The organism is Ramlibacter sp. G4-7 (genome assembly GCF_057784995.1).
Window position 1 is genome coordinate 1 of the sequence record NZ_JBYNTT010000003.1, and the last position, 107,855, is coordinate 107,855.

At 68.9% G+C, this 107,855-nt stretch carries 113 protein-coding genes, 2 pseudogenes and 1 riboswitch (1 of these 116 running past the window's edge); of the genes and pseudogenes, 66 read left to right on the forward strand and 49 right to left on the reverse strand.

Translation table 11 applies throughout. The features are described from left to right. Window positions 1-192: 192 nt before the first annotated feature. The gene (glnK, locus tag AC3EGR_RS04925) at window positions 193-531 is read right to left on the reverse strand and encodes a P-II family nitrogen regulator (RefSeq protein WP_488545335.1); all 339 of its coding nucleotides are present in this window, start codon (window positions 529-531) and stop codon (window positions 193-195) included. A 25-nt stretch (window positions 532-556) separates the two neighbouring features. Further along, complete coding sequence (locus AC3EGR_RS04930; RefSeq protein WP_488545336.1) at window positions 557-1,378, reverse strand: TorF family putative porin; 822 nt, start codon at window positions 1,376-1,378, stop codon at window positions 557-559. 208 nt (window positions 1,379-1,586) lie between these two features. Between AC3EGR_RS04930 and AC3EGR_RS04935 the strand changes: the two genes are divergently transcribed. Next, the gene (locus AC3EGR_RS04935) at window positions 1,587-3,122 is read left to right on the forward strand and encodes a YifB family Mg chelatase-like AAA ATPase (RefSeq protein WP_488545337.1); all 1,536 of its coding nucleotides are present in this window, start codon (window positions 1,587-1,589) and stop codon (window positions 3,120-3,122) included. A 3-nt stretch (window positions 3,123-3,125) separates the two neighbouring features. On the opposite strand, the gene AC3EGR_RS04940 is transcribed toward AC3EGR_RS04935, so the two are convergent. Further along, window positions 3,126-3,791 carry a hypothetical protein gene (locus AC3EGR_RS04940; protein WP_488545338.1) on the reverse strand — a complete coding sequence of 222 codons (666 nt, stop codon included), beginning with the start codon at window positions 3,789-3,791 and terminating at the stop codon, window positions 3,126-3,128. An 87-nt stretch (window positions 3,792-3,878) separates the two neighbouring features. On the opposite strand from AC3EGR_RS04940, the gene AC3EGR_RS04945 reads away from it, so the two are divergent. After that, window positions 3,879-5,069, forward strand: a complete 1,191-nt coding sequence (locus AC3EGR_RS04945; RefSeq protein ID WP_488545339.1) for an MFS transporter — start codon at window positions 3,879-3,881, stop codon at window positions 5,067-5,069. A 75-nt stretch (window positions 5,070-5,144) separates the two neighbouring features. Here the strand turns inward: AC3EGR_RS04945 and AC3EGR_RS04950 are convergent, their stop codons facing one another. The 5 genes from AC3EGR_RS04950 to AC3EGR_RS04970 all read right to left on the reverse strand — a co-directional run bounded on the left by AC3EGR_RS04950 (window position 5,145) and on the right by AC3EGR_RS04970 (window position 11,342). After that, complete coding sequence (locus AC3EGR_RS04950; RefSeq protein WP_488545340.1) at window positions 5,145-6,098, reverse strand: YihY/virulence factor BrkB family protein; 954 nt, start codon at window positions 6,096-6,098, stop codon at window positions 5,145-5,147. An 88-nt stretch (window positions 6,099-6,186) separates the two neighbouring features. After that, window positions 6,187-6,630 (reverse strand): glycine zipper 2TM domain-containing protein, encoded by a 444-nt coding sequence (locus tag AC3EGR_RS04955; RefSeq protein ID WP_488545341.1) that lies wholly within the window; start codon window positions 6,628-6,630, stop codon window positions 6,187-6,189. A gap of 76 nt (window positions 6,631-6,706) precedes the next feature. Continuing rightward, entirely contained in the window at window positions 6,707-9,403 is a 2,697-nt protein-coding gene (gene metH / locus AC3EGR_RS04960; protein ID WP_488545657.1) for a methionine synthase, read from the reverse strand. Between the two features lie 47 nt (window positions 9,404-9,450). Continuing rightward, a riboswitch (S-adenosyl-L-homocysteine riboswitch) is annotated at window positions 9,451-9,559 on the reverse strand. Between the two features lie 65 nt (window positions 9,560-9,624). After that, the gene (locus tag AC3EGR_RS04965; protein ID WP_488545342.1) at window positions 9,625-10,074 is read right to left on the reverse strand and encodes an Lrp/AsnC family transcriptional regulator; all 450 of its coding nucleotides are present in this window, start codon (window positions 10,072-10,074) and stop codon (window positions 9,625-9,627) included. Between the two features lie 191 nt (window positions 10,075-10,265). After that, entirely contained in the window at window positions 10,266-11,342 is a 1,077-nt protein-coding gene (locus tag AC3EGR_RS04970; protein ID WP_488545343.1) for a homocysteine S-methyltransferase family protein, read from the reverse strand. A gap of 58 nt (window positions 11,343-11,400) precedes the next feature. On the opposite strand from AC3EGR_RS04970, the gene recQ reads away from it, so the two are divergent. Then, the gene (gene recQ, locus AC3EGR_RS04975) at window positions 11,401-13,254 is read left to right on the forward strand and encodes a DNA helicase RecQ (protein WP_488545344.1); all 1,854 of its coding nucleotides are present in this window, start codon (window positions 11,401-11,403) and stop codon (window positions 13,252-13,254) included. Window positions 13,255-13,284: 30 nt separating this feature from the next. Here the strand turns inward: recQ and AC3EGR_RS04980 are convergent, their stop codons facing one another. Then, window positions 13,285-15,552 carry an ATP-binding protein gene (locus AC3EGR_RS04980; RefSeq protein ID WP_488545658.1) on the reverse strand — a complete coding sequence of 756 codons (2,268 nt, stop codon included), beginning with the start codon at window positions 15,550-15,552 and terminating at the stop codon, window positions 13,285-13,287. Between the two features lie 122 nt (window positions 15,553-15,674). Here AC3EGR_RS04980 and AC3EGR_RS04985 point away from each other — a divergent pair, with 122 nt between their 5' ends. The 8 genes from AC3EGR_RS04985 to AC3EGR_RS05020 all read left to right on the forward strand — a co-directional run bounded on the left by AC3EGR_RS04985 (window position 15,675) and on the right by AC3EGR_RS05020 (window position 24,352). After that, entirely contained in the window at window positions 15,675-16,874 is a 1,200-nt protein-coding gene (locus AC3EGR_RS04985) for a threonine ammonia-lyase (protein ID WP_488545345.1), read from the forward strand. Then, entirely contained in the window at window positions 16,874-17,278 is a 405-nt protein-coding gene (locus tag AC3EGR_RS04990) for a PaaI family thioesterase (RefSeq protein WP_488545346.1), read from the forward strand. The genes AC3EGR_RS04985 and AC3EGR_RS04990 overlap by 1 nt, the downstream gene beginning before the upstream one ends. Before the next feature lie 63 nt (window positions 17,279-17,341). Then, on the forward strand, window positions 17,342-17,512 hold the full coding sequence (locus tag AC3EGR_RS04995) for a hypothetical protein (protein ID WP_488545347.1): 171 nt from the start codon (window positions 17,342-17,344) through the stop codon (window positions 17,510-17,512). Window positions 17,513-17,826: 314 nt separating this feature from the next. Further along, entirely contained in the window at window positions 17,827-19,683 is a 1,857-nt protein-coding gene (locus AC3EGR_RS05000) for a phosphoenolpyruvate carboxykinase (GTP) (protein ID WP_488545348.1), read from the forward strand. A gap of 167 nt (window positions 19,684-19,850) precedes the next feature. Further along, window positions 19,851-21,800: a YcaO-like family protein gene (locus tag AC3EGR_RS05005; protein ID WP_488545349.1), complete on the forward strand. Its 1,950-nt coding sequence runs from the start codon at window positions 19,851-19,853 to the stop codon at window positions 21,798-21,800. A gap of 11 nt (window positions 21,801-21,811) precedes the next feature. After that, complete coding sequence (locus AC3EGR_RS05010) at window positions 21,812-22,039, forward strand: hypothetical protein (protein ID WP_488545350.1); 228 nt, start codon at window positions 21,812-21,814, stop codon at window positions 22,037-22,039. Next, window positions 22,036-23,337, forward strand: a complete 1,302-nt coding sequence (locus AC3EGR_RS05015; protein ID WP_488545351.1) for an SPASM domain-containing protein — start codon at window positions 22,036-22,038, stop codon at window positions 23,335-23,337. Before AC3EGR_RS05010 ends, AC3EGR_RS05015 begins: the two co-directional genes overlap by 4 nt. Before the next feature lies 1 nt (window position 23,338). Continuing rightward, entirely contained in the window at window positions 23,339-24,352 is a 1,014-nt protein-coding gene (locus AC3EGR_RS05020) for a hypothetical protein (protein WP_488545352.1), read from the forward strand. A gap of 4 nt (window positions 24,353-24,356) precedes the next feature. Here the strand turns inward: AC3EGR_RS05020 and AC3EGR_RS05025 are convergent, their stop codons facing one another. Both AC3EGR_RS05025 and AC3EGR_RS05030 read right to left on the reverse strand, forming a co-directional pair. Then, complete coding sequence (locus AC3EGR_RS05025; RefSeq protein ID WP_488545353.1) at window positions 24,357-24,563, reverse strand: hypothetical protein; 207 nt, start codon at window positions 24,561-24,563, stop codon at window positions 24,357-24,359. A 12-nt stretch (window positions 24,564-24,575) separates the two neighbouring features. Further along, entirely contained in the window at window positions 24,576-24,863 is a 288-nt protein-coding gene (locus AC3EGR_RS05030; protein ID WP_488545354.1) for a hypothetical protein, read from the reverse strand. A 122-nt stretch (window positions 24,864-24,985) separates the two neighbouring features. Here AC3EGR_RS05030 and AC3EGR_RS05035 point away from each other — a divergent pair, with 122 nt between their 5' ends. From AC3EGR_RS05035 to AC3EGR_RS05050, 4 genes are all read left to right on the forward strand, one after another. After that, the gene (locus AC3EGR_RS05035; protein ID WP_488545355.1) at window positions 24,986-25,951 is read left to right on the forward strand and encodes a LysR family transcriptional regulator; all 966 of its coding nucleotides are present in this window, start codon (window positions 24,986-24,988) and stop codon (window positions 25,949-25,951) included. A 136-nt stretch (window positions 25,952-26,087) separates the two neighbouring features. Next, window positions 26,088-27,062, forward strand: a complete 975-nt coding sequence (locus AC3EGR_RS05040) for a Bug family tripartite tricarboxylate transporter substrate binding protein (RefSeq protein ID WP_488545356.1) — start codon at window positions 26,088-26,090, stop codon at window positions 27,060-27,062. A 59-nt stretch (window positions 27,063-27,121) separates the two neighbouring features. Continuing rightward, window positions 27,122-27,958, forward strand: coding sequence for a metallophosphoesterase (locus AC3EGR_RS05045; protein ID WP_488545357.1), 837 nt, complete (start codon window positions 27,122-27,124; stop codon window positions 27,956-27,958). A 111-nt stretch (window positions 27,959-28,069) separates the two neighbouring features. Beyond that, complete coding sequence (locus AC3EGR_RS05050; RefSeq protein WP_488545358.1) at window positions 28,070-28,213, forward strand: hypothetical protein; 144 nt, start codon at window positions 28,070-28,072, stop codon at window positions 28,211-28,213. A 3-nt stretch (window positions 28,214-28,216) separates the two neighbouring features. Here the strand turns inward: AC3EGR_RS05050 and AC3EGR_RS05055 are convergent, their stop codons facing one another. Beyond that, a complete protein-coding gene (locus AC3EGR_RS05055) occupies window positions 28,217-29,128 on the reverse strand; it encodes a LysR family transcriptional regulator ArgP (RefSeq protein ID WP_488545359.1) in 912 nt (303 codons plus the stop codon). 76 nt (window positions 29,129-29,204) lie between these two features. On the opposite strand from AC3EGR_RS05055, the gene AC3EGR_RS05060 reads away from it, so the two are divergent. Then, entirely contained in the window at window positions 29,205-30,533 is a 1,329-nt protein-coding gene (locus AC3EGR_RS05060) for a D-amino acid dehydrogenase (RefSeq protein ID WP_488545360.1), read from the forward strand. A 113-nt stretch (window positions 30,534-30,646) separates the two neighbouring features. On the opposite strand, the gene AC3EGR_RS05065 is transcribed toward AC3EGR_RS05060, so the two are convergent. The 3 genes from AC3EGR_RS05065 to AC3EGR_RS05075 form a co-directional block, all read right to left on the reverse strand. Continuing rightward, window positions 30,647-32,977: a xanthine dehydrogenase family protein molybdopterin-binding subunit gene (locus tag AC3EGR_RS05065; RefSeq protein ID WP_488545361.1), complete on the reverse strand. Its 2,331-nt coding sequence runs from the start codon at window positions 32,975-32,977 to the stop codon at window positions 30,647-30,649. 102 nt (window positions 32,978-33,079) lie between these two features. Then, window positions 33,080-34,294 carry a serine hydrolase domain-containing protein gene (locus AC3EGR_RS05070; RefSeq protein ID WP_488545362.1) on the reverse strand — a complete coding sequence of 405 codons (1,215 nt, stop codon included), beginning with the start codon at window positions 34,292-34,294 and terminating at the stop codon, window positions 33,080-33,082. 16 nt (window positions 34,295-34,310) lie between these two features. Further along, entirely contained in the window at window positions 34,311-35,099 is a 789-nt protein-coding gene (locus tag AC3EGR_RS05075) for an alpha/beta fold hydrolase (RefSeq protein WP_488545363.1), read from the reverse strand. A gap of 144 nt (window positions 35,100-35,243) precedes the next feature. Between AC3EGR_RS05075 and AC3EGR_RS05080 the strand changes: the two genes are divergently transcribed. The 3 genes from AC3EGR_RS05080 to AC3EGR_RS05090 are packed head-to-tail and all read left to right on the forward strand — an operon-like array spanning window position 35,244 to window position 37,161. Next, on the forward strand, window positions 35,244-35,777 hold the full coding sequence (locus tag AC3EGR_RS05080; RefSeq protein WP_488545364.1) for a flavin reductase family protein: 534 nt from the start codon (window positions 35,244-35,246) through the stop codon (window positions 35,775-35,777). After that, a complete protein-coding gene (locus AC3EGR_RS05085) occupies window positions 35,774-36,211 on the forward strand; it encodes a MarR family winged helix-turn-helix transcriptional regulator (protein WP_488545365.1) in 438 nt (145 codons plus the stop codon). The genes AC3EGR_RS05080 and AC3EGR_RS05085 overlap by 4 nt, the downstream gene beginning before the upstream one ends. A 41-nt stretch (window positions 36,212-36,252) precedes the next feature. Then, window positions 36,253-37,161 (forward strand): DMT family transporter, encoded by a 909-nt coding sequence (locus tag AC3EGR_RS05090; RefSeq protein WP_488545366.1) that lies wholly within the window; start codon window positions 36,253-36,255, stop codon window positions 37,159-37,161. A 5-nt stretch (window positions 37,162-37,166) separates the two neighbouring features. Here AC3EGR_RS05090 and AC3EGR_RS05095 read toward each other — a convergent pair whose 3' ends face one another. Together AC3EGR_RS05095 and AC3EGR_RS05100 are read right to left on the reverse strand one after the other, a co-directional pair. Then, window positions 37,167-37,943 (reverse strand): class II aldolase/adducin family protein, encoded by a 777-nt coding sequence (locus AC3EGR_RS05095; protein WP_488545367.1) that lies wholly within the window; start codon window positions 37,941-37,943, stop codon window positions 37,167-37,169. After that, on the reverse strand, window positions 37,940-39,043 hold the full coding sequence (locus AC3EGR_RS05100) for an aromatic ring-hydroxylating dioxygenase subunit alpha (protein WP_488545368.1): 1,104 nt from the start codon (window positions 39,041-39,043) through the stop codon (window positions 37,940-37,942). Before AC3EGR_RS05100 ends, AC3EGR_RS05095 begins: the two co-directional genes overlap by 4 nt. A 108-nt stretch (window positions 39,044-39,151) precedes the next feature. Here AC3EGR_RS05100 and AC3EGR_RS05105 point away from each other — a divergent pair, with 108 nt between their 5' ends. Then, window positions 39,152-40,036: a LysR family transcriptional regulator gene (locus AC3EGR_RS05105; RefSeq protein WP_488545369.1), complete on the forward strand. Its 885-nt coding sequence runs from the start codon at window positions 39,152-39,154 to the stop codon at window positions 40,034-40,036. Between the two features lie 9 nt (window positions 40,037-40,045). Here AC3EGR_RS05105 and AC3EGR_RS05110 read toward each other — a convergent pair whose 3' ends face one another. Next, window positions 40,046-42,052 carry an acetoacetate--CoA ligase gene (locus AC3EGR_RS05110; protein ID WP_488545370.1) on the reverse strand — a complete coding sequence of 669 codons (2,007 nt, stop codon included), beginning with the start codon at window positions 42,050-42,052 and terminating at the stop codon, window positions 40,046-40,048. A 49-nt stretch (window positions 42,053-42,101) separates the two neighbouring features. Between AC3EGR_RS05110 and AC3EGR_RS05115 the strand changes: the two genes are divergently transcribed. The 5 genes from AC3EGR_RS05115 to AC3EGR_RS05135 all read left to right on the forward strand — a co-directional run bounded on the left by AC3EGR_RS05115 (window position 42,102) and on the right by AC3EGR_RS05135 (window position 46,604). Then, complete coding sequence (locus tag AC3EGR_RS05115) at window positions 42,102-42,902, forward strand: cyclase family protein (protein WP_488545371.1); 801 nt, start codon at window positions 42,102-42,104, stop codon at window positions 42,900-42,902. A gap of 164 nt (window positions 42,903-43,066) precedes the next feature. Further along, complete coding sequence (locus tag AC3EGR_RS05120; RefSeq protein ID WP_488545372.1) at window positions 43,067-43,669, forward strand: TetR/AcrR family transcriptional regulator; 603 nt, start codon at window positions 43,067-43,069, stop codon at window positions 43,667-43,669. Between the two features lie 195 nt (window positions 43,670-43,864). Then, a complete protein-coding gene (locus AC3EGR_RS05125) occupies window positions 43,865-44,755 on the forward strand; it encodes an alpha/beta fold hydrolase (RefSeq protein ID WP_488545373.1) in 891 nt (296 codons plus the stop codon). Between the two features lie 76 nt (window positions 44,756-44,831). Next, the gene (locus AC3EGR_RS05130) at window positions 44,832-46,169 is read left to right on the forward strand and encodes a solute carrier family 23 protein (protein ID WP_488545374.1); all 1,338 of its coding nucleotides are present in this window, start codon (window positions 44,832-44,834) and stop codon (window positions 46,167-46,169) included. 9 nt (window positions 46,170-46,178) lie between these two features. Next, on the forward strand, window positions 46,179-46,604 hold the full coding sequence (locus AC3EGR_RS05135) for a hotdog fold thioesterase (protein WP_488545375.1): 426 nt from the start codon (window positions 46,179-46,181) through the stop codon (window positions 46,602-46,604). Between the two features lie 95 nt (window positions 46,605-46,699). Here AC3EGR_RS05135 and AC3EGR_RS05140 read toward each other — a convergent pair whose 3' ends face one another. Beyond that, window positions 46,700-47,269, reverse strand: coding sequence for a cob(I)yrinic acid a,c-diamide adenosyltransferase (locus tag AC3EGR_RS05140; RefSeq protein ID WP_488545376.1), 570 nt, complete (start codon window positions 47,267-47,269; stop codon window positions 46,700-46,702). Between the two features lie 147 nt (window positions 47,270-47,416). Between AC3EGR_RS05140 and AC3EGR_RS05145 the strand changes: the two genes are divergently transcribed. Continuing rightward, window positions 47,417-47,989, forward strand: a complete 573-nt coding sequence (locus AC3EGR_RS05145) for a hypothetical protein (protein WP_488545377.1) — start codon at window positions 47,417-47,419, stop codon at window positions 47,987-47,989. Window positions 47,990-48,047: 58 nt separating this feature from the next. Continuing rightward, window positions 48,048-49,472, forward strand: a complete 1,425-nt coding sequence (locus tag AC3EGR_RS05150; RefSeq protein ID WP_488545378.1) for an FAD-binding oxidoreductase — start codon at window positions 48,048-48,050, stop codon at window positions 49,470-49,472. Between the two features lie 69 nt (window positions 49,473-49,541). Here the strand turns inward: AC3EGR_RS05150 and AC3EGR_RS05155 are convergent, their stop codons facing one another. Next, window positions 49,542-50,507, reverse strand: a complete 966-nt coding sequence (locus tag AC3EGR_RS05155) for a hypothetical protein (protein WP_488545379.1) — start codon at window positions 50,505-50,507, stop codon at window positions 49,542-49,544. 93 nt (window positions 50,508-50,600) lie between these two features. Here AC3EGR_RS05155 and AC3EGR_RS05160 point away from each other — a divergent pair, with 93 nt between their 5' ends. The 4 genes and pseudogenes from AC3EGR_RS05160 (at window position 50,601) to AC3EGR_RS05175 (ending at window position 53,673) form a co-directional block, all read left to right on the forward strand. Continuing rightward, on the forward strand, window positions 50,601-51,323 hold the full coding sequence (locus AC3EGR_RS05160) for an FCD domain-containing protein (RefSeq protein WP_488545380.1): 723 nt from the start codon (window positions 50,601-50,603) through the stop codon (window positions 51,321-51,323). Further along, window positions 51,320-51,484, forward strand: a complete 165-nt coding sequence (locus tag AC3EGR_RS05165; protein WP_488545381.1) for a hypothetical protein — start codon at window positions 51,320-51,322, stop codon at window positions 51,482-51,484. Before AC3EGR_RS05160 ends, AC3EGR_RS05165 begins: the two co-directional genes overlap by 4 nt. A 15-nt stretch (window positions 51,485-51,499) precedes the next feature. Next, window positions 51,500-52,294, forward strand: a pseudogene (locus AC3EGR_RS05170) (Bug family tripartite tricarboxylate transporter substrate binding protein); the annotation flags it as partial. A gap of 8 nt (window positions 52,295-52,302) precedes the next feature. Further along, window positions 52,303-53,673, forward strand: a complete 1,371-nt coding sequence (locus tag AC3EGR_RS05175; protein ID WP_488545382.1) for an MmgE/PrpD family protein — start codon at window positions 52,303-52,305, stop codon at window positions 53,671-53,673. A 104-nt stretch (window positions 53,674-53,777) separates the two neighbouring features. On the opposite strand, the gene AC3EGR_RS05180 is transcribed toward AC3EGR_RS05175, so the two are convergent. The 6 genes from AC3EGR_RS05180 to mnmG all read right to left on the reverse strand — a co-directional run bounded on the left by AC3EGR_RS05180 (window position 53,778) and on the right by mnmG (window position 59,522). Then, window positions 53,778-54,704, reverse strand: a complete 927-nt coding sequence (locus tag AC3EGR_RS05180; RefSeq protein ID WP_488545383.1) for a ParB/RepB/Spo0J family partition protein — start codon at window positions 54,702-54,704, stop codon at window positions 53,778-53,780. A 12-nt stretch (window positions 54,705-54,716) separates the two neighbouring features. After that, window positions 54,717-55,256 carry an RBBP9/YdeN family alpha/beta hydrolase gene (locus AC3EGR_RS05185; RefSeq protein ID WP_488545384.1) on the reverse strand — a complete coding sequence of 180 codons (540 nt, stop codon included), beginning with the start codon at window positions 55,254-55,256 and terminating at the stop codon, window positions 54,717-54,719. Beyond that, window positions 55,253-56,119, reverse strand: coding sequence for a ParA family protein (locus AC3EGR_RS05190; protein WP_488545385.1), 867 nt, complete (start codon window positions 56,117-56,119; stop codon window positions 55,253-55,255). The genes AC3EGR_RS05185 and AC3EGR_RS05190 overlap by 4 nt, the downstream gene beginning before the upstream one ends. A gap of 3 nt (window positions 56,120-56,122) precedes the next feature. Then, the gene (locus tag AC3EGR_RS05195) at window positions 56,123-56,737 is read right to left on the reverse strand and encodes a LysE family transporter (protein WP_488545386.1); all 615 of its coding nucleotides are present in this window, start codon (window positions 56,735-56,737) and stop codon (window positions 56,123-56,125) included. Window positions 56,738-56,761: 24 nt separating this feature from the next. After that, on the reverse strand, window positions 56,762-57,436 hold the full coding sequence (gene rsmG / locus AC3EGR_RS05200) for a 16S rRNA (guanine(527)-N(7))-methyltransferase RsmG (protein ID WP_488545387.1): 675 nt from the start codon (window positions 57,434-57,436) through the stop codon (window positions 56,762-56,764). A gap of 133 nt (window positions 57,437-57,569) precedes the next feature. Then, window positions 57,570-59,522 (reverse strand): tRNA uridine-5-carboxymethylaminomethyl(34) synthesis enzyme MnmG, encoded by a 1,953-nt coding sequence (mnmG, locus tag AC3EGR_RS05205; RefSeq protein ID WP_488545388.1) that lies wholly within the window; start codon window positions 59,520-59,522, stop codon window positions 57,570-57,572. Window positions 59,523-59,630: 108 nt separating this feature from the next. On the opposite strand from mnmG, the gene AC3EGR_RS05210 reads away from it, so the two are divergent. Next, on the forward strand, window positions 59,631-60,212 hold the full coding sequence (locus AC3EGR_RS05210) for an NADPH-dependent FMN reductase (RefSeq protein ID WP_488545389.1): 582 nt from the start codon (window positions 59,631-59,633) through the stop codon (window positions 60,210-60,212). Window positions 60,213-60,234: 22 nt separating this feature from the next. Then, complete coding sequence (locus AC3EGR_RS05215) at window positions 60,235-60,507, forward strand: YkgJ family cysteine cluster protein (RefSeq protein WP_488545390.1); 273 nt, start codon at window positions 60,235-60,237, stop codon at window positions 60,505-60,507. A 66-nt stretch (window positions 60,508-60,573) separates the two neighbouring features. Here the strand turns inward: AC3EGR_RS05215 and AC3EGR_RS05220 are convergent, their stop codons facing one another. Then, window positions 60,574-61,329, reverse strand: a complete 756-nt coding sequence (locus tag AC3EGR_RS05220) for a Crp/Fnr family transcriptional regulator (RefSeq protein ID WP_488545391.1) — start codon at window positions 61,327-61,329, stop codon at window positions 60,574-60,576. 57 nt (window positions 61,330-61,386) lie between these two features. Between AC3EGR_RS05220 and AC3EGR_RS05225 the strand changes: the two genes are divergently transcribed. Beyond that, on the forward strand, window positions 61,387-61,962 hold the full coding sequence (locus tag AC3EGR_RS05225; protein WP_488545392.1) for an HD domain-containing protein: 576 nt from the start codon (window positions 61,387-61,389) through the stop codon (window positions 61,960-61,962). After that, window positions 61,959-62,714 carry a class II aldolase/adducin family protein gene (locus AC3EGR_RS05230; RefSeq protein WP_488545393.1) on the forward strand — a complete coding sequence of 252 codons (756 nt, stop codon included), beginning with the start codon at window positions 61,959-61,961 and terminating at the stop codon, window positions 62,712-62,714. The genes AC3EGR_RS05225 and AC3EGR_RS05230 overlap by 4 nt, the downstream gene beginning before the upstream one ends. Window positions 62,715-62,766: 52 nt before the next feature. Here AC3EGR_RS05230 and AC3EGR_RS05235 read toward each other — a convergent pair whose 3' ends face one another. Both AC3EGR_RS05235 and AC3EGR_RS05240 read right to left on the reverse strand, forming a co-directional pair. Continuing rightward, the gene (locus tag AC3EGR_RS05235; RefSeq protein WP_488545394.1) at window positions 62,767-63,630 is read right to left on the reverse strand and encodes a transglutaminase-like domain-containing protein; all 864 of its coding nucleotides are present in this window, start codon (window positions 63,628-63,630) and stop codon (window positions 62,767-62,769) included. Between the two features lie 129 nt (window positions 63,631-63,759). Beyond that, window positions 63,760-65,037, reverse strand: coding sequence for an AsmA family protein (locus AC3EGR_RS05240; RefSeq protein ID WP_488545395.1), 1,278 nt, complete (start codon window positions 65,035-65,037; stop codon window positions 63,760-63,762). A 110-nt stretch (window positions 65,038-65,147) separates the two neighbouring features. Here AC3EGR_RS05240 and gstA point away from each other — a divergent pair, with 110 nt between their 5' ends. Together gstA and AC3EGR_RS05250 are read left to right on the forward strand one after the other, a co-directional pair. Continuing rightward, window positions 65,148-65,753, forward strand: a complete 606-nt coding sequence (gene gstA, locus AC3EGR_RS05245; protein WP_488545396.1) for a glutathione transferase GstA — start codon at window positions 65,148-65,150, stop codon at window positions 65,751-65,753. Window positions 65,754-65,880: 127 nt separating this feature from the next. Then, window positions 65,881-66,978, forward strand: coding sequence for an alkene reductase (locus AC3EGR_RS05250; protein WP_488545397.1), 1,098 nt, complete (start codon window positions 65,881-65,883; stop codon window positions 66,976-66,978). Between the two features lie 87 nt (window positions 66,979-67,065). Here the strand turns inward: AC3EGR_RS05250 and AC3EGR_RS05255 are convergent, their stop codons facing one another. After that, on the reverse strand, window positions 67,066-67,647 hold the full coding sequence (locus tag AC3EGR_RS05255) for a hemerythrin domain-containing protein (protein WP_488545398.1): 582 nt from the start codon (window positions 67,645-67,647) through the stop codon (window positions 67,066-67,068). A 57-nt stretch (window positions 67,648-67,704) separates the two neighbouring features. After that, complete coding sequence (locus AC3EGR_RS05260; protein ID WP_488545399.1) at window positions 67,705-69,903, reverse strand: heavy metal translocating P-type ATPase; 2,199 nt, start codon at window positions 69,901-69,903, stop codon at window positions 67,705-67,707. Between the two features lie 155 nt (window positions 69,904-70,058). Here AC3EGR_RS05260 and AC3EGR_RS05265 point away from each other — a divergent pair, with 155 nt between their 5' ends. Together AC3EGR_RS05265 and cueR are read left to right on the forward strand one after the other, a co-directional pair. Beyond that, window positions 70,059-70,256 carry a heavy-metal-associated domain-containing protein gene (locus AC3EGR_RS05265; RefSeq protein WP_488545400.1) on the forward strand — a complete coding sequence of 66 codons (198 nt, stop codon included), beginning with the start codon at window positions 70,059-70,061 and terminating at the stop codon, window positions 70,254-70,256. Then, window positions 70,253-70,672, forward strand: coding sequence for a Cu(I)-responsive transcriptional regulator (gene cueR, locus AC3EGR_RS05270; protein WP_488545401.1), 420 nt, complete (start codon window positions 70,253-70,255; stop codon window positions 70,670-70,672). Before AC3EGR_RS05265 ends, cueR begins: the two co-directional genes overlap by 4 nt. Before the next feature lie 99 nt (window positions 70,673-70,771). Here cueR and AC3EGR_RS05275 read toward each other — a convergent pair whose 3' ends face one another. Beyond that, the gene (locus AC3EGR_RS05275; protein WP_488545402.1) at window positions 70,772-71,119 is read right to left on the reverse strand and encodes a hypothetical protein; all 348 of its coding nucleotides are present in this window, start codon (window positions 71,117-71,119) and stop codon (window positions 70,772-70,774) included. Window positions 71,120-71,357: 238 nt separating this feature from the next. Between AC3EGR_RS05275 and AC3EGR_RS05280 the strand changes: the two genes are divergently transcribed. Then, window positions 71,358-71,885, forward strand: a complete 528-nt coding sequence (locus AC3EGR_RS05280) for a Spy/CpxP family protein refolding chaperone (protein ID WP_488545403.1) — start codon at window positions 71,358-71,360, stop codon at window positions 71,883-71,885. A gap of 64 nt (window positions 71,886-71,949) precedes the next feature. On the opposite strand, the gene AC3EGR_RS05285 is transcribed toward AC3EGR_RS05280, so the two are convergent. The 4 genes from AC3EGR_RS05285 to AC3EGR_RS05300 all read right to left on the reverse strand — a co-directional run bounded on the left by AC3EGR_RS05285 (window position 71,950) and on the right by AC3EGR_RS05300 (window position 74,273). Then, on the reverse strand, window positions 71,950-72,444 hold the full coding sequence (locus AC3EGR_RS05285; RefSeq protein WP_488545404.1) for a hypothetical protein: 495 nt from the start codon (window positions 72,442-72,444) through the stop codon (window positions 71,950-71,952). A gap of 209 nt (window positions 72,445-72,653) precedes the next feature. Then, window positions 72,654-72,980, reverse strand: a complete 327-nt coding sequence (locus tag AC3EGR_RS05290) for a hypothetical protein (protein WP_488545405.1) — start codon at window positions 72,978-72,980, stop codon at window positions 72,654-72,656. A gap of 190 nt (window positions 72,981-73,170) precedes the next feature. Further along, window positions 73,171-73,587, reverse strand: coding sequence for a hypothetical protein (locus AC3EGR_RS05295; RefSeq protein ID WP_488545406.1), 417 nt, complete (start codon window positions 73,585-73,587; stop codon window positions 73,171-73,173). Between the two features lie 131 nt (window positions 73,588-73,718). Then, window positions 73,719-74,273 (reverse strand): acyloxyacyl hydrolase, encoded by a 555-nt coding sequence (locus AC3EGR_RS05300; RefSeq protein WP_488545407.1) that lies wholly within the window; start codon window positions 74,271-74,273, stop codon window positions 73,719-73,721. A gap of 297 nt (window positions 74,274-74,570) precedes the next feature. On the opposite strand from AC3EGR_RS05300, the gene AC3EGR_RS05305 reads away from it, so the two are divergent. Genes AC3EGR_RS05305 through AC3EGR_RS05330 form a run of 6 tightly spaced genes read left to right on the forward strand, consistent with a single transcriptional unit; the run spans window position 74,571 to window position 79,209 of the window. Further along, a complete protein-coding gene (locus AC3EGR_RS05305) occupies window positions 74,571-75,359 on the forward strand; it encodes an endonuclease/exonuclease/phosphatase family protein (protein WP_488545408.1) in 789 nt (262 codons plus the stop codon). A gap of 7 nt (window positions 75,360-75,366) precedes the next feature. Next, window positions 75,367-76,620: a cardiolipin synthase ClsB gene (gene clsB, locus AC3EGR_RS05310; protein WP_488545409.1), complete on the forward strand. Its 1,254-nt coding sequence runs from the start codon at window positions 75,367-75,369 to the stop codon at window positions 76,618-76,620. Next, window positions 76,620-77,555 carry a lysylphosphatidylglycerol synthase domain-containing protein gene (locus AC3EGR_RS05315; RefSeq protein WP_488545410.1) on the forward strand — a complete coding sequence of 312 codons (936 nt, stop codon included), beginning with the start codon at window positions 76,620-76,622 and terminating at the stop codon, window positions 77,553-77,555. Before clsB ends, AC3EGR_RS05315 begins: the two co-directional genes overlap by 1 nt. Window positions 77,556-77,601: 46 nt before the next feature. After that, window positions 77,602-77,919 (forward strand): hypothetical protein, encoded by a 318-nt coding sequence (locus AC3EGR_RS05320; protein WP_488545411.1) that lies wholly within the window; start codon window positions 77,602-77,604, stop codon window positions 77,917-77,919. 2 nt (window positions 77,920-77,921) lie between these two features. Further along, a complete protein-coding gene (locus tag AC3EGR_RS05325) occupies window positions 77,922-78,605 on the forward strand; it encodes a DUF4130 domain-containing protein (protein ID WP_488545412.1) in 684 nt (227 codons plus the stop codon). 49 nt (window positions 78,606-78,654) lie between these two features. Beyond that, window positions 78,655-79,209 carry a UdgX family uracil-DNA binding protein gene (locus AC3EGR_RS05330; protein ID WP_488545413.1) on the forward strand — a complete coding sequence of 185 codons (555 nt, stop codon included), beginning with the start codon at window positions 78,655-78,657 and terminating at the stop codon, window positions 79,207-79,209. Here the strand turns inward: AC3EGR_RS05330 and AC3EGR_RS05335 are convergent. Then, complete coding sequence (locus AC3EGR_RS05335; protein WP_488545414.1) at window positions 79,105-79,572, reverse strand: hypothetical protein; 468 nt, start codon at window positions 79,570-79,572, stop codon at window positions 79,105-79,107. The two genes, AC3EGR_RS05330 and AC3EGR_RS05335, sit on opposite strands and share 105 nt — an antisense overlap. A gap of 128 nt (window positions 79,573-79,700) precedes the next feature. On the opposite strand from AC3EGR_RS05335, the gene minC reads away from it, so the two are divergent. The 9 genes from minC (at window position 79,701) to AC3EGR_RS05380 (ending at window position 85,997) form a co-directional block, all read left to right on the forward strand. Next, window positions 79,701-80,438: a septum site-determining protein MinC gene (gene minC / locus AC3EGR_RS05340; RefSeq protein ID WP_488545415.1), complete on the forward strand. Its 738-nt coding sequence runs from the start codon at window positions 79,701-79,703 to the stop codon at window positions 80,436-80,438. Between the two features lie 14 nt (window positions 80,439-80,452). After that, window positions 80,453-81,268 carry a septum site-determining protein MinD gene (gene minD / locus AC3EGR_RS05345; RefSeq protein ID WP_488545416.1) on the forward strand — a complete coding sequence of 272 codons (816 nt, stop codon included), beginning with the start codon at window positions 80,453-80,455 and terminating at the stop codon, window positions 81,266-81,268. Between the two features lie 2 nt (window positions 81,269-81,270). Continuing rightward, window positions 81,271-81,537 (forward strand): cell division topological specificity factor MinE, encoded by a 267-nt coding sequence (minE, locus tag AC3EGR_RS05350; protein ID WP_488545417.1) that lies wholly within the window; start codon window positions 81,271-81,273, stop codon window positions 81,535-81,537. Window positions 81,538-81,597: 60 nt separating this feature from the next. Beyond that, window positions 81,598-82,086 (forward strand): SRPBCC family protein, encoded by a 489-nt coding sequence (locus AC3EGR_RS05355; RefSeq protein ID WP_488545418.1) that lies wholly within the window; start codon window positions 81,598-81,600, stop codon window positions 82,084-82,086. Window positions 82,087-82,190: 104 nt separating this feature from the next. After that, on the forward strand, window positions 82,191-82,406 hold the full coding sequence (locus tag AC3EGR_RS05360; RefSeq protein WP_488545419.1) for a hypothetical protein: 216 nt from the start codon (window positions 82,191-82,193) through the stop codon (window positions 82,404-82,406). A gap of 136 nt (window positions 82,407-82,542) precedes the next feature. Beyond that, entirely contained in the window at window positions 82,543-83,187 is a 645-nt protein-coding gene (locus AC3EGR_RS05365) for a penicillin-binding protein activator LpoB (RefSeq protein WP_488545420.1), read from the forward strand. Window positions 83,188-83,210: 23 nt separating this feature from the next. Further along, on the forward strand, window positions 83,211-84,707 hold the full coding sequence (locus AC3EGR_RS05370; protein ID WP_488545421.1) for a COG3014 family protein: 1,497 nt from the start codon (window positions 83,211-83,213) through the stop codon (window positions 84,705-84,707). Between the two features lie 16 nt (window positions 84,708-84,723). Further along, window positions 84,724-85,185 (forward strand): hypothetical protein, encoded by a 462-nt coding sequence (locus AC3EGR_RS05375; protein ID WP_488545422.1) that lies wholly within the window; start codon window positions 84,724-84,726, stop codon window positions 85,183-85,185. After that, window positions 85,182-85,997: a hypothetical protein gene (locus tag AC3EGR_RS05380; protein WP_488545423.1), complete on the forward strand. Its 816-nt coding sequence runs from the start codon at window positions 85,182-85,184 to the stop codon at window positions 85,995-85,997. Before AC3EGR_RS05375 ends, AC3EGR_RS05380 begins: the two co-directional genes overlap by 4 nt. A 136-nt stretch (window positions 85,998-86,133) precedes the next feature. Here the strand turns inward: AC3EGR_RS05380 and AC3EGR_RS05385 are convergent, their stop codons facing one another. Further along, a complete protein-coding gene (locus AC3EGR_RS05385; protein WP_488545424.1) occupies window positions 86,134-86,391 on the reverse strand; it encodes a hypothetical protein in 258 nt (85 codons plus the stop codon). 219 nt (window positions 86,392-86,610) lie between these two features. On the opposite strand from AC3EGR_RS05385, the gene AC3EGR_RS05390 reads away from it, so the two are divergent. After that, window positions 86,611-86,829, forward strand: a complete 219-nt coding sequence (locus AC3EGR_RS05390; RefSeq protein WP_488545425.1) for a DUF3072 domain-containing protein — start codon at window positions 86,611-86,613, stop codon at window positions 86,827-86,829. A gap of 4 nt (window positions 86,830-86,833) precedes the next feature. On the opposite strand, the gene AC3EGR_RS05395 is transcribed toward AC3EGR_RS05390, so the two are convergent. The 4 genes from AC3EGR_RS05395 to AC3EGR_RS05410 form a co-directional block, all read right to left on the reverse strand. Next, complete coding sequence (locus AC3EGR_RS05395; protein WP_488545659.1) at window positions 86,834-87,424, reverse strand: NnrU family protein; 591 nt, start codon at window positions 87,422-87,424, stop codon at window positions 86,834-86,836. Window positions 87,425-87,987: 563 nt separating this feature from the next. After that, window positions 87,988-88,380, reverse strand: coding sequence for a hypothetical protein (locus tag AC3EGR_RS05400; RefSeq protein WP_488545426.1), 393 nt, complete (start codon window positions 88,378-88,380; stop codon window positions 87,988-87,990). A gap of 76 nt (window positions 88,381-88,456) precedes the next feature. Next, window positions 88,457-89,656 (reverse strand): MFS transporter, encoded by a 1,200-nt coding sequence (locus AC3EGR_RS05405; protein ID WP_488545427.1) that lies wholly within the window; start codon window positions 89,654-89,656, stop codon window positions 88,457-88,459. A 150-nt stretch (window positions 89,657-89,806) separates the two neighbouring features. After that, window positions 89,807-90,226 carry a DUF3597 domain-containing protein gene (locus AC3EGR_RS05410; RefSeq protein ID WP_488545428.1) on the reverse strand — a complete coding sequence of 140 codons (420 nt, stop codon included), beginning with the start codon at window positions 90,224-90,226 and terminating at the stop codon, window positions 89,807-89,809. A gap of 106 nt (window positions 90,227-90,332) precedes the next feature. On the opposite strand from AC3EGR_RS05410, the gene AC3EGR_RS05415 reads away from it, so the two are divergent. After that, window positions 90,333-91,049: an RNA pseudouridine synthase gene (locus AC3EGR_RS05415; protein ID WP_488545429.1), complete on the forward strand. Its 717-nt coding sequence runs from the start codon at window positions 90,333-90,335 to the stop codon at window positions 91,047-91,049. Between the two features lie 36 nt (window positions 91,050-91,085). On the opposite strand, the gene AC3EGR_RS05420 is transcribed toward AC3EGR_RS05415, so the two are convergent. Further along, window positions 91,086-91,760 (reverse strand): DsbA family oxidoreductase, encoded by a 675-nt coding sequence (locus AC3EGR_RS05420; protein WP_488545430.1) that lies wholly within the window; start codon window positions 91,758-91,760, stop codon window positions 91,086-91,088. Window positions 91,761-91,930: 170 nt separating this feature from the next. Between AC3EGR_RS05420 and AC3EGR_RS05425 the strand changes: the two genes are divergently transcribed. Beyond that, window positions 91,931-92,284, forward strand: coding sequence for a DUF1428 domain-containing protein (locus AC3EGR_RS05425; protein ID WP_488545431.1), 354 nt, complete (start codon window positions 91,931-91,933; stop codon window positions 92,282-92,284). Between the two features lie 193 nt (window positions 92,285-92,477). Here AC3EGR_RS05425 and AC3EGR_RS05430 read toward each other — a convergent pair whose 3' ends face one another. Both AC3EGR_RS05430 and AC3EGR_RS05435 read right to left on the reverse strand, forming a co-directional pair. Next, on the reverse strand, window positions 92,478-93,452 hold the full coding sequence (locus AC3EGR_RS05430; RefSeq protein WP_488545432.1) for a Bug family tripartite tricarboxylate transporter substrate binding protein: 975 nt from the start codon (window positions 93,450-93,452) through the stop codon (window positions 92,478-92,480). Between the two features lie 29 nt (window positions 93,453-93,481). Then, window positions 93,482-94,393, reverse strand: a complete 912-nt coding sequence (locus AC3EGR_RS05435) for a cupin domain-containing protein (protein ID WP_488545433.1) — start codon at window positions 94,391-94,393, stop codon at window positions 93,482-93,484. Between the two features lie 33 nt (window positions 94,394-94,426). Here AC3EGR_RS05435 and AC3EGR_RS05440 point away from each other — a divergent pair, with 33 nt between their 5' ends. Continuing rightward, window positions 94,427-95,374, forward strand: coding sequence for a LysR family transcriptional regulator (locus AC3EGR_RS05440; RefSeq protein ID WP_488545434.1), 948 nt, complete (start codon window positions 94,427-94,429; stop codon window positions 95,372-95,374). An 8-nt stretch (window positions 95,375-95,382) separates the two neighbouring features. On the opposite strand, the gene AC3EGR_RS05445 is transcribed toward AC3EGR_RS05440, so the two are convergent. After that, entirely contained in the window at window positions 95,383-96,114 is a 732-nt protein-coding gene (locus AC3EGR_RS05445) for an alpha/beta hydrolase family protein (protein ID WP_488545435.1), read from the reverse strand. Between the two features lie 208 nt (window positions 96,115-96,322). Between AC3EGR_RS05445 and AC3EGR_RS05450 the strand changes: the two genes are divergently transcribed. Continuing rightward, the gene (locus tag AC3EGR_RS05450) at window positions 96,323-97,195 is read left to right on the forward strand and encodes an amino acid ABC transporter substrate-binding protein (protein ID WP_488545436.1); all 873 of its coding nucleotides are present in this window, start codon (window positions 96,323-96,325) and stop codon (window positions 97,193-97,195) included. A 21-nt stretch (window positions 97,196-97,216) separates the two neighbouring features. Here AC3EGR_RS05450 and AC3EGR_RS05455 read toward each other — a convergent pair whose 3' ends face one another. The 3 genes from AC3EGR_RS05455 to AC3EGR_RS05465 form a co-directional block, all read right to left on the reverse strand. Next, on the reverse strand, window positions 97,217-99,499 hold the full coding sequence (locus AC3EGR_RS05455) for a PAS domain-containing protein (protein ID WP_488545437.1): 2,283 nt from the start codon (window positions 99,497-99,499) through the stop codon (window positions 97,217-97,219). Window positions 99,500-99,720: 221 nt separating this feature from the next. Then, window positions 99,721-100,818: a PAS domain-containing sensor histidine kinase gene (locus AC3EGR_RS05460; RefSeq protein WP_488545438.1), complete on the reverse strand. Its 1,098-nt coding sequence runs from the start codon at window positions 100,816-100,818 to the stop codon at window positions 99,721-99,723. 77 nt (window positions 100,819-100,895) lie between these two features. After that, the gene (locus AC3EGR_RS05465; protein ID WP_488545439.1) at window positions 100,896-101,501 is read right to left on the reverse strand and encodes a DUF1326 domain-containing protein; all 606 of its coding nucleotides are present in this window, start codon (window positions 101,499-101,501) and stop codon (window positions 100,896-100,898) included. Window positions 101,502-101,607: 106 nt separating this feature from the next. Between AC3EGR_RS05465 and AC3EGR_RS05470 the strand changes: the two genes are divergently transcribed. The 6 genes and pseudogenes from AC3EGR_RS05470 to AC3EGR_RS05495 form a co-directional block, all read left to right on the forward strand. Beyond that, window positions 101,608-102,360, forward strand: coding sequence for a DUF2182 domain-containing protein (locus AC3EGR_RS05470; RefSeq protein ID WP_488545440.1), 753 nt, complete (start codon window positions 101,608-101,610; stop codon window positions 102,358-102,360). A 126-nt stretch (window positions 102,361-102,486) separates the two neighbouring features. Next, window positions 102,487-103,485 (forward strand): sugar-binding protein, encoded by a 999-nt coding sequence (locus AC3EGR_RS05475; protein WP_488545441.1) that lies wholly within the window; start codon window positions 102,487-102,489, stop codon window positions 103,483-103,485. A 7-nt stretch (window positions 103,486-103,492) separates the two neighbouring features. Continuing rightward, complete coding sequence (locus AC3EGR_RS05480; RefSeq protein WP_488545442.1) at window positions 103,493-104,233, forward strand: ATP-binding cassette domain-containing protein; 741 nt, start codon at window positions 103,493-103,495, stop codon at window positions 104,231-104,233. After that, on the forward strand, window positions 104,230-105,279 hold the full coding sequence (locus AC3EGR_RS05485) for an ABC transporter permease (RefSeq protein WP_488545443.1): 1,050 nt from the start codon (window positions 104,230-104,232) through the stop codon (window positions 105,277-105,279). The genes AC3EGR_RS05480 and AC3EGR_RS05485 overlap by 4 nt, the downstream gene beginning before the upstream one ends. Window positions 105,280-105,471: 192 nt before the next feature. Further along, window positions 105,472-107,286: pseudogene (locus AC3EGR_RS05490) on the forward strand (DEAD/DEAH box helicase). 28 nt (window positions 107,287-107,314) lie between these two features. Further along, on the forward strand, window positions 107,315-107,855 hold the 5' portion of the coding sequence (locus tag AC3EGR_RS05495) for a 3'-5' exonuclease (protein WP_488545444.1). The gene runs 86 nt beyond the window's last position; only the first 541 of its 627 coding nucleotides appear in the window; the start codon lies at window positions 107,315-107,317; its stop codon lies beyond the right edge, outside the window.

Consider the following 107,855-nt stretch of genomic DNA (forward strand, 5'->3'; position numbering starts at 1 on the left):
GCGGCCGCGGCCGCAGGAGCCGGCGTCGCCGCGGCAGCGGCGGGTGCCGCCGCTTCGGCAGCGGCAGGCGCGGTGGCGGGCGTGGCCGGCGCCTGGGCGACAGCGGCGACGCTGCCGGCCAGCAGACCCAGGCCGATGGCCAGGGATGCGAGAAGTTTCCTCATGTCAGTGCTCTCTTTGAAGATGAAATGCTCAGAGCGCTTCCTTGCCGGTCTCGCCGGTGCGGATGCGGACAACTTGCTCCAGGTCGTACACGAAGACCTTTCCGTCGCCGATCTTGCCGGTGCGGGCCGCGCCTTCGACGGCTTCGATGACGCGTTCCACCAGGTCGTCCGACACCGCCGCCTCGATCTTCACCTTGGGCAGGAAGTCGACGACGTACTCCGCGCCGCGGTACAGCTCGGTGTGGCCCTTCTGGCGGCCGAAGCCCTTGACCTCGGTGACGGTGATGCCCTGCACGCCGATGCCCGAGAGCGACTCGCGGACCTCGTCGAGCTTGAAGGGTTTGATGATGGCGGTGACGAGTTTCATGCTGGCTCCTTTGGAAGGGCGGGGATCAGAAGCTGTGCGTGTACTTCACGCCGACGACCGCGCCTGACTTGCCCATGAACTTGCCGTTCACCGGGCTGGCGTAGAAGCTGCGGTCGGCATCCGTGTCGACGTAGGCCAGCGAGGCGGAGAAGCCATTGCCGAAGTCCTTGCCGAGCGTGAGCGACCAGTCGGTGTAGCTCGCGACGCCCAGGTTGTGCACGCGCTGGTGGCCGATGTGCGGGGCGAGCGTGAGGCCCCATACCGGCAGCTCGAAGCTGGCGGACAGGTCGAGGTAGCCGCTCCCCTTCGTCTTCTCGTTGGTGGCGAAGTTGAAGTTGCCGAACAGGTTGGTCAGCGAGTGCGAGTACTTCAGGGTCGCCGGGCCGAAGGTGCCGGCGATGTAGGCCTCGAGGGTGTTGGCGTTCTTGAAGAGACCGCCGCCGCCTGCGTCGGCCAGGTTGTTGCCGGGATACCAGTACTGCAGCAGGCCGACGTCCAGGCCCACGGGGCCGGCGGTGAATTTGTAGCCGCCGTAGATGTCCACTTCCACCGGGCCGTCGATGCCGGTCCTCGGCGCGATTTCCCCCGTGTCCTCGATCCACTTGATGGTCGACGCCCAGGTGCCGATATAGAAGCCGCTCTTGTGCGCGAAGTCGGCGCCGCCCTGCAGCGCAGGCTTCAGCCGGGTCTGGGAGATGCCGCGGTAGCGGTAGTCGCTCACCACGCCGACGTTGGCCGACAGCGTGTAGTCGGGTTCGGGCGCTGCGGGTGCCGTCTGCGTCTGCGCCATCAGGGCGCCGGAGGCGACCAGGCTGGACAACAGGACGACGCTTTTGAGTTTCTTCACGAGGTGCTCCGTGGGTTTGTTGATGGTCTGCACGGATCGGTTAGCAGGAGGCGTGCCATCCTTCAACTTCAGGGGAAATGCGCCTACGTCCTGCCGGCGCGAACCGTTAAGGGGCGCAACGGGACACCGCAGCGCGCTTTTCCGCACCGGCACGGTGCAATCGCCGCATTGCAGTCGTCCATGCACTGGAAACGGGAGGAGCCGCGCAGTGAGCCTTTGTTTGGTGCAAAGCCGCGCCCTGCTCGGGCTGGAGGCTGCCGCCGTGACCGTGGAAGTGCACATCGCCAACGGCTTGCCGAACTTCTTCCTGGTCGGGCTGGCGGACACGGAGGTCAAGGAAGCCCGTGAGCGGGTGCGTTCGGCCCTGCTGAACTGCGGGCTGGACTTCCCGCACAACAAGCGCATCACGGTCAACCTCGCGCCCGCGGACCTGCCGAAGGACGGCGGGCGCTTCGACCTGCCGATCGCGCTGGGCATCCTGGCAGCCAGCGGGCAGGTCGATGCGGCGCGCCTCGCCGACCATGAGTTCGCCGGCGAGCTGTCCTTGTCAGGGGAGCTGCGGCCGGTGCGCGGCGCGCTCGCGACCAGCATGGCCTTGCAGGCGGCCGGCACGCGCTCGCGCCTGGTGTTGCCGCCGGGCAGCGCGGAGGAGGCGGCACTGGTGCCGGGAGCACAGGTGCTGCGCGCCAGGCACCTGCTGGACGTGGTCGCGCAGTTCCAGCCACCCGTGGCCGGGGAGCCGGCGCCCGAGCCTGGCGACGGTTGGACACGGCTGGCGGCGAGCGCGCCGGGTGCCGCCGCGTCCTATCCGGACCTCGCGGACGTGAAGGGGCAGGCCGGCGCCCGCCGCGCGCTGGAGATCGCGGCGGCCGGCGGGCACAGCCTGCTGCTGGTCGGACCGCCAGGCGCGGGCAAATCGATGCTGGCGCAGCGCCTTGCGGGCCTGCTGCCGCCGATGGAGGTGCAGGAGGCCCTGGAGAGCGCCGCGCTCGCGAGCCTGGCGGGCCGCTTCGCGCTGGAGCACTGGGCCCAGCGCCCGACCTGCGCGCCGCACCATTCCGCCAGCGCCGTCGCCCTGGTGGGCGGCGGCTCCCCGCCGCGGCCCGGCGAGATCTCGCTGGCGCACCATGGCGTGCTGTTCCTGGATGAACTGCCCGAGTTCCCGCGTGCGGCGCTCGAGGCCTTGCGCGAGCCGCTGGAGACGGGGCGCATCACCATCGCGCGCGCGGCGCGGCGCAGCGAGTTCCCCAGCCGCTTCCAGCTGGTGGCGGCGATGAACCCCTGCCCCTGCGGCTGGCTGGGGTCGGCGCGGCCGTGCCGCTGCTCGCCGGACCAGGTGGCGCGCTACCAGGGGCGCATCAGCGGACCCTTGCTCGACCGCATCGACCTGCACGTGGAGGTCCCCGCCATGCAGGCCGCAGAACTGCTGGAAGCACCCGCGGGCGAAGCGACTTGCGCGGTGCAGGCGCGCTGCATCGCGGCGCGCGACCGTGCGCACGCGCGGCAAGGCAAGGCCAACCAGTCCCTGCACGGCGCGGAGCTCGATGCGCATGCGGCCTTGTCGAATGCGGCGGTGGAGTTCCTGCGCCTGGCGTCCGCCCGGCTGCAGTGGAGCGCGCGCTCCACGCACCGCGTGCTGAAGGTGGCCCGCACGGTCGCGGACCTGGCGGCCTCGGCGGCTGTGGAGGTCGTGCACCTGGCGGAGGCGGTGCAGTACCGGCGCGCCCTGCCTTCCATCCACTAGGCACTAGGCGGGCTCGTAGCCCGTCTCGTCCCGCCGCCGGGCACGCGTCGGCCAGGGCGCCTGGATCCGGCCCCAGCCCTCCGCGCCCGCCTCGACGAGCATCGCCTCGGTGCGCGCCCGCAGCCTGCGGACCTCGACGCTGAGCCAGGCGACAGCGATGGCGGCCACGCCTTGCAGGACCAGCAAGACCAGGTTGCGGTCGAGGAGGTCGGCCGCCATGCCGAAGACGAGGGAGGCCAGGGGAAAGAACACCAGGCCGTGGGAGAGCACGCGCGCGAATGCCTGCGACCACGGGGGCACCGGGTCGTGCACGCTGCGGTCCACATGGGTGAACAGCTGCGCGCCCAGGAGCGCGTAATACACGCGCGAGCGCGTTTCCTGCGTTCCCCCAGCCGCCAGCTGCAGGACCTTGGCGACCAGGCGCTCTTCGCGGCGCACGCCGTGGAACAGGCAGGTCATGACGGCGAGGGTCGCCACGGCGGCGAGGCACGATCCGGTCTCGCTCGTCCACGGCGCACCGGTGCAAGCCTGCACCTTGCCCAGGACCAGCTGGAAGGCGGCCCCGAACTGCGCCAGGCCCACCGCGATCGCTGCGGTGAAAAGCCAATGGGCCCGCTGCGAGGCCTGCGTCGCGTTCCTCTGCAGCACGTCGTAAAAGCTGGATTGCATCTCGCACCTCCGCCGTGATGGTGTTCCTCGCGGCTGGCGGCGCGCATCTCCCGAACGGGGCGGCGTCGCGTGCATACACTCTCCCCCATGACCTCGACCGTAGGGCACGAACGTTCCCGCGTCCTCTGGCTGTCGCTCGCGCAACTGATCACCTGGGGCAGCGTCTTCTACACCTTCGCGCTGCTGCTCGCTCCCGTGGAGCGGGAACTGGGCCTGACGCGCGCGCAGTCTTCGCTGGCTTTCAGCCTCGCCCTGCTGGCCGAGGGCGTGTTCGCCTTTCCAGTGGGGCGCTGGATCGACCGCGGCCACGAGCGTGCGGTCATGACGGGCGGTTCGCTGCTGGTGGCCGGCTGCCTGGCCGCGCACGCATTCATCCAGTCGGCCGCGGCCTTCTATGGGGTGTGGCTGCTGCTCGGCGCCGCCCTCGCGGCCACGCTCTACACGCCCGTGTTTGCCGTGGTCACGCGGCGCTACCCGCAGGACTTCCGCCGCGCCATCATCACCATGACCTTCCTCGGCGGACTGGCCAGCACGGTGTTCATCCCGGCCTCGGCCTGGCTGATCGCGCACCTGGGCTGGCGCCGTGCGCTGCTGGTGCTGGCCGCGATCCACCTGCTCGTGTGCGTGCCGCTGCATGCGGCCTGGCTGCGCGATGCGCCACCCGCCGCCGTCGCTCCTGCGCGCGGCGGAGTGCATTCGCCGCGCACCCTCCTGCGCAGCGCTCCCTTCCTCCTGATCGCGATGTTCGTGGTCGGCATGATGGCGATCACGGCGGCCATCCCGCCGCACCTCATCAGCCTGTTGCGCGAGAGCGGCTTGCCGGAAGCCTGGGTCATCGCGATCCCCGCGTCGATCGGCGTGATGCAGGTGTTCGGCCGCCTGCTGCTCTATTTCTTCGAACACCGCTTCGACCTGCACGTCGCCAACCGGCTGATCCCCTTTCTTATTCCGCTGGCGCTGGCCGCACTGGTCGCCGGTGCGGCGTCACCGATGGCAGGTCTGCTGTTCGTGCTGCTCTACGGCATCGGCAACGGCATGCTGACCATCGTCAAGGGCACGGCCATCGCGCAGTACGTGAACCGCGAGCACGTCGCCTCGCTCAACGGCGCACTGGGCTTGCCGCAGGCGATCTCGCGCGCCGTGGCGCCGCTGTTGCTGGGCGTGCTGTGGACGCGGGATGCGGGCTACCGGTGGGGACTGGTGGTGCTGTTCGCGGTCGGGGTCGTGTCCGCGATCGCCCTGGTGTGGGCGCAGAAGCGGTCGTTGTTGCCGCGGTGACGTCGCTGGGGTTCGCGGTGCGCACCTGCCGGAGGTAGCTCCGCCGGCACCCGCCAGCGGCCCACGCGTAATCGATCAGGAGTGCGCGTTCTGCAGGCGGCGGCGCTCGCCCTTGCGCCGCTCGACCTTGGGAACCTGGGGCTCACCCTTTTTCTCGGAGACGTTCTCGTCCAGCGCGCGGGCACAGGCGGCGCCGAACAGCAGCACGGCCGAAGAGAAGTAGATCCACATCAGGAGCACGATCAGCGAGCCGGCCGCGCCGTAGGTGGAGACGACCGCGGCGGTCGAGAGATACAGCGTGAGGAGCTGGCGGCCGATCGTGAACAGGATGGCGCCCACGCCGCCACCGAACAGCAGGAAGCGCAGGCGTGGCTTGGGCCCGCTCGACAGGCGCATCAGTCCGCTGAACAGCATGGTGCACACGACGAAGCTCACCACTTCGTTGAGCACGCGCGCGAGGATCTCCACCATCGGCAGGTGGCCGCCCGCCCAGCCCGAGAACAGGCTGAGCACCGTGGACACCACCAGCGACACCAGCAGCATGAAGCCGAACACGAGGATGTAGCCCACGCCGCGCAGGCGCAGCGAGGCCTCGTGCTTCCAGGACTGCTTGTGCGGCAGCCCGCGCCCCTGGCGCCACACCAGCTCGAAGGCGTCCTGCAATTCGCCGAAGACGCCGGTTGCCCCGAACAGCAGCACCGCGAAACCGGCGATGCTGGCGGCGATGCCCTGGGACGGTTCCTTGGCGCTGGCCAGCGCCTGCTCGATCATCGAAGCACCCTGGGCGCCGATCACCGTGCTGAACTGCGTGAGCAGCCCCTTCTCCAGCACTTCGCGGTCCATCCACCAGCCCAGGATGGCCACGATGGCCAGCAGCAGCGGCGCGAGGCTCAGGATGCCGTAGAAGGACATGGCCGCGCTCATGCGCATGCCGCCGGCGCCGGTCCACAGGTTCAGGGCGCGCAGCAGCGGACGCAGCGGGTGCAGCGCGCGCTGCAGCTTGGCGGGAACATGGTGGGCGAGCGCCATGCGCGGGAGCATGGCGCGGCAGCAGCCCGGCGCGTATCGGCCGGGCTTGCCGGGCGCGGTAGGAAGGTGACTACGCGCCGCGGGACGCTCAGGACCCGGCGACGGTCAGCGTCCTGCCCTGCACCCTCACGATGCTGCCGCTCTTCCAGGCGGGGGCCGCTTCCTGCTCGAAGCTGCGCGTGCTGCCGTCCTTCATCTGGACCTTGGTGACCCAGACTTCCTTGGAAGTCACGTGCTTCTGCACCTCGTTGCCGGCATAGCCGCCAGCCGCCGCGCCCGCGACCGTGGCCACCGTGCGCCCCGTGCCCTTGCCGACCTGGTTGCCGAGCAGGCCGCCGACGACGGCGCCGCCGACGATGCCCACGGCACCGCCCTGCCCCTTGCGCTTTTCCTTGTGCACGTCCGAGACGTGGCCGCAGTCCTCGCAGGCGGAGAGCTTCTTGGCGATGCCCGGGGGCAGGCCGTGCGGGTTCTGGGCGAAGGTGCCGGCGGCGGCGAGAGCCAGCAGCGAGGCGATGGCGAGTTTCTTCATGGCGTTCTCCTTTGTCCGGATTTAACGGGCCAGGGCCTGCGGCCGCGCACCCGAACTCAGCCGTTCGTGAGAAGCGTCACAGATTGGGTGCAAGCAAACGTTGCAGGTCGGCGATGCTGGTGCCCCGGCGCAACGCCTGGTCCTGCAACTGGTCCTCGCCGATGCGCCCCACGTTGAAGTACTGGCTGTCGGGATGCGCCAGGTAGAAGCCGCTCACGCTCGCCGCCGGCGTCATCGCCATGCTGTCCGTGATGCCCATGCCGATCTCCTCCGGGCGCAGCAGTGCGAACAGGTCACGCTTGACGCTGTGGTCCGGACAGGCCGGATAGCCGGGCGCGGGACGGATGCCGCGGTACTTCTCGGCGATCAGCTGCTCGTTCGTCAGCGTCTCGTCCCCGGCGTAGCCCCACAGGTCCTTGCGCACGCGCTCGTGCAGCGCTTCGGCCAGCGCTTCCGCGAGACGGTCGGCCAGGGCCTTGAGCATGATGGCGGAGTAGTCGTCGTGGTCGGCGAGGAAGTACTGCTCCTTCCTGTCGACGCCCAGGCCGGCCGTCACCGCGAAGGCGCCGACGTAATCGTTCGCCACGCCCCTGGGAGCGACGAAGTCCGCCAGCGACCGGCTGGGGCGCATGACGCCGTCGATGACGTGCTTCTCGGTTTGCTGGCGCAGGCCGTACCAGGTGAGAACGGGCTCCTTGCGGTCCTCGTCGGCGTAGAGCTGGATGTCGTCGTCGTGCACCGTGTTCGCGGGCCAGAAGCCCAGCACCGCGCTGGCCGTGAGCCAGCGGCCTTCGATCAGGCGCTTGAGCATGCGCTGCCCGTCGGACAGCACCCGCACGGCCTCGGCGCCCACGACCTCGTCCTTCAGGATCGCGGGGAAGGGACCGGCCAGGTCCCAGGTCTGGAAGAACGGGCCCCAGTCGATGTAGCGCACGAGCTCGGCCAGGTCGTAGTTCCTGAACACGCGCCGACCGATGAACTTCGGCCTGGGCGGCGTGTAGTGCGACCAGTCCACCGGCGTCTTGTTCGCGCGCGCCTTGGCCAGCGGCCACAACGGCACCTGCTTCTTGCTCGCATGCAGCTGCCGCACCTTGTCGTAGTCGGCGTTGACTTCGGCGATGTACCTGGCCGCCTGGTCGGACAGCAGGCTCTGCGCCACGCTCACGCTGCGCGACGCATCCGGCACGTAGACCACCGGGCCTTCGTAATGGGGCGCGATCTTGACGGCGGTGTGCACGCGGCTGGTGGTGGCGCCGCCGATCAGCAGCGGGATCTTGCGGATGCGGAAGTGCTCGTCCTTCTGCATCTCGCTGGCGACGTACTGCATCTCCTCCAGCGAAGGCGTGATCAGGCCGGAGAGGCCGACGATGTCCGCGCCTTCGACCTTGGCCCTGGCCAGGATCTCGTGGCAAGGGACCATCACGCCCATGTTCACCACCTCGAAGTTGTTGCACTGGAGCACGACGGTCACGATGTTCTTGCCGATGTCGTGCACGTCGCCCTTGACGGTGGCGATGACGATCTTGCCCTTGGCCCGCACGTCCTCGCCGGCGGCTTCCTGCTGCTTCTTCTCTTCCTCGATGTAGGGAATGAGGTGCGCCACCGCCTGCTTCATCACGCGGGCGGACTTGACCACCTGCGGCAGGAACATCTTGCCGGCGCCGAACAGGTCGCCGACGATGTTCATGCCGTCCATCAGCGGCCCTTCGATGACGTGCAGCGGCCGGCCGCCCTTGGCGAGCACCTGCTGGTACATCTCCTCGGTGTCCGCGACGATGTGGTCCGTGAAGCCGTGCACCAGCGCGTGCGCGAGGCGCTGCTCCACCGGGTGCTGGCGCCACTCGTTCTTCCTGCCTTCGTCCTTGGCGGCGCCCTTGGCCTGCTCGGCGATCTCCACCAGCCGCTCGCCCGCGTCGGGACGGCGGTTCAGCACCACGTCTTCCACGCGTTCGCGCAGTTGCGGCTCGACCTCGTCATACACGCCCACCATGCCGGCGTTGACGATGCCCATGTCCATGCCCGCCTGGATCGCGTGGTACAGGAACACGGTGTGGATCGCTTCGCGCACCGGGTCGTTGCCGCGGAAGGAGAAGCTCACGTTGGACACGCCGCCGGACACCTTGGCGCCCGGCAGGTTGGCCTTGATCCACTTGGTTGCCTCGATGAAATCGACGGCGTAGTTGTTGTGTTCCTCGATGCCGGTGGCGATCGCGAAGATGTTCGGGTCGAAGATGATGTCTTCCGGCGGGAAGTCGAGTTCGTCGACCAGCAGGCGGTAGGCCCGCTCGCAGATCTCGATCTTGCGCTGGTAGGTGTCGGCCTGGCCTTTCTCGTCGAAGGCCATCACCACGGCGGCCGCGCCATAGCGCCGCACCAGCGTGGCCTGGCGCTTGAACTCGGCCTCGCCCTCCTTCATGCTGATGGAGTTGACGATGCCCTTGCCCTGGATGCAGCGCAGGCCCGCCTCGATCACCTCCCACTTGGAGGAGTCCACCATGATCGGCACCCGGGCGATGTCCGGTTCGCTGGCGATCAGGTTGAGGAAGCGCACCATGGCCGCCTTGCTGTCCAGCATGGCCTCGTCCATGTTGACGTCGATGACCTGGGCACCGTTCTCGACCTGCTGGCGCGCGACCGCGAGCGCCTGCTCGAACTCGCCGGCCAGGATCATGCGCGCGAACGCCTTGGAGCCGGTGACGTTGGTGCGCTCGCCGATGTTGACGAACAGGCTGCCGGGCGCGATGGAGACGGGCTCCAGGCCGGCGAGCTTCATGGGAGAAACGGGGGGCTGCTCTTGCATTCACTCACCTCGGGGTTCATCGAAGGTGAGCGCGGTTGGGTCCATCTCAAGCCTGACGGGTCGGTGGAAGCGCCGCGCGGCAGAACTGCCGCACGGTCCCACTGAGTCGCTGCAGCGCTCCTTGAGCTGAAGGCATTTTAGCGTGGGGCGTGCCCCTCGCCCCTGCCCTCACCCCGAAGGGGAGAGGGAGAAATTCAGATCGGCAGGTCCGCCTTCTTCAAGGTCCGCAGCACGAAGGACGACTTGCTGTGGCGGATGCCCTTGATCTTGTACAGCTTGTCGCGCAGCAGGCGCTCGTAGTCGCGGGTGTCCTTCACCGCAACGCGCAGCAGGTAGTCGTATTCGCCGGAGACCAGGTAGGCCTCGATCACTTCGGGGATGGCCGCCAGCGTCTCGCCGAACTTCTCCAGCGTGTTGTCGGTGTGGCTGTCCAGCGTGACCTGCACCAGCACCGTGTCGTTGAGACCCAGGGCCTGCGCGTTCAGGCGCACGGTGTAGCCCTCGATGACGCCGGCCTGCTCCATCTTGCGGATGCGTTCCCAGCAAGGGGACGCGCTCAGGCCGACCGCCTGGCCGACCTGCTGCAGGCTGGCGCGGGCGTCCTGCTGCAGCACCTGGAGGATTTTCCGGTCGATCGTGTCCATGGCAGGGGATTATCCGGCTTGGGCAGGCGCGCCAGAAGAATTTTCGGCTGCAGGCCGTGATCCACCAAAAGAACGGCAAGACTTTCCGGGCGCCTGCCGCCATCATTGCGCCGTGGGTCGACCGCTTACCGGCCAAGGCCCACGACGAGGAGCCGGCGGGTTACCCCCCGCCGGCCGCCCTGGTCAGCCCCTCAGGCCGCTTCCTTGTAGAAGAACTCGCGCTTGACGGTGCGCGTGGGCAGCGGTTCCACCTGCTGGCGGATCGCCGCGATGTGCTCCGGCGTGGTGCCGCAGCAGCCCCCGACGATGTTCACCAGCCCCTCCGCCGCGAACTCGCGCAGCAGCCGCGAGGTGACTTCCGGCGTCTCGTCGAAGCCGGTCTCGCTCATGGGGTTGGGCAGGCCCGCATTGGGATAGCAGCTGATGAAAGTGTCGGGTGCCACCTTGTTCAGCTCCTGGATGTAGGGCCGCATCAGCGCCGCGCCCAGCGCGCAGTTCAGGCCGATGGCCAGCGGCCGCGCATGGCGCACGCTGTACCAGAAGGCCGTCACCGTCTGGCCGCTGAGGATGCGGCCGGACGCATCGGTCACCGTGCCGCTGATGACCACCGGCAGCCGCTCGCCGGTCGCGGCGAACACCTCCTCGATCGCGAACAGCGCCGCCTTGGCATTGAGCGTGTCGAAGATGGTCTCCACCAGCAGCAGGTCCACGCCGCCTTCGAGCAGCGCCTGCACCTGCTCGTGGTACGCGGCGCGCAGCTGCTCGAAGTCCACGTTGCGTGCGCCCGGGTCGTTCACGTCCGGGCTGATGCTGGCGGTGCGGGGCGTCGGGCCCAGCGCGCCCGCGACGAAGCGCGGCTTGTCCGCGCTGGAGAACTTGTCCGCTGCCTCGCGTGCCAGCTTGGCGGCGGCCAGGTTCATCTCGCGCGCCAGGTGGCCCAGGGCGTAGTCTTCCTGCGCGATGCTGCTGGCACCGAAGGTGTTCGTCTCGATGATGTCCGCGCCGGCCGCGAGGTAGCCCTCGTGGATGTCCCGGATCACGTCCGGCCGGGTCAGCACCAGCAGGTCGCTGTTGTTCTTCAGGTCCTTGGGATGGTCGCGCAGCCGCCCGCGGGCCGCGTCGGGAGCCGCCTTGCTGATTCCGCGGAAGTCCTCTTCGGTCAGCCGGAAGCGCTGGATCATGGTGCCCATGGCGCCGTCCAGGATCAGGATGCGCTTGTCCAGGAGGGCCGGCAGGGCCTGGCCACGGGTATAGATCACGGGTTTCATGGTCGGCTGATTTTAGGAAGAAAGCGTTGAGCCCCCATCCTCCCGGACAATCGAGCGCTTGAGCACCGCCCTTTCCCTCCTCAAGGACGTCTTCGGCTACGGCGCCTTTCGCGGCGCCCAGGCCGAGATCGTCGACCACGTCATTTCCGGCGGCGACGCGCTCGTCCTCATGCCCACCGGGGGCGGCAAGTCGCTGTGCTACCAGATCCCGGCCCTGGCCCGGCAGCAGGCCGGCCAGGGCGCCACCATCGTGGTGTCGCCCCTGATCGCGCTGATGCACGACCAGGTCGGTGCGCTGCACGAGGCGGGGGTGGAAGCCGCCTTCCTCAACTCCACGCTGAGCCTGGAGGAGGCGAACGCGGTGGAACAGCGGCTGTTGCGCGGCGAGATCACCCTGCTGTACGCCGCGCCCGAGCGCGTGGCCACGCCGCGCTTCCTCTCGCTCCTGGACAACCTGGTCCAGAAGCGGAAGCTGGCGCTGTTCGCCATCGACGAGGCGCACTGCGTCAGCCAGTGGGGCCACGACTTCCGGCCGGAGTACCGCGCCCTGGCCGTGTTCCACGAACGCTACCCGGACGTGCCGCGCATCGCGCTGACGGCGACCGCGGACGACACGACCCGCGCCGACATCGTGCAGCACCTGCAGCTGCAGGAAGCCCGCCAGTTCGTCAGCAGCTTCGACCGGCCCAACATCCGCTACACGATCGCGGAGAAGAAAGACCCGACGCTGCAGCTCCTGCGCTTCATCGAGGGGAGCCACGCGGGCGAGGCCGGCATCGTCTACTGCCAGTCGCGCAAGCGGGTGGAGGAGGTCGCGGCCCTCCTGTGCAAGGAAGGCCTGGACGCGCTGCCCTACCACGCGGGGCTGGAGCCGCAGCAGCGGCAGCGGCACCAGGACCGTTTCCTGCGTGACGAGGGCGTCGTGATGACGGCCACCATCGCCTTCGGCATGGGCATCGACAAGCCCGACGTGCGCTTCGTCGCCCACCTGGACCTGCCCAAGAACATCGAAGGCTACTACCAGGAGACGGGGCGTGCCGGCCGCGACGGCCTGCCTTCCGACGCCTGGATGGCCTATGGCCTGCAGGACGTGGTGAACCAGCGCCGCATGATCGACGAGAGCCCCGCGGCGGAGGAATTCAAGCAGGTGCTGCGCGGCAAGCTGGATGCGCTGCTGGCGCTGGCCGAGGCGACCGACTGCCGGCGCGTGCGCCTCCTGGGCTACTTCGGCGAGCACGCGCAGCCTTGCGGCAACTGCGACAACTGCCTGAACCCGCCGGCGGTCTGGGACGGCACCGAAGCCGCGCGCATGCTGCTGTCCACCATCTACCGCGTGCAGCAGGCCAACGGCCTGCACTTCGGCGCCGGGCACATCATGGACATCCTGCGCGGCAAGGACACGGAGAAGGTGCGCCAGTTCGGGCACCAGAAGCTCTCCACCTACGGCATCGGCGCGGCGTTCTCCGAGCAGCAGCTGCGCGGCGTGCTGCGCCAGCTGATCGCCACGAGCGCGCTGCAGGTGGATGCGTCGTCGTTCAACACGCTGCACCTCACCGAGAGCTCACGCGCGGTGCTCAAGGGCGAGTGGCCGGTGCTGCTGCGTGAATCCATCAACCAGCCGGCCGGCCGCACGCGGCGCGAGCGCGGCGGCGCCAGGGCGACACCCGCCGTCGCCGCCGCCCTGGACGCCCAGGGGCAGCAGCGCTTCGCGGCGCTCAAGGCCTGGCGCACGGAGGCGGCGAAGGCGCACAACCTGCCCGCCTACATCATCTTCCCGGACGCGACGCTGGCCGCGATCGCGGCGCTGGGTCCGCAGTCGCTGGAGGAGCTGCATGGCATCAGCGGCATCGGCGAGAAGAAGCTGGCGACGTACGGGCCGCAGGTGCTGGATGTGTTGCAGGCGATGGCGTGAGCGGGAGGCAGCGGTGGGGTTCGCTGGCCCTCACGTGAACCCGATCGACCGCGATTCCCGCACTTCCGGCTTGATGCGGTGTTCCGACTCCAGCTGCTCCAGGAACTCCTCCGGTGGGATCTGCGCCGCGAGGATCTCCATCTGGCGTTTCACCGCGGCGAAATCACCCGGGCACAGGTGCTCCAGTTTCGCCAGCCGGGCGGCGAGCTCCGGGGTGAAGCGCGCAGCTTCGCCGCCCAGCGCCTCGGTCACGAACATCTTTTCCCGCTGCGGTGGCGTGAGCGGCCGGAACTTGATCTTGAAGGCGAAGCGCCGCAGCGCCGCCTGGTCGATGCGGTCCATGAGGTTCGTGGTGCAGATGAAGATGCCGGCAAAGCGCTCCATGCCCTGCAGCATCTCGTTGACCTCGGTCACCTCGTAATTGCGCTGGGCGCCGCGCCGGTCCTGCAGGAAGGAGTCGGCCTCGTCCAGCAGCAGCACGGCCTTCTCCGCCTCGGCTTCACGGAACATCGCAGCCATGTTCTGCTCGGTCTCGCCGACGAACTTGCTCATGAGGTCGCTCGCCTGCTTGATCAGTAGCGGCCGGTCCAGGCAGCGCGCGATGTGTTCGGCCAGCGCCGTCTTGCCCGTGCCCGGCGCCCCGTAGAAGCAGAGCGTGCCATGCCCCCGCGCCTTGAGGGCTTCCACGATGCGCGGCACCTCGAAGCGCGACTCCACGTTCAGCATGTCCAGGTCGTAGGTGGTCACGCTGGGGCGGCCGCTGCCGTCGTCGCTGCGCGTGCCCAGGGCGCGGTCGGCGTTGCGCAACTGGCGGCCGATCAGGTCCTCCGCGGCGATGCCTTCGGCCGCGGCCAGCGTCGCGAAGCGCACCGCGGTGCGGATCTGCGCCGGCGTCAGCCCCTTGCGCTCCGTCAGCCTTGCCACGAACGCGGGCGAGACCTGCACGCCTTCCAGGGTCTTGCGCACGATGCCTTCGCGCGCGCCGGGCGGCGGCGACTTCAGCTCCAGGTGGTAGGCGAAGCGCCGGCGGAAGGCGGGATCGATCTGCTCGATGCGGTTGGTCACCCAGATCGTCGGCACCGGGTTGGATTCCAGGATCTGGTTCACCCAGGCCTTGCCGCTCACCGAGCCCGAAGGCGGCGCCACCACCTGCTCGGCGCGGGCGAGCATCTGCGCCGCCTCGCTGGAGATGGGCGGGAACACGTCTTCCACCTCGTCGAACAGCAGCGCCGCCTGGGCGCTGCCCTTGAGGAAGACCTGAGCAATCTGCAGCGACCGGTAGCGGTCGCGCCCGGACAGGGAATTGCCATCGCGGTCCGCGTATTCCACTTCGAACAATTCCAGGCCCGCGGCCTGCGCCACCACCTTGGCGAGTTCCGTCTTGCCGGTGCCGGGCGGCCCGTACAGCAGCACGTTGACGCCAGGCTCCTTGCGGTCGATGGCGTTGCGCAGCAGGGCGCGCAGCACGCGTGCGTCCTCCGCCACGAAGGAGAAATCGTCCAGGGCCAGCGCGCTCTTGGCGCACGGGCGGGTGAACACCGCCATCAGTTCGTTCTGGTCGCGGTACTCGCGCATCAGAACGGGCGGCAGCTTCTCGCTGACCTTCATCAGGTCCGCGAGGTCGGTGATGTTGTGCTCCGAGATCAGGTTCTCGACCAGCCCGATGCGCTCCAGCCGCGAACCGGCGCGCAGGGCCTCGCCGACGTCCGCCGCGTTCACGCCCGCGACCTCCGCGATGGCGGCATACGCTTCCGGCGCGTTGTTGACCTTGAACTCCACCAGCAGGCTGCGCAGGTCGCGCTGGTAACGCGCCAGCGTCCCGTACAGCAGCAGCGCCCGTTCGGCCTTGTTCAACTGCAGCAGGTTGGCGAGCGCGTCGATGTTCTTCTCCACCAGCGTGGAGTGCTTCTTCAGGGCATGCGTCAGCCACTCGCCGGTCACCGCCAGCACCGACAGCAGGTCCTTGGGCTGGTCTTTGGCGTACTCGTCGAGATAGAAGAACAGCGTGCCTTCCTCGTAGGGTCCGCGCCACACCCCGTGGCGCTCCAGGAACTCGCGGGTGGACAGCTGCTCGTGCGCGCGCCAGAACTCGTTGTCCTTGCAGCGGCGGCCCAGGAATTCGCGCAGGCGCTCCAGCGAGGGCGCCGGCCACACCAGGTGGCGTCCGGCCAGCGAGAGCAGGCCGTTCAGGTCGCGCCGGACGTTGAACTTCGCGCCCTGCTTGGCCGCCAGCGTCAGCACGAAGTGCGAGCACATGAGGTCCAGCACCGGCGCGTCTTTCAGACCGGGCGAGGGCATCAGTTGCGAGTCGAGCGAACGCTTGGCCAAACGACCTCCGGGGTTGAGGGGGCGCGCCTACGATAGCGCCAGATCATGCTACAGGGAAGCCGCCGGCCATGGGTACCCGGCACAATGGCACGATGATCGGCCTGCCCGAGATCCGCCAAGCCGCCGCCCGCCTATCCGGGCAGGTGCTCAATACGCCCTGCCTCGTTTCGCACATGTTGTCGCAACTCGCGGGCTGCGAAATCTTCCTGAAGTTCGAGAACCTGCAGTACACGGCGTCCTTCAAGGAGCGGGGAGCCTGCAACAAGCTAGTGCAGCTCAGCAGCCAGGAGCGGGAGAGGGGCGTCATCGCGATGAGCGCCGGCAACCACGCGCAAGGCGTGGCCTACCATGCACAGCGCCTGGGCATCCGCGCCGTGATCGTCATGCCACGCTTCACGCCCATGGTGAAGGTGGAGCGTACGCGCGGCTTCGGCGCCGAGGTGGTGCTGCACGGGGACACGCTGGAGGAGGCGCGCGCCCACGCCGAGGAACTGGCGCAGGCGCAGCACCTCACTTTCGTGCATCCCTACGACGACGAGGCGATCATTGCCGGCCAGGGGACGGTCGCCCTGGAGATGCTGGAGGCGGTGCCGCAACTGGACACGCTGGTGGTGGCCATCGGCGGCGGCGGCCTGATCGGCGGGATCGCCGCGGCTGCCAAGGCGCTCAAGCCGCGGCTGCGCATCATCGGCGTGCAGACGGTGCGTTTTCCCAACATGTACAACGCGGTCAAGCATGCGGCCTTGCCGCAAGGTGGCTCAACCATTGCCGAAGGCATCGCCGTCGGCCGCCCGGGCCAGATCACGCAGCAACTGGTGGAACGCTACGTCGACGACATCGTGCTGGTCGACGAGGGGGACGTGGAGCAGGCCATCGTGATGCTGCTGGACATCGAGAAGACCCTGGTCGAAGGCGCCGGCGCCGCGCCGCTGGCGGCCGTCGTGAAGGAGCCGCAGCGCTTCGCCGGCTGCAAGGCCGGGCTGGTGCTGGGTGGCGGCAACATCGACCCGATGCTGCTGGCCGCGATCATCCAGCGCGGCATGGTGCGCGCCGGCCGGCTGGCGCGCCTGCGCGTGTGCGCCCGCGACGTGCCCGGGTCGCTGGCCAGGATCACGGCCATCGTCAGCGAGGCCGGCGCCAACATCGACGAAGTGCACCACCAGCGCGCCTTCACCATGCTGGCCGCGCAGAACGTGGAGATCCAGCTGGTGGTGCAGACCCGCGGCCACGCGCACGTGCAGGCGGTGCTGCAGGCGCTGCGCGACGCCGACTTCGAAGCCGAGGAAGAGTGATGGACAGGGACACCTTGCAGGGCGCGCTGCCCGAATACTTCGCGCCCTGGGTGCAGGAGCTCGGCTTGCAGGTGGAAGCGTTCGATGCCGACAGCGTCACCCTGCGCCTGCCGCAGGACGCGCGCCTGTCGCGGGTGGGCGGCATGTTGTGCGGCCAGGCCATGATGGCCGCCGCGGACACGGCGATGGTGCTGGCCCTGATCAACCACTTCGGAGCCTTCCGCCCCTGCACGACCGTGCAGATGAACACCAGCTTCCTCAAGCCCCTGTCGGGCCAGGACGGCCTGCTGCAGGCCCGGGTGCTGCGCGCCGGCAAGGCGCTGGCCTTCGGCGAGATCGACCTGCGCGGCGCCGTCGACGGCAAGAGCGTGTGCCGGGCCACGACCACTTACGCCCTTCTCTGACAGCTTCCGGCGGCCAGCGGCAGGACGCTAGAATCCACAGTTACTCCAGATCCAGAGGAAGCCATGGCAAGCCCCAACGAGCCCGCCCGTCACGGTCACGGCCACGCTCACGACGCCGATTACGAACCCCAGGACGCAGTGGAAGCCGTCGTGCCGGCGATCCCCTTCGTGCTGCCGATGGTCGGCGCGGCGCTGATGTTCCTGCTGGCCTTCATCGCCATCTACATGGCGTGACGCCCCGTGGCTCCCCGCGCAGGCGGGGACCCTGCGCTCAAAAGCGGCCTCCGGGCCGCTTTTTGCTTTCCGCGGCGCCGGCTGCCCGCGGCCATGGTTGAGCCAGCCGCGCATAAAGCCATGCAAGTTTTGCATGGAAACGCCTTGGCACAGCGGCACCCGCCAACCCCCGCTCCCTACAATTGCCCCATCCCAGCCGACACAGCGGTGGAGACCCGCAGCCGACTGATCCGAAGCCTGTTTTGAAAGGGCGCGCGCGGGCAGCACCGACCGCTCCTTTTGGAAACACGCTTTCCAAACTAGGAGCTTCGAGGATGAACTCACCCGCCATGCGCGGCCTGAACCTGCAGGCCCCCGCTTACGTCAAGAACGCCAGGCTGATCGCCTGGGTGGCCGACATGGTCGCGCTGTGCAAGCCGGACCAGGTGTACTGGTGCGATGGCAGCCAGCAGGAGTACGACCGCCTCTGCCAGCAGCTGGTGGACGCCGGCACCTTCAAGAAGCTCGATCCGGCCAAGCGCCCAGGCTCCTTCCTGGCCTGGTCCGATCCCAGCGACGTCGCCCGCGTCGAAGACCGCACCTTCATCTGCGCGCAGAAGAAGGAAGACGCCGGCCCGACCAACAACTGGGTCGACCCCCGCGAGATGCGCGCCACCCTGCAGCCCCTGTTCGACGGCTGCATGAAGGGCCGCACCATGTACGTGGTGCCCTTCTCCATGGGCCCGCTCGGCTCGCCCATCGCCCACATCGGCGTGGAGCTCTCCGACAGCGCCTACGTGGCCGTGAACATGCGCCTCATGACCCGCATGGGCAAGGCGGTGTACGACGTGCTGGGGGTCAACGGCGAGTTCGTCCCCTGCATCCACACCGTCGGCGCGCCGCTGCAGCCGGGCGAAAAGGACAAGACCGCCTGGCCCTGCAACAAGACCAAGTACATCGTCCACTATCCGGAAACGCGCGAGATCTGGTCCTATGGCTCCGGTTACGGCGGCAACGCGCTGCTGGGCAAGAAGTGCTTCGCGCTGCGCATCGCCTCCACCATGGGCCGCGACGAGGGCTGGCTGGCCGAGCACATGCTGATCCTGGGCGTGACCAAGCCGGACGGCAAGAAGTACCACGTGGCGGCGGCCTTCCCCTCCGCCTGCGGCAAGACCAACTTCGCCATGCTGATCCCGCCCAAGGGCTTCGAAGGCTGGAAGGTCACCACGATCGGCGACGACATCGCCTGGATCAAACCCGGCCGTGATGGCCGCCTGTACGCGATCAACCCGGAAGCAGGCTACTTCGGCGTCGCGCCCGGCACGAACTACAAGACGAATCCCAACTGCATGGATTCGCTCAAGAAGGACGTGATCTACACGAACGTGGCCCTGACCGACGACGGCGACGTGTGGTGGGAAGGCATGGACGGCCCGGCGCCGGCCCACGCCATCGACTGGCAGGGCAAGGACTGGACGCCGCAGATCGCGCGCGAGACCGGGGCCAAGGCCGCCCACCCGAACGCGCGCTTCACGGTCGCTGCGACCAACAACCCGGCGCTCGATCCCGCCTGGGACGACCCGGCCGGCGTGCCGATCGACGCCTTCATCTTCGGCGGCCGCCGCTCCACGACCGTGCCGCTGGTGACCGAGGCCAACGACTGGGTGGAAGGCGTGTACATGGCTGCCACCATGGGCTCCGAGACGACCGCCGCCATCATCGGCGCGCAAGGCGTGGTCCGGCGCGACCCGTTCGCCATGCTGCCGTTCACCGGCTACAACATGAGCGACTACTTCCAGCACTGGCTGAACCTGGGCCGCAAGCTGGAAGGCTCCGGGGCGAAGCTGCCCAAGATCTTCACCACCAACTGGTTCCGCAAGGACGCCGAAGGCAAGTTCGTCTGGCCCGGCTACGGCGAGAACATGCGTGTGCTCAAGTGGATGATCGACCGCATCGAAGGCCAGGCGACGGGCGAGCGGCACCCCTTCGGCATCAGCCCCAGCTACCAGGAGCTGAACTGGGAAGGCCTGGCCTTCAGCAAGGAGCAGTTCGACCAGGTGATCTCCATCGACCTGCCGGCCTGGGAGAAGGAGCTGCAGCTGCACCATGAGCTGTTCCAGCAACTGGCGCAGAACCTGCCCGCGGAGCTGAAGGAGACCAAGGCGCAGATCGAGCGGCGGCTGGCCGCGTAAGCCTGCGCGCACACGAACCACGGCCACCTTCGGGTGGCCGTTTTCGTTGGCGGCACCCGCGCGCCGTGCGCACCGCATCACACGCCGTGCGCTAAACGACGGCGGCGGCGCACGGATGTATTGGCAAGCCGGCGGGCCCCACCGTGCCCGCGTGCCCCCACATGTCCATGCCTTCGCATCCCGTGGCCTTCGGCCACTGGGACATCGCCGCCAACCGGCTGCTGTGCCGCATGCCGCGCAGGACGGTCACCGTCGCTGCGCCGGGCGAGCTGCTGCGTTGCGTCCTGCAGCTGTGCGACGGCCGGCTCGCGTGGAAGGACGTGGCGGCGGCGCTCGCGCGCTCGTGGACGGGGAATGCGGTGGATGGTTTCCTGGCGCAGCTCGCGCAAGAAGGGCTGCTGGTGCAGGCAGCCGACGTGTCCCGGGCCACTTTTGCCGACCACGCCCTGTCGCGCGGGACGCTGTGCAAGGTGCTCTCGTCGGCCACGTGCGGCGCGCTCGCGGCACGCTGGTTCGTGTTCGTGCTGCGGCCCTTGCCGGCCGCGGGCGGCGCGCAGGACCCCGGCCTGTACGAAGCCCGCCTGTGCGAAGGCGCGGTTTCCCTGCAAGCCCTGGACGTCGAAGCGCGCCACGCGTGGCGGCTGCTGCAGGATCCGCGCGTGCTGCGCTACGCCTCGGCGTTGCTGCTGCCAGTGCGCGCGGCGGCGGGCGCCGAGGGGCCCTTGCCGGGCGCGCAGCTCGTGGCGGGCACGCGCGGTGTCGCGGCCAGCGTGCTGGGCGACACGCGAGCGGATGCGGTGATGGCGCTGCTTGGCCGCTCCGTGAGGGAGACGCAGGCTGGCAGCCTTTCGCTGCCCGCCATCGCGCTCGGGGCCGCACCGAGCGCGCAGGAGCTCGCCCAGTGTGCGCGCCAGGCCTGGATGCAGGTGCGGCCCGCGCGCATTGCCGGCGTGCAGCCGGACACTTGCTCCCGCTTCGCTTTTTCCGCCGGTCCCGTGTTCGTCGGCGACATGGCGGTGCGCGGCATGGGCCGCAGCGACGATCCGCGCCTTGCGCTGCGCAAGGCCGAAGCAGAAGCGTGGGAAAGGCGCGGGTGGGCGACCCCGGGACCGGTGCAGGAGGGGCGCATGCACGAGATCGACGGGGCGCTGGCTCCCACCGGCATCGTCGCGTACACCGCGGCGCAATATGCCTCGCCCGGCTTCCCGCTGCGCCCGTTCTCGCCGCGTGCGCGCTACCTGTGGGCGCCCGTGACGCAGGTGCGCACCGGCCGTGTCCTGCAGCTCCCGGCTGAATGCGTGTACGCGCGCGCCGTCCTGCCCCCGCGCTGGCGGGCGCGCGCCTGTGCGAGCACCAGCACCTCGGGGGTCGCCGCATGGACGGATGCGGAAGGCGCGCTGTGCGCGGCGACGCTGGAGCTGGTCGAGCGGGATGCCTTCGCGCGCAGCTGGCTCGCTCGCGCGGCAGTCCCCATGCTGCGGCCCGACACCGCGCCGCGCGCTGCGCAGGAAAGGCTCGCGCGGCTGCAGGCGCTCGGCCACCGCGTCGCGCTTGCGCGCATCGCCGCTGAGCCCGTGCCGGTGATGGCGGTCTTCGTCCAGCATCGCGCGCGGCCCTTCACGGCCATCACCACCGCGGCCGACTTCGACGCGGAAGCGGCGCTCGCGAAGGCGCTGGATGAAGCCGACGCGCGTGCCGCGCATGCAGCCGCTGCTCCCGCGCGGCCGCTGGCGCGCGCGTCGCAGGTGCGCGGCATCGAGGAGGTGGACCGCTACTACCAGACGCCGAAGTTCCACCGGCGCGCCGACTTCTACGTCGCGGGCCCGGCGCGGGAACGCTTCTCCCCGGACAGTGCCTGCCGGAACTGGCCGCAGCTGCAGGCCTGGCTGGCCGAACACGGCTTCGACTTGCTCGCGGCGGACCTCACGCCGGCGGGCGCCGCCGTCGACCAGGGCCGCGCACCCTTGCGGGTGATGCGCGCCCTGGTTCCGGGGCTCATTCCCATCTGGTTCGGGCATGGGCTGCAGCCCGCCGGCCTGCCGGCGTTCGCCGCCACGCAGGCCCGCAGCGCGCCTGGCGCCGGCGCCCCTGCCCGCTTCATCCATCCCTTCACCTGAAAGGAAAGACCATGCCCACCACCCCGACGAAGACCGAGGCCGTGCCGCCGGTGCCCCAGCGCTCCTTCACCTGGAGCGTGCAGACCAGCGAGATCGGCTTCATGGGCCCGGATGCCGACGATGGCCAGGGAGCCGCCGGCTGCGCCGACTGCACGGGCGGCTGCATCTTCCCCTCGGACCGGCCGCGGTCCAAGCGACCGCGCAGCTCCGTCCGGGGAGGGGTCGGGGACAGCGCGTGAGCGGCGACGGGCCCGCTTTCGCGATCGCCTGCCGCGGCCCCATCGGCGAGGAGGTGTCCCTGCGCTACTGGCCGCAGGCCAGCGTGCTCGAGGACGCGCATGGCGCGCCGCTGCTGGCGGATGTCTCCCCTGGCACGTTCGCCCCGGCGCAACCCCTGTCACCCGGCTCGCCCGGCCGGAAGTCCCGCGACGTGCGCGTGCTCAAGGTCCAGCTCGGGCTGGGATGCAACTACGCCTGCAGCTACTGCAACCAGGCCGGCGCCGTCGCGGATGCGGCCGTCACGAGAACGGCCGACGCCGAGGCCTTCCTGGCGCGGCTCGATGGCTGGCTGCGAGGCGCGCCTGAGCGCGTCGAATTCTGGGGCGGCGAGCCCTTGCTGTACTTCGCCAAGCTGCGGCGGCTGGTGCCGGCGCTACGCGCGCGTTTTCCCGCGGCCTTGTTCACGATGGTCAGCAACGGCAGCCTGCTCGACGAAGAGAAGCTGGACTTCATCGAAACCTGGGACCTGCGCGTGGCGATCTCGCACGACGGCCCCGGCCAGCACCTGCGCGGGCCGGACCCGTTCGACGATCCGCAGCGCGCCCACTGGCTGCGCGAACTGTGGCGCCGGCGCGGCGGCGCTCGCCCCCGCGCCCATTTCCACGTGGTGCTGACGCCGGCCAATGCGGACCTCGCCGCCACCCGCGCGTGGTTCGTGCAGAAGCTGGGCGACCCGGAAGTGGCCGTGGACACCGAAGGCGTGGTCGGTGTCTACGACGAGCACGCCGTGCAATGGCGCGAGGAGGACTACCGCACCCTGCACGACAGCATCGTCGCCGCTTTCGCCAGCGGGGAGATCGCGCGCTGGCCCAGCCTGCGCGACAAGGCGCGCGACTTCGTGCATTCGCTGCAGCGGCGCCGGCCCGGCGCGGCCCTGGGGCAGAAGTGCGGCATGGACGAAGCGGACCAGCTCGCCGTCGACCTGCACGGCAACGTCATGACCTGCCAGAATACCGGCGCGAAGGGACGGCACCGCATCGGACATGTGGAAAGCATGGAGGACGTGCGGCTCGCGACCGCCACGCACTGGTCGCACCGCGAAAGTTGCAGGCACTGTCCCGTGGTGCAACTGTGTCGCGGCGGCTGCATGTTCCTGGAGGGCCTGCCGTTCGCCCGCTCCTGCGAGAACGAGTACCGCTTGCACCTGGCGGTGCTCGCCGGCGTGCTGCGCTCCGTGACCGGGCTGCGGCTCGAGCATGTGGACGACGGCGCACGCCGTCGTGCCCTGCGGCGCACGATCCCGCTCGCGGTCGCCTGACATGACCTTCCTGCTGTCCAACCTGAGCCACGCCTACGCCATGCAGCGCGCGTGCGCCGAGCTGGGGGTGCGCGCGGCCATGGGGCTGGACGATCTGGCGCTCCGCATCGCCCTGCCAGACGGCGACGAGACCTGGCCGGCGCGCTTCCTGGTGGAGGTGGAGGGCCGGTCGTCCTATGCCGACGTGCTGGTGAAAGGCACCAAGGGCTTCGCCGGATGGATGCCCTACGCGATGCGCCAGTGGCCGCTGGCCGCGAGCAAGTCCGCCTTCAAGCGGCACGCGCTGGAGCACGGCATCCCCACGCCGGCCGCTTCGCGTGACCCGCGGCGCATCGGCGGCCCCTTCCTGGTGAAGCAGGACCGTTCCTCGTTCGGCGAAGGCATGCGCGGCCCCTTCCTGCGCCACGACCCCGACGATCCGCTGCAGCGCTTGCAGGAAGGCGAGTACTACGAGAATTTCGTCGTGGGGCTGATCGCCAAGGCCTGGTGCTGGGGTCCCGAGTGCGTCGCCTTGCACCTGCATTCGCCCAGTACGGTCGCAGGGGATGGCCAACGCAGTGTCCGGCAACTCGTCGAGGCCTTGCCCAATGCGCGCGGCAACGACTGGGCCCTGGTCGGCCGGCTGGCGGCGTTCTGCGGCGTGCAGGACATCGATGCAGTGCTGCCTGCCGGCAAGGAGGTGCTCATCGAGTACCGCTATGGCTCGCGATACGAACCTCCTGCATTCAGGAACCAGAACGTCCGGGAGCGGCTGGCGGGCACGCCGCTCGCCGCGCGCTTCCAGGCCGCCGCGCGCACCTTCGCGGCTGCCATCCCGCCCCAATCCGACCCCGGCGAGTCCTTGTTCACCCTCGACGCCATCGTCGACCGTGACGGCGAGGCGCTGTTCCTGGAAATGAACTGCCATCCGCTGGTCCACCCGGATCTCTACCGGACCATGCTCGCCAGCCGCCATGGCGCCGCCCAAAAGCGAAAGCCCGCCGAAGCGGGCTCTGCTGCACGGGTCCAGGCCTGAAGCCTCAGTCGCGCCAGGGCTTGAGCCGGTACGGGATCGTGCTGTCCGCCGGAGCGGCGGCGAGCGCTTGCCGTTGCTGCCACTTTTGCTGCCGCTGTTCCCAGCGGCGCCTGGCGACGCGGCGGGACCAGGCGTCCAGCGCCCGCAGGACGGGGCCGGGCAGCTGGCGCACCAGCACGCTGAGCAGGGAGGGATGGACGAGCGCGCCCATGCTCCGCTCCGCTCAGTAGGCGCGCACGTCGCGTTGCGCGTCCTGGCTCATGGCGCGGCTCAGGTCGGCCATGATGCGGGCGTCGGAGAGCGCCAGGTTCCACAGCTTCTCGTCGTCGCGACGCTGCTTGCGGGCGGCGGACCAGGTGCCGAGGGTGCGGGTCACCGGGCGGCCCAGGAAGGACAGGCCGGCCAGGATGCCGCGGGTGATGCTGAACTGGCCGAGCGCCGCGAAGCCGCGGGTGACGCGGGTGATACCGCCGTGCTGGGCCGGGATGTCGACGTGAACGAAACGTGCCATTTTTTTCTTCCCCTTGTGAGAGACGCTTCCCGGCGGGTTTGCCGATGGCGTGACATGGATACTAGGGTCTACCCTGATATTTATCCACTTTTTAGTAGTGATGTATATCATTCATAAAACGTATGGTCGCACCCAACTTCCGCACCCTCGACCTCAACCTGCTGCGCGTGTTCGACCAGGTGATGGCCGAGCGCAACCTCACCCGTGCGGCCCGCAACCTGTCCATGACCCAGCCGGCGGTCAGCAATGCCTTGAACCGCCTGCGGGATGCGCTGGGGGATCGGCTCGTGAGCCGCAGCGGCTACGGCGTCGAGCCGACGGCCCGGGCCCTGGCGCTCTGGCCGGCGGTGGCCGACGCCCTGCGCCAGCTGGAGTCCTCCATCACGCCCGGCGACTTCACGGCCTCCCAGGCCAACAGCACCTTCACCCTGGCGCTGGCCGACGCGACCGCTGCCGAAGTCGTGCCCGGCCTGGTGGAGATCCTGGAGCGCGACGCGCCAGGGGTCTCCATCCGCACGGTGCCCCTGACCACCCGCGACCCGCGCCGCCTGCTCGATGAAGGCACGGTGGACCTGGCGGTCGGGTTCTTCCCGGCGGTGCTCGCCGACCTGACGGCGCAGTCGCAAGGCGCCGGCATGGCCGCCTTCGAGCACGAGCGCCTCTACGACGGCGTCTATGTCTGCGTCATGCGCAAGGGGCACGCGCTCGCCAGGGGGACGCTGACGCTGGACAAGTTCTGCGCCGCCCGTCACATGCTGGTCAGTTTTTCCGGCCGCCCCTACGGCTTCATCGACGAGGCGCTCGCCTCGCTGGGCCGGCAGCGGCGGGTGGTGCTGACGGTCAACCAGTTCTTCACCGCCGGCCGGGTCGTGGAAATGTCGGACCTGCTCACGGTGCTGCCGCGGCACTTCCTGCGCGTGACGGGGCGGGAGGAGGAACTCGTCTCCCGTCCGCTGCCCTTCGAGGTGCCGCCGGTGCACGTCGACGCGCTCTGGCACCGGCGGCAGGCCCAGCGACCGGACCACGCCTGGCTGCGCATGGCCGTGGCGCTCGCGGCGCGCAAGGGCTTCGGGACCAGCGTGCGCTAGGGCCGGCGGCGTGCGCCGGTGGGACGCAGATCCCTGGACGCAGACGGCGCGCTATTCCGCCAAGGTTCTCATCGTGGCATGCTGCTTGCGTTCCGCCCGCCCACTGCGTGCGGCACCTTGCCGCGAGGAGCGCCCCATGAGTCCCACCCTGCCCCGCCGCCGCTTCCTGCAACTGGCCTCCGCCGGGGCGGCCAGCGTGGCCTGGCCGGCGCTCGCCGCCTGGCCGGAGCGGCCGATCAAGATCGTCGTGACCTTTCCCGCCGGCGGCGCGAGCGACATCGTGGCGCGCACGATGGCCGAGCAGCTCGCGACCAGGCTCGGCCAGGCCGTGGTGGTGGACAACCGGCCGGGCGCGGGCGGCAGCGTCGGCGGCCTGGTGGTGACGCAGGCCCCGGCCGACGGCTACACGCTGATGCTGTCCAATTCCACGCCGATCTCCATCGGCCCCTTCGCCCTGGAGAAACAGCCGTACGACCCGGTGGAGGGGTTCACCCACATCGCGCTGATCGGCACGGCGCCCTGCGTGGTGATGGCCCATGCCAAGGCGGGGCTGAAGTCCATGACCGACCTGGAAGCCACCGCCAAGCGCAGCGGCCGGCTGGACTTCGGCTCGGGCGGGCCGGCGTCCATCGGCCACATCTACGGCGAGCTGATGAAGAAGGAGCTGGGCCTGAACATGGTGCACGTGCCCTACCGCGGCGGGGCGCCCATGGCCACCGATCTCATCGCGGGCGTGGTGCCGGTCGGCATCGATGTCATCACCGCCTTCGTCCCTTACTTCAAGAGCGGCCAGATCGTTCCGCTGGCCGTGACCTCGGCCAACCGTTCGCCGCTCGCCCCGGACGTGCCCAGCGTGGTGGAGACCGGCCACCGCAAGCTGGTGCTGGACAACTTCTTCGGCCTGTCCGGTCCGCCGAAGATGCCGGCCGACGTGGTGAGCCGCCTCAACGCCGCCGTCAACGAGATCCTGGCGAACGCCGACGTCAGGCGCCGGATGGTGGACCTCGGCATCACCGCGTCGCCGGCGAGCCAGGCCGCTTTCGCCGGCTTCGTCAAGGAACAGGTGGCGCAACTCGCGCCGACCGTGAAGGGCGCCGGGGTCAAGCTGTAGGGCGCGCCGCGCCAGCCCGCGTTCGCCCGGCCACCTGCCCGCGCCCGTACCATCGGGGCGTGAAGATCCAGCTCATGTCCGACCTGCACCTGGAGGGCCACCCCTCCTACGTGCCGCGCCCCGCCCCCGAAGCCGACCTGCTGGTGCTGGCGGGCGATGTCGGCTCCTACCAGCGCAGGTCGCGCCTGGCCGACCAGGATTTCGGCCTCGCGCGCTTCTCGCCCCTGCAGGGCTGGCCGGTGCCGGTGCTCTACGTGCCGGGCAACCACGAATACGACGCGCTGGATTTCGACGAAACGCACACGCGGTTGCGCGCGACCTGCGACCGCCTGGGCATCACCTGGCTGGAACGCGAAGTGCGCGTGTTCGGCGACATCCGTTTCGTCGGCACCACACTGTGGGCCGACTTCGATGCACTGGTGCGGCAGCCCGGATATCCGCAGCCCACCGTGCAGGAGCAGCTGAAGCTGCGGCACAAGGCGTTCCGGGCCGCCAACTTCTACCTGCAGAAGGCCGCGGCCATGCGCTACGGACGTCCCATGCTGGCCGAGGAGTGGCGCGAGCAGGCGCTGGTCTGCGAAACCTGGCTGCGCGCGGCGCTGGCGCAGCCCTTCGCCGGAACCACCGTCGTCGTGACGCATTTCGCACCCAGCCTGCGCAGCGCCGACCCGCGCTACGGCGTCACCCCGGCCACCGCGGGCTTCTGCAACTCGCTGCAGGACCTGCTGGCGCAGGCGCAGTTCTGGCTGCACGGCCACCTGCACTGCCAGCACGATTACGTGGAAGCGGGCTGCCGCGTGATCGCCAACACGCTCGGTTATGCGAGCAAGGGCGAGCAGGAAGGCTTCCGCGAGCAGTTCGTGCTCGATCTCGCCGCCGCGCCCGTTCCGGCTTGAAGCCAGCAATCCGGCACATTTGGCGCAGGGACTTTACAAAGCGGATGTGCGCGCCTCGTGCACGCAGCGCACACTTGCTGTCTGCGCAGGCCTTGCGCAAGGGAGTCGTTCATGAAGCGGATCTGGACCAAGACCATGGCATGGATCGCTGCAGTGATCGCGGCGGTCCTGCTGGCGCTCGCCAACCCGGTCGGTCTCGGCTTCTTCACGGACGGCCACGCGTACCGGCCGCACGGCGCCATCGCGCCGCGCTGATCGTCACCCCGCCAGGTCCCGTTTCGCTGCTTCCCCGAGCGCCGTCGTCAGCTGGTCGAGGACGGCCGACTCCAGATTCCAGCAGTGCCAGAACAGTTGCACCGGCAGTCGCACGCCGGGCGTGAGGTCCACCAAGGCGCCTTGCGCCACCAGCCCCCGCACCAGCAACTCCGGCACGACGCTGACGCCCCAGCCCGCCAGCACCGCGCGCACCTGGCCTTCGGAGCTCGGGACGAACAACTGCTTGAGCGTCACGCTCTTGAGCCGGAAGGCGCGGGCGACGAATTCCGCCTGCAGGTCGTCCTTGCGGTTGAAGGCCACGAAGGGCACCTCACGGAAGTTGTGCTGCGTGAGGCCCTGCGGCAGCCGCTCCCGCGCATACGCTGGCTGCACCACCGCCACGTAGTGCATCGCGCCCAGCGGCAGCACCTTGCAACCGCGCAAGGCCTGCTTGCCGGTGGTGACGCAGCCCAGGACCTGGCCTTCGCGCAGCCAGTCCTGCGTGAAGTCCTGGTCGTCGGCGATGATCTCCAGCGGCAGCCCCTGCCGCGCCAGCGCATCGAGCGCCGGCAGCGCCCAGGTGGCGATGCTGTCCGCGTTGATCGCCAGCGAGATGCGGTCCTCCTCGCGGGCGCCGCCCGTGGAGCTGGGGGCGAGTTCACGGAGGTCGCGCTCGACATCGGCATGCAGCAACCTCAGCTGCTTGGTGTGCTTGAGCAAGAGCTGCCCGGCCGCGGTCGGACGCAAGGGCCGGGTTCGCACGATGAGCACCGTGCCCACCTGGGCTTCGAGTGCCCGCAACCTCTGCGAGACGGCCGACTGCGTGATGCTGAGCCGCTGGGCCGCGCGCTCGAAACCGCCCTCCTCCACGATGGCGGCAAGCGCTTCCAACGCGGCCGGGTCGAATGTCGTCATATAAGGACTTCTGATCTGGGCTCAGAGACTTTAATGCCGCTTTTGAAAATCGGTGGTCCGCCGCAAACTGGGATGCATGAAGACACTCGTCCTGGGCGCCGGCATCATCGGCATCAGCACCGCCTGGCATCTCGCCGAGCGCGGCCATGAAGTCACGGTGGTGGACCGCCAGCGCGACGCGGCGCTGGAGACCAGCTTCGCCAATGCCGCCCAGATCTCGGTCAGCTACTGCGAGCCGTGGGCGAACAGGCACGCGCCCGCCAAGCTCATCAAGTGGATGTTCCGCAACGACGCACCGTTGCTGTTCCGCCCGCAACTCGACTGGCAGCAGTGGCGCTGGGGCCTGGCCTTCCTGGCCCAGTGCAACGACGCGGCGTTCGAGCGCAACGTGCAGCAGCTGGTCGCCCTGGGCGCGTACAGCCACGCGGCACTGAAGGACGTCGTCGCGGCCACCGGCATCGACTACCACCGTCTCGAGCGCGGCATCGCCCATTTCTACACGGACCAGAAGGCCTTCGACGACGCCGCGGTGGCGGCCGGCCTGATGCAGAAATACGGCGTGGACCGCAAGGTGGTCGGCCGCGACGAGCTGTTCGCGATCGAGCCGGCGTTCCGCAACTTCGACCGCATCGTCGGCGGCACCTACACGGCCAGCGATGAAAGCGGCGATGCGCGCGTGTTCACGCAGCAGCTGGCCCGCAGGTGCGCGCAGCGTGGCGTGCGCTTCCTGTTCGGCCATGACATCGAACGGCTGGAGACGGCCGGCGGCTCCATCGAGGCCGTGCGCGTGCGCAACCGCGCCACCGGCGCCGTGCAGCGCCTGGCCGCCGACGACGTGGTCGCCGCCTGCGGCTCCTATACCGCGCCCTTGCTGCGCCAGGTGGGCGTGGACCTGCCCATCTACCCGGGCAAGGGCTACAGCGCGACCTTCAAGCTGAAGAAGCCAGCCGATGCGCCCTTCGTCAGCAGCATCGACGACGAAGTGAAGGTGGCGATGAGCCGGCTGGGCGACGAGCTGCGCGTGGCGGGCACCATCGAGGTGTCGGGCTACGACGCGACCCTGGCCTCGCAGCTGGCGCAGGACCGCTGCCGCATGCTCGCGCAACGCATCGAGGCGGTGCTGCCCGGCGTGTGCGACACGCGCCTGCCGGAAGAAGGCGGCGACCCGAAGTTCTGGACCGGCCTGCGGCCGGCGACACCGACCAACATCCCGTACATCGGACGGACGAAGGTCGGCGGGCTGTGGGTCAATGCGGGCCACGGGACGCTGGGCTGGACCCATGGCGCCGGCTCCGGCAAGGCGATGGCGGAACTGATCGACGGGCGCATGCCGCGCACGAACTTCAAGTTCCACGGCTTCGAGCAGCCGCGGCGGCGGTTCGAAGAGGCGTTCGCGGGGCGGTAAGGAAACCCGCCGTCCTTCGGGCGCCGGCGGAAACCCGGCATATGAAGAAAAGCCCCGCAGCGCGGGGCTTTTTCGTGGGCGGCCCTGGATACCGGCCTGAGGGGATGGCCGGGCTAGGCCGCGAGCATCTCCCACACCTTCGCAGGCGTGAGCGGCATCTGCAACAGCGGCGCCTTCTCGGGCATCCCGGCCCTTGCGAACGCATCCGCCACCGCGTTCACCACGCTCGGCGCCGCACCGATCGTCCCGAGCTCACCGACCCCTTTCACGCCCAGCGGGTTGTTCTTGCAGGGCACGGTCTCGTTCATCTCGGTGACGAACTCGCACGCGACCACGTCGGCGCGTGGCGCCGCATAGTCCATGAGCGTGCCGGTGACGGGCTGGCCGGTGTCGGGGTCGTAGACCATGTGCTCCATCAGCGCCTGCCCGATGCCTTGCACCGCGCCGCCATCGAGCTGGCCGCGCACGATCATCGGGTTCACCACGCGGCCGATGTCGTTGACGCTGGAATAGCGCACCACCTGCACGGCGCCCGTCTGCGGGTCGATCTCGACTTCGCTGACGTGGCAGCCGTTGGGCCAGCTCGGGCCCGCGACGGCACTGGTGTGCTCGGTGAAGATGTGGCCGCCGGGCTGCTTCGCCGCGACCTCGAACAGGCTGATGCCGACGTCCGTACCCTTCACGGTGAAGCGCCCGCCTGCATAGTCCAGGTCCTGCGCCGACGCCTCCAGGGATTTCGCCGCCAGCTGGCGCGCGGTGTCGAGCGTCTTCTCCGCGCCCAGGTGCAATGCCGAGCCGCCGGTGAAGAGCGAACGCGAGCCCGCGCTGCCGAAGCCGTCGCCGCGGTCGGTGTCGCCCAGCACCACGCGCACCTTCTCGATGGGCACGCCGAAGACGTCGACCACCAGCTGCGCGAGGGTCGTGGCGATGCCCTGCCCCATCTGGTTCACGGCGGAGAACACCTCGATCATGCCGTCGGACTTGACGTCGACGGTGATCCGCTCCTCGAAGGAATTGCCGCTGGTCCACTCCAGGAAGGTGGAGATGCCCAGGCCGCGCAGCTTGCCGTTCGCCTTGCTCTGCGCGTAGCGTTTCTCGAAGCCGCTCCAGTCCGCGAGGTCCAGGCCCTCGTCCATGATCTGCTCGAACGCGCCGACGTCGTAGACCTGGCCCAGCGGGTTGGTGTACGGCATCTGCTGCGGCCGCACGAAGTTGCGCCGGCGCAGCGCGATGCGGTCGATGCCGGTCTGCCGCGCCGCCTCGTCCATCAGGCGCTCCATGATGAAGATGGCCTCGGGCCTGCCGGCGCCGCGGTAGGCCGCGGTCGAGGCCGTGTTGGTCATCACGCAGCGGATGTGGAAGTCGATCAGCGGCACGTCGTAGACGCTGGTCTGCACCCAGGGGCCGACCACCATCGGAATCACCATGCCGGTGGCCGTCGCATACGCGCCGACGTTGGCCAGCGTGCGCAGGCGCAGCGCCAGGATGCGGCCGTCCGCGGCGAGGGCGAGTTCGGCTTGCGCGCGCTGGTCGCGGCCGTGGAAGGAGGAGAGGAATTCCTCGCTGCGGTCGGCGATCCATTTGACCGGCCGCTTGAGCGTCCACGCCGCCCACGCCGTCGCCGCGTCTTCGGGATAGAGGCCGGTCTTCATGCCGAAGCCGCCGCCGACGTCGCCGACGGTGACGCGCACCTTCTCCAGGCCGATGCCGAGCACGTCGGTCGCCAGCGAGTTGCGCACGCCCGAAGGCATCTGGCTGCTCATGCGCAGCGTGAGGCGACCGTCGTCGGCCACCCAGGCCAGCACGGAGCGGGGCTCGATCGACACCGCCGCCACCCGCTGGTTCGCGATGTTCAGCTGCACCACGTGCGCCGCCTGCTCGAAGGCCTGCGCCGTCTTGGCCGCGTCGCCGAGGCGCATTTCCGCCGCGACGTTGTCCGGCGCCTCCTGGACCAGCGCCGGCGCACCGGGCGAGGTCGCCGCTTCCAGGTCCACGACGTGCGGCAGTTCTTCGTATTCCACGAAGACGGCTTCGGCGGCATCGCGCGCCTGCTGCAAGGTCTCGGCCACGACCAGCGCGACCGCCTCGCCCACGTAGCGCACGCGCTCGTGGGCGAGCGCGCGCCGCGGCGCGCTCGCCATCGGCGATCCGTCGCCGCGCCGGAACGCCGGATTGCTGGGGATGTCTTTCACGCCGGCCTGCACGAGCTCGGCGCCCGTGACCACCTTCACCACGCCGGGGATCGCCTCTGCATTTGCCTTGTCGATGCCGACGATGCGAGCGTGCGGGTAGGGAGAGCGCACGAAGACGGCGCGCAACTGCCCGGCCGGTGCCAGGTCATCCGTGTACTGGCCGATGCCTTTCAGCAGGCCCTCGTCCTCGATGCGCTTGACGGAGCGGCCGCTGCCGAATCTTGCCGGGTTGTCCAGGGTGTCGGTGCTCATGGTGGCCGCAAATATCGCCGATTTCGGGCGATCGCGTCAGCCCCTGGCGCGCGGAAAGGATGGGAGCTCGACGTGACGCGGGGCCGCCCCCCCTGAAGATCCTCAGTCCGCGCGGCCGCCGAGGGAGCGCAGCACGCCCAGCCACAGGGCGTTGCGTTCCTGGACCGGGCCCGGATCCTTGCTGGGCTGCTGCCACACCGAGGTCACCACCATCACGATGCCGGTGGCAGGCTGCACATAGAGCCCTTGCCCGTAGACGCCTTGCATGGCGAAGCTGCGTTCGGCCAGCGGCAACAGCCAGAACTGGTAGCCGTAACCCAGCGACGGAGTGGCCCGGCGCGGCTGGAACGCGGCCGGCTGGCGGGCGGCATCGGTGGCATCCAGGAGGTATTCGCGCGGAACCACCTGGCGGTCGCCCACGCGTCCGTCCCGCGCGAGCAACAGGCCCAGGCGGCCCCAGTCGCGCAGGCTCGCGTTGAACCAGGCGGATGCGCCTTCCTGGCCGTCGCGGCCGACCCGCCAGAAGGCTTCGCGTTCGGCGCCGATCGGGGTCCACAGCCACTCCGAGGTGAGCTCCGCCAGCGTGCGCTGCGTGGCCGCCGCCAGCACACGGCCCAGCACCTCCGTCTCGGCGCTCGCGTAGCGGAACACGGCGCCGGGCGGATCGTGCCGGTCCGCGATGGTCTGCAGCACGTCCAGCGTGCCGCGCGCGGAATTCGCGAAGGCGAGGCCCATGCGGTGGACATCGTCCGTGCCGTCGTAGCGCTCGCTGAACGTCAGCCCCGAGGACATGCGCAGCAGGTGGCGGATGCTCGTGGCGCCATAGGGCGTGCCTTCGAGCTCGCGCGCGTACCTGGACGCGGGATCGTCCAGCGACGCGATGAGGCCGCGCTCCAGCGCGATGCCGACCAGCAGCGAGGTCACGCTCTTGGCCATCGAAAAGGACAGGAACCGCGCGTCTTCCGTGCGGCCGTAGCGGTAGTGCTCGGCAACGATCCGGCCGTCCTTCAGCACCAGCAATCCGGTGGCGCGCTGCCGCTCCAGGTAGTCCTGCAGCGTGTACTCGAGATTGCGGTAGCGGTAGCGGATGGCCACCGGTGCGTCTGCGCTGGGCAGGGGCTGCACCTGCGCCGCGGCAGGGACGCGCCGCACGCGCACGCCCGGCACACGGTCCAGCGCCGACCACGAGCCCACGCGGTATCCGGTCTGGAACAAGGTCTCCGCGCTGCCCCGGGGATAGCCCAGGGAATCTCCGAGCAGGTCCGCGTCCGGCTCCGCCCGCGCGCCGACTGCCAGCAGCGCGACACAGAGCAGCAAGGCCGCCCGGCGCATGCTAGTGCAGCAGCCGCTCCGGCAGCGCGAGGAAGTTGAGGACCAGGCCGTCGAAGTCGTCCGGCGACTCCAGGTTCTGCAGGTGGCCAACCCCCTTCATCTCGATGTAGGTGCTGTCGGCGATGCGCCCGGCCATCTTCTTCATCACGGCCGGCGGCGCGTTGCGGTCGTGCTCGCCCGCCACCAGCAGCGTGGGCACGCGGATGTTCGCGAGGTTGCTGCGGCGGTCGAAGGTGACGAGGCATTCCAGCGCGCGCCGGTAGGTCGCGGCCGGAACCTGGCTCATGCAGTGGGTGGCCAGGCGCAGGCCTTCCGGCAAGGAAGCCGGCCCCACCATCCGCGGGATCAGGATCTCGGCGAGTTCGGCCATGGACTTGCCCGCGTCCAGCGGCGCCGTGCGCTGCGCAATGAATTCCCGCTGCCAGTCGCCCTCCGGCTTGCCGAAGGCGGCCGAGGTGCCGCACAGGATCAGCCGGCGCACGAGATCGGGCCGGCGCGCGACCACCTCCTGCGCCACCATGCCGCCCATGCTGTGCCCGAGCAGGATCACCTGCGTGCACTTGAGCGACTCGATCAGTTGGATGCAGCTTTGCGCCAGCCCCTTGAAGGTGTAGGGCTCGATGGGCGCGCTGTGGCCGTAGCCGGGCATGTCCCAGGCGACGGCGCGGTAGCCGGAGCTGGCGAGCGTCTCCACCTGGGGTGCGAAGGCGAGGTGGCCGCCGCCGATGCCGTGCAGCATCAGCACGGTGGGGCCGCCGCCGAGGGTGGTGAAGGCGGGAGTGGATGTCATGCGAGTAGCTTTGCCGCGGCCGGCGTGTGGCGGCCGCGACGGAGGAAGCAGCGGCCCGGCACCGCCCCGAACGCGTCCGGCCACGCGGGTTCGACGGGTTCCTGGAGCATGCGGCGCGCGCCTTTCGGTTGTGGTCCATACTACATGAAAATTCATGCAATGCCGCCGCCGATGAACCCGCGCCAGGCCCAGCCGCCCAGCTTCTCGACCCAGGAATTCCGGGCCGCGCTCGGCATGTTCGCCACGGGCGTCACCATCGTCACCGCGCGCGGCACGGACGGCCAGGTGATCGGCCTGACCGCCAACTCGTTCAACTCGGTGTCGCTGTCGCCGCCCCTGGTGCTGTGGAGCCTCGCCCGCGCCGCTGCCTCGCTCGCGGTCTTCAGCGCGGGCTCGCACTATGCGATCAACGTGCTGGCCGCCGACCAGAAGGAGCTCGCGGAGCGCTTCGCCTCGCGCGGCGCCGACCGCTGGGGCGGCGTCGTGTTCGAAACGGGCGCCGGCGGCGCGCCGTTGCTGCATGGCGCGGCAGCGACCTTCGAATGCTTCAACCGCAGCCGCTACGAGGAAGGCGACCACGTGATCTTCGTCGGCGAGGTGGAGCGCTGCGCGCACCGCACGGGCGCGTCCCCGCTGTTGTTCCACGGCGGGCGCTACTACACGGAGCATCCGCTGTGAGCGCGCGGGGGCGCTTCGTCGACGGGCAACTGGGCTACCTGCTCGGGCGGGCGAACCACGCCTTGTACAAGGACTTCGACGGCCACGTGCGGGCAGCGGGCCTGAGTTCCATCGAATGGCGCGTGCTGGCGACCCTGCAGGACGCGCGGCCGATCACCGTCAGCCAGCTCGCGCACGAGGTGCTGGCCAAGCAGCCCACGGTGACCAAGCTGGTCCAGCGCATGGCCGAACAGGGCTGGGTCGCGCTGCTGGCCGACCCGGCCGACCAGCGCCGCACGCTGGTCGCGGCGACCGGCGCCGGCCGCAAGCTGGTGCGGCCGCTGCTGGAAAAGGCGCGCGCCCACGAAGTGCAACAGCTGCGGGCGCTGGGCTCCTCCGAACAGGCGGCGCTGAAGAAGCTGCTGGCCAAGCTGGCGGCGGGCACGGCCTCGTAGCACCTTCGTCTGCATCCGCGCGCTGTGGCTACCATCGCGCGATGGTCCAACGGAAAGAACACCTCGACGGGCTGGCCGTCGGCCTCCTGATTGCCTGCTGCGCCTTCTGGGGCTTCCAGCAGATCCTGATCAAGACCACCGTGGGCGAGGTGCCGCCGCTGTGGCAGGCCGCCATCCGTTTCGTGGGCGCCACTGCATTGCTGTGCGGCTGGTGCGCCTGGCGCGGCATCAAGCTGTTCGAGCGTGACGGGACCTTGCCCGCGGGCCTGCTGGCCGGCGCCCTGTTCGCAGCCGAGTTCACCTGCATCTACCTCGGGCTGCGCGACACGGCGGCGTCACGCCTGACGGTGTTCCTCTACACCTCGCCCTTCGTGGTGGCGCTGCTGCTGCCGCGCCTCGTGCCTTCCGAAAAGCTGCGGCCGGCGCAATGGGTCGGCCTGGTGATCGCCTTCGCGGCGGTCGCGCTCGCCTTCAGCGAAGGCTTCCTGGGGCACAGCACGCCGCGGCAGCTGCGCGGCGATGCGCTGGCGCTGGCCGCCGGCACGCTGTGGGGCCTGACGACACTGGTGATCCGCAGCTCGAAGATGGCGACGGCCAGCGCGGAGAAAACGCTCTTCTACCAGGTGGCCGTGACCGCCGCCGTCGCGCCGCTGCTCTCGCTGGGCCTGGGCGAGTCGTGGTCCTTGCAGTACTCGGGCTCTGCGTGGCTGTCGATCGCGCTGCAGACGGTGATCGGCGCCTTCGCGAGCTACCTCGCGTGGATGTGGATGCTGCGGCACTACCCGGCCACGCAGCTGTCCTCCTTCACCTTCCTCGCGCCGCTGTTCGCGCTGGTGTTCGGCGTGGTGCTGCTGGGCGAGCACCTCACCTTGCAGCTCCTGGTCGCGCTGACGGCGGTGGCCGTCGGTATCGTGCTGGTGAACCGCAAGAAGACAGCGCCCGCCGCCTGAGGGCTTCAGCTCGCGAAGCGCGGGTCGAGGTCCCAGGCCTGGCGCAGCATCGCGTCCCACAGCAAGGTGTTCTGCGTGCCCTGGCGCGCGGTGCGCTCGTACTGCGCGCAGACGCGCTGCGCCACCTCCGCAGGCGGCTGCACCAGCGGCACGCCGGTCGCCTGCGCCGCGACCTGCACCTCGCAGGCCCGCTGCAGCATGTAGTGCTCGGCGAAGGCGTTGCCGATGCTGGGCCCGCACACCAGCAGGCCGTGGTTGCGCAGGATCATGACGTTGCGGTCGCCCAGGTCCGCGGCCAGGCGCGCGCACTCCTCGCGGTCCAGCGTGATGCCTTCGAAGTCGTGGTACGCGATGCGCCCCGTGTAGAACATGGCGTTGAAGCTCAGGGGCAGCAGGCCATCGCGCTGGCAGGACACCACCTGGCCCGCCGTCGTGTGGGTATGCACCACGCAGTGCGCGTCGGGCCGTGCCGCATGCACCGCGGCATGCACGACGAAGCCGGCCGGATTCACGTCCCAGGCGCTGGGCTCCACCTTGCGGCCGTCCAGGTCGACCTTCACCAGCGCGCTCGCCGTGATCTCCCGGTACAGGAGGCCGAAGGGATTGATCAGGAAATGTTCCGTGCCCGCCACCCGCGCCGTGAGGTGGTTGTAGATCAGCTCGTGCCACCCCAGATGCGCGAAGAGGCGGTAGGCGGCAGCGAGCTCGCAGCGCACCTGCCACTCCGGCGCGCTCACGGCCGCGGGCCGCCGCTGCTGGAACGCGTCCTGCAACGCGCTCATGCGAGGCCCACCTGGTGTGGCTTGGGCATGGCGACGGGGGCGGCCGCCTGCTGCGTCGCAAGTTCCGCCTGCTCCTGCGCGACCAGCGACGCGAAGGTCCGGCGGAAGTGCGACAGCGCGGCGTCCGAGGCGATCGCCTGCAGCTCGAAGCCCGGGTCCTTGTCGATCACCACCTGCTGCGCCTCGATCAGGTGCTTGTCCTCCATGAAGCCCTCGATCAGGCTCTGGTGCAGGGAGCGCGAGATGTTGGTGTCCTCGCCTTCCCAGTCGTTCAGGTAGGTCCAGAAGAAGTGCGTGGTGCGGCGCGTCTCGGGCGTCATGAACTGGCAGTTGCGGTATTCGCGCGTGCCTTCGCGCCTGCCCTTTTCCGAGCCGCTGCCGGCCGGAGAGAACATCGACTCCAGGAAGAAGATGCCGGGCACGTGCATGTGGCCGATGTTGCGGCGGTCCACGTGCGCGTCCTTCTCCTGTGCGGGCAGCACCTTGCGGTGGAACGGCGGCGGTGCCGCGTCCATGTGCCAGCGCTCCACGCGAAAGCCGCGCGGCAGCCGCTCGACCGCGACCGGCTTGGTCTTGTACGCGTAGTCCTCGGAGCCGCCCAGCGTCTTCGTGTGCACGAAGGCCAGGTGCGCGAAGTCCGACAGGTTGTCGACGATCAGCAGCCAGTTGGCCTCGTAGTGCATGTAGTCGGGGATGCCCTTCCACCGCGGATCGCGCAGGTAGGGGAAGTCGATGATCTGCCCGGGGTCGGCCTTGGCCGGGTCGCCCATCCAGATCCACACCAGGTGGTCCTTCTCCACGACCGGATAGCTCCTGACGCCCAGCTTGGCCGGGATCACATCCTGGCCCGGGATCTGGACGCACTTGCCGCTGGGATCGAACTTCAGGCCGTGGTACATGCAGCGGATGCAGTCGCCCTCGCGCCGGCCCAGGTGCAGCGGCACGCCGCGGTGGCAGCAGCGGTCCTGCAAGGCGACGACCTTGCCGGACTCGGACTTGTACAGGAGCACCGACTCCTCGAGCAGGGTGCGGGCCAGCAGGCGGCCGTCGATCAGTTCGTGGTCCCAGGCGGCCACGTACCAGCAGTTCTTCAGGAACATCGGGTTCTCCAGCAGGGGCCCGCCCTGGCGGGCGGATCGACAATGCTAGGAACGGGACGGCCGCGGATCAATGCCCCGCGCTGGCCGCTGTGTTCCGAATCCTGAACAATGAACTGGGACGACTTCGACGCCTTCTGCCTGGTGGTGGACCACGGCGGCTTCACCGCCGCGTCACGCGCGCTCGACCGCCCGAAGTCCAGCCTGAGCGCCTCGGTGGCGCGGCTGGAAACGGAACTCGGCACGCGGCTGCTGGAACGCACCACGCGCCAGCTGCGGCTCACGGAGGCGGGCGAGTCGCTGTACCGCGACATCTCGCGGCCGCTGGCCCAGTTGCGCGAGCGCGCCATGGAGGCGCTGGCGCAGGGTGCGAGCGTGCAAGGGACCCTGCGCGTCGCGGCGCCCTACGAGTTCGGCGCCCACCACCTGGCGTCCGTGGCCTGCCGGCTGATGCAGGACCATCCGCAATTGAAGGTGCACCTGGACGTGGAACATGCGCGCGTCGGACTGTTCGAGCGGCACTACGACCTGGTGTTCTCGACGATGGAGCACACGCTGGCGCCCGCCACCGTGGTGACCCGGCGCGTGTATTCGCTGGAGCGCGGGCTGTTCGCGGCGCCCTCGCTGCTGCAAGGCCGCATGCCCGCGCACCCCGAAGACCTGGAGGGCTTGCCGCTGCTGGCCGGGGCAGAAGACCAGGGCTGGGCTTTCCAGGACGGCGACGGCAGGCGCGCCGACCTGGAGATGCGCAATCCGCGCATGCGCAGCGGCAATGCCGAAGTGCGGCTGAAGGCGGCGATCGCAGGGATCGGCGTCGTGCGCGTCACGTCGACGTTCTGCGCACCGGCGGTGGCGCAAGGCTTGCTCGTGCCCGTGCTGCCGCAGTGGACGCCGGAGCCCCTGAAGATCCATGCGCTGTTGCCAGGCAAGCACGTGCCGGCGAAGGTTCGGGGGTTCCTGGAGCTGCTGGAACGGGAATCCGTGGGGAACTTGTGAGCACGGCCCCTAGGACGACGCCGCGCGCGCCCGAGCGAACGCCACATACCAGTCGAGGCAGCCCGGATTCGCCATCGCGTCCCGGTTCACGACCTTCTCGATCGGCTGGCCGAGCAGCAACTTCTTGATCGGCAGCTCCTGCTTCTTGCCGGAGAGCGTGCGCGGAACCTCCGGGACCTGCAGGATCTCGTCGGGCACGAAGCGCGGGCTGAGCGCGGTGCGGATCGCGCGGGACAGCCTCGCCTTCAACGCGTCATCGAGTGCGAGCCCCGGGCGCAGCACGACGAAGAGCGGCATGTAGCTGTCGCGACCCAGGAACTCCAGGTCCACCACCAGCGAGTCCAGCACCTCGGGCAAGCCCTCTACCGCGCTGTACAGCTCGCTCGTCCCCATGCGCAGGCCGTGCCGGTTGATGGTCGCGTCGCTGCGGCCATAGATGATGCAGCCGCCTTCCGGGGTGATCCGCAGCCAGTCGCCGTGACGCCAGACACCGGGATACATGTCGAAGTAGCTGGAGAGGTAGCGATGGTTGCCGGGATCGTTCCAGAAGTACAAGGGCATGGACGGGATCGGCTTCGTGCACACCAGCTCGCCCACTTCGCCGATCACCGGCTCGCCCTGCTCGTTCCACGCCTCGACGGCGCACCCGAGCAGGCGGCATTGCATCTGCCCGGGCACCTGCGGCAGCTCGCGGTTGCCGCCGATGAAGGCACCGGCGAAGTCGGTGCCGCCGGAGATGTTGCACCACCAGATGTCCGGCACGCCCAAGGCCTGGAACTGGCGCGTGCCCCAGCGTTGCACGTCCTCGGCCAGCGGCGATCCCGTGGTGCCCAGCGCCCGCACGGTCTTGAGTCCAGGGTACTGCGACAGGTCCAGCCCCGCCTTCATGCAGTTGGCGAAGAAAGCGGCACCGGCGCCGAAGAAGGTCACGCCCAGCTCGGACGCGAAGCGCCACAGCACGCTCCAGTCCGGCTTGTCCTTGCTGCCGCCGGGATTGCCGTCGTAGATGCAGCAGGTGGTGCCATTGAGCAGGCCCGCCGTCTGCGCGTTCCACATCACCCAGCCCGTGGAGCTGTACCAGTGGAAGCGTTCGCCCCAGTTGTTCGGGTCATAGCTGCAGCCGATGTCGTTGTGCAGCGTCTTGAGGGCCAGGCCCACGATGACCGAGCCGCCGTGGCCGTGCACGATGGGCTTGGGCAGCCCCGTGGTTCCGCTGGAGTAGACGATCCACAGCGGATGGTCGAAGGGCAGCCACGTGGGCTCGAAGGCATCCACCTCGGGACCTTGCGCCGCGATCGCCTCGGCGAAGTCGGTGAAGACAGGCAGCGGGGGCACGCCCTCGCCGGAGCGGCGATGCACCAGCACATGGGTCACGGTGGGCAGCGCCGCCTTCAGCTGCGCAACGACCTCGCTGCGGTCGAAATCCTTGCCGCCGTAGTGCACGCCGTCGCAGACGACCAGCATCTTCGGCTCGATCTGCCGGAAGCGGTCCAGCACCGCGTTGGTCCCCATGTCGGGCGCGCAGATGCTCCACACGCCGCCGAGGCTCACGACGGCGAGGAAGGCGACCATCGCCTCCGGAATGTTGGGCAGGTAGGCCGCGACGCGATCGCCCGGACGCAGCCCCTGCGCCTTCAGGTGCAGCGCCAGCGACGCGACCTGCCGGCGCAGTTCCGGCCAGGCGATCTCGCGGTGCTCGCCTTGCTCGTTGCGCGCGATGATCGCGGGAAAGCCGGCCGCATGCGCGGGCTGCACGTGGCGGAACACCTGCTGCACGTAGTTGAACTGCGCGCCCTCGAACCAGCGCGCCCCCGGCATCGTCTCCTGGGCCAGCACCTGTCGAAAGGGCGTGGGCGACTGCAGGTCGAAGTAGTCCCAGACGCTCTGCCAGAACGCCGGCAGGTCGCGCACGGACCAGTCCCACAGGGCCTGGTAGTCGGCGAAGGCCAGGCCGCGCTCCTTGCGCAGCCAGTCCTGGTAGCGGCGGATCTGGGGAACGTACGGTGCTGCGCTCATGCGGGTCAGACTAGCATCGGGCAAGCCGCAGCCCAACGGAGGTTTTCCCATGCCACGGAAGTTCGTCGACCTGTCCATCTACCTCGAGAACGACGTGGTGTCGGACCCGCCGGCGTTCGCGCCGAAGATCCAGTACTTCACGCACGAGAACACCTTCCCGCAGATCGAGCCCTTCTTCCCGGGTCTGCAAAAGGGCGACTTGCCGGACGGCGAGGGCTGGGCGGTGGAGTTCGTGCAGCTGTCCACGCACAACGGCACGCACCTGGACGCGCCCTACCACTTCCACTCGACCATGAACCAGAAGCTCGGCGAGAAGGAGCGCTCGATCGCGATCGACGAAGTCCCGCTGGAGTGGTGCTTCCAGCCGGGCGTGAAGCTCGATTTCCGGCACCTGCCGGACGGCTATGTCGTGCAGGCCCAGGACGTGGAGGCGGAACTCCAGCGCATCGAGCACACGCTGCAGCCGCTGGAGATCGTGGTGGTGAACACGCGTGCGGGCTCGCGCTATGGGCAGAGCGACTTCGTGTCGGCCGGCTGCGGCATGGGTTACGAGGCGACGATGTATCTGCTGGAGCGCGGCGTGCGCCTGACCGGAACGGATGCGTGGAGCTGGGACGCGCCCTTCGTGCACACCGCGAAGAAGTACGGCGAGACCCACGATGCGGCGTTGATCTGGGAAGGCCACAAGGCGGGGCGCGACATCGGCTACTGCCACCTGGAGAAGCTGCACAACCTCGAGGCGCTGCCGCCGCACGGGTTCTACATCAGCTGCTTCCCGCACAAGATCCGGGGAGCGTCCGCGGGTTGGACGCGGGCGGTGGCGATCTTTGATGAGGCATTGTTTGCGTGAGTCCTTCAAGGCGCGTCAATCCGCTGCCACGCAGGGTGGCGGCGACCGCGGCCGCCGGCCGGTGAGCGGCAGCGAACCCCACCGGTCACCCCGGATTTCCCCACCGACCACCCGCCCATCTCCCGCGATTTGCCTTTTCGCACAATCGTGCTAATCTTCCTGGCATGGACGCCCGGACCCAGAAAAGCGAACTGACGCGCGCCGCCATCGTCGGCGCGGCGCTCGACCTCGCCGCCGCCGAGGGCCTGGAGTCCATCACCCTGCAGGCCGTGGCCGACCGCATCGGACTGTCCAAGAGCGGCGTGTTCTCCCGCGTCGGCTCGCGCGAAGCGCTGCAGATGGCCGTCATCGAGGAGTTCGGACGGCGCTTTCTCTCCCACGTCTTCGTGCCGGCGATGCAGCAGCCCAAGGGCCTGCCCCGCCTGAACGACATCGTGCGCCGCTGGATCCTGCGCACGCGCGACGTCGAAGGGCAGACCGGCTGCATCTTCACCGCGGGCGCCTTCGAGCTCGACGACCGCGAAGGGCCTTTGCGCGACTTCCTGCTCGGCGAGGTGACGCGCTGGCGCTCCGCCTTGCGCCGCACCGTGCTGCAGGCGATGGAAGCCGGCCACCTGAAAGCCGACACCGACCCCGAGCAGCTGGTGGGGGAGATCTACAGCCTCGCCATGGGGCAGCTGCACGACATCCGCTTCCTGCGCGACCCGCGCGCTTCCGACCGCGCCCAGGCCACCTGGGACCGGCTGGTGAAGACCTACCAGACCTGAACCGCACGAAGAGACCTCCGCCCCTTCCCCTGCCCATGTTTCGCACAACCGTGCGAGAAAGGAAAAGCACCATGCTGGCCCTGCTCACCCTCCTCGCCGCCTACGGCGGCTGGCGCGCCACCCGCGCGATCGTCGAACAGCTGCGGCGCCTGCCGCGCAGCAACAACGACTTCATCTTCTTCTGAAGGATCTCCCATGGACAGCTCCAGCAGCGCCGTGCAGGCCACGGCCGGCTACTACCAGGCCAGCGTCGGCCTGCGCGTGTTCCGCCTCGCGCTCGGCACGTCCCAGAAACTCTGGCCGGCGCTGGCGGTGCGCGCCGCCGTGCGCCTGTTCTGTACGCCTTTGCCGCCGAAATGGCTGCAGCGGCGCACGCCCTGGCCGGCGGAGTGGAAGACCGCGCACTGGCCGTTCGAGGACGCGCAGCTGACGGTGTACTCGCAGCCCGTGCAAGCGCACGGGCCGGTCGCGCTGCTCGTGCACGGCTGGGGCGGAAATGCGCGCCAGCTGCTGCCGCTGGCCGAATCCCTGGCCCAGCATGGCTGGCGTCCGGTGCTGCTGGAGCTGCCGGCGCACGGCCGCAGCGCGGGCAGCACCAGCAGTCTGCCGCAGTTCGCCCGCGCGATCGACTACGCCGTGGGCCGCCTGCAGCAGGAGGGCTACGAGATCGGCCTGCTGGCCGCGCACTCGCTGGGCGCGAACGCCGCGGCCTACGCGACGAGCCGCGGCCTTCCCGTCGGCAAGCTGGTGCTGATTGCGCCGCCGGCCTCGCCGCGCAACTACACGCGCTACTTCGCGCAGGTCTTCGGCCTGAGCGAGGCGACGCGCGCGGCGATGCAAAAGCACATCGAGGCGCGCGAGGGCGTCCTAATGCGGAACTTCGAGCCCCGCGCCGTGGCGCCTCGCATACGCGTGCCCACGCTGGTCGTGCACGATCGCGCCGACAGCATCAATGCCTTCGCGGACGGCCAGGCCTACGCGAGCGCGATCCAGGGCGCGCAACTGCTGCCCACCGACAGCCTGGGCCACCGCAAGCTGCTGAAGGACCCCGGTGTCATTGCGAAGGTGGTCCTGTTCGCGCGTTGAACGCATGCGCGCCCGCCTTGCGCGGCACGGACATTGCACCTAGCATCGCTCCCCATTCAGAGGAGAAGGAGCGACGATGGGAATGTTCGACTGGACGGAGAAGGACGCGAAAGTCCTGCAGCAAGGCGGCGTGATCGCGCCCGACGAGCGCCTGCCCTGGCCGCAGACGGCGGCGATGGGTGTGCAGCACGTGATCGCGATGTTCGGCGCCACGGTGCTGGCGCCCATCCTCATGGGCTTCGACCCCAACATCGCCATCCTCATGAGCGGGATCGGCACGCTGATCTTCTTCGTGGTCACCGGCGGCAAGGTGCCCAGCTACCTGGGTTCGAGCTTCGCCTTCATCGGCGTCGTGATCGCCGCGACGGCGTATGCGGGCAAGGGACTGAACGGCAACATCGGCGTCGCGCTGGGCGGCATCATCGCCTGCGGCATCGTGTACGCGATCATCGGCGCCATCGTGCATGCGGTGGGCACCGGCTGGATCGAGCGCTTCATGCCGCCGGTCGTGACCGGGGCCGTGGTCGCGGTGATCGGCCTGAACCTCGCCGGCATCCCCATCAAGAACATGGCCTCCAGCAACTTCGAGAGCTGGATGCAGGTCGTCACCTTCGTGTGCGTCGGCCTGGTCGCGGTTCTCACGCGGGGCATGGTGCAGCGACTGCTGATCCTGGTGGGCCTGATCCTGGCCAGCGTCATCTACGCCGTCCTCACCAATGGCATGGGCCTGGGCAAGCCGATCGACTTCAGCGGCATCGCCAGCGCCGCCTGGTTCGGCGCCCCCGGTTTCGCCGCGCCGCAGTTCTCCGGACCGGCGATGCTGCTGATCGCGCCGGTGGCGATCATCCTGGTGGCCGAGAACCTGGGCCACATCAAGGCCGTCACGGCCATGACGGGCCGCAACCTGGACCAGTACATGGGCCGCGCCTTCATGGGTGACGGCATCGCGACCATCGTGAGCGGCGCGGCCGGCGGCACCGGCGTGACCACCTATGCCGAGAACATCGGCGTGATGGCCGCCACGAAGATCTATTCGACCGCGGCCTTCCTGTTCGCGGCGGCCTTCGCGGTGATCCTGGGCTTCTCGCCCAAGTTCGGCGCCGTGATCCAGGCCATCCCCCTGCCGGTCATGGGCGGCGTCAGCATCGTGGTGTTCGGCCTGATTGCCATCGCGGGCGCGAAGATCTGGGTGGACAACCGGGTGGACTTCTCGCAGAACAGGAACCTGATCGTCGCCGCCATCACGCTGGTGCTGGGCACGGGCGATTTCACCGTGAAGTTCGGCGGATTCGCCCTGGGCGGCATCGGCACGGCAACCTTCGGCGCCATCCTGCTGTGGGCCTTGCTGAACCGCAGCAGTTCCCCGGGCGTCGCGGTCGCCGACGCGCCCAGCGTCGAGACCCGCAGCCGCTAACATCGACCCATGCCTGCCATCTGGATCCGCCCCATTTCGGTCGAAGCACTCACCACTTCACACAAGGACACCGCGCCCGAGCACCTCGGGCTGGAATTCCTGGAGGTCGGCGAGAACTTCATCCGCGCACGCGTGCCGGTGGACAAGCGCACGAAGCAGCCGTTCGGGTTGCTGCACGGCGGGGTGAGCGTGGTGCTGGCGGAGACGCTCGGCTCCTGCGGCGCGATCTACTGCACGCCGCCGGGCCACCGGGTCGTCGGCCTGGACATCAATGCGAACCACATCCGCGGCGCCACGTCCGGCTGGGTGACCGGCAAGACGACGCCGGTGCACATCGGGCGCAGCACGCAAGTGTGGGCGATCGAGCTGCACGACGACCAGGGTCGGCTGACGTGCGTGTCGCGGATCACGATGGCGGTGCTGGCCGCGCCGTAAAGCGCGAAAGCATGTCGGTGCGGGCTTAGCCCGCAAGCATGGACGCGGGACGGTGGCGTCGTGGATGCCGCGGGTCAGCCCGGCACGACATGCACCTACTCGCTGTCCGCACCCCGCGCCAGCCGCTCGCTCTTCCAGTACACGTCGTCCCCGCCGTTCATGCGGTTGAACACGCGCGCCAGCACGAACATCAGGTCGGACAGGCGGTTCAGGTACTGACGCGGCAGCTCGCGCAGCGTCTGCGCCGCCCCGAGCGCCACCACCGCGCGCTCCGCGCGTCGCGCCACGGTGCGGCACACGTGCGCCTGCGCGGCGGCGCGGTTGCCGGCGGGCAGGATGAATTCCTCCAGCCGCGGCAGCTGCGCGTTGTACTCGGCGAGCGCCTCGTCCAGCGCCAGCACCGCCTCGGCCTTCAGCAGCTCGAAACCGGGAATGGACAGCTCGCCGCCGAGGTTGAAGAGCTGGTGCTGGATCTCCACCAGCAACGCACGCGCTTCGGCCGGCAGCTCTTCGCACAGCAACAGGCCGATGTGCGAGTTCAGTTCATCGATGTCGCCCATGGCGTGCACGCGCAGGTGGTCCTTGGGAACCCGCGTGTTGTCCCCCAGCCCGGTGGTGCCGTCGTCGCCGGTGCGCGTGGCGATCTGGGTCAGCCGCTTGCCCATGTGTTCTCCTTTCCGCCCATTGTCCGCCAGCCGCCTGAACGGTCCTACAGCAATTGGCGTCCGCGGAGGCTCGTCCGTTGCGGACCGCCCGGCCACGATGCGAGAAGGCCACCTGCGCTTCCGGTGGCAAACGATCCGGAGATTGCCATGTCCCCTCTCGCACGCCTCATCGCCACCGGCCTGTGCCTGGCCGCGGCCACGTCCGCGGTCCATGCACAAAGGCAGATTTCGCAGGGCTCGGGCACGACTGCCATCACGGCGCCGCGCCCGACACCGGCCGCGCCCAACCCCGCCGGCTTGCGGCCGGTGTTCCCTGCCGGCATCAGCTCCGGCAGCGGGGCGGCGCAGTCCTCCGACCCGATCGCCGCCAACAGCTCGCCCGTGCCGGCCGGCGGCATTGCGCCCACCAGCCCCGGCCTCATCGGCGGCCGCGACGTCAACGTGCCGACGGAACTGTTCCCGGCCGGCGGTGCCACCTCCACGGCCGTCATGGGTGCCGGACCCGTCGCCGGACCGGGCCAGTACGGCGCCGGCGGTGCGGGCGGCTATTCCGCCGTCGACAGCGCCCGGTCCTTCTACTTCGCCGACGCCAACCACGACGGCGAGCTCACCCGCGCGGAGGCGCGACGGCTGAGCATCGCCACCATGAGCTTCGAGGAGATGGACCGCAACTTCGACAACGTCATCTCGCGCTTCGAGTACGACGACTCCCTGCGGTAAGCCCGGGGCCGGGACGCGGCCGGCTTGACTACACTGGGGCCTCCTCCGGAGTCCCCGCATGAACGCACCTGCCGCCCTCGCCCACCTCGTTCCCGAAGTCCAGCAGCGCGAGGTCCCCGCCGCCTTGCTCGCCGCGCTGAAGGCGCGCTTCGGCGAGCGCTGCTCCACCGCCCTGGCGGTGCGCGAGCAGCATGGCCGCGACGAGTCCTCCTTCCAGGTGCCACCGCCCGCAGCCGTGGTGTTCGCCGAGAGCACGCAAGACGTCGCCGATGCCGTGCGACTGGCCAGCGAGCACGACACGCCGGTGATCCCCTTCGGCGTGGGCTCCTCGCTCGAGGGCCACCTGCTGGCCGTGCAAGGGGGCATCAGCATCGACGTGCAGCGCATGAACAAGGTGCTGGCCGTCAATCCGGAAGACCTGACCGTGACCGTTCAGCCAGGCGTCACGCGCAAGCAGCTCAACGACGAGATCAAGAGCACCGGCCTGTTCTTCCCCATCGACCCGGGTGCGGACGCGTCGCTGGGCGGCATGAGCGCCACCCGCGCCTCGGGCACGAACGCCGTGCGCTACGGCACGATGCGCGAGAACGTGCTGGCGCTGGAAGTCGTCACGGCGAGCGGCGAAGTGATCCGCACCGGCACCCGCGCCAAGAAGTCCTCCGCGGGCTACGACCTGACGCGTCTGTTCGTCGGCAGCGAAGGGACGCTGGGCGTGATCACCGAGGTCACCCTGCGCCTGTACCCCATTCCCGAAGCGATCTCGGCGGCGGTCTGCTCCTTCCCGAGCATCGAGGCGGCAGTGCGCGCCACCATCCAGACCATCCAGCTCGGCGTGCCGATCGCGCGCGTGGAGCTGATCGACGTGAACACCGTGCGCATGGTCAACGCGCACAGCAAGCTGGGGCTGCGCGAGGAGCCGATGCTGCTGATGGAGTTCCACGGTTCGCCCAGCGGCGTGAAGGAGCAGGCCGAGACGGTGCAGGAGATCGCCTCCGAGTTCGGCGGCAAGGCCTTCGAGTGGGCGGCGACCCCGGAAGAGCGCACGCGCCTGTGGACCGCGCGGCACAACGCCTACTTCGCCGCGGTGCAGTCGCGCCCGGGCTGCCGCGCGATCTCCACCGACACCTGCGTGCCGATCTCGCGCCTGGCGGACTGCCTGCTGGACTCGGTGGCGGAGGCCGATGCGAGCGGCATCCCCTATTTCCTCGTCGGCCACGTCGGCGACGGCAACTTCCACTTCGGCTACCTGCTGGACCCGAACGACCCGAAGGAACGCGCGACCGCGGAAGACCTGAACGACAAGCTGGTGCACCGGGCGCTCACGCTGGGGGGCACCTGCACCGGCGAGCACGGCGTGGGCCTGCACAAGATGGGCTTCCTCGTCGACGAGGCCGGCGCGGGCGCCGTGGACATGATGCGCACGATCAAGCGCGCGCTGGATCCGAAGAACATCATGAACCCAGGGAAGATCTTCGCGATGTGACGCCACCATTCATCGCGGGATGGCGGCGAAGGCGCCGGAAGGCACCCACGCTCGCCAACGCGATGAGATTCAGTCGGTCTTGGCCGGCGCGGGCGGCCGTTCCACCGGCAGCGATACTGCCGGCGCACCCCCGAGCTCGGTGATCTTCCACTCGTCGTTCACGTTGCGAAAGCCGATGGCGATCACCCGGTTCTCCGTGTCCGCCACCAGGCCTTCCTTCTCGTAGTCGTCACCCCACTGCACCTTGAGCGCACGCACGGAGGCGGCGACGCGGCGCAGCTCTTCGTCACTCATCTGGTCGACCTTGGTCTTCCAGCCCGCTGCCGCCTTGCCCCCGAGGCAGCCCAGCGCCGCCGCGCGGTCGCCCGTCATGAGTGCGCCCAGGAAAGCCTGCCAGGTCTTCTCCACCGTCTGCAGGCGCGGATCGGGCGGGCGGCTGAGCGGCTCGAGGGTCGTGCGCAGCCAATCGTCGGTACACAGGTTCAGCGGCAGGCTGGCCTCGCCGCGCCGGCTGGCGCGGACCTTGGCGGCCAGCAGCTTCTCGTATTCGGCGAGCACGGTGCCGTAGCGGCGGATCCACGCGGCGTAGACCGCCTCGCTCTTCTGGGCGAAGCCGGGCGCGTCGTAGCGGCAGCGGTTGAACTGGGCCGACAGCTCCAGGATGTCGCGCTTGCGCTTGCTCGGCTTCACGAAGGGTTCGTCCGAGGACGGCGTGCCGCTGGGCGCCACGGCCGCCGCCGCCGGCACGGTGACCAGGCGCTCGCGCACGACCGGCCTGGGCGCAGGTGTCGTGCTCGCCGGGCTGGCGGGGAAGGCGTCCGGCGCCGCGACGGTCGCCGGCTTCGCGGTCGGGTCGGGCGCCGAGACGGGCGCAGCATCCGGCATCACCAGCTCCGCCAGCGAGCAAGGTGACTGCTGGAAGGCCACGGTGCCGTCGGCCTGGCGGCAACGGAAAGTCTCCGCCTGGGCGCTCACGCAACCCACGGCTCCCAAGGTCCAGAGGGCCCACATCCACGCCCTGTTCCGGCTTTTCATCGGATTGCTCCGTCCAAGCACATGAAGCTCATCCTAGCCGCCGGTTCCGGCGCCCGTCTCCCTCGAAACGTAATCGTATACAATATTTCGGATATGCTGCCTTGGGACCCCGCGCCCGAACCCGATACGGCCCTGGCCGCGACGGTCCGCTCCACCTCTTTGGGAAAACTGGTCCGGGACGACGTGCTGGGCATGATCCTGCGTGGCGAGATCAAGGCCGGCGAACGCATCAACGAACCCGATGTCGCGTCCCGCCTGGGCGTGTCGCGGGTGCCCGTGCGCGAGGCGCTGCGCGAGCTGGAAAGCTCCGGCCTGGTGGAGGCCCGCAAGCACTCCGGTGTGTTCGTGCGCAAGCTCGGCGCCCAGGAAGTGCGGGATCTTTACGAGTTGCGCGCCGTGCTCGACGGCTTCGCCGGACGCCGCGCCGCGGAGCTCCCGCAGGCCGCGCGCGATCTGCTGGCGGACGCCCTGGACGCTTCCGTCGGTCGGATGCAGGATGCCGCCCAGGCCGTTGACGTGAGCGCGTACTACAGCGAGAACCTGCGATTCCATTGGCTCATGGTGGAAGCCGCCGGCAACGCCGCGCTCACCGAGACCTACCGCAACCTCACGCAGAAGCTGCATCTGTCGCGCCTGACCAACCTTTCCCACGGGCTGGGGATGCAGGCCTCGGTCGCCGATCACCGCGAAATCGCGGCCGCCTTGCGCGCGGGCGACGCACGTCGCTCCGAGCAGCTGGTGGCCGACCATGTCCAGCGCGCCCACCAGCGCCTGGTCACCCACAAGGATTCCAACACGGGAGATATGCAGTCGTGAAACGTCGCTCCATCCTCCAGGCCGCTCCGGCCCTGGCCCTCGCCCCCTGGTCGGCCGCCCGCGCGCAAAGCAGCTATCCGGACAAGCCCATCCGCTACATCGTGCCGGTCGCCCCCGGCGGCGGCAGCGACATGGTGGGCCGCACCGTCTGCGAACGCTAGGCGCGCGCCCTCGGCGGCACCTTCGTCGTCGACAACCAGAGCGGCGGCGGCGGCGTGGTCGCCTGCCAGGCCACCATGCGCTCTCCTGCGGACGGCTACACGCTGATGCAAGGCTACGTCGCCACGCATGGCACCAGCCCGGCCACGCGCAAGCTGCCGTACGACCCGATCAAGGACTTCACGCCGGTCGGCATGATCGGCGCGACACCCAACGTGCTGGTCGTCGATGCGAACCTGCCGGTGAAGAACTTCAAGGACTTCGTCGCCTGGCTGAACGCCAACAAGGGCAAGGTGAGCTACGGCTCGGCCGGCTCGGGCTCGCTGACCCACCTGACCATGGAGCTGCTCAAGCTGCAGCTGCACGTGCCGATGGTGCACATCCCTTACCGCGGCATCGCGCCGGCCATCACCGACGTGATCGGCGGCCAGACGCAGGCCATGTACCCGGGCCTCGCCGCCGCGCTGCCGCACATCCGTTCGGGCCGGCTCCGTCCGCTGGGCGTGACGGGCAAGCGCCGCGCCGAGCAGCTGAAGGACGTCCCAACCATGGAGGAGCTCGGCCTGAAGAACTTCGACGCCATGCAGTGGTACGGTGTCGTCGGTCCCGCGAACATGCCGCATGACGTGCTGAGCCGCCTCAATGTCTCGCTGGCCCAGGTGCTGTCCGCGCCCGACCTGCGCGAGAAGCTCTCGAGCGAGGCGATCGAACCGCAAGCCATGAGCCCGGAGAATTTCGCCAAGTACATCCAGGCCGACATCGCGCGCTGGAGCGCGCTGGTCAAGGCGCAGAACCTGCACATCGACGCATAAGGAAAGACATGGCCCGCAACACCCAGGTCCCGGCCGACCACAACGCCCCGCCCATCACGAAGATCCTGGCCGAATACGTCGCCTCGCACGCATCGCGCGGCTGGAACGACGCGGTGGACCACGAAGCCCACCGAACTTTCCTCAACTGGCTCGGATGCGCCGTCGGCGCCGCGAAGCACGAGGCGGCGGACGCCGCCCTGGCCGCGGTTGCCGAACTGCAGCCGGCGCCGCAGGCCACCGTGGCCGGCCGCAGCGAGAAGGTCGACATGGCCAGCGCCGCGCTGGTCAACGGCATCACCTCGCACACCTTCGACTTCGACGACACGCACCTCAAGACCATCATCCACCCGGCCGGCCCCGTCGCCTCCGCCCTGCTCGCGCTGGCGGAGCACAAGGGCATGAGCGGCCGCGAGGTGGTCGACGCACTGGTGCTGGGCATCGACGTCGCCTGCCGCCTGGGCAACCTGGTGTACCCGGAGCACTACGACCGCGGCTGGCACATCACCGGCACCACCGGCATGCTGGGCGCCGCCGCCGGCTGCGCCCGCCTGCTGAAGCTGGATGCGCACAAGACGCAGATGGCGCTGGGCATCGCCGCCTCGCAGCCGATCGGCCTGCGCGAGCAGTTCGGCACCATGACCAAGCCCTTCCATCCGGGCGCCGCCGCGCGCGCGGGCCTGACCTCGGCGCTGCTGGCGGCCAAGGGCTTCACCTCCAGCACGCGCGCGCTGGAAGCGCCGCGCGGCTGGGCGCAGGTGGTGTCCACCAAGACGGCGTGGAACGAAGCGACCGACGAACTGGGCGAGCGCTTCGAGATCTCGTTCAACAGCTACAAGCCCTTCGCCTGCGGCATCGTGATCCATCCCAGCATCGATGCCTGCGTGCAGCTGCGCGAACAAGGCGTGCGCGCCGAACAGGTCGAGCGCATCGAACTGCGCGTGCACTCCCTGGTGCTGGAACTCACGGGCAAGAAGGAACCCGCGGACGGCCTGCAAGGCAAGTTCAGCGTGTACCACGGCTGCGCCGCCGGCCTCATCTTCGGCCGCGCGGGCGAAGACGAGTACCACGACGACATCGTCAACCGCCCCGACATGGTGGAACTGCGCCGCAAGGTGCAGGCCACCGTGGACAACAGCATCGACGAGGCCAGCGCCGACGTCACCGCCGTCCTGAAGGACGGCCGCAAGGTCCACGTCTTCGTGGAACACGCGATCGGTTCGCTGCAAAAGCCGATGACCGACAAGATGCTGGAAGCGAAGTTCACGCAGCTGTCCGAGCCGGTGATCGGTGCGGCGAAGACAAAGCAGCTGATCGAAGCGTGCTGGGGCCTCGGGAAGGCGAAGGACCTGCGCGCGCTCGCAGCGCTGACGCGTCCCTGAGTGTGATGGCTCCTTCCCCTCTGGGGGAAGGTCGGGATGGGGGCCGACCCGCAACGCGCTGCTCCCACCCCTGCCCTCCCCCCAACGGGGAAGGCGGATCGCGACTAGCCCCGCAGCCGGTCGATCAAGCCGTTCAATTCATCCAGCGAGCCGAACTGGATCGACACCTCGCCGAGTTCCTCCACGCGGCCGTGGCGCTTGACGCGCTTCTTCACGCGCACCTCGACTTCCGCGGTGAGCAGGTCCGACAGTTCCTCCTCGATGCGGCGCATGTCGCGCGACTTCTCTTTCTTGGGCTTGGGCGAGACCAGCGAGAACTCCGCGCCGATCTTCTTGACCAGGCTCTCGGCCTCGCGCACGGACAGCTTCTTCTGCGCGATCTGGTTGGCCGCGGTGATCTGCGCGGCCCGCTCCAGCGACAGCAGCGCGCGCGCGTGGCCCATGTCGATGTCGCCGGCCATCAGCATCGTCTGCACCGGGTCGGCGAGATTGAGCAGGCGCAGCAGGTTGGACGCGGCGCTGCGCGAGCGCCCCACGGCCTGCGCCGCCTGTTCGTGCGTGAGGCCGAAGTCCTTGATCAGGCGCTGCAGGCCCTGCGCCTCCTCCAGCGGGTTGAGGTCCTCGCGCTGGATGTTCTCGATCAGCGCCATGGCCGCGGCCGCCTCGTCCGGCACGTCGCGCACCAGCACCGGCACGCTGTCCAGGCCGGCGAGCCTGGCGGCACGGAAGCGGCGCTCGCCGGCGATGATCTCGTACTTGCCCGCGTTCTCACCCTCGTGCAGCTTGCGCACGAGGATGGGTTGCATGATGCCCTGCGCCTTGATCGACTCGGCCAGCTCGTAGAGCGCGCCCTCGTCCATGCGCGTGCGCGGCTGGTACATGCCGGGCACCATGTCGCCCAGCATCAAGGATGCGGGCAGGCCCGCGTTCGTGCCGGCGCCGTCGCCCGCGGACGCGGGCTGGTCCTGCACCTTGGGTCCGAGCAGCGCTTCGAGGCCGCGTCCGAGGCCCTTGGGTTTCTTGGTCACCATCTCACTGTTCTCTCAGTCTTTCATCAGGTCCTGCAGCAGGACGTGGCCTTCGGGCCAGCTGGCCAGGCCGGAATCGGCATTGATGTGGCCGCAGTCGCCGTAGTCCATCCACTGTGCGTTCCACGCGTGCGCGAACAGGCGCGCCCGCTCGAAGGCGCAGTACGGGTCGTTGCGGCTGGCCACCAGCACGCTGGGAAACGGAAGCGCCTGCAGCTCGATCGGCGTCCACGAGGGAAGCTGCTCGCGGATCTCGGGGCGCTCCACGTCGCCCGGAGCGACCAGCAGCGCCGCCTTCACGCGGTGGGTGTTCCTCGAATGCGCAGCCCAGGCGGCGGTGAGGATGCAGCCCAGGCTGTGCGCGACCAGCACCGCCGGCTCGTCGCAGGACAGCACCACGTCTTCCAGCCGCGCGATCCAGTCGCCCCGCAAGGGCTTCAGCCAGTCGTGCTGCTCCACCCGCCGGTAGCCGTGGCGCTGCTCCCAGAGGGACTGCCAGTGGCGCGGCCCGCTTCCCTCCCAGCCAGGCAGCACCAGCACGTTGCTTGGCTTCACTGCTCTCTTTTGTGTAGCAATCCGCCCAGGCTCACGGGTCGCTCGACGGCGGCGGCCGGCGGCGTGGCGGGCGGGTTGCGCATGCTTCCCAGCCGCTCCACCATCTCCTTCGCGAACTCCACGAAGGCCTGGCTGCCACGGGCCGAGGGATCGAAAGCGAGGCCCGGAAGCCCGTAGCTCGGAGCTTCGGCCAGCCGCACGTTGCGCGGGATCACGGTGTTGAACACCTTGTCGCCGAAGTGCGCCTTGAGCTGGTCGCTCACCTGCTGCTGCAGCGTGATGCGCGGGTCGAACATGACGCGCAGCAGGCCGATGATCTCCAGGTCCTTGTTCAGGTTGGCGTGCACCTGCTTGATGGTGTTCACCAGGTCGGACAGGCCTTCGAGCGCGAAGTACTCGCACTGCATGGGGACGATCACGCCGTGCGCGGCGCACAGGCCATTGAGCGTCAGCAGGGACAGCGCCGGCGGGCAGTCGATCAGGATGAAGTCGTACTCGGCGAGGACGGGCGCGAGCGCCTCCTTCAGCCGGGTCTCGCGGCGGTCGACGTCCACCAGTTCCACCTCCGCGCCGGCGAGGTCGCGGTTGGAACCGAGGATGTCGTAGCTGCAGCCGGCCTCGATCAGGCGGTCGCTCTTGATGCGCGCCTCGCTGAGGGTGGCGGACTCCAGCAGCACGTCATAGACGGTGTGGGCCAGCTTGCGCTTGTCCACGCCCGAGCCCATGGTCGCATTGCCCTGCGGGTCGAGGTCCACCATCAGCACCCGCTGGCCCACCTTGGCCAGGCCGGCGGCCAGGTTCACCGTCGTGGTCGTCTTGCCGACCCCGCCCTTCTGGTTGGCGACGCAAAAGATCTTTGCCATGGATTACCTGGAGACCGCGAGCTTGACGCCGAAGCCGATGAGACACAGGCCGGCGACCTTCTCCAGCGTCCGCCCGATCACCGGGTTGGCGCGCATGCGCTCCGCGAGGAAGTGCGTGAGGAGGGTGGCGCCCAGGCCGTAGAGGAAGGTGAGGACGGCGACGGTCGCAGCCATCACCCCGAAGGTGACCAGGCCCTGGTGGCGGGCCGGGTCGACGAACAGGGGGAAGAAGGCCATGTAGAACACGATGGCCTTGGGGTTCAGCAGCGTGATGACGGCGGCCTGCTTGAAGTAGTGGCGCGGCTGGATGTTCAGGATCGGCTTGGCACCGGGCTTGGCCAGCAGCATCTTCAAGCCGAGCCAGGCGAGGTAGGCGGCACCCAGCCACTGCACGGCGTGGAACGCGGCGGGGTAGGTGACCAGCAGCGTGGCCACACCGGCGACGGCAGCCCACATCAGCACCTGGTCACCGGCGATGACGCCGAAGGTGGCGGCCAGTCCGCCGCGGATGCCGCCCTTGCTGGTCGAGGTGATCAGCGCCAAGTTGCCGGGGCCGGGGATGGCGAGAAAGATCAGGATCGCGGCGACGAACGCCCCGTAATCAGCAACGCCAAGCATGGCCTCTCCAGGTGAAGGCCGAGTTTAACTGCGGGGTGAGGCGACCCCGTCGTCCGATTGCGGCCGCAGCCAGACGATGCAGCGTTCCGCCGACAGTTCAGGAACGGCCAGCTGTTCCACGTGGAACACACGAGCTGAAGCCGGCAGCTCGGCGATCTCGGCCTCCGGGGACTTGCCCTTCATGGCCAGCCAGACGCCCTGCTCTGCCAACGCCCCGCCCGACCAGGCGACGAAATCCGGCAGCGACGCGAAGGCGCGGGAGCTGATGACGTCGTAAGGGCCCTTGAGGTTTTCGACTCGGTCGTGGATGCCGCGCAGGTTGGGCAGCCGCAAGTGCACCGCCGCCTGCTGGATGAAGGCGGCTTTCTTGCCCACCGTGTCGACGCATTCGACCTGGATCTCGGGGCAGCAGACCGCGAAAACCACGCCGGGCAAGCCGGCGCCCGAACCGACATCCAGCAGCCGCACCGGCTTGCCGGCGGTGTACCGGCGCAAGGGGCCGACCGCAGCCAGGCTGTCGAACAGGTGCTGGACCAGCATCTGGTCCGGGTCGCGGACCGCGGTCAGGTTGTAGACCTTGTTCCACTTGGCGATGAGGCCGAGATAGGAAAGAAGCTGGTCGAGCTGGGTGTCGGAGAGATCCAGCCCGAGCTGGGCCGCCGCAGCCCGCAGCCGGTCGAGTGGCGCCGCGCCGATCATGGCCTTGCCCCCTCCCCCCCTGGGGGAGGGCTGGGGTGGGGGCACTCCGCCGCCTCGTCCCGCGCCCAACCCAAGCCGCCAATTCGTTCCCGCCCCGACCCTCCCCGGGCTGAGGCAGGAGAAAAACCCGCGCTCATGCCGCCGCCTGCCCCGCCTGGTTCGCCGCGTCCACGAAACCCTTGAACTTGTTCTTCTTCAGGTGGACCAGCAAAAGCGAGATCGCCGCCGGCGTCACCCCCGAGATCCGCGAGGCCAGGCCCAGCGTTTCCGGCCGGTGCTTGCTCAGCTTCTGGCGCACCTCGATGCTCAGCGCCGCCACCTGCATGTAGTCCAGCTCGGCCGGCAGCTTCAGGTTTTCGTAGGAAGCGGCGCGCTGCACTTCGTCCTTCTGCCGTTCGATGTAGCCAGAGTACTTCGCGGCGATTTCGATCTGCTCGACGACGGGCTCATACAGCGCACCCAGCGTTTCACGTGAAACATCGCTGCCGCGCCACTTGCCGCCCTCCAGGGACAGGAGCGTTTCGTAGCCGACGTCCGGCCGCCTCAGCAGGTCGCCGAGGTTGTACTCGTGCTCGATCGTCGTCCCCAGCACGCGCTCGGCTTCTGAGGTCGAGAGGATGCGGGGGTTCACCCAGGTCGACTTCAGCCGCTCTGTTTCACGTGAAACAGCGTCGCGCTTGCGGCAGAACGCGTCCCAGCGGGCGTCGTCCACCAGCCCCATGCGGCGGCCGTCTTCGGTCAGCCGCAGGTCCGCGTTGTCCTCCCTCAGCTGCAGCCGGAACTCGGCCCGGCTGGTGAACATCCGGTACGGCTCGGTCACGCCCTTGGTGATCAGGTCATCCACGAGAACGCCGAGGTAGGCCTGGTCACGGCTGGGCAGCCAGGCGCCCTGCCCCTTCACCTGCAGCGCGGCATTGATCCCGGCGAACAAGCCCTGGGCGGCGGCCTCCTCGTAACCCGTCGTCCCGTTGATCTGACCGGCGAAGAACAAGCCACCGATCGCCCGGGTCTCGAACGAGGACTTCAAGCCGCGCGGGTCGAAGTAGTCATACTCGATCGCGTAGCCCGGCCGCAGGATGTGGGCGTTCTCCAGCCCGGGCAGCGTGCGCACCAGCCCCAGCTGCACGTCGAACGGCAGGCTGGTCGAGATCCCGTTGGGATAGAACTCGTTGGTCGTCAGGCCTTCCGGCTCCAGGAAGACCTGGTGGCTGTCCTTGTCCTTGAAGCGGTTGATCTTGTCTTCCACGCTCGGGCAGTACCTGGGACCCACCCCTTCGATCCGCCCGGTGAACATCGGGCTGCGGTCGAAACCCGAGCGGATGATCTCGTGCGTCCGCTCGTTGGTGTGGGTGATCCAGCACGGCACCTGCTTGGGGTGCATGTGCGCATGGCCCAGGAAGCTGAACACCGGCACCGGGTCCAGGTCGCCCGGCTGCTCCTCGGTCTTGCTGAAGTCGATGGTCCGGCCGTCGATGCGGGGCGGGGTCCCGGTCTTCAGGCGCCCCTGCGGAAGCTTCAGCTCCTTGAGCCGGGCCGACAGCGACTGGGCCGGCGGATCGCCGGCGCGTCCAGCGGCATAGTTCTGCAGGCCGACGTGAATCTTCCCGTCCAGGAAGGTGCCGGCCGTGAGCACGACGGCCCGGGCGCGGAAGCGGATGCCGATCTGCGTGACGGCGCCGACCACCCGGTCGCCCTCCACCATGAGGTCGTCCACGGCCTGCTGGAACAAGGTCAGGTTGGGCTGGTTTTCCAGCCGCCGGCGGATCGCCGCCTTGTACAGGATGCGGTCCGCCTGGGCGCGGGTGGCCCGCACGGCAGGACCCTTGCTCGAGTTGAGGATGCGGAACTGGATCCCGGCCTCGTCGGTCGCGATGGCCATGGCACCGCCCAGGGCGTCCACCTCCTTGACCAGGTGGCCCTTGCCGATGCCCCCGATCGAGGGGTTGCAGGACATCTGCCCCAGCGTCTCGATGTTGTGGGTGAGCAGCAAGGTCCTGCAGCCCATACGCGCGGCGGCGAGGGCTGCTTCGGTGCCGGCGTGGCCGCCGCCAACGACGATGACGTCGAATTCTTCGGGGTAAAGCATCGGGGTGGGCGCCGAACCGGGCGCGGGGGGCCAGAGGTGGCCGGTAGCAGGAAGGGGGAGATTTTACGAGGCGCAGGGGAAAGCTGCCGGGCATGCTCCAATGCGCCCATGAAAGTCCTCGTCTTCGCCGGCAGCACCCGGCAGGCCTCGTACAACCGCAAGCTCGCGCGCGAGGTCGCGGGGCTGGCGCGCGAACGCGGCGCGGAGGTCACGCACCTCGAGCTGGGCGACTACGACATCCCGATGTACAACGCCGACCTCGAGGCGAAGGGCACGCCGGCGGACGTGATGAAGCTCAAGCAGCTGTTCTACGAGCACCCGGCCTGGATCATCTGCACCCCGGAGTACAACGCGAGCTACCCCGCGCTGGTGAAGAACACGCTGGACTGGCTGTCCAGCCCGGTCCGCAGCGACCCCGTCTGGAAGGACGACTTCCGCTTCTCGCGCGGCAAGGTGGTCGGCGTCCTGAGCGCCTCGCCCGGCGCGCTGGGCGGCATCCGCTCGCAGAGCCACCTCATTCCGCTGCTCCTGAACCTGCATTGCTGGGTGGCGCCGCAGACCTTCGCCGTCAGCCGCGCGGGCAGCGCCTTCGACGAAGAGGGCCGCCTGGTGGAGGAGGCATCCCGCAAGCGCGCGGACGCCGTCGTGGAACAGGTGCTGTGGGCGGCAGACCGCCTGCAGCAAGCCTGATGCGCTAGCGAAACGAGAGCGCATGGACTGCCGAAGCAGCTGCGGCGCCTGCTGCATCGCCCCCTCCATCACCTCGCCGATCCCGGGCATGCCCGATGGCAAACCGGCGGGCGTGCGCTGCGTCCAGCTCGATGCAGACAACCGCTGCCGGATCTTCGGCCGGCCGGAGCGGCCGGCGTTCTGTGGCGGGCTGCAGCCGTCGCGGGAGATGTGCGGGACCGCGAACGAGCAGGCGATGGTGTGGCTGGCGGCGCTGGAGCAGGCAACCGCGCCCACCATCCCGTTGCGGGCCTGACCCGCAAGCCACTCGCCGGCTTCGATCGACTGCCCGATGGATCCCCCAGCCCGGGATGACCTTCGCTCAGGCGTCGACCCCGAAGCGTTCCAGCCGCGCCGCCGACGCGATCGCGATCTTCCCGTATCCCAGCTCGATCGCGCCTTCCCTCGCCAGGCCCTGCAACTCCTTGCTCAAGGTCTGCCGCGACACGCCCAGCATCATCGCCAGCGCTTCCTGCGATACCGGCACCACCGGGCGCGTGTCGCGCGCCTGCGTCGCGTCGCCGCGCGCGAGCAGCAGCAGGCGGCGCGCCACCCGCGCCCGCGTGGAGCGCAGCGTCGCATCCTCCACCATGCCGTAGAGGGACCGCACGCGCCCGACGAGCAGCCGGCACACCGCCAGCGCGAAGGCGGGGCGCTTCATCATGCGGTCGAAGGCGGGGCGCGGCAACGCCAGCACCTCGGTGTCGCCCACCGCCGTCGCATCGTGCGTGCGCGGCAGGCGGTCGATCAGGGAGATCTCGCCGAACCAGTTGCCCGCCTCGAGCACGACGAGGATCGCCTCCTTGCCGTCCTCGCGCAGGCTGGACGCCTTGACCCCGCCCCTGACGACGCCGTAGAAAGCGCCCTGCCCGGCCGGCACCGCATCGCCTTGCCGGAACAGCATCTCCCCCGCCGCGAAGTGCTGTCGTTCGCTCGCCGCCACCACCGCCTTGCGCTCCGCCACGGGCAGCGCAGCGAACCAGGGGTTCGCTTCCAGGCGCAGCAGCAACTCGGCGGTGGCGATGGGGGATGGCACGGTGGTGACAGCCAGCAGGCGGGACTTCCCGCGATTGTCCAAATCTTGACAGTGAGGGGTCAAGCCGCGGCCAAGAATCGCGTCGCAGGAGGAGCCCCCATGAACGCTCGCGCCACCTTCGTCCGCATGCAGGACAGCACCGCCGCCGACTGGCATGTCATCGCCGGCGAGTTCATGCCCTTCGCGCAGGCGCTGCCCGACCGCGTCGTGGCCCACCTGAAACTCCTGCAGGGCGACTACGGCGGCTTTCCGGTGGACCGCTACACGCATTCGCTGCAGACCGCCACGCGCGCGCTGAGCGAAGGCCGCGACGAGGAGTACGTGGTGTGCGCGCTGCTGCACGACATCGGCGACACGCTGGGCGCGTTCAACCACCCCGACATCGCCGCGGCCATCCTCAAGCCCTTCGTCAGCGCGCCCAATCACTGGATGGTGCAGAACCACGGCATCTTCCAGGGCCACTACTTCTTCCACCACCTGGGGCTGGACCGCAACCTGCGCGACCGGTTCAAGCATCACCCGCACTACGACCGCACCGAGGAGTTCTGCGCGCTCTACGACAACCCCGCGTTCGATCCGCGCGCGCAGACTTTGCCGATCGAGGAATTCATGCCCTTGCTGCGCCGCGTGATGGCGCAGCCCCGCCAGTCCATCTACCTGAAGGAGACCCCATGAACATCGCATCCCTGCGCGAAGTGGTGAGCGCCGAGGAGTGGCAGCTGCGCGTGGACCTCGCCGCCGCCTACCGCCTGGTGGCGCTGTACGGCTGGAGCGACCTGGTCTTCACGCACATCAGCGCGCGCGTGCCGGGGCCGGAACATGCGTTCCTGATCAACCCCTACGGCCTGATGTTCGACGAGATCACGGCCTCGTCGCTGGTGAAGGTCGACCAGCAGTGCAACAAGCTGATCGACTCGCCCTTCCCGGTGAACCCCGCGGGCTTCGTGATCCACAGCTGCATCCACCAGGTGCGCGAGGACGCAGGCTGCGTGCTGCACACGCACAGCCGCGCGGGCGTGGCGGTGAGCGCGCAGAAGGCCGGCGTGCTGCCGATCTCGCAGCAAAGCACCTTCGTGCTGGCCTCCCTCGCGTACCACGACTACGAAGGCGTGGCGCTGCGCGACGACGAGAGGCCGCGGCTGCAGCAGGACCTGGGCGAGCGCAACTTCCTCATGCTGCGCAACCACGGCCTGCTCACCATCGGCCGCAGCGTGCAGGAGGCCTGGCTTTCCATGTACACCTTCGAGAACACCTGCCGCATCCAGATCGACGCGCAGGCCGGCGGCGAGCTGAACTACGTCGACCCGAAGATCATGGTGGGCATGGACAAGGTGCTGAAGACCGTGACCGCCGGCCAGGGCGCGGGCATCGCGTGGCCGGCGCTGCTGCGCAAACTCGATCGCGTGGATCCCTCGTACAAGACCTGAGACGCGCGAGAACGACCAACAGCCGCACGGCTGTCCGTTTTCATCCAGCCCCTCAAGCCGCCTCCTCCACGTGCCTCGCCGCAGCCAACGCGGGCGCTGACGCCGGTGCCGCGGCCTGCGGCGGGCGGGGGTCGTGTTCCAGCACCATGACCTCCTTGCGCGTCATGCGCAGCGAGCCGAACATGGTGGCGAAGGCCACGTCTTTCGCGTCGCGGCCGGTGCCGATGCGCACCACCCGGTCCACCGGCGCCATGCCGGTCGGGTCGAACAGCACCCAGTGTCCGTCCAGCCATGCCTCGAACAGCGCGTGGAAGTCCTGCGGGGGTTCGTCGAACCAGACATAGCCCACGACCATGCGCGCGGGAATGTTCAGCGCGCGGCAGAAGGTGATGCCCAGGTGCGCGAAGTCGCGGCACACGCCCTTGCGCTGCGCGAACACCTGTTGTGCCGTGGTGTTCGCGTCGGTGCTGCCTGCCTTGTAGGTGATGTGCGTGCGGATCCACTCCTCGATCGCACGCACGCGCTCGTACCCCCGCGGCACCTGCCCGAACAGGTTCACCACCTCGCTGCACAGCACGTCGGACTCGCAATAGCGCGTCGCCAGCAGGTAAGGCAGGATCTCGTCGGGCACTTCGCTGACCGGTGTCTCTGTCAGGCCCTTTTGCGGCGGCGGCGTGTGCACCTCCACCTCGGCCTTGTAGTCCACGCGCAGCGGCCCGGGCTGCGCGTCGAAGCGGATGAAGCGGTTGCCGCTGCGTGGATCGGTGTAACTGTGCGGCGATACGCCGGACGAGATCGCCAGGCGCTCACCGAGGATCTTCTGGGTCGGCCAGTGGGCGGCCTCGATGTTGAAGCAGAAATGGGTGGGCGAATGGACCTCGTATTCCAGGACCGTTTCGACCGTCGACAGGTGCATGGGATGCCCGCAAGGCTGTGGCTGAATCTCCATGCTAGGGACCGCATGCCGCGGCAGCCATCGTCCGTCGCCCACGCGCGCTGTAGGCGCTTTGACACGGCTGGGCTGGCGGCCCGCCGTGCCCAGGGGTCAATTGCCGCCGAAGAGGCTGCGCAGGCTGTCGCCGATCTTCTGCCCCGCACCCGCACCGGCGGCCGTGCCCGGACCCGGCGCGATCAGCGTGCCGATGGCCGCGCCCATCATGGCGCTGCGCGTGAGCATCACGCTGGGCTCATCCACCGTGCCACCCAGCGCCAGCGGCACGCCCAGCGCACCCTTGGTGGTGGAGAGATCCACGTTCACCTGCCCATTGAGCGCCTTAGCCGGCGAGATCGACACGTTGCCGGTCGCGGACATGGTGCCCGAGGTCGCCACCAGGTTCGTCAGGTGCACGGCCTTGCCTTGCGTGTTCACCTGGCCCGCCAGCGTGTCCAGGCGCGTGAAACCGCCGCGACTCAGGCCCACGGTGTTCACCGCCTTCTGCAGGTCGATGCCTTGCACCAGCGCGTCACGCACGGTGAACCGCGTCTGCGTGCTCAACACGTCCACGGCCTGCCCCACGTCGCGGAACTCCGAGCGCAGCGAGGTCTGGGCCTGCAGCTTGCCCGTCAGCGGCTTGCTCGGCGCCGTCAGCGCGGAAACCTCGACGTTCTCGGTGCTCAGGTTGCCGCTGAGGACCTGGCTGCCGGACTTGCCAGCCTGCAACTGCAGCTTGCCGGCGATGCGGCCGCCGCCGATGTCGATGCGCACGGGCCAGTGGTTGCCGTCACGCTCGATCCTGCCGTGCGTGCCCGCCAGGCGTCCTTGCACGATCTTGAAGGAAGCGTCGTCCAGCAGGCCGTCGCGGCCCAGGTCCGCCTGCGCATCGATGGTGATGCGCTGGCCCTTCTCGTCGATCCAGGTGATGTCGTCGAACACGGCTTTGCGCGGCAACATGTCCATGGTGCTGTGCGGCGCGGAAGCCGGCCTGGCCGCGGGCTTGGCGCCCTTGTCCTTCTTCGCCATCGCATTGCCCAGTGCCGCGATCGCGGCCTGCGGCAGCACCGCCTTGCGCACCGTCAGCGTGGCGATCTCCAGCTTGCCCGCCAGCAGCGCGGGATAACCGGGGCGTGCCTCGATGCGGCCCACCGTCAGCAAGGGACGCGTCTGGATCTGCACGTCATCCGCCGCCACCGCCGGCAGCGGCCACAGGTCGATCGACAGCTTGCCCAGTCGCAACGGCGCGCCCAGCGCCGCGCTTGCTTCTTTTTCCACGCGCGTGCGGAAGTCGTCCGTTCGCAACCAGTACTGGAGCGCGAACGCCGCGGCCACCAGCAGCAGCACGAAGAGCGACACCAGGACTCCCAACCACTTCAAGACCTTGACCATCCGTCCATTGTGGCGAAGCTCTGCAGCAGCCCCAAGCCGTGCAGGTTTTCCGCACCCGGGCTAGCATGGAATTGTTCACATTCCCCACAGCCCACAGCAAGGAAACAACGATGAAGCTGTACTACTCCCCCGGCGCCTGCTCCCTGTCCCCCCATATCGTGTTGCGCGAAGCCGGCCTCGCCTTCGAACCGGTCATGGCCCCAACCAAGACGCACAAGCTGCAGGACGGCACGGACTACTACACGATCAATCCGCTCGGTTACGTGCCGATGCTGGAGCTCGACGACGGCACGCGCCTGCGCGAAGGCCCGGCCATCGTGCAGTACATCGCCGACCAGGTCCCCAACAAGAACCTGGCGCCGGCCGCCGGCACCCTGCCCCGCTACCGCCTGCAGGAGTGGCTCACCTTCATTGGCACCGAGATCCACAAGAGCTTCTCGCCGCTGTTCAACCCGGGGATGCCGGAAGAGGGCAAGCAGATCTACCGCGATCGCATCGCCAACCGCTTCGCCTACGTCGACAAGGAGCTCGCAGGCAAGCAGTACGTCATGGGCGAGCACTTCACCGTGGCCGATGCCTACCTCTACACGGTCACGCGCTGGGCCAAGCCGTTGAACATCGACCTCTCGCCTTACCCGAACCTCGTTGCGCACAACGAGCGCGTGGGTGCGCGTCCGGCGGTGCAGGAAGCGCTGAAGGTGGAAAAGCTGTCCTAAGCACAGCATCGTCGTCCCGGCCTCGCGCCGGGATCCACGGGCCTGCACCGAAAGGCTTCCTCCCTGGCGCGCCCGCAATGACAAGCAACAAGGGGAACCCTGCGCGCCTTCCCATGACCAACACACCATGAAGACACTGTTCGAACCCGTGCAGTTGGGCAAGCTGCAGCTGCCCAACCGCATCGTGATGGCGCCGCTCACGCGCAACCGCGCGCCCAACGCCATCCCCACGCCGCTCATGGCAGAGTACTACGCGCAGCGCGCGAGTGCCGGCCTCATCATCAGCGAGGGCACGGCCATCACGCACCAGGGCCAGGGCTACGCCGACGTCCCCGGCCTCTACGGCACCGAGCAGCTCGACGCCTGGCGCCAGGTGACCAAGGCCGTCCACGCGCGTGGCGGCCGCATCTTCTGCCAGATCTGGCACGTGGGCCGCGTCTCGCACGTGAGCCTGCAGCCGGGCGGCGTGCAGCCGGTGGCGCCCTCCGCCATCCCGGCCAAGACCAAGACCTTCCTCATGCCCGAGGGCTTCGTCGCGGTGTCGGATCCGCGTGCGCTCGACGCCGAGGAGATCCCCGGCATCGTGCGCGACTTCCGCCACGCGGCGCGCAACGCCATCCTCGCCGGCTTCGACGGCGTGGAGGTGCACGGGGCGAACGGCTACCTGGTCGACCAGTTCCTGCGCAGCAGCACCAACCGCCGCACCGACGACTACGGCGGCTCCATCGAGAACCGCGCGCGCTTCCTGCTGGAGATCCTGCGCGAGGTGGCCGAGGAAGTGGGCGCCGAGCGCACGGCACTGCGCCTGTCCCCGGTGACCCCGGCCAACGACATCGCCGACGACAACCCGCAGAAGCTGTTCGACTACGTCGCCCGCCAGCTCGGTCCCCTGGGCCTCGCCTACCTGCACGTCATCGAGGGCGCCACCGGCGGCCCGCGCGAAGTGGAAGGCAGGCCCTTCGATTACCAGGCCATGCTGCGGGCCTGGCGCGACGCGGGCGCCAAGGGCGCCTGGATGGTCAACAACGGCTACGACCGCGCGATGGCCGAAGAGGCACTGGCGCACGGCGCCGACCTGGTGGCCTTCGGCATGAAGTACATCGCGAATCCGGACCTGGTCGAACGCCTGAAGGCGAACGCGGCGCTGAATGCGGTGCGCAAGGACAAGCTGTACGGCGGCGGGGCCGAGGGATACACGGACTATCCCGCGCTGGCGAAAAAATAAGGATGCCATTGCGGGCTGGACCCGCAATCCAAAGGAGCGTCCCACCGGTCGCCCGATGGACCCTGGCTCAAGGCCGGGGCGACATCTTCATTCCGGTCCCACCCCGATCGGCGCCGGGGCCCGCATCACGATGCGCGTGAACAGGCGGTCGTAGATCGGGTCGCGGTCGCCGCTCGCAAAGGGGTCGCCCTTCGCATCGAATGCGGCGTTCAGCTCCGCCCAGTCGCTCTCGCTCAGGGCCTCCTGCGCCACGGGCAGCAACTCGGTCTCCTCCGTGCGCATGTGCTCCAGGTAGAAGCGCACGTACTTGCGGGCGGCCTCGTCGAAGGCCTTGCGGCGGCTGTCGCCCAGCAGCTCCCAGGCGAGCAGCATGTGCTGCAGTTCGCGCACGCGGTGCTCGCCCGCCATGTGGTCCTCTTCCAGTTTCTGGATCACGGGCATGAGCTGCGGCGCCACCCGCGCGAGCTTGGGGAACAGCACGTCCGACTCCTTCGGGTGGTGGCGGCGCTCGGGGAATTCGTCGATGTAGAACAGCATGGCCCGCAGGACGTCGAAGAAGCGCTCGGACTCTTCGTCGGGGTCGCGGTCCAGCATCTGCAGCAGGGAACGCAGGACGGCGGACACCGCGGCATGTTCGTCGCGGATCACTTGCAGGGCAGGTCTGGGCATGGTCGGGTCTCCTGGCAGCAGATTCGCACGCAGCCCCGCGCGCGCCTTTGACGCACGTCAACGCGTGCGCAGGTGCCAGCGCTTCAACAGCAAGGCATTGGTCAGCACGCTGACGCTGGACAGCGCCATCGCCGCACCGGCCACCACCGGGTTCAGGTACCCCAGGGCCGCCAGCGGGATGCCGGCGACGTTGTACGCGAAGGCCCAGAACAGGTTCTGCCGGATCTTGCGCACCGTGCGCCGCGAGATGTCCAGCGCACCCGCCACCAGCGCGACGTCGCCGCGCATCAGGGTCACGCCGGCGGCGTGCATGGCGACGTCCGTTCCCGTCCCCATGGCAATGCCCACGTCGGCCGCGGCCAGGGCGGGTGCGTCGTTCACGCCGTCCCCGACCATCGCCACCACGTGGCCACCCTCGCGCAGCGCCGCCACGCGCGCCGCCTTGTCGCCCGGCAGCACCTCCGCCTGCACCTCGGCCGCCTGCAGGCCGAGGCGCATGGCCATGGCGCCGGCGGCCGCGCGGTTGTCGCCGGAGATCATCACCAGGTGCAGGCCGCGCTCTCGCAGCAGCCGGAGCGCTTGCGCCGCCCCGGGCTTGGGCTCGTCGGCGAAGGCCATCAGCGCCCGCAGCGCCAGGCCGTCGGTGACGCGTTCAACGAGTGCCGACAAGGTCGCGCCCTGCCCCTGCAGGCGCTGCACGTCCGCGTGCAGCGGCTCCAGCGACACGCCCAGTTCCTGCAACCAGCGCAGGCTGCCAATGAGGTAGCTGCGGTTCGCAACTTCCCCCTCCGTGCCGCGACCGGCCACTGCGCGGACGCTGTCCGGCGGCGGCGGCGCGATGCCGCGCTCGCGCGCTGCCAGCACCACCGCGCGTGCGAGGGGATGTTCGCTGCCGCTTTGCAGGCTCGCCGCGGCAGCCAGCTGCGCATTCGCGTCCGCACCCGGCGCGACGACGAAGTCCACCAGCCGCGGCTGCCCCACCGTCAGCGTTCCCGTCTTGTCGAAAGCGACCGTGTCGACGCGGTGGGCGAGCTCCAGCGCCTGCGCGTCCTTGACCAGGATGCCCTCCCGCGCGGCCACACCGGTTCCGGCCATGATCGCTGCCGGTGTCGCGAGGCCCAGCGCACAAGGGCAGGCAATCACCAGCACGGCGACGGCGTGGATCAGCGCGTCCTCGATGCCCGCGCCGACCAGAAGCCAGCCGCCGAGGGTGATCGCAGCGATGCCCAGCACGACCGGCACGAACACGGCCGAGACCTGGTCCACCAGCCGCTGGATCGGCGCCTTGGCCGCCTGCGCGTCCTCGACCAGCCGGATGATCTGCGCCAGCACGCTCTCCTGGCCGACCGCGGTCGCCTGGAACACGAAGCGCCCTTCGCCGTTGATGCTGCCGCCGGTCACCCGCGCGCCTTCACCCTTGGCCACCGGCAGCGGTTCGCCCGTCAGCATGGACTCGTCGACGTGCGTGTCCCCCTGCTGCAGCACCCCGTCGGCGGGAATTCGCTCGCCGGGCCGCACGACCAGCCGGTCCCCCGCCATCACTTCGGCGAGCGGCAGGTCCGCTTCGCCGCCCGAACGCAGGATCACGTGGGCAATCTCGGGCCGCAGCGCCTGCAAGGCCCGGATCGCGGTGGTCGTCTGGTACTTGGCGCGCGCCTCCAGCCACTTGCCCAGCAGCACCAGCGTGACCACCACGGCCGAGGCCTCGAAGTACAGGTGCGCGTGGCCCTGCGCGAGCCACAGCCACATCGACAGTCCCCATCCCGCCGTGGTGCCGATCGCGACCAGCAGGTCCATGTTGCCGGTGCCCGCCTTCAGCGCGTGCCAGCCCGCCTTGTAGAAGCGGGCACCGAGCACGAACTGAACCGGCGTGGCCAGCAGGAACTGCACCCAGGCCGGCAGCATCCAGTGCCTGCCGGCCAGGTCCCCGAGCATGGGAATCACCAGCGGCAGCGACAGCAGCAGGCCGACGCCCACCGGCAGGAAGCCCGCCCAGGGCGAAAGCACCTCCTGGCCCGCCTGCTGCGCGCTGCGCGGCTCGTAGCCGGCGTTGCGCACGGCGCGGCGGATCTGCGCCTCGGCGTCTTCCGAGGGGGCATAGGTCACCCGCGCCGATTCGGTGGCGAGGTTCACCACGGCATCGCTGACGCCGGGCACCTTCTTGAGCGCACGCTCCACGCGGTTGACGCAGGAGGCGCAGGTCATCCCGGCAACGCCGAGGTCCAGGGTGGCGGGGGCGGTGGTGGATGTGTCCATGGGTGCAGGATGGACCTTGCCATGGTGGCAAGGTCAAGGCCTTGCGCCGCATCAACCCGTCGGCATTCAGGGGCATGGGACGCGGCGGTTTGACCTTACCATGGTGGCAAGGTTCAAGCTCTGGACCTCCCAACCAACATCGAAAGGATTGCAGGATGAACCAGACCTTCCAGGTGCAAGGCATGAGCTGCGGCCACTGCGTGGGCGCCGTCACCCAGGCCGTCCGTTCCGTCGACCCGCAGGCCGAAGTCAAGGTCGACCTCGCCTCGGGGCAGGTAGACGTGCAGTCGCAGCAGGACCGTGCGGCGATCGCCCGCGCGATCGAGGAAGAAGGCTACAAGGTCGCTGCGTGAAGGCGCCGGGGGCCAGTGTCGCCTGGCCGGTGAACATCGGCGCGGCCGCGCGGCTGTCCGGGGTGTCGGCCAAGATGGTGCGCCACTACGAGGGCCTCGGGCTGCTGCCGCGGGTCTCGCGCACCGACAGCGGCTACCGCCAGTACAGCGAGACCGAGGTGCACACGCTGCGCTTCATCAAGCGCGCGCGGGACCTGGGCTTCTCGATGGAGGAGATCGCCGGGCTGGTGGGCCTCTGGCAGAACCGCCGCCGCGCCAGCGCCAACGTGCGCAGGATCGCGCAGAAGCACGCCGACGACCTCCAGCAGCGCATCGCGGCGATGCAGGAGATGCAGCGCACGCTCAAGCACCTCATCCACTGCTGCCAGGGGGACGAGAGGCCGGAGTGCCCGATCCTGGAGGAACTGGCGAGGTAGCGGGGCAAGGCTTGTCACGGCCCCAAAAAAGGCATCCCGCTGGCGCCGGGAGGACGTCGTCAGCGGGACCAGGCCGCAAGGCGTTGGCCGCTCCTTGCGTTACTTGGGCGTCGCCTTGGACTTCTCGGCGGCGTCCAGGGCCTGTTGCCGCTTGAGTTCTTCCCGCGTCATCACGTCGCGCAGGATGCGCGTCGGGCCGGCGCCCATGGAGCGCGTGTCGACGGCGGAGCGTTCCTGCACAGCCAGCATCTGCTCGCGCTGGGCCAGCACCGGCTGGTCCATCAGGATCACCGCGCCCATGCTGGAGCGGTCCCCGGCAGGCGTCGGGGCCGTGTCGGTCATCGTGACCGGTTCGGGCTGCTTGCCCTGCGCGTAGGCAGCGCCTGCGGACAGCAATGCGGTAGCCAGCACTCCGGCGGCCGCTCGCAGGAAATTCTGGTACCTCATCTCGTACTCCTGGGAAACGTCTGTGTAGGCTCCGACTGTGGGACTGCCCGTCCGTGACGTATGTCTGCCACGGTGGGCGCTTCCCGTAGGACGGACACGACCCAGCTTGTAGCCTGCACGTAAACACCGGTCTTTACACTGCGGCAACGCGGGCGCGATGGATGAGACACAGCGCGAACCGAGACTCCTGTCCATCGGGCCCGCCCAGCGGTCCGGAACCCTCGAAAGGACCTCCCCAATGAAACCGCATCGTCGCCACCTCCTCGCCGCCGGCCTGGCCGCCGCCATCGGCTTCGGCGCCGCCGTCCAGGCGCAGACCGCACCGGTCGCCCCGGCCGGCCGACCCGACGCGGCCCGCATGGAGCAGTTCCGCGCCCGCATGCAGGAACGCATGGCCCAGCGCCTGGGCGAACTGAAGGCCAAGCTGGCCATCACGCCCGCGCAGGAAGGCGCCTGGAACGCCTGGACCGCCGCGCTCAAGTCCACCCCCCACCAGCGCCCCGATCGCGCCGAGATCGAGCGCCTGACCACACCCGAGCGCATCGATCGCATGCGCGCCGTGCGCGCCCAGCGCAATGCGGACATGGACAAGCGCATGGACGCCACCAAGACCTTCTACGCCCAGCTCAACGGCGAACAGCGCAAGACCTTCGACGCCGAGAGCCTCAAGTTCCTGGGCGGCAAGGGCGGCCACGGTGGCCATGGTGGCCATGGCCACCGTCACGGTCACGGCGAAGGCCAGGGCCATGGCGGCCCGCGCAGCTGATCGCACCCGCCCGCAAAGGAAAAGCCAGGCAGTGCCTGGCTTTTTTCATGGGCGCGCGCAGCGCTTAGTACGAGAACACGTAGTACGGGCCGTCCACGCTCACCACGTTGTAAGGGATGTTGTAGCTGCCGACCACCATGGCGCGGTTGTCGGTGGACACGTTGGGTGCGCCACCCGTCATCGTGCTCGCCTCGCCCGCGCGCGCCGGCGTGTTGAAGGTGGCAGCGGCCTGGTGGCGCATCTTGGAGTCACCGCGATGCATCAGGTGCGCGTTGCGATGCACCTGGCTCAGGGCGACGCTGCGGTTGAAGTTGATGTTCGGCTGCACGTACACGTACTCGTACTGCGGCGTGACGGTCGTCGTGGTCGTCACGGAAGAGGCCGGACCCGCGCCGAGCACGGTCGTGTCCATGCTGCTGGAGTCCAGTGCCAGGGTGTCGGCGCCCGTGACGCCGAGATCGACGACCCTGCCGTCGGGATAGAAGATCGCATCGGCATGGGCAAAGCTGGCCGCGGCCATCACGCCGGCGGCAATCAGGGAGAGAGACATCTTCTTCATTGGGATACTCCGTACGGGTCTGTGTTGGTGGCTTCCCGGCGCACAGCCGGGCACGTGAAACCCAGTTTGGGCCGCCGCCACGCCGGCTGTATCGGACAGGCGAGTGGATGGCCGTAGGAGGCGCCGGGCCAGCACGGCGGCCGCGCTGGGATTGAAAAAGCCAGGCTGCGCCTGGCTTCGTCGCGGATGGGCCAGGGCCCCGGCGATCGCTATTTGTTGGTTTCGACGATCGGCATCGGCATCATCACGGGCCCGGCGCCCAGCACCGTGGCGTCCATCATCGTCGCGGGCGCGAGCGCCAGCAGGGAGCTGGCCTCGATCGTTGCGACCGGCGTGGAGTCGATGGTGACAACCGGCCTGGCGCCGCGGATGGGAGAACCCACCAGCACCGGCGTGTCGATCCAGTAGGTGTGCTTGCCGTTGGCAGCAACGGTGTCGATGACGTGGTGGCCGGTCAGCACCAGTGTTTCGGCCTGGGCGATGCCGGCGGCACCGGCCAGCAGGCCGGCGGCGATCAGGATGAGGGACTTCTTCATGCGGAGCTCCGTGTTCGATCGATGGGTTCGCCCGGCCCATGCCGGGGTTCGCATGAACACTTTCGTCTTGTCGCCACGGGATCCGTATCGGACACGCGAGCGGATGGGCGTAGGAGTTGCCGGGCCAGCACGCGGTGCGCAGCCATGAAAAAAGCCAGGCGGGGCCTGGCTTTTCATGGGGGCAGACCGATCAGTAGGACGGCACGCTCCAGACCGGCACATAGGTGTCCGCTGCGATGCGCTGGTTGTCCGTGGACACGTTCGGCTGGCCGCCGGTCATGGTGCTCGCTTCACCGGCGCGCGCAGGCGTGTTGAAGGTCGCCGCTGCCTGGTGGCGCTGCTGGTTGCTGCCGCTCCACCCCGGCTGGACGTAGACGTAGTGGTCCATCGGCACCGTCACCGTCGGGGGCGCGGCGCCCAGGACCGTCGTGTCGACCCAGACCGTGCCGTCGGAGTAGGGAGAGTTGGTGGTCAGCTGGTTGGGCTGGCCGCCGGTCATGGTGCTGGCTTCACCCGCCTTCGTGGGCGCGTCGAAGGTTTCTGCCTGGGCGATACCGCCAACGGCCACCAGGCCGGCCACGATCAGGGAAAGAGTGGATTGCTTCATCGAGAACTCCGTACGGTTCGGTTTTTGGGAAGCCCGGGATGCCCGGGCGCTTTGAACCAGTGTGCAGCGCTCGCGCGCCGCCCCTATCGGACAGGGCTCAAGCCGGCCGTAGGACAGCGTGTGCCCGCGCCTCAGAACCAGCGCACGTAACGCAACTGGACGAAGTCCTGCCCGGGGTTGGGCTTGCGAAAGCCCCCGTTGGACACGTGCACCAGGCGCAGGTTGAGCTCGTTGCTGCCCTCCTTGCCGCCGAAGGTGTAGCCCGCGCCCAGCACGTCGTAGAAGTTCCACTGGGTGCTGAACTCCTTGTCGGGCGTGTGGAACTTGTGGTCCATCCAGCTGGCACCGATGCCCACCTCCCAGAACCAGGGCGAGCCGCCCTGGCCGAAGCGCATGCGCAGCGTCGGCAGCAGGACCACCTGCGCATAGTGCCGCGGGCCGCTGTCGACGGCATCGCCGCGCCACTGGTTCAGCATCAACTCGGTGTGCGCCGTGAGTTCGGTCTTCGGACGGATGCGCCAGAAGTTCCAGTCCCAGATCACGCCCACGCCGGCCATCGTGGTGCCCTCGCCGGCGCCGGCCTGCAAGGCGACGCCGTCGGGGCGCAGGTTGAATGCGTGGGCGAGCGGCAAGGTGGTGAGCAGCAGCGCGGCCACGCAAGCACGCGCCATGGTCCGGATTTCCATGGGCCGGGAGTGTGGAACGACACGCGCTGCGGCGGGCATGCCTCAGCGTTGCGGCGGCGCACGTCGCGGCAAATTGGGTTGCCACCGACGTCGCCCTCAGCCGCGCGCCTGCACGCAGGAAAGTCAGACTCCTACAAGCGCCGCCCGCGCAGCGAAGTCGAAACACACATTCGGCGCCGGGCCACAAGTCGCGCCGACGGCCGCCACACGATCTTGGCCTTGCGTCCTACTTCTGCACCCCAGCTGGGCCTTTACAAAAAGAGCCCACGCACAAAGAAGACAAGCGCAATGAGCGACATGAGCCAGCCTTTGCAGGAGGCGCCGGAAGTCAAGGTGGCCACCCCCCAACTCACGGTGATGACGGTCAACATCCACAAGGGCTTCACCACCTTCAACCGGCGCTACATCCTGCCCGAGCTGCGCGATGCCGTTCGCAAGGTGGGCGCGGACGTCGTGTTCATGCAGGAAGTGCTGGGCATGCACGACGAGCACGACAAGAAGATCGAGGACTGGCCCGACGCCGGCCAGTACGAATTCCTGGCCGACAGCATCTGGCCGCAGTTCGCCTACGGCCGCAACATGGTCTATCCCAAGGGGCACCACGGCAATGCGGTGATGTCCAAGTTCCCGATCGTGCATTACCAGAACCACGACGTGTCGATCGCGGGACCCGAAAAGCGCGGCTTGCTGCATTGCGTGCTGCAGGTGCCGGACTCGCCGCAGCCGGTGCATGCGATCTGCGTGCACCTGGGGCTGGCCGAGGCGCACCGCCAGCAGCAGCTGGACCTCCTGTGCAAGATCACCCACACCGAAGTGCCGGCCGGCGCGCCGCTGATCGTGGCCGGCGATTTCAACGACTGGCGCCGGCGTGCCAACGACATCCTGTGGCGCGAAGCGGGGCTGCGCGAGATCTTCCTGACCGCCTACGGCGAGCCCGCCAAGACCTTTCCCGCGATCTTCCCCGTGCTGTCGCTGGACCGCATCTACGTGCGCAACTGCTCGGTGCACCTGCCGGTGGTGCTGCCGCGCCGTCCCTGGTCGCACCTGTCGGACCACGCGCCGCTGGTGGCCGAGATCCGTCTCTGAGGGCGTCATGCAACAGAGACGATGGATCCCGGGCAACGACTTCACCCTTCTGGAAAACGGTGAGGAGTTCTTCCCGCGCGTGTTCGCCTGCATCGCCAACGCCAGGCGCGAAGTGATCGTCGAGACCTTCATCCTGTTCGAGGACAAGGTGGGACTGCAGCTGCAGGAGGCGCTGATCGCCGCCGCACGCCGCGGCGCCCAGGTGGACATCACCATCGACGACTGGGGCTCGCCCGACCTGTCCGAGCACTTCCTGGGCGCCCTGCGCGCGGCGGGCGTGCGCATCCATTCCTTCAATCCGGGCCCGCGCCCCTTCGGGCTGCGTCCGCACCTGCTGCGCCGCATGCACCGCAAGATCGTGGTGGTGGACCGCGAGGTGGCCTTCGTGGGCGGCATCAACTACTCGGCCGACCACCTGAAGGACTTCGGCCCCGAGGCCAAGCAGGACTATGCGGTGGAGATCCACGGCCCGCTGGTGGCGGAAATCCATCGCTTCACCCACTCCGCGCTGGCCGAAGGCCTGCGGCATGCGCGGCACCGGCGGCAATGGTGGCGCGGGCGCAAGCAGTTCCGCACGCCCACGGAAGAACTGCCCGCTGCGGGTTCCGCCGATGCGATGTTCGTGGTGCGTGACAACCGCCGCCACATGGACGACATCGAGCGCCACTACCGCATCGCGATCCGCGCGGCGAAGAAGCGCATCGTCATCGCCAATGCCTACTTCTTCCCGGGCTACCGCGTCATCAAGGAGCTCAAGCGGGCAGCGCGGCGCGGCGTCGACGTGCGGCTCATCCTGCAGGGCGAGCCCGACATGCCTTTCGTCAAGACGGCGGCGAGCATGCTGTACCACTACCTGCTGCGCGCGGGCGTGCGCATCTACGAATACTGCGAGCGGCCCCTGCACGGCAAGGTGGCCGTCATGGACGACGAATGGAGCACGGTCGGATCGAGCAACCTCGACCCCATGAGCCTGTCGTTCAACCTCGAGTCGAACGTGATCATCCGCGACCGCGCCTTCAACGCAACGCTGTCCGCCAACCTGGACAAGCTGATGTGCGCCGCCTGCAGCGAAGTGACCGAGAAGACGCTCGGGGAGCTCAAAGGCTGGGACCGGGTGCGCAGCGTCCTCGCGTACCACTTCACGCGCTACTACCCCCGCTGGGCCCAGTGGTTGCCCCGGCACGTGCCGCGCCTGTTGCCCGCGGCCGCGATGGGCGGCAAGCCCCTGCCCTCGTTCTTGCCCGCGCGGGAGAAGGCCTGATGCGCAACCACCCCTGGTGGCCGTGGATCAAGCGCATCGTCGGCATCGCCTTCCTGCTGGCGGTGGCCTTCCTGCTGGTGCGCTACGCCCGGACCGTGGACTGGGGCCGGGTGAAGGAAAGCATGCTGGAGCTGCCGCGCCCGGTGCTGATGAAGGCCTTGCTGTTCGCGGCCGTCAGCCACGTGGTCTACAGCCTGCTGGATGTGGTGGGCCGGCACTACACCGGCCACCGCCTGCCGGACCGCAAGGTGATGCAGATCAGCTTCACCAGCTACGCCTTCAACCTCAACCTCGGGTCGCTCGTGGGCGGAATCGGCTTCCGGTACCGCCTCTACGGCAAGATGGGCCTGCGCTACGGGGACATCACGCGCATCGTGACGCTGTCGATGATCACCAACTGGCTGGGCTACATCCTGCTGGCCGGGCTGGTGTTCACCATCGCGCCACTGGAGCTGCCGCCCAAGTGGGGCATCGACCACGAGGAGCTGCGGCTGGTGGGCGTCGGCCTGCTGGCCTTCAGCGTGATCTACCTGGGCCTGTGTGCCTTCTGCCGGCAGCGAAGCTGGACCATCCGCGGGCACGACATCGACCTGCCCACCTTGCGCATGTCGGCGGCACAACTGGCGATCTCCTGCACGCACTGGATGACCATGGCGGCCGTGCCCTGGGCCTTGCTGCAGGGCCAGGTGGACTATCCGCAGGTGCTCGCCGTGCTGCTCGTGGCCGCGATTGCCGGCGTGATGCTGCACATCCCCGCCGGCCTGGGCGTGACCGAGGCCGTGTTCATCGCCCTCCTGTCGCACAAGATCCCGGAGCACCAGCTGCTGGGTGCCTTGCTGGCCTACCGCGCGATCTTCTACCTGACACCCCTGCTGGCGGGTGCGCTGCTCTACCTGAAGCTCGAGATGCGCACGCGCAAGCATGTCCCGGCATGAAGCAATTACATACGTTGACCGCACAGCAGAGGCATTCCTTCTGACAATGATCCAGATGGAGACACGCACCGAACACGCCGCGCAGGCGCAGGACGACTTGTTGGATCCCCTCGCGGGTTGGGAAGCCGCGTCGCGCTGGCACCGCGCCACCTTCGACTGGATGGCCAAGGGCTGGCAGCAGTGGGTCGCCCTGATGACGACCGTGCCGCCCCGGTTCATGGCGCCACCGACGATCGAACCCCGCGCGCCCAGCGCGGCGGAATCCAGGCGCGCGACGCCCGCCGAACGGGCGGCCGCCACGGCGGAACCCCGACGGATCGCGACCAGGAAGAAGGCGGCCGCCAAGGGCCGCAAACGAGGTTGAACATGATCGGCAGTACCATCATGGAAGCCAAGCTCGCCGGCCACACGGACCTGGCAGGCTTCCGATCCGAGGCCCGGCAGCTGCTCGCTCACCAGGTCCCCCCCAACGAAGTGCAGTGGCAGATGGAGCCCCCTGCCGATGCCTGGAGCGACGCCCAGTCACCGCAGGCAAGCCGCCCCCGCAACGTCGCCCGCGCCGCCACGGCGATCGTCCCCGCCTCCTTCACCCGCCTGTGCGAATTCGTGGTGCTGCACCGCGACCCGGAACGTTTTTCCCTGCTGTACCGCCTGCTCTGGCGCCTGGTGCACGAGCCCGGGCTGCGCAACGAACCGGCCGACGCCGACATGCTGCAGGCGCAGCACATGGCGCACGCCGTCCGCCGCGATGTCCACAAGATGAAAGCCAACCTGGCCCTTCACACCTTGCGCGACGCGCAGGGCCAGGAGCTGCAGGTGGGCTGCTATGAGCCGGCGCACCACGTCGTCGAGGCCGTGGGCCCCTGGCTGGCCAAGCGCCTGCCCGCGGCGCGCTGGGCCATCTTCACGCCGGACCGCAGCGTCCGGTTCGAAGGTGGACAGCTGCTGTTCGGCCCCGGCGTGCCGGCCGCGGAGCTGCCCCGCCACGACGCGGACGATGCCGACTGGCTGGCCTGCTATGCGCGCGTGTTCCCCGCGCACCATGGCTGAACGGCCCGGCGCCCCGATCCATTCCCTCGCCGCGCTTAAGGCAGCCACCATGGCCTGCCGCGAGTGCCCCATCGGCGAAATCGCCACGCAGTCCGTCGTCGGCGAAGGCAAGCTCCAGCCCAGGCTCATGCTGGTCGGCGAACAGCCCGGCGACCAGGAGGACCTGCAAGGCCACCCTTTCATCGGCCCGGCCGGCAAGCTGCTCTCACGCGCCCTGGAATCGGCCGGCATCCCGCGCGAGCAGACCTTCGTCTCCAATGCCGTCAAGCATTTCAAGTTCGAGCTGCGCGGCAAGCGCCGCATCCACAAGAGCCCGACGCAGCGCGAAATCGCCGCCTGCCATCACTGGCTGGAGGACGAGATCGCCCTGGTGCGGCCCGCGGCGCTGGTGGCCCTGGGCGCGAGCGCGGCGCGTTCGCTGCTGGGACGCGCCGTGCCCGTGACCGTCAACCGCGGGCAGTGGCTGCCCCGGGAAGACGGGCTGGACGTGCTGGTGACCCTACATCCGTCCGCGCTGCTGCGCGTCGATCCCGAGCAGCGCGAGGCGGCGATCGAAGCGTTCGTCGCGGACCTGCGGCAGGCACGGAGGCTGTTCCGCGGCTGATGTCCGCGGCAGGTCGGCGCAGGCCACCGGCGGCAGCGCCGCCATCTGTTCCTCGATGATGCGGGGACGGCGCAGGTTCAGGCCCGCGCCCTCGGAACCCTGCAGGCCAATGCCGCCCTGGGCCGGGCCGGCCATGGCGCCCAGGCCTGCCTGCGCGCCGGACATGGCGGGTCGGCCCTGGAACACCGCAGAGGCGTTCGGGCTGAGGTTGTTGGTGGACTGCTGCCCGATGGCCTCGACGGCCATCAGCCCCAGTGCAAGAACGACGGCGATGCCGAGCCAGTGGGTGGGGTGGTGCGGATAGGCATTCATCTGCAGCTCCTTTGTCTGCAGCCAGTCTGGCGCGAGGCCGGCGCGGCGCAAGGCGCGGGATGCTCCAAGCGCGGTAGGACGCAGATGGCAGGCTCGCCCAATGGGATGACGGTTGCTCTTGAAACCTGAAGCGTTACACCTCGCTGCTAAACTCCGCGCGCCTCTTCACTGCAGTACCGATGACCGTTGCCATCGCAGGACGCGCGCCTGCCACGTTCGAGATCAAGAGCGCCAACCTCCCGCTCGTGGCGCTGCTGCTGAAATCCGCAGACCTGCAGACGCTCGCGCAGGAATTGCAGGATCGCTTCGGCGACATTCCCGACTTCTTCGACCAGGACCCGCTGGTGATCGACCTGTCGCCGCTCGCCGGCGCGGAGGTCGATTTCGAGGCGCTGCTGAAGCTGCTCTCGGCCTACCGCGTCGTGCCCATCGCGGCCAAGGGCGGGACCGAGGCGCAGATGCGTGCGGCGCTCAAGGCCGGACTGGCCGCCGCACCCGAAGCAGCCGTGGCGCCCGCCCCTGCCCCGAGGGAGAAGGAAAAGGAGCCGGAAGCCCTGCCCCCCATCGTGATCCAGCAGCCGGCGCACGCGCTCGTGATCGACAAGCCCTTGCGTTCCGGCCAGCAGGTGTATGCCCGCGGCCGCGACCTCGTGGTGCTGTCCATGGTCAATGCCGGCGCCGAGGTGATCGCCGACGGCCACATCCACGTCTATGCACCGCTGCGCGGCAAGGCCATCGCCGGCGCGCGCGGCGACTCCGAGGCACGCATCCTCACGCTGTGCCTCGAACCCGAACTCCTCTCCATCGCCGGCGTCTATCGCACCAGCGAGAACCCGCTGCCCAGGACCTTGCGCGGCAAGCCGGCCCAGGTCCGGCTGATCGACGACAAGTTGGTGATGGAGCCGCTGAAACCGTAAAGGAAACCCAACCCATGGCAAAGATCGTCGTCGTCACCTCCGGCAAGGGAGGGGTGGGCAAGACCACCACCAGCGCCAGCTTCGCGAGCGGCCTGGCCCTGCGCGGCCACAAGACCGCCGTCATCGACTTCGACGTGGGCCTGCGGAACCTGGACCTGATCATGGGCTGCGAGCGCCGGGTCGTGTACGACCTGGTCAACGTGATCCACGGCGAGGCGACGCTGCACCAGGCGCTGATCAAGGACAAGCACAACGAACATCTGTCGGTGCTGGCGGCCAGCCAGACCCGCGACAAGGAGGCGTTGACCAAGGACGGCGTCGAGAAGGTCCTGAACGACCTGGCCGCCATGGGCTTCGAGTACATCGTCTGCGACTCGCCCGCCGGCATCGAGACCGGGGCGCTGATGGCCATGCACTTCGCGGACGAGGCCGTGGTGGTGACCAATCCCGAGGTGTCCTCGGTGCGCGACTCCGACCGCATCCTGGGCATGCTGGCGAGCAAGACCAAGCGCGCCATCGACGGCAAGGAGCCCGTGAAGGAGCACCTGCTGATCACGCGCTACAACCCGAACCGGGTGGACTCGGGCCACATGCTGTCGCTGGAGGACATCCAGGACATCCTGCGCATCCCGCTGATCGGGGTCATCCCGGAGTCGGAGTCGGTGCTGCAGGCCTCCAACCAGGGCACGCCCGCGGTGCACCTGAAGGGCTCGGACGTCAGCGAGGCCTACCTGGACTTCGTGGGCCGCTTCCTCGGGGAAGACAAGCCCTTGCGCTTCGTCGACCCGCAGAAGGCCGGGCTGCTCAAGCGCCTGTTCGGGAGGAAGTGAGCATGTCGCTGTTGTCCTTCCTGATCGGGGAGAAGAAGAAAACGGCCAGCGTGGCCAAGGAGCGGCTGCAGATCATCCTGGCGCACGAGCGCAGTGGCCGCAACCCCGGCGGCTCGCCCGACTACCTGCCGGCGCTGCAGCGGGACCTGATCGCGGTGATCAGCAAGTACGTCAAGATCGATCCGACGCACCTGAAAGTGGACGTGGCGCGGCAGGACAACCTGGAAGTGCTCGAGGTGAAGATCGAGCTGCCGGAACTCGGCCGCTAAGCCAGGCCTGTCAAGAATGACAGGATTGACATTCGCCGCCTGTCAAGCGATAAAGTACGGATGAGCAGTCCCGTCGTCATCCGCGTCACGCATCGCTATAGCGCCTCCGCGGAACGGGTGTACGACGCCTGGCTGACCCCCAACCAGGCTTCGCGCTTCCTGTTTCGCACGCGCACGGGCAACGTCATGCAGTGCGAGATCAACCCCGAGGTCGGCGGCGGCTTCACCGTCATCGACCGGCGCCCTGCCGCCGACGGTGACGAGAGCGTGTTCGACGTGGTGCACATGGGCAAGTACGTCGAACTCGATCGCCCGCGTCGCATCGTCTTCGATTTCAGCGTGCTGACCTTCGGCTCCGAGGACCCGACGCGCGTCACGGTGGACATCGCCGCGGTGAATCCCCAGGTTTGCGAACTGACCCTCACCCACGACATGGGCACGAGCGAGCATTCGCGCATGGTCGAAGACTCCAGCCGCAAGGGCTGGACGAACATGCTGGCGCTGATGGAGCGCGAGCTGTTCCCCCGTCGGGTCGGCGTGCACCTCTGAGTGCCCCTTATCCGCGCTTCAAACTCCTTTACCCGTTGCGTCGGAACACCACTGTCAACGACAGTGCTGGCGTCGCGTTGTGGGTAGCAGGAGAATTCCGCAACATGACCTTCGCCATCGACTCGTTCGTCACAGGCAGCGTCGTAGCGGCCTCGCTGGAGCCGCAGGCCTCCATCGGTTTCGACCCGGTGCTGCGCCGGCTGCTGGTCGGACAGCAGTTCTTCATCAAGCTCGCCGACGGCCGATGGCGACCCCAGGGCTGCCAGCTCGGTCTGGGTTGTTGCTGCTTCGAGTTCAGCGACCTGCGCGACCCGCACTAAGAACAAAGGGCTGCTTTCGCAGCCCTTCTTCTTTTCCGGGCGCCGCTCCCGAAACCGGCATTCCTCAAACGGGGAATGGCGAAATGTGTGACGCAGCATTAAGAATAGTAACTGCGTGCAACACAGGAGCAGAACAATGGCATCTCGCGCCGGGCGCCTCGCGTCCACCCTTTTCCTTCTCGCCGCCCTGGCGGGCTGCAACACCATGCCCACCAACAGCGGCGGCGTCGCCCCGGTGGACGTCAACCCCCAGGTCGGCAGCCCGATCCGCGGCGTCGGCATCGAGGGCCGGGACATCATCAGCATGTCCGACCAGATGATGCGCGACATGCTCGCTTCCCGCCGCCTGATGCAGCGCAACCGGGACGGCCATGCCCCCCGGGTGATCGTCGATGCCGGGGCCTTCACGAACGACTCCTCGCAACCGATCAACCGCAACATCATCACGGACCGCCTGCGCGTTTCCCTGAACCGAGCCGCCGATGGCAAGCTCACCTTCGTCGGCCGCCAGTACGCGGCGGCGGTCGAATCCGAGCGGCAACTCAAACGCACCGGTGTCACCGACGTCGGCACCAAGGGCATGACCAAGGGCACCCTGGGCGCGGACTTCCGCCTGGGCGGCCGCATCACCACCCTGGACCAGCGCTCGCAGCGCACCGGGATGATCGGCCGCTACACGCAGATCACCTTCGAGCTCTTCGACCTCGAAACGAGCGAGATCGTCTGGACCAACGTGTACGAGATGGAACGCACGGCCTCCGACGACGTGATGTACCGCTAGCCCGCCACTCCCCAGGAGCATCCATGCGCAAACCTCTGGTTCGTGCGGCGCTCGCGTGCGCCGTCCTCGCCCTCGCTGCCGGCCCCGCCGCCGCCCAGCTGGGGGACTTCTTCAAGAAACTCCAGGACATGGCGCCGGCGGCGCCGGCCCAGGCCCAGGCCCCGCAACCGGGGGCGGAGATGGACCGTGCCGCGGTGAAGGAGGCCGCCGCCGCCTTCGCCGCCCCGCACGAGGAATGGGCCCGGCCGCTGATGCTCGCGCTCTACGAGCAGGGCGAATGGGGTGCGGTGCTGAACCTGCAGCGCCTGGGCCTCGCCGCCATGGAGCACGGCCGGTTCAACCTGGCACGCAAGGCCTTCGACGAGGCGATCGCGCGCGTGGAGGAGATCTACGCCGGCGACGCCAACGCGGAAAAGGCGCGCAGCCTCTTCAACGGCGAATCGGTCAAGGACTTCAAGGGGGAGCCCTATGAGCGGGCCATGCTCTATTACTACCGCGGCCTGCTGTACGTGCAGGAGGGCGACTTCCAGAACGCCCGCGCCGCCTTCCTGGCCGCCGACCGGCACATCACCCTCAGTTCCGCCGAGTCCGCCGTGTACCAGAGCGACTTCGGCCTGCTGAAGTACCTGGCGGGCTGGGCCTCCTCCTGCGACAACGACCGCGTGCGCGGCGAGCACCTGGTGGAAGAGGCACGCGCCATCGACAGCAAGATCCAGTCGCTGGAGAAGACCCCCGGTGCCGCGCTGGTGCTGGTGGAAAGCGGCCCGGCGCCGGTGAAATGGGGCGATGGCCAGTACAAGCACATCCTGAAGTTCAAGCCGGGCACGGGGCCCGACACCGTGCCCAGGATCCGCACCTCCGCCGGACGCACGGTGGGCAACCTGCCGCTCGCAGGCGATCTGGTCTACCAGGCCACCACGCGCGGCGGCCGGGAAGTCGACGGCATCATGGCCGGCAAGGCCAACTTCAAGGGCAACGCGGCGGCGGTCGGCAACGTGGGCGTCACCGTGGGCACGCAGGCCGCGATGATGGGTGCCGCCCTGGGCGACGGCCGCATGGGCGGTGTCGGCCTGGCCGGCATCTTCATCGGTGTCGCCGCCAAGGCGATCGAGGCCTCCGCCAATCCGGCCGCGGACGTCCGCGCCTGGGACACGCTGCCGGCCCGCATCCACCTGTACTCCGCGGCACTCGACGAGCGGGCCGCACCGCGCCCGGCCGCTCCCGCCGGCAAGGCGCCGACGAAGCTTGCGGTGAAGGGAGGCGGCCCGCTCGCGAACGCGAAGGTCGCGCCGGCGGCGGTGGCACCGCGCACCCCGCCCATGCTGCTCGTCGAAGACAAGTCCCAGCCGATGCCGCTGGTGACCGTGCAAGGACGCTGTTCCCTTGCCTGGGGCCGCGCCGACGCGGCGACCCCCGTCGTGCAACCCGTCGACGAGAAGTTCAACCCCGAAAGCAGCCGGGGCGATCGCAACAAGGCCCTGCGCCAGATGCTCGAGACCGAGTTCGTGGCCGGCAAGTGAGGAGGAGGAAGAAACCATGAACACGACCAAGATCCTGTGTGCCGCGCTGCTCGCCCTGGGCGCCGCCGGCTGTGCCACCGACTCGCCGCCGCTGGTGGTCGAATGCGTGCAGAACACCAATCCCTCGCGTCCGGGTCCGGCGCTCGTCGGCCAGTCCTATGGCCTGCAGATGACGGCCATGCCGCTCAACAGCGTGCAGTACGGCTCGCACCACGCCTCTCAGCTCATGGCGGTGCAGAGCCTGTTCTCCGAACGCAGCCCCACCGACACCGTCCAGGTCACGGCGCGCTTCGTCTCCTGCGCCGACCGGCCGCAGGTGGTGCGCGTGCGCACCTCCTTCCTGCGCGCCAGCCAGGCGCCGGCCGAGGCGCCCAGCGCGTGGAAGCAGGTCTTCCTGGAGCCGCGCGCGACCGCCGTCTACACCGAGCTGTCCATCTCGCACGACGTGGCCAACTACCTGATCGAGGTGGCGCAGTGAAGCCGCGGCTCGCAGCCCTGAGCACCGCGGCACTGCTCGCCGCGGCGCCGGCGATCGCGCAGTGGCGCGAAGGGCAGCTGCCGGTCGCCACGCCCGAGGCCACGCCCGCTGCCGCACCGGCGCCGGACGCAGCGATGCCATTCGCCCGGGCTTACGCCGCCGCGGGCCGGCCACGGGTCGTGCTGATGTGGAACCGCGATCTGAGCGACCAGTCGGCAACGCAAACCATGAGCCGGAGCGAGACGCGCAATGCCAACCGCAGCAACGGCGCCAGCGCAGGCGGCCAGAGCTCCAACGCTTCGGACAACACCTGGGTGCACACCTCCGGCACGGTGAAGACGGGCGACCCCGCGCGCAGCACGCGGCTCGCCGAACGCGATGCGGCGATGCTGGAGCGCGCCTTCGTCGCGGCGATGGGCCGCGCCGGCATGCGCTTCGTCGATCGCAACGTGGTGATGCGCACCACGGCCGCCTCGCAACACCGCGGCGGCGGCGACCAGCAGCTGATCGAAACCGACGCGCTGGTCAAGCACGGCGAGATGATCCTGGAAGTCCTGCTGGTGGAGGACCGCGACGCGCCCCTGGGCTACGGCTTCGACGTGCGCGCCAAGGACCTCAAGGGCGGCTACAACATCGTGAGCGTCTACAGCCGCGCCGTCCCGCAACAGGCGGCTCCTGCCGCGGGCCGGTGGCAAGCCGGAACCGAGGGCTACGAGTACAAGCAGACCGCCGCGGTCACCGGCGTCAACGACATCGCCGACGCGCTGGCCAAGGACGTCATGCGCGAGATGAGCGTCGCCTTGCGGCGCTGACCCGCACGGTCGTCATCCTGCGGCATGGCACGCCGCCATGCCATCCCGGGGCGTGATCCGGGATCCATGGGGCGCCTCAGCCAACGCCCCATGGATCGCGGCGCGACGCCGCAATGCCGTGGATTCGGTTGCCGACCTACATCCCCCGCTTGTTCCCTCCGCGCGCTTCCTTCATCGGCGGTTGCTGCGACGTCGTGCCTTGCGTGGTGCCGCGGCGCATCTTGGCCTGGTTGTTGCCGATGTGATCCTCGCGGTCGTGCCGGCTGGAGGCCGTGCGGCGCCCCTCGTTGGTCTGCGTCGCCTTTTCCTCGCCCTGCTTGTTGGTGTCGTTTTCGACCTTGCCGGTGTGGCCGGCCTGCTTGTCCTGGGGGTTTGCCTTGTAGCGATGGGTCATGGTCTTGCTCCTTCTCGATGGGGTGCGTTGCAGGGTGGGCTCCGCCGTGATGCCTTGAGTTCATCCATTGGAAAGCCCCATGTCGTCGACCCATTCTGGGAAGGAGCGCCCCCCGGGCGTGTCGGACGTCTTCCCCTTGGCCTGGAGCTTTCGGCATGCGCCTACATGCTGGCGGCGACCGGATCCAGATACTGTGCTTATCGACAGTCAGGAGTCCACATGACCGACAAGCAAACCCAATCCAAGGCCGAGGAAAGCAACATGCGGAAGGACCCCGAGCACTGGGTCACGGGCGACGAGCCCATGACCGGGGCCCAGCGTTCCTACCTGCACACGCTCGCCGAAGAGGCGAAGGAGGATGTCGAAGACGAGCTCACGAAGGCCGAGGCATCCCGCAAGATCGACGAACTGCAGGAGAAGACGGGCCGCGGCACCTGAGGCATCAGGCGCCCGCGCCCAGGGGCTGCACCCCGATCAGCACGCGGTGCAGCCAGAAAGCGAACACGGCCCAGGCCACCACGCCGATCAGCACCGTGGTGACGGTCCCCTGGACCTTGCCCTTGACGTAGACCGTGCTGGTCTCGCGGTCCCGCTTGCGCGCCGCGCGGAAGTCCAGCACCGCCCACAGCAGGAAGGACCCGAACAGCACCAGGTCGGCCAGCGTGTTGTTCGCCAGCAGGTGCCCCAGGGCCCAGGCCTTCACGCCCAGCACCATCGGGTGGTGCAGCCGGTGCTTGATTTCGTTGTGCGGCACATAGGCCGCCGTGACCAGGATGAAGGCCAGCAGGGTGAGGAAAGCCGCAACGTGCCGCATGCCCACCGGCGGCACGCCCCACAGGGCCACCGGCTGCTGGCGCGCCAGGCCGTACCCCCACACGATCAACGCGAAGCCGGCCACGGACACCAGCGAGTACGCGCCCTTGAACGGCCGCTCGCCGACCTTGGCGACCGTCGCCGTACGCCAGTCGTCCGCGAACACCCGCGTCGAATGCGCACCCAGGAACAGCACCAACCCCAGCACGAGCAGCAGCATCGCCAAGCCTCCATCCACTCCGAGCGGCGGATTCTGCGCCAAACGCCGCACCGTCCCCAAGGCCCGAGGTCGCCGCACCCGGAATGTTGTCCGCGGTGGTTTCCCTGAATTCCTTTTTCAAAGGTAGTCGTAGTAGCTAAGGGAGGCCCTGCCGTGTGGACAACCCGGTTTTTCCCCTTTGCCGTCAGGCACTTGCGTGCGATGGACCACTGTGTGTAGGACTGCGTCGGTGGTGTCCTACAAACATGAACAACCTGGCCGAAACGGCCGAGCATGTGGATAAGCACCCGGTTGTGCGAAAACGCTCCACAGGCTTGTGCGCCGAAAAAAAATTTTCGGCCGTCTGCCGGATGTCGTCGTGCGGCCACGCGACGCAGAAAGTGCTTGTCGGATCGGCGCTGCGCGTGCAGCATCGCGCCCCTCGAACGAATCTGTTCGAGCAGCGTCAGCAAGTTTGCACGGAGGTGGTGAGCAAGGCGAACCCACCGCCAGAGCGACGCGCGAAGCGCCAGGCGCACGACGAACTCAGGAAGCGGACCGCGGCCAGCGTTCCGCTGGCGCCGCTAGGACGGCAGCTTCATCAGCACCGTGCGCAGTGCCGGATCCAGCAGATCCGGGTCCCGTGGACGCGGGGACCTGCTCTTGAAGCGCAGGAAGTGCTCCGCCTGCTCCGGACCGAAGCCTTGGCCGGCCGCGGCGAGCGCATAGCGGCTGCCGGACTGGGTGTGGGCCAGGGGCATGTGTTCGCCCTGCGCGAACTGCACGCGCACGATGGGGGAGGTGATGATCTTCTTGCCGTTGGAGCGGCTCGTGCCGTCGTGCAGCAAGCCGACGATGCGGTCGTGGCCGACCACGGACCATTCCGTGATCGTCGGGAGGGGGCGCTCGGCGCGAACGAGGCGCTGCCCGGGATGGGCCGGAGCTGCGTCGGCGGCGGAGAGTGGGTCGGGGGTCACGAAGCGTTCTTGTTGTTGGAGCAATACAGCTCGAGCTTAAGGCATTTCCCTAGGCGCTGCGAGTGACCCGAAAGGCTCAACGCCGCCCACGCAGCAGGATTGCAGCGACGCCACCGGCGCCGAGCGCCGCGACGGCCGCGGCCAGGTAGACCGCGTCCAGCCCCGCATCCTGCGCCAGCATGCCACCCAGCGGCGGTCCCAGGCCCATGGACAGGTCCTGGAAGATCACGTATGCGCCCATGGCCGACCCGCGGCTTTGCACGGGCGCGCGGCGCACGGCTTCGACGCCGAAACCCTGGAACCCGAGACCGTAGCCGCCACCGGCCAGCGCGGCGCCTGCCCACGCAAGTGCAGGATGCGGCGCGATCCAGATCAGCGCGAGACCGAGCGCTTCGCCCAGCACGCAGAACATCGCCACGCGCGCGCCGCCCACCTGGTCGGGCAACTGTCCGAACAGCAGGCGGCCGGCGATGAAGCCCAGCCCCATGCAGCTCACGGCCAGCGCACCGCCGTCCCATCCGCGCTGCGCGAACAGCAGCACGGCGAAGGCGGTGATCATCGCGTAGCCCAGTGAACACAAGGTCAGGCCGACACCCGGCAGCTTCACTGCGCCCAGCACCTTGTAGAAGGGCAGCCGCGGCAAGGTGCTCGGCGCCACGCCCGCGACCAGGCGGGTGCCCACCCAACCCGTGAGTGCGACCACCAGCACGGCGACGGCCACGCCGGTGAAGCCGAAGCGCCCGTACAGGAACATGCCGGTCGGCGCTCCCGCCGCGAAGCCTCCGAACAGTGCCACTCCCATCCAGCCGAACACCTTGCCGGCATGCGCCGGCCCCACGCGGGACAGGCCCCAGGCCATCGTCGACGTGATGACGAAAGCCTCCGCGAAACCGGAGAGCAGGCGCCCGAGCACCACCAGCCCCAAAGCCAGCTGCGGCGATGCGGTGAACGGCACGGACGCGAGATAGAGCGCTCCGACCCCGAACGCGAAGCCCAGTCCGCTCAGGGCGGCGATCTTCGGACCGCGCGCGTCCACCATCCCGCCGGCGAACATGCGCCCGAACAGCGCGGACAGGTACTGGCTGCCCATGACGAACCCGACCACCACGGTCCCCTGCCCCAGCGTGTCGTGTACGTGCCGCGGCAGCACCGGCAAGGCGATCCCCATCGCGAAGAAGCCGGCGAACACGGCGGCCATGAAAGGGACCAGGGGAAGGAACGCGGACCAGAGGGAGTCGCCGGAAACGCCGGCGGCGGGACGGACTTCGGTGCTCATGCTGGACTGGGAGCATAGGGCCTGCGTCGTCTCGACTCGACGCAAGCCTGCCGCCAACAACTGCCGACGCGCGTCCCCTGGTGCAAAGGCCGCAGTGCGGCGGCCACTCTCCGTCAAACGCGCGACGGAGCCATGTCGGTGGGACCTCGTTCAGTCCAGGAGTTCGGCCGGCACCTTGCCGCCATTGGCCGCCAGCTTCTGCATGACCGCCTTGTGCAGCCAGATGTTCATCTTCGCGGAGTCGTTCGCCAGCTCCGGCGGGCAGTGAAGCTCGGCCGCCAGTTCCTTGCGCGCCTGGAGGCTGCTGTCGATGTCCAGCAGCTTGAGCAGGTCGACGATGGACGTGCGCCAGTTCAGTTTCTGTGGGTTGGCCGCCGCTTTCTGTTCGAGCATCGCGGTGACGTCCACGGTCGGCGCCGCGGTGCCAGCAGCAGTGCCAGCAGGTGCAGCGCCCGCGCCGGACACGGTGGTCGCCGGCCGCGCGGGCACGGGTGCCTTGAGCATGTCCTCCACCTTGCCGGCGCCTGCGTCGAAGCCCAGCTTGTCCAGGATCTTGCCGAAGAAGCTCATGTTTCCCCCTTGCGGGTGGTGATCGGGAAGCGGATCGTAGGCCAGCGTCTGCCCCACGGCAGTGACCGAACGTTGCGGTGCCCGGCCGCAGGCCCACAATCAGGCCATGTCAGAAGAATCGCAGCGCCTGTCCAAGGTCGTCGCCGCGCTGGTGCCTTGCTCGCGCAGCCAGGCGGAGCAGTACATCGCCGAAGGCTGGGTGCGCGTGGACGGCAAGCGCATGGAGGAGCCGCAGTTCCGCGTCGGCAGCCAGCAGCGGGTCGAGGTCGATCCCAAGGCGCATCTGCAAGCCCCTTCGCCGGCCACGCTGCTGGTGCACAAGCCCGCCGGCATGCGCACGGCGCAAGCGCTGGTCGCGGTGACCGCCGACTCGCACTGGAGCGGCGACACCTCGGGCATCCGCCGCATCAAGAGCCACGCGGTGGGCCTCGTCGCCTTGCTGCCGTTGCCGGACGCGGCGAGCGGCCTGACCGTCTTCAGCCAGGACCGGCGCATCGTGCGCAAGCTCACCGAAGATGCGGCGCTGGTCGAGCAGGAACTGGTCGCGGAAGTGGCCGGCGCGATCGCACCCAATGGCCTCCAGCGCATGGCGCGCGGCCTCGTGCACGAGGGCAGGCCCATGCCTCCGGCGCGCGTGAGCTGGCAGAGCGAGGCACGGCTGCGCTTTGCCATGAAGGGCATCGATGCCGTGTGGGTGCCGTGGATGTGCGAGCAGGTCGGCCTGCAGCTCACCGCGTTGAAACGCATCCGCATCGGCAGCGTGGCGATGGCGGGGATGCCGTCCGGGCAGTGGCGGTATCTGCCGGCGGGCGAGCGGTTCTAGTGACGGAACGCGCGCCCGGCGGCGTCGCCGGGATCGCTATTGCGACAAGGCCAGGGCGCGGCGCATGGACTGCAGCAGGACCGCCGGGGGCACGGCGCCGGAGATGCCCAGGGCGCCGTTGAAGTCGAAGTGCGGCACGCCCATGCCGTTGCCTGCCGCCGCGTCGGCCGGATCCGGCAAGTCCGGCAACCAGGGCAGATCGTGGTGCAACGGCACATCCGCCGCCTGCGGGATCGCAATGCCGCACTCTTGCAAGGCCGCCCGCAACACCCGCGGGTCGCCGATGTCTTCGCCCTTAATGAAGTAGCGCGTGAACAGTGTTTCGATCAGCGCCGACGCCGCGTGCGTTCCTGCCTGCTCGCGCGCGAAACGCACCAGCCGGTGGGCCAGCAGCGTGTTGGGGAAGGTCTGGATCTGCGCCAGGGCCAGCGTGAGTCCCGCCTCGCGCGCGGCGGCCTGCACTTGCGCCTGCCGCGCGGCGACGGCAGTGGCGCCGCCGAGCCGTGCCTCGTAGAACTCGCGGTACGGGATGCCGGTCAGAGGGGTGTCCGGGATCAGTGGAAGCGACCGCCATTCCACGTTCACGGGGACGTCCGGTTGCTCGGCGCGCAATTGCGCGATCGCGGTGGCGAGGTGCCGCTTGCCGATGAGGCACCAGGGACAGATCAGGTCGAACGTGACGGCCACGGTCAGCGCGGGAACGGCGGGCATGGTGCGATGTTCGCCGCAGTCGGGCTCGGGGACACCCTCCTTGAGGAGGGGCTTCGTCAAAACCGGGCGGCAACTTCCCGTTACGTGCACGGATGTCGAAAATCCAGGGACCTGTTCGTCATCCCGGTACGTGCCGCGCTTCGCGGCCGCCCTCACCAAGGAGAGCTCGCATGAACTACATCGATGGCTTCGTCGTCCCGGTGCCGACGGCGAACAAGGAGACCTACCGCAGCGTCGCGCAGAAGGCGAGCACCGTGTTCAAGGAGAACGGCGCGCTGGCGGTCGTCGAATGCTGGGGCGACGACGTGCCGGAGGGAAAGGTCACCTCCTTCCCGATGGCGGTGCAGCGCAAGCGGGACGAGACGGTGGTCTTCTCCTGGATCATGTGGCCGTCCAAGGCCGTCCGCGACACGGGAATGAAGAAGGCCATGGAGGACCCACGGCTCAAGGAAGGCATGAACCCGATGCCTTTCGACGGCCAGCGGATGATCTACGGCGGCTTCCAGGTGATCGTCAGCGAGTAGGAAGGCGTGGCCTTTCGGCGCAGTCGCCTGTTCGTACGGTGGCGCGGCGCAGTCTTGGTTGCACGGTGGCGCGGCGCAGTCCGGATTTGTAGGGTGGCGCGGCGCAGCCGCGGAAGGTGAGCGCGAGCGAATCCCACCGCTGCGCGCTCGGTGGGGTTCACTTCGTTCACCTCCACCCTACAACAAGGCCGACTCACTCCGGCCGGATGTTCCCCGCCTTCATCACCTTGGTCCAGCGCTCCAGGTCGCCCGCGAGGAACTTCGCGAACTGCTCGGGCGTGCCGCCCACGGGCACCAGCGCGTTCTGCTTCAGCGCATCCAGGAAGGCCGGCGAGTGCAGGGCCTTGTTCGCGTCGACGTTGATCTTCTGCACGATGTCCGCGGGCATGCCCGCGGGCCCGAGCAGGCCACCGTAGACCGGGAACTCGAACTTGGGGAAACCGGCTTGCGCCATCGTGGGCACGTTCGGAAGTTGCGTCAGGCGCGCATCTCCGGTGATCGCGAGGACCTTGATGGTTCCGGTGTTCACGTGGGGCAGCAGCGCGGCCGCCGACGTGAAATAGGCCTGCACGTGGCCGGCGATCAGGTCGTTCAGCGCCGGAGCGGCACCCTTGTACGCGATGTGCGTGATGTCCACGCCGGTCTGCTGCTTCAGCATCTCCATCGCGATGTGGCCGCTGTTGCCGATGCCCGGGGACGAGTAGGTGAGCGCCGGCTTGGAGTCACGGGCCAGCTTGATGAACTCCTGCAGGTTGTTCACCGGCAGCTTCGCGTTGACGGCCAGCGCATGCGGCGCGTCCACCAGGTTCACGATGGGCGTGAAGTCCTTCAGCACGTCGAACGGCAGCTTCTGCAGCGCCTGGTTCATCGTGGTCGGCCCGGCCGTGCCCAGCACCAGCGTGTAGCCGTCAGCGGGAGCCTTGGCCGCCTGCTGGAAGGCGATGGCGCCGTTCGCGCCGGGCTTGTTCTCGACCACGACGGGTTGGCCCCAGGCAGTGGTGAGTTCCTTGGCAATCAGCCGCGCGATGATGTCGTTCGCGCCGCCGGGCGCAAAGCCCACCAGGATCTTCACCGGCTTGTCGGGATAGGCCGCCCACGCTGGGGCGGCAGCCGCTGCCGTCATGACCGCCGCCGTGCCCAGCACCTTGAGCGTTTTGAGGAATTGCATGTTGTGTCCTTCGTGGATGGCTTGCGGGTTCAGGCGCGGTTGCCCAGGTCGCGCACGCGCAGCAGCAACGCGCGCGTGTTGCCGGCGGCACCGATGGCGCGCTGCGCATCCGGTGCGACCGAGAAGACGTCGAGACGTTCCATCCCGACCGGCTTGTCATTCCACAGCACCTGCGGTTGACCTTCGAGCGCGACGAAGACTTCCCGGCAGTCGCTGCGCCAGGCGTCGGACAGCTTTCCGGCCGGCACCTCGAGGAAGTCCACCTGGAAGTCGTGCGGAGTGCGCAGGGCGGCGCGTGCGTCGTTCGTCGCGATCAGCCGGCGCAGCAGCAGGCCTCCGGTCTCCTCCACCTTCAGGTTGGCGAAGCGCGCAATGTGCCGGGCTTCCGCCTCCTCGGGCGAGAAGTCGACGAGGTCGTCGCTGATCGAGAAGTCCTGGGGCAGGCCGGCGGCGGCGTCGGCGGCAGCGATCTCCTTGGTCACCTTGATGCCCTTCTTCGCGTCTTCCAGCGTGGTGTCGAACAGCGACAGCATCTGGCTTTCGCGCGGCGCCACTTCCACCGCCTCGAACTTGCGCAGCACGTTCAGCGGCAGGGAAAAGGCATCGTAGGTCCCGAGCCGCGCGCGGTGGTGGCCATTGCTGCCGTAGTCGACATGGTACGCGGAGCGGATCGGGATGAAGACTTCGGGATACTCGTGCGCGTGCAGCGTGGGTCCGTTGCCGGCGGACGAATCGATCGAGCCGATCTGGAAGTTGTGCTTCACGCGCACCGGCGCGTTGGGCGCGCGGCTGATCATGCGGATGATCTTGCGGCGTCGGCCTTCCGCATTGACGTCGCCGTACGCGCCGCGGTCCCAATCGAGCGTGGCATAGCGGGCGAACGAGCCTTCCGGCAGGAAGGCGGGCACGGGCGCGGGAGAGTTGGTTTGTGCTTGGGTCATGGTCGAGGTGCGTTGCTAAGATGAACGGTGGCAATGAAGGATCGAGAAGGCGAGATGCCCGGCAAGGACTTGTTGCGGAAGCTGGACTTGCACGCGCTACGGTGCCTGTGCGTGCTGGTGGAGCATTCGCACGTTTCGCGTGCTGCCGACGCGCTGGGCATCAGCCAGCCCGCCATGAGCGCGATGCTGGCGCAGCTGCGCGATGTGTTCCAGGACCCGCTGCTCGTGCGCACGGCCAAGGGCATGGCGCCCACGCCGAACGCCACGCGCATCGCGGCCAGCGCCCGCGCCGCCCTGGAGCTGATGGAGGATTCGTTCGCGCTCACCCGCGCGTTCGATCCGGCGACCGCGGAAACGACGTTCCACCTCAGTGCCACTGAATCGGTGGGGTTCATGCTGGTGCCGCGCCTCACGGAGGTCCTGGAGCGCCTGGCCCCGCACGTGCGCCTGTCGATCAGCCCTTCGGAGCCTTCGCGGCTGCGTGAGCAATTGCAGGACGGCGAGGCGGATCTCGTGGTCGCCTACCAGCCGCACGCGCCCGACGCCCTCTACACCTCGACGCTGTACCAGCAGGAGCTGCGCGTTGTCGTCGCGCGCAACCATCCGCGCATCCAGGGGAGGCTGTCCGAAGAGCAGTACATGGACGAACGGCACGTGCACTACAAGCCCTTGAAAGGCCACTCCAGCATCGAGCGCCAGGTGGACGAGGCTTTCGCCGCCCGCGGGCGCACGCGTCGCGTGGGTGTCATCGTGCCCTCCGCGCTGGCGTCGGCGCCCATCGTAGCGGCCTCCACGCACATTGCCACCCTGACGCTCGCCGTCGCGGAGCATGCAGCGCGCGCCGACGCCTTGCAGGTGCTGGAGCCGCCCTTTCCGCTGGGCGCGGTTCGCGTCGCGATGTTCTGGCACGAGCGCACGCATGCGAGTTCCGCGCACGTCTGGCTGCGTGAAGTGATCCGGGACCTGTTCCACGGCAGCTGAGCGGGCGGCTAGGCAGCCAGCTCGCGGACGAGGAAGTGCACGATGTCGTCCAGGCGCGCACCGCCCGGGTTGACGTGGCCACCGGGGTAGATGGACATGCTCTTTCGCTCGGTCGCCAGGGCGTCGAAGAGCTCGAACTGCCCTTCATGGGTGAAGAGCTCGTCGTTCCACTGCAGCGAGAACAAGGTCGGGCAGCGCACGGCGCGGGCGTCCTCTACCAGACGCTGGCTGTTGACGCGCGACGTTCCCCACATGCCGATGACGGCCGCGCGGATGCGCGGCTCGTTGGCCAGCAGCGGCAAGCCATAGGCGGTGCCCATGGACAGGCCGTAGTAGCCGATGCGCGTGGCGTCGATCTCGCGGAAGGCACAGAGCGCCTGCAGCACGGCGCGCCAATCCGCGACCATGGGCTCGACGCTGCCGCCGGCCTCCCACAGCGCACGAAAGTCGTCGCGCACGGTGCCAGGCGCTGCAGGAATCGCCCTCCGGTCGCCATGCACGGGGCCATCCATCGCTGCGACGGCAAAACCGCGATCACGCACCAGAGGCGTGACCACGTCCAGCACGAACTCGGAGCGCTTGTGGCCGGAGCCGCCATGGCCCACCAGCACCAGCGGGCAGGGCTTCTGGCTCATCGGCAGCCAGACCGCGACGGGGGCGGTGCGGCCGGCCACGGCACAGGTGAAGGTGCGCTCGGCAATGCCGCGGCTTTCGGAATGGGGAGAGGGGCTCGTCGGCATCACGCATCATTCCCCGCGAGGGTGTCCGCCGCAATCCTCCGGCGCGGATACGGGTATCAGGGTTCGCTGATAACCAGAGGGGCCTTGCCTGCCTGTCTCTCGCCTCGTCGGCTCATCACACCCTACCCATTGCCGATCGCGTGTGCGACCGGGCAGGTAGGACCTTCGCCCAATACGGCCCCCACGCCCAAAGCCCGATAGTCCGGCCATGTCACGCCTGACCCTCCTCCTCGCCGCGCTGTGCCTGGCGCCGTCGCTCACCTTGGCGCAGGCCACTTCGCCCCCGCTGGAGGGCCGCCTGAAGAAGGTGCAGGAAACAAGGACGATCGCCGTGGCGTACCGCCCGGATGCCCTGCCCTTTTCCTACGAAGACGCCGACAAGAAACCCGCCGGCTACACCATCGACCTGTGCCGCGCGGTCATCGCGAGCATCGAAAGCCAGCTGGGCGTGGGACCGCTGCAGGTGCGCTGGGTGCCCGTGTCGGTGGCGACGCGCTTCACGACCGTGGCCAGCGGCCAGGCCGACATGGAATGCGGCGCCAGCACGGTGACGCTGTCGCGCAAGAAGGAAGTGGGCTTTTCGTCGCTCACCTTCGTCGACGGCACCGGCCTGCTGGTGCTCAAGTCGACACCGGGCTATTCGCTCTCGGCGCTGGCGGGCAAGAAGATCGGCGTGCTGCGCGGCACCAGCAACGAACGCGCGCTCGCGGATGCGATGAAGGCAATGTCGGTCTCCGCCACCGTCGTTCCCGTGTCCTCGCGCGAGGAAGGCCTCGCGCAACTCGAGTCGGGCGCGATCGACGCGATTGCCAGCGACCGCGTGCTGCTGCTGGGCCTGGCCGCCAAGGCGAAGGACCCGTCGAAGACGGCGCTGCTGGCCGAAGCGCTGTCCTACGAGCCCTACGCCATCGTGCTGCCGCGAGGCGACTGGGTGTTGCAACAGGCGGTCGACGCCGCGCTGGCCAAGGTCTATTCCAACCCCGAACAGCTGGAGCAGATCTACATGCGCTGGTTCTCCGGCCTGGGCGAGCCCAGCCCTGCCTTGCAGATCATCTACGGCCTGGGGCGCTTGCCGGAATAGGCGCCGCGCGGCGCGCGCCGCTCAGCCTCCGGCCGCCTTCAAGGACCCGAGCAGTTCCCGCAGCGCATCGATCTCCGCCGGCTTGACCAGATGGTGGTCGAAGCCCGCCTCGCGCGCGCGCCGGCGGTCGTCCTCCTGGCCCCAGCCGGTCAGCGCAACCAGCGTGGTGGGCGCATCGGGGAAGCGCGTGCGGATCGCGCGGGCCACTTCGTAGCCATTCATCTCCGGCATGCCGATGTCCAGCAGCACGACGCGGGGCTGGAAGGACGCGAACGTCTGCAGGGCTTCGCGGCCGTCGCGCGCCACGCGAACCTGCGCACCCATCATGGCCAGCACCTGCCCCAGGGTGTCGCCGGCGTCGTGGTTGTCGTCGACCACCAGCGCCGCAACGCCATGCAGGCCCGGATCCTCGAGGCGGGTGGGCGCCACCGCCTCCGGCGTGTCCACGATCGCAGCGATCGGCAGGCGCACCACGAACTCGCTGCCCTTGCCCGCGCCCTCGCTGTGGCCCTCCAGCGTGCCGCCATGCATCTCGGCCAGCCGCCGCGACAAGGCCAGCCCGATCCCCAGCCCGCCCTGCGTCCGCCCGCTGTCGCGGTGGCCGCGCGTGAACATCGCGAACATGCTCGGGAGCATCTCCGGCTCGATCCCGATGCCGCTGTCCTGCACGCTCACGACCGCGTGGCCGTCCTGCGCTGAAGCGCGCACCCGGATGCTGCCGCCCTCCTCGCTGTACTTCGCGGCGTTGTTCAACAGGTTGGCCAGCACCTGCGCCAGCCGCACCGGGTCACCCTCGAGCCACACCGGCTCGGGCGGCAGTTCCACTTCGAGGGCATGGCCCGCTGCAGTCACCAGCGGCTCGCTGGTCTCGACGGCGTTCTGCACGACCGTGGCCAGCTCCACCCGTTCCTTGCGCAGCGACACCGTGCCCCGGCTGATGCGCGAGACCTCCAGCAGGTCGTCGACCAGGCGCACGAGGTGGTTCACCTGACGCTCCATGATCGCGCGCACCGGTGCGGCCTTCGCGTTGTCACCGTCGATGCGGCGCAGCAAGGCCAGCGAGTTGCGCAAGGGCGCGAGCGGGTTGCGCAGCTCGTGCGAGAGGGTGGCGAGGAATTCGTCCTTGGCGCGGTCGGCCTCCGCCAGGCTGGCCGCTTGCTGCCGCAGCGCCTGCTCCGCGGCCTGCCGGTCGGTGATGTCGCGGGTCGTGCCCGCGATCGCCACCACCTCGCCCTGGGAGTCGAGCACGGGCGCGAAGATGTAGTCGTAGACCCGCGTGCCGTTGGTGCCGGTGAAAGGGATCTCGCCGCGGATCGGTGCGCGCGTGCGGATGACCCGGTCGATCTCGGCGTCATGCAGGTCGGCGTGCCACTGTTCGTAGCCCAGGTCCATCCAGCGCTTGCCGCGGACATCGTCCACGCCCCACACCTTCAGCAGCGCCTCGTTGGCGTACAGGGCGCGGTGGTCGAGATCGAAGACATAGACGAAATCCGGCGTGCTGTTCAGCGCCGTTTCGTAGATGCGCCGCTGCGTTTCCGACTCCGCCATCAGGCGCTCGCGATCGGCCTGCAGCACCTTCTGTTCCGTGACGTCGCGGAAGTACACCGACAGGCCCTCGGGCGCCGGAAAGGTGGACACCTCGTACCAGCGCTGGTGGCCGGGGTAGAACGCGGTGAAGGTGGTCGACTCGCGTTGGTACATCGTGCGGCGGTAGCAGCGCTCGAATTCGGTGCCCTCCAGCCCGGGATGCTCGTTCCACAGCTTGCGGCCTGCCAAGGTGCCGGGTTCGCGGTTCAGGATGCGGTGCGCCTGCTGGTTCACGAAGTCGAAGCGCCACTGGCTGTCGAGCGTGAAGAAGCCCTCGGCGATGCTCTCCAGGATGGCCACCGCGTCCCGATTGGTCTTGGCGGTCGCTTCGTCGACGCGGTGCACGATGTACTCCACCTCGCCCTCGGCGGAGAGCACCGGCGCGTTGACCGGGTTCCAGAACCTTTCCTCGAAGGCGCCGCCGGCGGACGCCGGCAGCCGCACGTCATAGCGCTGCGTCGGCATCGTGTCGGTCGCGCGCGTGGCCAGCACCCGCTCGAACGACGCGCGCAGGTTGGCCACGGCCCTGGTGAACAGCGCGTCGGGGTTGTCCGGAAACACGGTGAAGATCGGCTGCCCCAGGATGCTGCGGTCGGTGTGGGTCGCGCGCAGGTAGTCGTCGCTGGCGGCGACGATCGTGAACGGTTCGTCCGCCCGCACCACCAGGAACAGGCCCGGCAGGCTCTGGACGAAGCGCTGCGCCTGGTCGTACGTCAAGGCAGGGCTGGGGCCGTGGACGGCCCGGGGGTGGACTGGGAAAAGCAACTCATCAGTGAATCCATGCGGTGCCGGGCAGCGCGGCGGGACGATTCTAGGGAGGTCGGAGGGCCGTGGGTGGGTACGGCCGGCAACGCCCGTCGTCTGGCGCCGGCTCGGCAATGGTTCAGATTGGATCCGAAGGCGGCGCCGGGCTGCCCGAGATCGTCATCGGTCCGGGGCTAAGCCGCCGGCATGTAGCGCGGCAGCACCATGCGGAAGGTCGTCGCCTGTCGCGACGAATCGACCTCGAGCGCGCCGCCGTGGGCCACGGCGATGGCCTTGGCGATGAACAGGCCGAGGCCCAGCCCTTCGCCGCGCCCGCCGTGGCTGCGCCCGGAACGGAAGGGCTCGAAGATGCGCGGCAGCACCTCCGCGGGGATCGCGCCTTCGTTGTGCACTTCGACGGCCACGCGCTGGGCGTCGCCCGTGAGCCGCAGCCGCACCGGTGAACCAGGCGTGCCGTGCTGCACGGCGTTCGCGGTGAGGTTGGTGATGGCCTGCAGGATGCGCTGCTCGTCCCAGGCGCCGTTGCCGTCCGCTTCGCAATCGAAGGTGACCTGGCGGTTGGTCGCGATGGCCTTCACGTCGGCGATGATGTCCTGGCACAGGGCGCGCAGGTCGGTGGGCCGGCGGACGACGGCGATGCCGGCGCCTTCGCGCTCGCGCGACAAGTCCAGCAGGTCGCCCACGATGTGCTGGATGCGCCCCACTCCCCGCGTGACCATCTCGACCTGCTTGCGCGTGGGGCTGTCGCTCGCCGCCGTCCGGTCCAGGACGTGCGCTGCGAGCTGGATCGAGTTCAGCGGGTCGCGGATGTCGTGGCTCACGATCGCCAGGATCCACTTCTCGAAGTCGCGTGCCAGCTCCAGCTGCTCGCGGGCGTGCTCCTCCTGCACGGCTTGCGCGCTGCGTCGCTCGTCCACGTCGATGCAGCTGCCGATGAAGCCGGCAAAGGCGCCGGCGTCATCCGTGTAAGGCACGCCGCGGTCGAAGATCCAGCGGAACACGCCGTCGCCGCGGCGCAGCCGGTATTCCATCTCGAAGGGCTCGCGGCGGTGGAAGTGGTCGAGATAGTGCGCGACGCAGCGCTGGAAGTCGTCCGGGTGCACGCCCTCGGCCCAGCCATCGCCCATTTCCTGTTCCAGGGTGCGGCCGGTGTATGCGAGCCAGGTGGCGTTGAAGTAATCGCACTTGGCGTCGGTGCCCGCACGCCACACCATCACCGGCGAGTGCTCGACGAGGAGCCGGTATTCGGTGGACGTCAGCAGGCTGTCCATCGGACCAATATGCCATATCGGTCAGTGGGCTGGTGACCGGGTGTCCCCGGTGATCGAGTAAACGCGCCGCCGGGGACCTACCCCGACCACGAGAACGGCGCATAGTGGCCGTTGCGCGTGCCGCTCTCGTCGTTCCAGCGGATCCCGAACGCGTTGAACACGCTGCGCACCGCCTTCGCCAGCGCCAGGCGCGAGTTCACCGGGTGCGAGGCGTTGTCGATGGCGAGCGGCTTGCCTTCCATGTTCAGCACGCCCTCGCAGGTTTGGTCCACCAGGTCGCCGGCGCTCGCGGTCCATTTCTCGCCGTCGTGGCTGATGGTCACCTTGGCGCGCTCCACGCCGGCGAACTTGCCCACCAGCGGCGCCATCATGGCCATGGGCCCGCCCGCGGCGCCGCTGGCGATCGCGGTGATCGCTTCCACCTGCGCGTTGCTGGCGGCCGAATCGATGATGAGGCCCACCGTCATGTTGCCGGCGCCCATGGGCCCCTTGGACTCCAGGAGGGTGATGAATGAGATGCCCGACAGCGACACGCCGTCCTTGCTGCCGCTCTCGATGTGCATCCCGAGCGCGGCCTTGCAGTTGCCTTCCGTTGGCGTGCCCTGGAGGTTGGTGACGATGCACGGGCACAGGAACGCGCAGTTGCACGTCTCCATGTACTGACCGGAGATCTGCCAGGCCATGGGCCCTCCTCGCGTTGTGAGTCCTTGTCCGGCTCAGGATAGTCGACCGCGGCCGGGTTTCAAGTCGAGTTGACAGGCGCGGCCAAGACGCGGATCGTCCTCGACCATGGACAGCACCGCACGCCCCCTCGCCGCAGCCGCCGTTCCCCTCGGGACGGCCCTGGCCGCGTGGGCGCTGCTGGCGTGGATGGCGCTGGACATGGGGCACCCGCTGGTGCAGCTCACGATGCCGGGAGCCCCGGACTGGTCGCTGGCCAACGTGGTGGCGATCTTCGTGATGTGGGCCGTGATGATGGCCGCCATGATGTTGCCCTCGGCGCTGCCCATGCTGCTTGCCTTCGTGCGGCTGAACGACGAGCAGGGCGAGCAGGGTCGCGCCCGTGCCTTCGAGGCCGCCTACCTGGTCGTGTGGACCGGCTTCAGTGCACTGGCGACCGCGCTGCAGTGGGTGCTGCAGTGGATGGACTGGGTGGATCCCATGATCGTCAGCACCTCCACGGGGCTGACCGCGGCGCTGCTGCTGATCGCCGGTGTCTTCCAGTTCACGTCCGTCAAGCGGGTGTGCCTGGGGCGGTGTCGCACGCCCATCGCCTATCTGGTCGGCGAGTGGAGGCCGCGCCTGGCCGGCGCGTGGGCCATGGGGCTGCGGCACGGGTTGATGTGCGTGGGCTGCTGCTGGGCGCTGATGGCCTTGCTGTTCGTCGGAGGCGTGATGAACATCGCATGGGTCGCGGCGCTGGCGGTGGGCGTCGCGATCGAGAAGATGGTCCCCTGGGGCGACCGCGTGGCGACCGTGCTGGGAATCGCGCTGATCGCCGCCGGATTGGCGAGGCTCGTGGCGGCAGGCGGGATGGGATGACCCGGCGGGCCATTGCCCCTCACCCTAGCGACACTTTCGCGCTACCTGCGTAAAGTGGTTGCCCCCAGGCTGCCGCCGCGCCATGCCGGCGCGGAGCGGCGCTGGCCCATTGCCGAGGAGGCCGCCATGACCAGGAACACGCTTCTCCGCATCGCGGGCATCGCGCTCGCCGCGCTTCTCGCTGCCGCGCCCTCGGCAGCGCAGCAGAAAAAGATCCTCGCCGTCGTCGTCAAGGGCCTGGACAACCCCTTCTTCACGGTGCTCGGCGACGGCTGCGCGAAGTGGAACAAGGAGAACCCCACGTCCGAGTACACCTGCCTGTACACGGGCCCGGCCTCCAGCGCCGACGAAGCGGGCGAGGTCCAGATCGTCGAGGACCTGATCAACAAGGGCGTGGCCGGCATCGCCATCTCGCCGTCCAACGCGCCGGCGATGGCCAAGATGCTCAAGGACAAGCAGCCCAAGATGCCGATCATGACGATCGACGCCGACCTCGCGGCAGCCGACCGCTCGCTGCGCACCACCTACCTGGGCACCAACAACTACGACATGGGCGTGCTCATGGCCAAGCACCTCACGGCGCTCAAGCCCAAGGGCGGCACGGTCTGCCTGCAGCTCGGGAACGTGGCGGCCGACAACATCAACGCGCGCGCCGCCGGCTTCCGCGACACGATCGCCGGCAAGAAGGGCGTGGCCAAGCTCAGTGGCGAGGGCGGCTGGACCGAGATCGCGGGCTGCCCCCTGTACACCAACGACCAGATCGACCTGGCCAACCAGCAGATGGCCGACGTGTTCACCAAGAACCCCAAGGCCGATGCCTTCATCCTGGTCGGCGGCTGGGCCCAGTTCGGCCCACAGGCCTATGCGCAGGTGACCGACCAGGTGATGCCGCGCCTGAAGACCAAGGAGCTGATCATCGTCGCCGGCGACACCCTGCCCCCGCAGCTGGACGCGCTGAAGTCCGGACGCAGCCACGCGCAGATCGGCCAGCGTCCCTTCGAGATGGGCTACCGCGCGCCAAGCGTGCTGATCGACCTGATCAACAAGAAGAAGGTGAGCGACCCGCTGTACACCGGCCTGGACGAATGCACGCCGGCCAACCTCGGCAAGTGCCCGGCCAAGTGACCGCGGCGTGGCCGTCCTCGAGCTGAGCGGCGTCTCCAAGCACTTCGGCGCCATCCAGGCGCTGAGCGGCGTGTCGTTGTCGCTGCAGGCCGGCGAAGTGGTCGGCCTGATGGGCGACAACGGCGCCGGCAAGTCGACCCTCGTGCGCATCATCGCCGGCAACTATCCGCAAAGCGAAGGCAGCCTCTCGCTGGAGGGCCGCGGCGTCGCCTTCCGCAAGCCCTCCGATGCGCGCGCCGCGGGCATCGAGATCGTCTACCAGGACCTCGCGCTGTGCGACAACCTCACGGCGGCCGAGAACGTGTACCTGGGGCGCGAGCTGCGCAAGGGTCTCGGCCCCTTCCGCATCCTCGACTACGCCGCGATGTACCGGCGCGCCGGCGAACTGTTCGCCGAACTGAAATCGGAGACGCGCCCGCGCGACCTGGTGCGGCGCATGTCCGGCGGCCAGCGCCAGGCGGTGGCGATCGCGCGCACGCGCCTGGCGGACCCCAAGATCGTGCTGATGGACGAGCCCACGGCCGCCATCAGCGTGCGCCAGGTGCAGGAAGTGCTCTCGCTGATCCGGCGCCTGCGCGAGCACGGCATCGCGGTGGTCCTGATCAGCCACCGCATGCCCGACGTTTTCGCCGTGGCCGACCGCATCGTGGTGCTGCGGCGCGGCCGCAAGGTGGCCGACAAGCCGATGGCGCGGAGCACGCCGGAAGAAGTGACGGGCCTGATCACCGGCGCGATCGAGGCAGCATGAGCACGGTGCGCGACGACCCCGCTGCCGCCAGCCTGGAAGACGCCATCGCGGCGCGCTCGCACGGCCACTGGCTGGCATGGCTCGCGAGCCAGCAGACCTTCTGGGTCACGCTGGCCGCGGTGGTGGCCTTCGCGGTGCTGACGCTGGCCAGCGACGTGTTCGCCACGCAGCAGAACCTGTTCAACGTCACGCGCAATTTCGCCTTCGTGGCGATCATCGCGATCGGCATGACGGCGGTGATCGTCGGCGGCGGCATCGACCTGTCGGTGGGCGCGGTGCTGGTGCTGGCGGGCATGGTGGTCGGCATGACCATGCACGACGGCCTGTCGATCTGGCTGGCCGTACCGCTCGCGCTGGGCGTCGCGCTGCTGGTGGGTGCGATCAACGGCGTGCTGATCGCGTACGTGGGCGTGCCGGCCTTCGTGGTCACGCTGGGCATGCTGTCCATCGCGCGCAGCCTGGCCATGGTGCTCTCGGGCAACCGCATGGTCTACGAGTTCGGGCCGGACCAGCCCAAGCTGCTGGCCCTGGGCGGCGGCTTCGCCGACGTGGCGATCCCGCTGGCCGGAACGGTGCGCATTCCCAATCCCGTGATCGTGCTGGTGGCGCTGACGGTGGCCGCCGCCTTCGCGTTCCGCTGGACGCGCTGGGGCCGGCACCTGTTCGCCATCGGCGGCAACGAGGGGGCCGCGGTGCTGACGGGGGTGCCGGTCAAGCGCACCAAGGTCAGCGTCTACATGTTCTGCAGCCTGTGCGCGGGGATCGCCGGGATCCTGGAGGTGGGGTGGCTGGGGACGATCACCACGGGGCTGGGGCAAGGAATGGAACTCACCGTGATCGCGGCGGCGGTGATCGGCGGGGCGAACCTGGCGGGCGGGGCGGGCACTGCATTCGGCGCCGTGGTGGGGGCGGCGTTGATCGAGGTGATCCGCAACAGCCTGACCCTGCTGGGGGTGAGTACCTTCTGGCAAGGGACGTTCGTCGGCGGCTTCATCGTCGTGGCGGCGCTGTTCGACCGCCTGCGCTCACGCGGCGCGAACGAGTGATCGGCCTGGTCCCCTTTCGGCGGTTAGCCACGGCCCGGTGGCGATGGATTGCGTTGATGCAGGGTCTGACGCTCATTGCCGCCGCAACCGTGCGAATGTTGGCGATGGGCAGTAGTCGGTAAGTACCACACCATCCTCCGGGAGGGGTGTGCGTGCTTCCGCTCTGGCTAGACTCCGCTACGGAGGTGAGACTTGGCGGTATTGATCCCGGCGATCGGGGCATGCAGGTTCGATTCGACCGGTGAGCGACGGTTGGCGGAGCGGCTCGAGGAAAAGCTCGATGCCGACTACCTGCTATGGCACAACGTGCCGATCGGTCCCAAGCAGACGCACCCCGATTTCATCGTCATCCATCCGCGCCGGGGCGCGCTGATCCTGGAGACCAAGGACTGGCGGCTCGAAACCATCGTCTAGGCCACCAAGCAGTATTTCGACATCCAGGTCGACGGCACACCGAAGACGGTCATCAACCCGCTCACGCAGGCCAGGCACTGTGCGATTCAGGTTGTCAACGCGCTGGATCGCGACAAGCAGCTCGTTCACGCCGACGGACCCCACCAGGGAAAGCTGCTCTTCCCCTGGGGCTATGGCGTCGTCTTCACCCGCATCACGCGCAAACAGTTCGAGGCGGCGGGCTTGGGCGAAGCGATCGAGCCACATCTGGTCATCTGCCAGGACGAGATGTTGGAAACGGCGGACGCGGAAGAATTCCAGCAGCGGCTGTGGAACATGTTCCCGCACGCTTTCGGCAAGGTCCTGTCGTTGCCGCAGCTGGATCGGGTGCGCTGGATCCTGTTCCCGGAGGTTCGGGTTGCGGACCAAGCCGGTCTTTTCGATGCGGAGTCGGCGGCGGAGGAAACGGACCTTCCCGACATCATGCGTGTGATGGACCTCCAGCAGGAGCAGCTCGCGCGCAGCCTGGGCGACGGTCACCGCGTGATTCACGGCGTGGCAGGATCGGGCAAGACCATGATCCTGGGCTATCGCGCGCAGCAACTCGCCCAGGCCGCTGTCACCAAACCCGTCCTGGTCCTTTGCTACAACGAGCCGCTTGCCGTCAAGTTGGACGCCATGATGGCGGCCAAGGGCCTGCGCGACCGGGTGCACGTGCGCAACTTCCACAAGTGGTGCCGGCAGCAACTGGTGGCTTTCGGGCAGCCGATCCCGGCACAAGGCCCGAAGATGTTCGACCAGATGGTGGACAACGTGATCCGCGGGGTCGAGCGCAGCCAGATCCCGTCCGGCCAGTACGGCGCCGTGCTAATCGACGAAGGACACGATTTCCATCCGGAGTGGTTCAAGCTGGTCGTGCAGATGGTGGACCCCACGACCAACAGTCTGCTCGTCTTGTACGACAGCGCCCAGAGCATCTACGAGAAGACAAAGAAGCAGAAGTTCAGCTTCAAGAGCCTGGGAATCCAGGCCCAGGGTCGCACGACCATTCTCAGGATCAATTACCGCAACACGCGACAGATCCTGGAGCTGGCCAACAAGGTGGCGAAGGACGTCCTCACGCCCGATGCCGCGGACGACGACGGCGCGCCGCTGCTGGAGCCGATCACCTGTGGACGTGATGGCCAGGCCCCGATCGTCGTCAAGCTGCCCACGCTGCACGACGAGGTGCGCAAGGTGGCGGAGTTGCTGACCAATGCGCATTCCGAAGGCCACGCTTGGGGCGACATGGCCATCCTGTGCCGCCGCCACGAATTGATGCATGCCTGCGCGCGGGAACTCGGGCGCCTGCACGTGCCGCACCAGGTGCGCCAGAAGTCAGGGCAGTACGATCCCCTCGCGAACACCGTCAAGATCATGACGATGCATGCGAGCAAGGGGCTGGAGTTTCCGGTGGTCGCGCTGCCTGCGGTCGGCGAAATGCCGGAGGCAAACGAAGATGCGGCGGAGGAAGCGCGGATCTTCTATGTGGCTGCGACGCGGGCGACGCATCGGTTGATTGTCACGGCCAGTGGTTCGCGAAGCTTTGGTCAAGTTCTGACGAGGGCCGACTGACCATGCAACAACCCGCCGAGCGCGCCCCATGACTCGAGTTGGCGTCATCGACTTCGAGACCACCGGCCTCTCGCCGGCCATGGGGGACCGCGCGACCGAGGTCGCCATCGTCATGACCGAGAACGGCAAGGTCGTCGACCGCTTCCAGTCGCTGATGAACGCCGGCGTGCGCATCCCGGCCTTCATCGAGCAGTACACCGGCATCAGCAACGAGATGATCCGCACGGCACCGCCGGCCGCGGACGTGATGGCCGATGCGCTGCGCTTCGTGCAGGGCGCACCGCTCGTTGCGCACAATGCCTCCTTCGACCAGCGCTTCTGGTCCTCGGAAGTGGCCCGGCTCGGCCCCGACGCCGACCAGCGCCACGCATTCGCCTGCACGATGCTGCTGTCGCGCCGGCTGTACCCGCAGGCGGGCAGCTACCGCCTGCAGTCGCTCGCGTCCTTCCATGCGCTGCCCCCGGCTGGCCGCGCCCACCGCGCGATGGCCGACGCCGAAGTAGCCGCGGCATTGCTCTCGCGCATCCGCGAGGACATCCAGCGCGAGTACGAGGTGGACGCCGCGCCGC

What these genes read in the sequence shown, in the direction of transcription:
- AC3EGR_RS05050 (WP_488545358.1), top strand. Translation starts at nt 28,070, where the DNA reads ATGAAGCGGATCTGGACCAAGACCATGGCATGGATCGCTGCAGTGATC.
- AC3EGR_RS05470 (WP_488545440.1), top strand. Translation starts at nt 101,608, where the DNA reads ATGGACAGCACCGCACGCCCCCTCGCCGCAGCCGCCGTTCCCCTCGGG.
- AC3EGR_RS05300 (WP_488545407.1), bottom strand. Translation starts at nt 74,273, where the DNA reads ATGGAAATCCGGACCATGGCGCGTGCTTGCGTGGCCGCGCTGCTGCTC.
- AC3EGR_RS05450 (WP_488545436.1), top strand. Translation starts at nt 96,323, where the DNA reads ATGTCACGCCTGACCCTCCTCCTCGCCGCGCTGTGCCTGGCGCCGTCG.
- AC3EGR_RS05365 (WP_488545420.1), top strand. Translation starts at nt 82,543, where the DNA reads ATGGCATCTCGCGCCGGGCGCCTCGCGTCCACCCTTTTCCTTCTCGCC.
- AC3EGR_RS05370 (WP_488545421.1), top strand. Translation starts at nt 83,211, where the DNA reads ATGCGCAAACCTCTGGTTCGTGCGGCGCTCGCGTGCGCCGTCCTCGCC.
- AC3EGR_RS04965 (WP_488545342.1), bottom strand. Translation starts at nt 10,074, where the DNA reads ATGGACACGATCGACCGGAAAATCCTCCAGGTGCTGCAGCAGGACGCC.
- glnK (WP_488545335.1), bottom strand. Translation starts at nt 531, where the DNA reads ATGAAACTCGTCACCGCCATCATCAAACCCTTCAAGCTCGACGAGGTC.
- clsB (WP_488545409.1), top strand. Translation starts at nt 75,367, where the DNA reads ATGCAACAGAGACGATGGATCCCGGGCAACGACTTCACCCTTCTGGAA.
- mnmG (WP_488545388.1), bottom strand. Translation starts at nt 59,522, where the DNA reads ATGCTTTACCCCGAAGAATTCGACGTCATCGTCGTTGGCGGCGGCCAC.
- AC3EGR_RS05410 (WP_488545428.1), bottom strand. Translation starts at nt 90,226, where the DNA reads ATGAGCTTCTTCGGCAAGATCCTGGACAAGCTGGGCTTCGACGCAGGC.
- AC3EGR_RS05150 (WP_488545378.1), top strand. Translation starts at nt 48,048, where the DNA reads ATGAACGCACCTGCCGCCCTCGCCCACCTCGTTCCCGAAGTCCAGCAG.
- AC3EGR_RS05215 (WP_488545390.1), top strand. Translation starts at nt 60,235, where the DNA reads ATGGACTGCCGAAGCAGCTGCGGCGCCTGCTGCATCGCCCCCTCCATC.
- AC3EGR_RS05100 (WP_488545368.1), bottom strand. Translation starts at nt 39,043, where the DNA reads ATGTTCCTGAAGAACTGCTGGTACGTGGCCGCCTGGGACCACGAACTG.
- AC3EGR_RS05355 (WP_488545418.1), top strand. Translation starts at nt 81,598, where the DNA reads ATGAGCAGTCCCGTCGTCATCCGCGTCACGCATCGCTATAGCGCCTCC.
- AC3EGR_RS04985 (WP_488545345.1), top strand. Translation starts at nt 15,675, where the DNA reads ATGATCGGCCTGCCCGAGATCCGCCAAGCCGCCGCCCGCCTATCCGGG.
- AC3EGR_RS05465 (WP_488545439.1), bottom strand. Translation starts at nt 101,501, where the DNA reads ATGGCCTGGCAGATCTCCGGTCAGTACATGGAGACGTGCAACTGCGCG.
- AC3EGR_RS04950 (WP_488545340.1), bottom strand. Translation starts at nt 6,098, where the DNA reads ATGGCGCTCGCCCACCATGTTCCCGCCAAGCTGCAGCGCGCGCTGCAC.
- AC3EGR_RS05090 (WP_488545366.1), top strand. Translation starts at nt 36,253, where the DNA reads ATGGTCCAACGGAAAGAACACCTCGACGGGCTGGCCGTCGGCCTCCTG.
- AC3EGR_RS05025 (WP_488545353.1), bottom strand. Translation starts at nt 24,563, where the DNA reads ATGGGCGCGCTCGTCCATCCCTCCCTGCTCAGCGTGCTGGTGCGCCAG.
- AC3EGR_RS04955 (WP_488545341.1), bottom strand. Translation starts at nt 6,630, where the DNA reads ATGAAGAAACTCGCCATCGCCTCGCTGCTGGCTCTCGCCGCCGCCGGC.
- AC3EGR_RS05385 (WP_488545424.1), bottom strand. Translation starts at nt 86,391, where the DNA reads ATGACCCATCGCTACAAGGCAAACCCCCAGGACAAGCAGGCCGGCCAC.
- AC3EGR_RS05225 (WP_488545392.1), top strand. Translation starts at nt 61,387, where the DNA reads ATGAACGCTCGCGCCACCTTCGTCCGCATGCAGGACAGCACCGCCGCC.
- AC3EGR_RS05010 (WP_488545350.1), top strand. Translation starts at nt 21,812, where the DNA reads ATGCCCACCACCCCGACGAAGACCGAGGCCGTGCCGCCGGTGCCCCAG.
- AC3EGR_RS04995 (WP_488545347.1), top strand. Translation starts at nt 17,342, where the DNA reads ATGGCAAGCCCCAACGAGCCCGCCCGTCACGGTCACGGCCACGCTCAC.
- AC3EGR_RS04990 (WP_488545346.1), top strand. Translation starts at nt 16,874, where the DNA reads ATGGACAGGGACACCTTGCAGGGCGCGCTGCCCGAATACTTCGCGCCC.
- AC3EGR_RS05390 (WP_488545425.1), top strand. Translation starts at nt 86,611, where the DNA reads ATGACCGACAAGCAAACCCAATCCAAGGCCGAGGAAAGCAACATGCGG.
- AC3EGR_RS05425 (WP_488545431.1), top strand. Translation starts at nt 91,931, where the DNA reads ATGAACTACATCGATGGCTTCGTCGTCCCGGTGCCGACGGCGAACAAG.
- AC3EGR_RS05145 (WP_488545377.1), top strand. Translation starts at nt 47,417, where the DNA reads ATGTCCCCTCTCGCACGCCTCATCGCCACCGGCCTGTGCCTGGCCGCG.
- AC3EGR_RS05460 (WP_488545438.1), bottom strand. Translation starts at nt 100,818, where the DNA reads ATGGACAGCCTGCTGACGTCCACCGAATACCGGCTCCTCGTCGAGCAC.
- AC3EGR_RS05095 (WP_488545367.1), bottom strand. Translation starts at nt 37,943, where the DNA reads ATGAGCGCGTTGCAGGACGCGTTCCAGCAGCGGCGGCCCGCGGCCGTG.
- AC3EGR_RS05115 (WP_488545371.1), top strand. Translation starts at nt 42,102, where the DNA reads ATGCCACGGAAGTTCGTCGACCTGTCCATCTACCTCGAGAACGACGTG.
- AC3EGR_RS04970 (WP_488545343.1), bottom strand. Translation starts at nt 11,342, where the DNA reads ATGAAACCCGTGATCTATACCCGTGGCCAGGCCCTGCCGGCCCTCCTG.
- gstA (WP_488545396.1), top strand. Translation starts at nt 65,148, where the DNA reads ATGAAGCTGTACTACTCCCCCGGCGCCTGCTCCCTGTCCCCCCATATC.
- AC3EGR_RS05210 (WP_488545389.1), top strand. Translation starts at nt 59,631, where the DNA reads ATGAAAGTCCTCGTCTTCGCCGGCAGCACCCGGCAGGCCTCGTACAAC.
- AC3EGR_RS05445 (WP_488545435.1), bottom strand. Translation starts at nt 96,114, where the DNA reads ATGCCGACGAGCCCCTCTCCCCATTCCGAAAGCCGCGGCATTGCCGAG.
- AC3EGR_RS05285 (WP_488545404.1), bottom strand. Translation starts at nt 72,444, where the DNA reads ATGAAGAAGATGTCTCTCTCCCTGATTGCCGCCGGCGTGATGGCCGCG.
- AC3EGR_RS05320 (WP_488545411.1), top strand. Translation starts at nt 77,602, where the DNA reads ATGATCCAGATGGAGACACGCACCGAACACGCCGCGCAGGCGCAGGAC.
- AC3EGR_RS05195 (WP_488545386.1), bottom strand. Translation starts at nt 56,737, where the DNA reads ATGCTTGGCGTTGCTGATTACGGGGCGTTCGTCGCCGCGATCCTGATC.
- AC3EGR_RS05430 (WP_488545432.1), bottom strand. Translation starts at nt 93,452, where the DNA reads ATGCAATTCCTCAAAACGCTCAAGGTGCTGGGCACGGCGGCGGTCATG.
- minD (WP_488545416.1), top strand. Translation starts at nt 80,453, where the DNA reads ATGGCAAAGATCGTCGTCGTCACCTCCGGCAAGGGAGGGGTGGGCAAG.
- AC3EGR_RS05135 (WP_488545375.1), top strand. Translation starts at nt 46,179, where the DNA reads ATGCCTGCCATCTGGATCCGCCCCATTTCGGTCGAAGCACTCACCACT.
- AC3EGR_RS05060 (WP_488545360.1), top strand. Translation starts at nt 29,205, where the DNA reads ATGAAGACACTCGTCCTGGGCGCCGGCATCATCGGCATCAGCACCGCC.
- AC3EGR_RS05235 (WP_488545394.1), bottom strand. Translation starts at nt 63,630, where the DNA reads ATGCACCTGTCGACGGTCGAAACGGTCCTGGAATACGAGGTCCATTCG.
- AC3EGR_RS05315 (WP_488545410.1), top strand. Translation starts at nt 76,620, where the DNA reads ATGCGCAACCACCCCTGGTGGCCGTGGATCAAGCGCATCGTCGGCATC.
- AC3EGR_RS05475 (WP_488545441.1), top strand. Translation starts at nt 102,487, where the DNA reads ATGACCAGGAACACGCTTCTCCGCATCGCGGGCATCGCGCTCGCCGCG.
- AC3EGR_RS05420 (WP_488545430.1), bottom strand. Translation starts at nt 91,760, where the DNA reads ATGCCCGCCGTTCCCGCGCTGACCGTGGCCGTCACGTTCGACCTGATC.
- AC3EGR_RS05265 (WP_488545400.1), top strand. Translation starts at nt 70,059, where the DNA reads ATGAACCAGACCTTCCAGGTGCAAGGCATGAGCTGCGGCCACTGCGTG.
- AC3EGR_RS05075 (WP_488545363.1), bottom strand. Translation starts at nt 35,099, where the DNA reads ATGACATCCACTCCCGCCTTCACCACCCTCGGCGGCGGCCCCACCGTG.
- minE (WP_488545417.1), top strand. Translation starts at nt 81,271, where the DNA reads ATGTCGCTGTTGTCCTTCCTGATCGGGGAGAAGAAGAAAACGGCCAGC.
- AC3EGR_RS05415 (WP_488545429.1), top strand. Translation starts at nt 90,333, where the DNA reads ATGTCAGAAGAATCGCAGCGCCTGTCCAAGGTCGTCGCCGCGCTGGTG.
- AC3EGR_RS05255 (WP_488545398.1), bottom strand. Translation starts at nt 67,647, where the DNA reads ATGCCCAGACCTGCCCTGCAAGTGATCCGCGACGAACATGCCGCGGTG.
- AC3EGR_RS04940 (WP_488545338.1), bottom strand. Translation starts at nt 3,791, where the DNA reads ATGCAATCCAGCTTTTACGACGTGCTGCAGAGGAACGCGACGCAGGCC.
- AC3EGR_RS05230 (WP_488545393.1), top strand. Translation starts at nt 61,959, where the DNA reads ATGAACATCGCATCCCTGCGCGAAGTGGTGAGCGCCGAGGAGTGGCAG.
- AC3EGR_RS05295 (WP_488545406.1), bottom strand. Translation starts at nt 73,587, where the DNA reads ATGAAGCAATCCACTCTTTCCCTGATCGTGGCCGGCCTGGTGGCCGTT.
- AC3EGR_RS05140 (WP_488545376.1), bottom strand. Translation starts at nt 47,269, where the DNA reads ATGGGCAAGCGGCTGACCCAGATCGCCACGCGCACCGGCGACGACGGC.
- AC3EGR_RS05360 (WP_488545419.1), top strand. Translation starts at nt 82,191, where the DNA reads ATGACCTTCGCCATCGACTCGTTCGTCACAGGCAGCGTCGTAGCGGCC.
- AC3EGR_RS05305 (WP_488545408.1), top strand. Translation starts at nt 74,571, where the DNA reads ATGAGCCAGCCTTTGCAGGAGGCGCCGGAAGTCAAGGTGGCCACCCCC.
- AC3EGR_RS04980 (WP_488545658.1), bottom strand. Translation starts at nt 15,552, where the DNA reads ATGCCCTCGCCCGGTCTGAAAGACGCGCCGGTGCTGGACCTCATGTGC.
- AC3EGR_RS05105 (WP_488545369.1), top strand. Translation starts at nt 39,152, where the DNA reads ATGAACTGGGACGACTTCGACGCCTTCTGCCTGGTGGTGGACCACGGC.
- AC3EGR_RS05260 (WP_488545399.1), bottom strand. Translation starts at nt 69,903, where the DNA reads ATGGACACATCCACCACCGCCCCCGCCACCCTGGACCTCGGCGTTGCC.
- AC3EGR_RS05330 (WP_488545413.1), top strand. Translation starts at nt 78,655, where the DNA reads ATGGCCTGCCGCGAGTGCCCCATCGGCGAAATCGCCACGCAGTCCGTC.
- AC3EGR_RS05240 (WP_488545395.1), bottom strand. Translation starts at nt 65,037, where the DNA reads ATGGTCAAGGTCTTGAAGTGGTTGGGAGTCCTGGTGTCGCTCTTCGTG.
- AC3EGR_RS05275 (WP_488545402.1), bottom strand. Translation starts at nt 71,119, where the DNA reads ATGAGGTACCAGAATTTCCTGCGAGCGGCCGCCGGAGTGCTGGCTACC.
- minC (WP_488545415.1), top strand. Translation starts at nt 79,701, where the DNA reads ATGACCGTTGCCATCGCAGGACGCGCGCCTGCCACGTTCGAGATCAAG.
- metH (WP_488545657.1), bottom strand. Translation starts at nt 9,403, where the DNA reads ATGAAGCTCGCCGGCCTGGAGCCCGTCTCCATCGCGCCCGGCAGCCTG.
- AC3EGR_RS05005 (WP_488545349.1), top strand. Translation starts at nt 19,851, where the DNA reads ATGCCTTCGCATCCCGTGGCCTTCGGCCACTGGGACATCGCCGCCAAC.
- AC3EGR_RS05180 (WP_488545383.1), bottom strand. Translation starts at nt 54,704, where the DNA reads ATGGTGACCAAGAAACCCAAGGGCCTCGGACGCGGCCTCGAAGCGCTG.
- AC3EGR_RS05280 (WP_488545403.1), top strand. Translation starts at nt 71,358, where the DNA reads ATGAAACCGCATCGTCGCCACCTCCTCGCCGCCGGCCTGGCCGCCGCC.
- AC3EGR_RS05110 (WP_488545370.1), bottom strand. Translation starts at nt 42,052, where the DNA reads ATGAGCGCAGCACCGTACGTTCCCCAGATCCGCCGCTACCAGGACTGG.
- AC3EGR_RS05065 (WP_488545361.1), bottom strand. Translation starts at nt 32,977, where the DNA reads ATGAGCACCGACACCCTGGACAACCCGGCAAGATTCGGCAGCGGCCGC.
- AC3EGR_RS05080 (WP_488545364.1), top strand. Translation starts at nt 35,244, where the DNA reads ATGAAAATTCATGCAATGCCGCCGCCGATGAACCCGCGCCAGGCCCAG.
- AC3EGR_RS05325 (WP_488545412.1), top strand. Translation starts at nt 77,922, where the DNA reads ATGATCGGCAGTACCATCATGGAAGCCAAGCTCGCCGGCCACACGGAC.
- AC3EGR_RS04945 (WP_488545339.1), top strand. Translation starts at nt 3,879, where the DNA reads ATGACCTCGACCGTAGGGCACGAACGTTCCCGCGTCCTCTGGCTGTCG.
- AC3EGR_RS05290 (WP_488545405.1), bottom strand. Translation starts at nt 72,980, where the DNA reads ATGAAGAAGTCCCTCATCCTGATCGCCGCCGGCCTGCTGGCCGGTGCC.
- AC3EGR_RS05190 (WP_488545385.1), bottom strand. Translation starts at nt 56,119, where the DNA reads ATGGCAAAGATCTTTTGCGTCGCCAACCAGAAGGGCGGGGTCGGCAAG.
- AC3EGR_RS05485 (WP_488545443.1), top strand. Translation starts at nt 104,230, where the DNA reads ATGAGCACGGTGCGCGACGACCCCGCTGCCGCCAGCCTGGAAGACGCC.
- AC3EGR_RS05120 (WP_488545372.1), top strand. Translation starts at nt 43,067, where the DNA reads ATGGACGCCCGGACCCAGAAAAGCGAACTGACGCGCGCCGCCATCGTC.
- AC3EGR_RS05000 (WP_488545348.1), top strand. Translation starts at nt 17,827, where the DNA reads ATGAACTCACCCGCCATGCGCGGCCTGAACCTGCAGGCCCCCGCTTAC.
- AC3EGR_RS05125 (WP_488545373.1), top strand. Translation starts at nt 43,865, where the DNA reads ATGGACAGCTCCAGCAGCGCCGTGCAGGCCACGGCCGGCTACTACCAG.
- AC3EGR_RS05055 (WP_488545359.1), bottom strand. Translation starts at nt 29,128, where the DNA reads ATGACGACATTCGACCCGGCCGCGTTGGAAGCGCTTGCCGCCATCGTG.
- AC3EGR_RS05440 (WP_488545434.1), top strand. Translation starts at nt 94,427, where the DNA reads ATGAAGGATCGAGAAGGCGAGATGCCCGGCAAGGACTTGTTGCGGAAG.
- AC3EGR_RS05130 (WP_488545374.1), top strand. Translation starts at nt 44,832, where the DNA reads ATGGGAATGTTCGACTGGACGGAGAAGGACGCGAAAGTCCTGCAGCAA.
- AC3EGR_RS05405 (WP_488545427.1), bottom strand. Translation starts at nt 89,656, where the DNA reads ATGAGCACCGAAGTCCGTCCCGCCGCCGGCGTTTCCGGCGACTCCCTC.
- AC3EGR_RS05035 (WP_488545355.1), top strand. Translation starts at nt 24,986, where the DNA reads ATGGTCGCACCCAACTTCCGCACCCTCGACCTCAACCTGCTGCGCGTG.
- AC3EGR_RS05030 (WP_488545354.1), bottom strand. Translation starts at nt 24,863, where the DNA reads ATGGCACGTTTCGTTCACGTCGACATCCCGGCCCAGCACGGCGGTATC.
- AC3EGR_RS05375 (WP_488545422.1), top strand. Translation starts at nt 84,724, where the DNA reads ATGAACACGACCAAGATCCTGTGTGCCGCGCTGCTCGCCCTGGGCGCC.
- AC3EGR_RS05155 (WP_488545379.1), bottom strand. Translation starts at nt 50,507, where the DNA reads ATGAAAAGCCGGAACAGGGCGTGGATGTGGGCCCTCTGGACCTTGGGA.
- AC3EGR_RS05020 (WP_488545352.1), top strand. Translation starts at nt 23,339, where the DNA reads ATGACCTTCCTGCTGTCCAACCTGAGCCACGCCTACGCCATGCAGCGC.
- AC3EGR_RS05175 (WP_488545382.1), top strand. Translation starts at nt 52,303, where the DNA reads ATGGCCCGCAACACCCAGGTCCCGGCCGACCACAACGCCCCGCCCATC.
- AC3EGR_RS05040 (WP_488545356.1), top strand. Translation starts at nt 26,088, where the DNA reads ATGAGTCCCACCCTGCCCCGCCGCCGCTTCCTGCAACTGGCCTCCGCC.
- AC3EGR_RS05160 (WP_488545380.1), top strand. Translation starts at nt 50,601, where the DNA reads ATGCTGCCTTGGGACCCCGCGCCCGAACCCGATACGGCCCTGGCCGCG.
- AC3EGR_RS05250 (WP_488545397.1), top strand. Translation starts at nt 65,881, where the DNA reads ATGAAGACACTGTTCGAACCCGTGCAGTTGGGCAAGCTGCAGCTGCCC.
- AC3EGR_RS05395 (WP_488545659.1), bottom strand. Translation starts at nt 87,424, where the DNA reads ATGCTGCTGCTCGTGCTGGGGTTGGTGCTGTTCCTGGGTGCGCATTCG.
- rsmG (WP_488545387.1), bottom strand. Translation starts at nt 57,436, where the DNA reads ATGATCGGCGCGGCGCCACTCGACCGGCTGCGGGCTGCGGCGGCCCAG.
- AC3EGR_RS05435 (WP_488545433.1), bottom strand. Translation starts at nt 94,393, where the DNA reads ATGACCCAAGCACAAACCAACTCTCCCGCGCCCGTGCCCGCCTTCCTG.